This window comes from Klebsiella sp. GB_Kp047, assembly GCF_040065235.1.
Taxonomy (GTDB): Bacteria; Pseudomonadota; Gammaproteobacteria; order Enterobacterales; family Enterobacteriaceae; genus Klebsiella; species Klebsiella quasipneumoniae.
In genome coordinates this window covers 1-114531 of sequence record NZ_JBEAJG010000030.1, presented here as the reverse complement: position 1 = coordinate 114531, position 114531 = coordinate 1, and the positions used below count along the sequence as shown (strand labels likewise).

At 56.0% G+C, this 114531-nt stretch carries 110 protein-coding genes, 1 tRNA gene and 1 pseudogene (1 of these 112 only partly in view); 34 read left to right on the top strand and 78 right to left on the bottom strand.

Features of this window, described 5'->3' with window-relative positions; all coding sequences use genetic code 11:
- From ABLV76_RS12350 to ABLV76_RS12200, 31 genes are all read right to left on the bottom strand, one after another.
- On the bottom strand, window positions 1-46 hold the beginning of the coding sequence (locus ABLV76_RS12350; protein ID WP_110243664.1) for a hypothetical protein. The gene continues 452 nt to the left of window position 1, outside the view; 46 of the gene's 498 nt are visible here — the first part of the coding sequence; the start codon lies at window positions 44-46; the stop codon falls past the left edge of the window.
- Window positions 47-49: 3 nt separating this feature from the next.
- The gene (locus tag ABLV76_RS12345) at window positions 50-481 is read right to left on the bottom strand and encodes a hypothetical protein (RefSeq protein WP_227835555.1); all 432 of its coding nucleotides are present in this window, start codon (window positions 479-481) and stop codon (window positions 50-52) included.
- The gene (locus ABLV76_RS12340) at window positions 481-762 is read right to left on the bottom strand and encodes a hypothetical protein (RefSeq protein ID WP_016197572.1); all 282 of its coding nucleotides are present in this window, start codon (window positions 760-762) and stop codon (window positions 481-483) included. The genes ABLV76_RS12345 and ABLV76_RS12340 overlap by 1 nt, the downstream gene beginning before the upstream one ends.
- A 2-nt stretch (window positions 763-764) precedes the next feature.
- Window positions 765-1166 carry a hypothetical protein gene (locus ABLV76_RS12335; RefSeq protein ID WP_110243665.1) on the bottom strand — a complete coding sequence of 134 codons (402 nt, stop codon included), beginning with the start codon at window positions 1164-1166 and terminating at the stop codon, window positions 765-767.
- On the bottom strand, window positions 1159-3435 hold the full coding sequence (locus ABLV76_RS12330; protein WP_110243666.1) for a hypothetical protein: 2277 nt from the start codon (window positions 3433-3435) through the stop codon (window positions 1159-1161). The genes ABLV76_RS12335 and ABLV76_RS12330 overlap by 8 nt, the downstream gene beginning before the upstream one ends.
- Window positions 3435-4040, bottom strand: coding sequence for a hypothetical protein (locus tag ABLV76_RS12325; protein WP_110243718.1), 606 nt, complete (start codon window positions 4038-4040; stop codon window positions 3435-3437). The genes ABLV76_RS12330 and ABLV76_RS12325 overlap by 1 nt, the downstream gene beginning before the upstream one ends.
- 61 nt (window positions 4041-4101) lie before the next feature.
- Window positions 4102-4575 carry a Bbp16 family capsid cement protein gene (locus ABLV76_RS12320; RefSeq protein ID WP_004191050.1) on the bottom strand — a complete coding sequence of 158 codons (474 nt, stop codon included), beginning with the start codon at window positions 4573-4575 and terminating at the stop codon, window positions 4102-4104.
- Between the two features lie 38 nt (window positions 4576-4613).
- The gene (locus ABLV76_RS12315) at window positions 4614-5609 is read right to left on the bottom strand and encodes a major capsid protein (RefSeq protein WP_004191051.1); all 996 of its coding nucleotides are present in this window, start codon (window positions 5607-5609) and stop codon (window positions 4614-4616) included.
- Between the two features lie 10 nt (window positions 5610-5619).
- The gene (locus ABLV76_RS12310; RefSeq protein WP_064782668.1) at window positions 5620-6372 is read right to left on the bottom strand and encodes a hypothetical protein; all 753 of its coding nucleotides are present in this window, start codon (window positions 6370-6372) and stop codon (window positions 5620-5622) included.
- Window positions 6359-6682 (bottom strand): hypothetical protein, encoded by a 324-nt coding sequence (locus ABLV76_RS12305; RefSeq protein WP_064782667.1) that lies wholly within the window; start codon window positions 6680-6682, stop codon window positions 6359-6361. Before ABLV76_RS12305 ends, ABLV76_RS12310 begins: the two co-directional genes overlap by 14 nt.
- A 2-nt stretch (window positions 6683-6684) precedes the next feature.
- On the bottom strand, window positions 6685-8349 hold the full coding sequence (locus ABLV76_RS12300; protein WP_064782666.1) for a portal protein: 1665 nt from the start codon (window positions 8347-8349) through the stop codon (window positions 6685-6687).
- Entirely contained in the window at window positions 8349-9743 is a 1395-nt protein-coding gene (locus ABLV76_RS12295; RefSeq protein ID WP_029499149.1) for a hypothetical protein, read from the bottom strand. Before ABLV76_RS12295 ends, ABLV76_RS12300 begins: the two co-directional genes overlap by 1 nt.
- Before the next feature lie 84 nt (window positions 9744-9827).
- Entirely contained in the window at window positions 9828-10280 is a 453-nt protein-coding gene (locus tag ABLV76_RS12290; RefSeq protein WP_110243667.1) for a DNA-packaging protein, read from the bottom strand.
- Window positions 10281-10286: 6 nt separating this feature from the next.
- A complete protein-coding gene (locus ABLV76_RS12285; RefSeq protein ID WP_004199477.1) occupies window positions 10287-10547 on the bottom strand; it encodes a hypothetical protein in 261 nt (86 codons plus the stop codon).
- A complete protein-coding gene (locus ABLV76_RS12280) occupies window positions 10531-10764 on the bottom strand; it encodes a hypothetical protein (protein WP_004199520.1) in 234 nt (77 codons plus the stop codon). Before ABLV76_RS12280 ends, ABLV76_RS12285 begins: the two co-directional genes overlap by 17 nt.
- Window positions 10765-10832: 68 nt before the next feature.
- Window positions 10833-11117 carry a hypothetical protein gene (locus ABLV76_RS12275; RefSeq protein ID WP_110210666.1) on the bottom strand — a complete coding sequence of 95 codons (285 nt, stop codon included), beginning with the start codon at window positions 11115-11117 and terminating at the stop codon, window positions 10833-10835.
- Entirely contained in the window at window positions 11114-11470 is a 357-nt protein-coding gene (locus tag ABLV76_RS12270; RefSeq protein WP_023316634.1) for a helix-turn-helix domain-containing protein, read from the bottom strand. Before ABLV76_RS12270 ends, ABLV76_RS12275 begins: the two co-directional genes overlap by 4 nt.
- Complete coding sequence (locus ABLV76_RS12265) at window positions 11458-11760, bottom strand: Ref family recombination enhancement nuclease (protein WP_110243719.1); 303 nt, start codon at window positions 11758-11760, stop codon at window positions 11458-11460. The genes ABLV76_RS12270 and ABLV76_RS12265 overlap by 13 nt, the downstream gene beginning before the upstream one ends.
- Window positions 11761-11770: 10 nt before the next feature.
- Window positions 11771-12364: a DUF1367 family protein gene (locus tag ABLV76_RS12260; protein WP_348878334.1), complete on the bottom strand. Its 594-nt coding sequence runs from the start codon at window positions 12362-12364 to the stop codon at window positions 11771-11773.
- Between the two features lie 69 nt (window positions 12365-12433).
- On the bottom strand, window positions 12434-12625 hold the full coding sequence (locus ABLV76_RS12255; protein ID WP_029499143.1) for a hypothetical protein: 192 nt from the start codon (window positions 12623-12625) through the stop codon (window positions 12434-12436).
- A 564-nt stretch (window positions 12626-13189) separates the two neighbouring features.
- The gene (locus ABLV76_RS12250) at window positions 13190-13588 is read right to left on the bottom strand and encodes a hypothetical protein (RefSeq protein WP_110243668.1); all 399 of its coding nucleotides are present in this window, start codon (window positions 13586-13588) and stop codon (window positions 13190-13192) included.
- Window positions 13575-14057 carry a hypothetical protein gene (locus ABLV76_RS12245; protein ID WP_142669385.1) on the bottom strand — a complete coding sequence of 161 codons (483 nt, stop codon included), beginning with the start codon at window positions 14055-14057 and terminating at the stop codon, window positions 13575-13577. Before ABLV76_RS12245 ends, ABLV76_RS12250 begins: the two co-directional genes overlap by 14 nt.
- A gap of 164 nt (window positions 14058-14221) precedes the next feature.
- Window positions 14222-14812 carry an MT-A70 family methyltransferase gene (locus ABLV76_RS12240; RefSeq protein WP_110243670.1) on the bottom strand — a complete coding sequence of 197 codons (591 nt, stop codon included), beginning with the start codon at window positions 14810-14812 and terminating at the stop codon, window positions 14222-14224.
- Between the two features lie 127 nt (window positions 14813-14939).
- A complete protein-coding gene (locus ABLV76_RS12235; RefSeq protein ID WP_110243720.1) occupies window positions 14940-15725 on the bottom strand; it encodes a hypothetical protein in 786 nt (261 codons plus the stop codon).
- 39 nt (window positions 15726-15764) lie between these two features.
- On the bottom strand, window positions 15765-15998 hold the full coding sequence (locus ABLV76_RS12230; protein ID WP_004191074.1) for a hypothetical protein: 234 nt from the start codon (window positions 15996-15998) through the stop codon (window positions 15765-15767).
- A 3-nt stretch (window positions 15999-16001) separates the two neighbouring features.
- Entirely contained in the window at window positions 16002-16652 is a 651-nt protein-coding gene (locus ABLV76_RS12225; RefSeq protein ID WP_110243671.1) for a hypothetical protein, read from the bottom strand.
- Window positions 16653-16690: 38 nt separating this feature from the next.
- A complete protein-coding gene (locus ABLV76_RS12220; protein ID WP_110243672.1) occupies window positions 16691-18079 on the bottom strand; it encodes a replicative DNA helicase in 1389 nt (462 codons plus the stop codon).
- Window positions 18076-19068, bottom strand: a complete 993-nt coding sequence (locus ABLV76_RS12215) for a replication protein RepO (RefSeq protein WP_110243673.1) — start codon at window positions 19066-19068, stop codon at window positions 18076-18078. Before ABLV76_RS12215 ends, ABLV76_RS12220 begins: the two co-directional genes overlap by 4 nt.
- Before the next feature lie 2 nt (window positions 19069-19070).
- On the bottom strand, window positions 19071-19292 hold the full coding sequence (locus ABLV76_RS12210; RefSeq protein ID WP_023316625.1) for a hypothetical protein: 222 nt from the start codon (window positions 19290-19292) through the stop codon (window positions 19071-19073).
- Window positions 19293-19312: 20 nt separating this feature from the next.
- A complete protein-coding gene (locus ABLV76_RS12205; RefSeq protein WP_100729774.1) occupies window positions 19313-19759 on the bottom strand; it encodes a toxin YdaT family protein in 447 nt (148 codons plus the stop codon).
- A gap of 60 nt (window positions 19760-19819) precedes the next feature.
- Window positions 19820-20020 (bottom strand): Cro/CI family transcriptional regulator, encoded by a 201-nt coding sequence (locus tag ABLV76_RS12200; protein ID WP_100729775.1) that lies wholly within the window; start codon window positions 20018-20020, stop codon window positions 19820-19822.
- 82 nt (window positions 20021-20102) lie between these two features.
- Here ABLV76_RS12200 and ABLV76_RS12195 point away from each other — a divergent pair, with 82 nt between their 5' ends.
- The 8 genes from ABLV76_RS12195 to ABLV76_RS12160 all read left to right on the top strand — a co-directional run bounded on the left by ABLV76_RS12195 (window position 20103) and on the right by ABLV76_RS12160 (window position 26396).
- Complete coding sequence (locus tag ABLV76_RS12195; RefSeq protein WP_100729776.1) at window positions 20103-20510, top strand: helix-turn-helix domain-containing protein; 408 nt, start codon at window positions 20103-20105, stop codon at window positions 20508-20510.
- An 853-nt stretch (window positions 20511-21363) separates the two neighbouring features.
- Complete coding sequence (locus tag ABLV76_RS12190) at window positions 21364-21687, top strand: hypothetical protein (protein ID WP_069135036.1); 324 nt, start codon at window positions 21364-21366, stop codon at window positions 21685-21687.
- A gap of 43 nt (window positions 21688-21730) precedes the next feature.
- Complete coding sequence (locus tag ABLV76_RS12185) at window positions 21731-22015, top strand: hypothetical protein (protein ID WP_048328127.1); 285 nt, start codon at window positions 21731-21733, stop codon at window positions 22013-22015.
- Window positions 22016-22047: 32 nt separating this feature from the next.
- Complete coding sequence (locus ABLV76_RS12180; RefSeq protein ID WP_110243674.1) at window positions 22048-24177, top strand: hypothetical protein; 2130 nt, start codon at window positions 22048-22050, stop codon at window positions 24175-24177.
- On the top strand, window positions 24177-24743 hold the full coding sequence (locus ABLV76_RS12175) for a siphovirus Gp157 family protein (RefSeq protein WP_069135042.1): 567 nt from the start codon (window positions 24177-24179) through the stop codon (window positions 24741-24743). The genes ABLV76_RS12180 and ABLV76_RS12175 overlap by 1 nt, the downstream gene beginning before the upstream one ends.
- 1 nt (window position 24744) lies before the next feature.
- Window positions 24745-24930, top strand: a complete 186-nt coding sequence (locus ABLV76_RS12170) for a hypothetical protein (protein WP_004141609.1) — start codon at window positions 24745-24747, stop codon at window positions 24928-24930.
- 209 nt (window positions 24931-25139) lie between these two features.
- Entirely contained in the window at window positions 25140-25364 is a 225-nt protein-coding gene (locus ABLV76_RS12165; protein WP_348878333.1) for a DUF4224 domain-containing protein, read from the top strand.
- A 3-nt stretch (window positions 25365-25367) separates the two neighbouring features.
- Window positions 25368-26396 (top strand): tyrosine-type recombinase/integrase, encoded by a 1029-nt coding sequence (locus ABLV76_RS12160; RefSeq protein WP_110243676.1) that lies wholly within the window; start codon window positions 25368-25370, stop codon window positions 26394-26396.
- A gap of 68 nt (window positions 26397-26464) precedes the next feature.
- Here ABLV76_RS12160 and ABLV76_RS12155 read toward each other — a convergent pair.
- Together ABLV76_RS12155 and ABLV76_RS12150 are read right to left on the bottom strand one after the other, a co-directional pair.
- A tRNA-Ser gene (locus tag ABLV76_RS12155) sits at window positions 26465-26552 on the bottom strand.
- A gap of 119 nt (window positions 26553-26671) precedes the next feature.
- The gene (locus ABLV76_RS12150) at window positions 26672-28324 is read right to left on the bottom strand and encodes an ABC transporter substrate-binding protein (protein ID WP_348878332.1); all 1653 of its coding nucleotides are present in this window, start codon (window positions 28322-28324) and stop codon (window positions 26672-26674) included.
- Between the two features lie 268 nt (window positions 28325-28592).
- On the opposite strand from ABLV76_RS12150, the gene yccA reads away from it, so the two are divergent.
- The gene (yccA, locus tag ABLV76_RS12145) at window positions 28593-29252 is read left to right on the top strand and encodes an FtsH protease modulator YccA (protein WP_002898458.1); all 660 of its coding nucleotides are present in this window, start codon (window positions 28593-28595) and stop codon (window positions 29250-29252) included.
- 87 nt (window positions 29253-29339) lie between these two features.
- Window positions 29340-29669 carry a sulfurtransferase TusE gene (tusE, locus tag ABLV76_RS12140; RefSeq protein ID WP_004201447.1) on the top strand — a complete coding sequence of 110 codons (330 nt, stop codon included), beginning with the start codon at window positions 29340-29342 and terminating at the stop codon, window positions 29667-29669.
- On the opposite strand, the gene yccX is transcribed toward tusE, so the two are convergent.
- Genes yccX through ABLV76_RS12125 form a run of 3 tightly spaced genes read right to left on the bottom strand, consistent with a single transcriptional unit; the run spans window position 29666 to window position 31356 of the window.
- Window positions 29666-29947, bottom strand: a complete 282-nt coding sequence (gene yccX / locus ABLV76_RS12135) for an acylphosphatase (RefSeq protein WP_004201446.1) — start codon at window positions 29945-29947, stop codon at window positions 29666-29668. The two genes, tusE and yccX, sit on opposite strands and share 4 nt — an antisense overlap.
- Window positions 29948-29995: 48 nt before the next feature.
- Window positions 29996-30784 carry an AraC family transcriptional regulator gene (locus ABLV76_RS12130; protein WP_004201445.1) on the bottom strand — a complete coding sequence of 263 codons (789 nt, stop codon included), beginning with the start codon at window positions 30782-30784 and terminating at the stop codon, window positions 29996-29998.
- Window positions 30785-30801: 17 nt separating this feature from the next.
- The gene (locus ABLV76_RS12125) at window positions 30802-31356 is read right to left on the bottom strand and encodes a YbhB/YbcL family Raf kinase inhibitor-like protein (RefSeq protein ID WP_060656400.1); all 555 of its coding nucleotides are present in this window, start codon (window positions 31354-31356) and stop codon (window positions 30802-30804) included.
- Between the two features lie 190 nt (window positions 31357-31546).
- Here ABLV76_RS12125 and rlmI point away from each other — a divergent pair, with 190 nt between their 5' ends.
- A complete protein-coding gene (gene rlmI, locus ABLV76_RS12120; RefSeq protein WP_017899465.1) occupies window positions 31547-32749 on the top strand; it encodes a 23S rRNA (cytosine(1962)-C(5))-methyltransferase RlmI in 1203 nt (400 codons plus the stop codon).
- 59 nt (window positions 32750-32808) lie between these two features.
- The gene (gene hspQ / locus ABLV76_RS12115; RefSeq protein WP_017899464.1) at window positions 32809-33126 is read left to right on the top strand and encodes a heat shock protein HspQ; all 318 of its coding nucleotides are present in this window, start codon (window positions 32809-32811) and stop codon (window positions 33124-33126) included.
- Window positions 33127-33154: 28 nt separating this feature from the next.
- Here the strand turns inward: hspQ and ABLV76_RS12110 are convergent, their stop codons facing one another.
- A complete protein-coding gene (locus tag ABLV76_RS12110; RefSeq protein ID WP_004201441.1) occupies window positions 33155-33568 on the bottom strand; it encodes a CoA-binding protein in 414 nt (137 codons plus the stop codon).
- A 154-nt stretch (window positions 33569-33722) separates the two neighbouring features.
- On the opposite strand from ABLV76_RS12110, the gene mgsA reads away from it, so the two are divergent.
- Window positions 33723-34181 (top strand): methylglyoxal synthase, encoded by a 459-nt coding sequence (mgsA, locus tag ABLV76_RS12105; RefSeq protein ID WP_004201439.1) that lies wholly within the window; start codon window positions 33723-33725, stop codon window positions 34179-34181.
- A gap of 11 nt (window positions 34182-34192) precedes the next feature.
- On the opposite strand, the gene helD is transcribed toward mgsA, so the two are convergent.
- Entirely contained in the window at window positions 34193-36247 is a 2055-nt protein-coding gene (gene helD / locus ABLV76_RS12100) for a DNA helicase IV (RefSeq protein ID WP_348878331.1), read from the bottom strand.
- A gap of 124 nt (window positions 36248-36371) precedes the next feature.
- Between helD and ABLV76_RS12095 the strand changes: the two genes are divergently transcribed.
- Together ABLV76_RS12095 and yccS are read left to right on the top strand one after the other, a co-directional pair.
- Window positions 36372-36818: a YccF domain-containing protein gene (locus ABLV76_RS12095; RefSeq protein ID WP_004201437.1), complete on the top strand. Its 447-nt coding sequence runs from the start codon at window positions 36372-36374 to the stop codon at window positions 36816-36818.
- A gap of 17 nt (window positions 36819-36835) precedes the next feature.
- Window positions 36836-38971 carry a YccS family putative transporter gene (gene yccS / locus ABLV76_RS12090; protein WP_069135048.1) on the top strand — a complete coding sequence of 712 codons (2136 nt, stop codon included), beginning with the start codon at window positions 36836-36838 and terminating at the stop codon, window positions 38969-38971.
- A gap of 10 nt (window positions 38972-38981) precedes the next feature.
- Here the strand turns inward: yccS and ABLV76_RS12085 are convergent, their stop codons facing one another.
- Together ABLV76_RS12085 and ABLV76_RS12080 are read right to left on the bottom strand one after the other, a co-directional pair.
- Window positions 38982-39578 (bottom strand): TfoX/Sxy family DNA transformation protein, encoded by a 597-nt coding sequence (locus ABLV76_RS12085; RefSeq protein ID WP_062914558.1) that lies wholly within the window; start codon window positions 39576-39578, stop codon window positions 38982-38984.
- A 17-nt stretch (window positions 39579-39595) separates the two neighbouring features.
- Window positions 39596-39901, bottom strand: coding sequence for a hypothetical protein (locus ABLV76_RS12080; protein WP_162994648.1), 306 nt, complete (start codon window positions 39899-39901; stop codon window positions 39596-39598).
- Window positions 39902-39926: 25 nt separating this feature from the next.
- Here ABLV76_RS12080 and sulA point away from each other — a divergent pair, with 25 nt between their 5' ends.
- Both sulA and ompA read left to right on the top strand, forming a co-directional pair.
- Entirely contained in the window at window positions 39927-40436 is a 510-nt protein-coding gene (gene sulA / locus ABLV76_RS12075; protein ID WP_017899460.1) for an SOS-induced cell division inhibitor SulA, read from the top strand.
- A gap of 352 nt (window positions 40437-40788) precedes the next feature.
- On the top strand, window positions 40789-41859 hold the full coding sequence (gene ompA, locus ABLV76_RS12070; RefSeq protein ID WP_004201430.1) for a porin OmpA: 1071 nt from the start codon (window positions 40789-40791) through the stop codon (window positions 41857-41859).
- Between the two features lie 197 nt (window positions 41860-42056).
- Here the strand turns inward: ompA and matP are convergent, their stop codons facing one another.
- The gene (matP, locus tag ABLV76_RS12065) at window positions 42057-42509 is read right to left on the bottom strand and encodes a macrodomain Ter protein MatP (protein WP_002898404.1); all 453 of its coding nucleotides are present in this window, start codon (window positions 42507-42509) and stop codon (window positions 42057-42059) included.
- 185 nt (window positions 42510-42694) lie between these two features.
- Between matP and ABLV76_RS12060 the strand changes: the two genes are divergently transcribed.
- Both ABLV76_RS12060 and fabA read left to right on the top strand, forming a co-directional pair.
- Entirely contained in the window at window positions 42695-44452 is a 1758-nt protein-coding gene (locus tag ABLV76_RS12060; protein ID WP_348878330.1) for a Lon protease family protein, read from the top strand.
- A gap of 69 nt (window positions 44453-44521) precedes the next feature.
- On the top strand, window positions 44522-45040 hold the full coding sequence (gene fabA, locus ABLV76_RS12055; RefSeq protein ID WP_004201428.1) for a bifunctional 3-hydroxydecanoyl-ACP dehydratase/trans-2-decenoyl-ACP isomerase: 519 nt from the start codon (window positions 44522-44524) through the stop codon (window positions 45038-45040).
- Window positions 45041-45108: 68 nt separating this feature from the next.
- Here fabA and rmf read toward each other — a convergent pair whose 3' ends face one another.
- The 6 genes from rmf to rlmKL form a co-directional block, all read right to left on the bottom strand.
- Window positions 45109-45276, bottom strand: coding sequence for a ribosome modulation factor (gene rmf, locus ABLV76_RS12050; RefSeq protein ID WP_002898396.1), 168 nt, complete (start codon window positions 45274-45276; stop codon window positions 45109-45111).
- Between the two features lie 252 nt (window positions 45277-45528).
- Window positions 45529-46092: a membrane integrity-associated transporter subunit PqiC gene (pqiC, locus tag ABLV76_RS12045; RefSeq protein WP_348878329.1), complete on the bottom strand. Its 564-nt coding sequence runs from the start codon at window positions 46090-46092 to the stop codon at window positions 45529-45531.
- Window positions 46092-47729: an intermembrane transport protein PqiB gene (gene pqiB / locus ABLV76_RS12040; protein ID WP_004201423.1), complete on the bottom strand. Its 1638-nt coding sequence runs from the start codon at window positions 47727-47729 to the stop codon at window positions 46092-46094. The genes pqiC and pqiB overlap by 1 nt, the downstream gene beginning before the upstream one ends.
- A complete protein-coding gene (gene pqiA / locus ABLV76_RS12035) occupies window positions 47719-48987 on the bottom strand; it encodes a membrane integrity-associated transporter subunit PqiA (RefSeq protein WP_004201422.1) in 1269 nt (422 codons plus the stop codon). The genes pqiB and pqiA overlap by 11 nt, the downstream gene beginning before the upstream one ends.
- 14 nt (window positions 48988-49001) lie before the next feature.
- Window positions 49002-50909, bottom strand: coding sequence for an ABC transporter ATP-binding protein (locus ABLV76_RS12030; protein ID WP_032455795.1), 1908 nt, complete (start codon window positions 50907-50909; stop codon window positions 49002-49004).
- Window positions 50910-50921: 12 nt separating this feature from the next.
- The gene (gene rlmKL / locus ABLV76_RS12025; RefSeq protein WP_208527248.1) at window positions 50922-53027 is read right to left on the bottom strand and encodes a bifunctional 23S rRNA (guanine(2069)-N(7))-methyltransferase RlmK/23S rRNA (guanine(2445)-N(2))-methyltransferase RlmL; all 2106 of its coding nucleotides are present in this window, start codon (window positions 53025-53027) and stop codon (window positions 50922-50924) included.
- A gap of 99 nt (window positions 53028-53126) precedes the next feature.
- On the opposite strand from rlmKL, the gene ABLV76_RS12020 reads away from it, so the two are divergent.
- On the top strand, window positions 53127-54236 hold the full coding sequence (locus ABLV76_RS12020) for a YcbX family protein (RefSeq protein ID WP_348878328.1): 1110 nt from the start codon (window positions 53127-53129) through the stop codon (window positions 54234-54236).
- On the opposite strand, the gene zapC is transcribed toward ABLV76_RS12020, so the two are convergent.
- Both zapC and pyrD read right to left on the bottom strand, forming a co-directional pair.
- On the bottom strand, window positions 54233-54775 hold the full coding sequence (gene zapC, locus ABLV76_RS12015) for a cell division protein ZapC (protein WP_002898308.1): 543 nt from the start codon (window positions 54773-54775) through the stop codon (window positions 54233-54235). The genes ABLV76_RS12020 and zapC overlap by 4 nt on opposite strands.
- A 168-nt stretch (window positions 54776-54943) precedes the next feature.
- A complete protein-coding gene (gene pyrD / locus ABLV76_RS12010; protein ID WP_004201417.1) occupies window positions 54944-55954 on the bottom strand; it encodes a quinone-dependent dihydroorotate dehydrogenase in 1011 nt (336 codons plus the stop codon).
- A 248-nt stretch (window positions 55955-56202) separates the two neighbouring features.
- Here pyrD and ssuE point away from each other — a divergent pair, with 248 nt between their 5' ends.
- From ssuE to ssuB, 5 genes and pseudogenes are all read left to right on the top strand, one after another.
- Window positions 56203-56778: an NADPH-dependent FMN reductase gene (gene ssuE, locus ABLV76_RS12005; RefSeq protein ID WP_004201416.1), complete on the top strand. Its 576-nt coding sequence runs from the start codon at window positions 56203-56205 to the stop codon at window positions 56776-56778.
- Window positions 56771-57770 (top strand): annotated as a pseudogene (locus ABLV76_RS12000) (sulfonate ABC transporter substrate-binding protein). Before ssuE ends, ABLV76_RS12000 begins: the two are co-directional and overlap by 8 nt.
- The gene (gene ssuD, locus ABLV76_RS11995; protein WP_048323568.1) at window positions 57730-58875 is read left to right on the top strand and encodes an FMNH2-dependent alkanesulfonate monooxygenase; all 1146 of its coding nucleotides are present in this window, start codon (window positions 57730-57732) and stop codon (window positions 58873-58875) included. Before ABLV76_RS12000 ends, ssuD begins: the two are co-directional and overlap by 41 nt.
- Before the next feature lie 10 nt (window positions 58876-58885).
- Complete coding sequence (gene ssuC, locus ABLV76_RS11990) at window positions 58886-59677, top strand: aliphatic sulfonate ABC transporter permease SsuC (RefSeq protein ID WP_004201413.1); 792 nt, start codon at window positions 58886-58888, stop codon at window positions 59675-59677.
- The gene (gene ssuB / locus ABLV76_RS11985; RefSeq protein ID WP_004201411.1) at window positions 59674-60447 is read left to right on the top strand and encodes an aliphatic sulfonates ABC transporter ATP-binding protein; all 774 of its coding nucleotides are present in this window, start codon (window positions 59674-59676) and stop codon (window positions 60445-60447) included. Before ssuC ends, ssuB begins: the two co-directional genes overlap by 4 nt.
- A 370-nt stretch (window positions 60448-60817) precedes the next feature.
- On the opposite strand, the gene pepN is transcribed toward ssuB, so the two are convergent.
- Window positions 60818-63433, bottom strand: coding sequence for an aminopeptidase N (gene pepN, locus ABLV76_RS11980; protein WP_348878327.1), 2616 nt, complete (start codon window positions 63431-63433; stop codon window positions 60818-60820).
- Window positions 63434-63759: 326 nt separating this feature from the next.
- On the opposite strand from pepN, the gene pncB reads away from it, so the two are divergent.
- The 4 genes from pncB to ABLV76_RS11960 all read left to right on the top strand — a co-directional run bounded on the left by pncB (window position 63760) and on the right by ABLV76_RS11960 (window position 69580).
- Entirely contained in the window at window positions 63760-64962 is a 1203-nt protein-coding gene (gene pncB, locus ABLV76_RS11975) for a nicotinate phosphoribosyltransferase (RefSeq protein WP_043521086.1), read from the top strand.
- A gap of 165 nt (window positions 64963-65127) precedes the next feature.
- Window positions 65128-66528 (top strand): asparagine--tRNA ligase, encoded by a 1401-nt coding sequence (gene asnS / locus ABLV76_RS11970; protein ID WP_017899452.1) that lies wholly within the window; start codon window positions 65128-65130, stop codon window positions 66526-66528.
- A 591-nt stretch (window positions 66529-67119) separates the two neighbouring features.
- Window positions 67120-68202, top strand: a complete 1083-nt coding sequence (gene ompK35 / locus ABLV76_RS11965) for a porin OmpK35 (protein ID WP_004201406.1) — start codon at window positions 67120-67122, stop codon at window positions 68200-68202.
- 187 nt (window positions 68203-68389) lie between these two features.
- A complete protein-coding gene (locus ABLV76_RS11960; RefSeq protein WP_017899450.1) occupies window positions 68390-69580 on the top strand; it encodes an amino acid aminotransferase in 1191 nt (396 codons plus the stop codon).
- A 65-nt stretch (window positions 69581-69645) separates the two neighbouring features.
- On the opposite strand, the gene ABLV76_RS11955 is transcribed toward ABLV76_RS11960, so the two are convergent.
- From ABLV76_RS11955 to cmoM, 7 genes are all read right to left on the bottom strand, one after another.
- Window positions 69646-70293, bottom strand: coding sequence for an MBL fold metallo-hydrolase (locus tag ABLV76_RS11955; protein ID WP_004201404.1), 648 nt, complete (start codon window positions 70291-70293; stop codon window positions 69646-69648).
- A 13-nt stretch (window positions 70294-70306) separates the two neighbouring features.
- A complete protein-coding gene (locus ABLV76_RS11950) occupies window positions 70307-70858 on the bottom strand; it encodes a YcbK family protein (RefSeq protein WP_004201403.1) in 552 nt (183 codons plus the stop codon).
- A gap of 303 nt (window positions 70859-71161) precedes the next feature.
- On the bottom strand, window positions 71162-72952 hold the full coding sequence (ldtD, locus tag ABLV76_RS11945) for a L,D-transpeptidase (protein WP_004201402.1): 1791 nt from the start codon (window positions 72950-72952) through the stop codon (window positions 71162-71164).
- Between the two features lie 200 nt (window positions 72953-73152).
- A complete protein-coding gene (gene mukB, locus ABLV76_RS11940; RefSeq protein WP_348878326.1) occupies window positions 73153-77601 on the bottom strand; it encodes a chromosome partition protein MukB in 4449 nt (1482 codons plus the stop codon).
- On the bottom strand, window positions 77601-78305 hold the full coding sequence (gene mukE, locus ABLV76_RS11935) for a chromosome partition protein MukE (protein WP_004150840.1): 705 nt from the start codon (window positions 78303-78305) through the stop codon (window positions 77601-77603). Before mukE ends, mukB begins: the two co-directional genes overlap by 1 nt.
- The gene (mukF, locus tag ABLV76_RS11930) at window positions 78286-79608 is read right to left on the bottom strand and encodes a chromosome partition protein MukF (RefSeq protein WP_002898189.1); all 1323 of its coding nucleotides are present in this window, start codon (window positions 79606-79608) and stop codon (window positions 78286-78288) included. Before mukF ends, mukE begins: the two co-directional genes overlap by 20 nt.
- Complete coding sequence (gene cmoM / locus ABLV76_RS11925) at window positions 79605-80405, bottom strand: tRNA uridine 5-oxyacetic acid(34) methyltransferase CmoM (RefSeq protein ID WP_348878325.1); 801 nt, start codon at window positions 80403-80405, stop codon at window positions 79605-79607. The genes mukF and cmoM overlap by 4 nt, the downstream gene beginning before the upstream one ends.
- A gap of 121 nt (window positions 80406-80526) precedes the next feature.
- Here cmoM and elyC point away from each other — a divergent pair, with 121 nt between their 5' ends.
- A complete protein-coding gene (elyC, locus tag ABLV76_RS11920) occupies window positions 80527-81306 on the top strand; it encodes an envelope biogenesis factor ElyC (protein WP_064150387.1) in 780 nt (259 codons plus the stop codon).
- Here the strand turns inward: elyC and ABLV76_RS11915 are convergent.
- The 13 genes from ABLV76_RS11915 to ABLV76_RS11855 all read right to left on the bottom strand — a co-directional run bounded on the left by ABLV76_RS11915 (window position 81283) and on the right by ABLV76_RS11855 (window position 96246).
- The gene (locus ABLV76_RS11915) at window positions 81283-82176 is read right to left on the bottom strand and encodes a YcbJ family phosphotransferase (RefSeq protein WP_004201393.1); all 894 of its coding nucleotides are present in this window, start codon (window positions 82174-82176) and stop codon (window positions 81283-81285) included. The two genes, elyC and ABLV76_RS11915, sit on opposite strands and share 24 nt — an antisense overlap.
- A gap of 137 nt (window positions 82177-82313) precedes the next feature.
- The gene (gene kdsB / locus ABLV76_RS11910) at window positions 82314-83060 is read right to left on the bottom strand and encodes a 3-deoxy-manno-octulosonate cytidylyltransferase (RefSeq protein WP_004201392.1); all 747 of its coding nucleotides are present in this window, start codon (window positions 83058-83060) and stop codon (window positions 82314-82316) included.
- Window positions 83057-83239 carry a protein YcaR gene (gene ycaR / locus ABLV76_RS11905; RefSeq protein ID WP_004201390.1) on the bottom strand — a complete coding sequence of 61 codons (183 nt, stop codon included), beginning with the start codon at window positions 83237-83239 and terminating at the stop codon, window positions 83057-83059. The genes kdsB and ycaR overlap by 4 nt, the downstream gene beginning before the upstream one ends.
- A 63-nt stretch (window positions 83240-83302) precedes the next feature.
- Window positions 83303-84532: a winged helix-turn-helix domain-containing protein gene (locus ABLV76_RS11900; protein WP_064150389.1), complete on the bottom strand. Its 1230-nt coding sequence runs from the start codon at window positions 84530-84532 to the stop codon at window positions 83303-83305.
- Window positions 84533-84586: 54 nt separating this feature from the next.
- A complete protein-coding gene (lpxK, locus tag ABLV76_RS11895; RefSeq protein ID WP_064150391.1) occupies window positions 84587-85567 on the bottom strand; it encodes a tetraacyldisaccharide 4'-kinase in 981 nt (326 codons plus the stop codon).
- A complete protein-coding gene (msbA, locus tag ABLV76_RS11890) occupies window positions 85564-87312 on the bottom strand; it encodes a lipid A ABC transporter ATP-binding protein/permease MsbA (protein ID WP_004201387.1) in 1749 nt (582 codons plus the stop codon). Before msbA ends, lpxK begins: the two co-directional genes overlap by 4 nt.
- A gap of 36 nt (window positions 87313-87348) precedes the next feature.
- Window positions 87349-89613 carry a ComEC family protein gene (locus tag ABLV76_RS11885; protein WP_064150393.1) on the bottom strand — a complete coding sequence of 755 codons (2265 nt, stop codon included), beginning with the start codon at window positions 89611-89613 and terminating at the stop codon, window positions 87349-87351.
- A gap of 202 nt (window positions 89614-89815) precedes the next feature.
- Entirely contained in the window at window positions 89816-90103 is a 288-nt protein-coding gene (gene ihfB / locus ABLV76_RS11880; RefSeq protein WP_002898165.1) for an integration host factor subunit beta, read from the bottom strand.
- Between the two features lie 151 nt (window positions 90104-90254).
- Entirely contained in the window at window positions 90255-91928 is a 1674-nt protein-coding gene (gene rpsA / locus ABLV76_RS11875; protein WP_002898162.1) for a 30S ribosomal protein S1, read from the bottom strand.
- 133 nt (window positions 91929-92061) lie between these two features.
- Window positions 92062-92745, bottom strand: coding sequence for a (d)CMP kinase (cmk, locus tag ABLV76_RS11870; protein WP_004201385.1), 684 nt, complete (start codon window positions 92743-92745; stop codon window positions 92062-92064).
- Window positions 92746-92919: 174 nt separating this feature from the next.
- Window positions 92920-94203, bottom strand: coding sequence for a 3-phosphoshikimate 1-carboxyvinyltransferase (gene aroA, locus ABLV76_RS11865; RefSeq protein WP_004201384.1), 1284 nt, complete (start codon window positions 94201-94203; stop codon window positions 92920-92922).
- A gap of 73 nt (window positions 94204-94276) precedes the next feature.
- On the bottom strand, window positions 94277-95365 hold the full coding sequence (serC, locus tag ABLV76_RS11860; protein ID WP_004201383.1) for a 3-phosphoserine/phosphohydroxythreonine transaminase: 1089 nt from the start codon (window positions 95363-95365) through the stop codon (window positions 94277-94279).
- Between the two features lie 188 nt (window positions 95366-95553).
- Complete coding sequence (locus ABLV76_RS11855; protein WP_004201382.1) at window positions 95554-96246, bottom strand: DUF421 domain-containing protein; 693 nt, start codon at window positions 96244-96246, stop codon at window positions 95554-95556.
- 115 nt (window positions 96247-96361) lie between these two features.
- Here ABLV76_RS11855 and ycaO point away from each other — a divergent pair, with 115 nt between their 5' ends.
- The 4 genes from ycaO (at window position 96362) to pflA (ending at window position 102631) form a co-directional block, all read left to right on the top strand.
- Complete coding sequence (gene ycaO, locus ABLV76_RS11850; RefSeq protein WP_023320066.1) at window positions 96362-98122, top strand: 30S ribosomal protein S12 methylthiotransferase accessory factor YcaO; 1761 nt, start codon at window positions 96362-96364, stop codon at window positions 98120-98122.
- A gap of 385 nt (window positions 98123-98507) precedes the next feature.
- On the top strand, window positions 98508-99365 hold the full coding sequence (focA, locus tag ABLV76_RS11845) for a formate transporter FocA (RefSeq protein ID WP_004201380.1): 858 nt from the start codon (window positions 98508-98510) through the stop codon (window positions 99363-99365).
- A gap of 51 nt (window positions 99366-99416) precedes the next feature.
- On the top strand, window positions 99417-101699 hold the full coding sequence (pflB, locus tag ABLV76_RS11840) for a formate C-acetyltransferase (RefSeq protein ID WP_004201379.1): 2283 nt from the start codon (window positions 99417-99419) through the stop codon (window positions 101697-101699).
- 191 nt (window positions 101700-101890) lie between these two features.
- The gene (gene pflA / locus ABLV76_RS11835; RefSeq protein ID WP_002898145.1) at window positions 101891-102631 is read left to right on the top strand and encodes a pyruvate formate lyase 1-activating protein; all 741 of its coding nucleotides are present in this window, start codon (window positions 101891-101893) and stop codon (window positions 102629-102631) included.
- A gap of 158 nt (window positions 102632-102789) precedes the next feature.
- Here pflA and ABLV76_RS11830 read toward each other — a convergent pair whose 3' ends face one another.
- The 8 genes from ABLV76_RS11830 to ftsK form a co-directional block, all read right to left on the bottom strand.
- Window positions 102790-103938, bottom strand: a complete 1149-nt coding sequence (locus ABLV76_RS11830; RefSeq protein WP_257323094.1) for an MFS transporter — start codon at window positions 103936-103938, stop codon at window positions 102790-102792.
- A 274-nt stretch (window positions 103939-104212) separates the two neighbouring features.
- Window positions 104213-105076, bottom strand: a complete 864-nt coding sequence (locus ABLV76_RS11825; protein ID WP_064183032.1) for a dimethyl sulfoxide reductase anchor subunit family protein — start codon at window positions 105074-105076, stop codon at window positions 104213-104215.
- A gap of 1 nt (window position 105077) precedes the next feature.
- Window positions 105078-105695 (bottom strand): DMSO/selenate family reductase complex B subunit, encoded by a 618-nt coding sequence (locus ABLV76_RS11820; protein ID WP_004201375.1) that lies wholly within the window; start codon window positions 105693-105695, stop codon window positions 105078-105080.
- A gap of 10 nt (window positions 105696-105705) precedes the next feature.
- Complete coding sequence (gene dmsA, locus ABLV76_RS11815) at window positions 105706-108144, bottom strand: dimethylsulfoxide reductase subunit A (protein WP_257323095.1); 2439 nt, start codon at window positions 108142-108144, stop codon at window positions 105706-105708.
- 198 nt (window positions 108145-108342) lie between these two features.
- Window positions 108343-109635 (bottom strand): serine--tRNA ligase, encoded by a 1293-nt coding sequence (gene serS, locus ABLV76_RS11810; protein ID WP_004201371.1) that lies wholly within the window; start codon window positions 109633-109635, stop codon window positions 108343-108345.
- A 91-nt stretch (window positions 109636-109726) separates the two neighbouring features.
- The gene (gene rarA / locus ABLV76_RS11805) at window positions 109727-111070 is read right to left on the bottom strand and encodes a replication-associated recombination protein RarA (protein ID WP_004201370.1); all 1344 of its coding nucleotides are present in this window, start codon (window positions 111068-111070) and stop codon (window positions 109727-109729) included.
- A gap of 8 nt (window positions 111071-111078) precedes the next feature.
- Window positions 111079-111690 carry an outer membrane lipoprotein chaperone LolA gene (lolA, locus tag ABLV76_RS11800; protein ID WP_004201368.1) on the bottom strand — a complete coding sequence of 204 codons (612 nt, stop codon included), beginning with the start codon at window positions 111688-111690 and terminating at the stop codon, window positions 111079-111081.
- 122 nt (window positions 111691-111812) lie between these two features.
- Window positions 111813-114531: DNA translocase FtsK (gene ftsK, locus ABLV76_RS11795; protein ID WP_348878324.1), on the bottom strand; the 2719-nt coding region annotated here is incomplete at its 5' end.

Here is a 114531-nt window from a genome sequence, read left to right as displayed (position 1 = left end):
TATTTTTGAAACTGTCGCCGACCGTCTGCCAGTTTACAGAATCCATAGATCACCTCGTTATCGCCCACAGGGAAGAATCCTCTCCCCTGTGGTTAAATTTCTTCAGATGCCCCTCACATCGCATACCCAGCATCGCCAGCATTCTTTCGCCTTGCGGGAATGTGGTGCTGGCCTCGATGCGGTGATAGTTCGCCAGCGCCCGGTGTAATTCCCGGCGCGTTGCCTTGAATATCTCCGGCCAGAGGTGAGTAATCCCGGCCGAAATCATCATCCAGGCGTACCCTATGCCGGAGTCAAATACCAGTCCGTACTTTTCCGCGGGTACGATGCCGCCTATAGCCACAGGCTGGCCATTGTGCAGACAGGTAAACGCGCCGACACTGGCAATGTTCCCGGCGTGCTGTTCAGTCCTGATACTGCCGATCTGATGTGGTTGCGGCGTAATGGCTACCAGGTGCCAGGGCTCAAACGGAACGATCATCAGCCACCCAGCAGCGTCTTCTGGCCTGAAGTATTAGCAGCGGTTCCCGAAGCTCCCGTTACGTTGCTTTGGTTCCCCTGCCGCTGCCGGCGGCGCAGCAGGTCATCGGATTCAGCAACTGAAGCATCCTGCGTAACCTGCGCCGATGGCTTTATGACGCTTCCTTTTTTATTTGCGCTGGAGATGGCTGAATAAGTTCCTGCACCAGCCGACAGAACAGCGGCACCAGCAGCCCATGACGCCGGGTCAGTTTCCAGTGTGAATTTGCGTTTAAACAGCATGATCACCTCACGATTGAAAATAATCTGGCGTCACAGCCAGGCTGATAATTGCGGATAATAGCGTCCTGCTGGTAACTGAGCATTTTTGCAACGCGGGCAGACAGGTTATCGGCGCAGATGCATTCCACTCGATAATTTTCGGATAACGCTATTTCGGTAAACCGCAGTGCAGCACGGAAAATATGAACAGGGAACTGTTCTGCATCTGGTACGGTATGTAACCAGAGTCTGACCCGGCCCGGGGCTAACTGAATGGCGCCACCAGCGGCAAGTGTTTTTTCCCCGTATTCCATCGCAAACGATGGGAAAGATACCAGCGACGCAATAGCCTCCGGCGGTAATGAGTCCGGGAATATTTCATTAAGGTGGAACTCCTCAAGATGGACGATTACAGGCTCAGTCATCTTCCATTTCTCCTACTGGATCGATGCTGACGATGGTCATGGGCTGCGGCAGGTCCTGCACGATACGGATGCTTCCATTCTCATTAAACTCGCCAGGCCACGGAACGGTAACTACGCCATTAAACAGAGGCGGCGCCTCATCCATATTGTCTGAGTAGTCTCGCCCGCGAAGCTTATCCAGATATCTTCCGCCCTCATCGCCGAACTTACCGCCTAGCGTATCGATAAAACGCAGTCGTGCTTTGGCAAAGCGTTTAATCCCCCCTTCCAGAGGCAAGGTGATAATTTCAGCCGCATTATTGATACCGACATGAACAACAGAAGATGGCCAGTCCAGCGTGATGCTTCCTCCGCTGACCGTTCGCGATGCGTGCGTGGCACCGTCGGTCACGACTGCTACAGTCTGCCCTTCCAGAAACCCCAGCCCGGAAATAACGGTTGTCGCAGCACCGTTGTACGTCGCCATACAATCCAGCACCCTCGCCCACGCTTGCGCAATAAAGGCGCTGTCATACTCCGGCAGCAGATACTCCAGATAACGTACCGTCGCACCGTTAATGGTACGCCTGACCACCATCCACAGCTCATCACGGCCGCCACTGATATCCGGAATGACCTTGATACTTTCCACCGCTCCGCCGGTATCATGCTCATGCCAGCCGGTGATGTTTTGCTCTGCGTCATAGGTCAGTCCCAGCAGTTTGCCTTCTTCCAGCAACACCCAAAGGATCCGGTTGGGCTCCTGCTGATACGCCAGAGCAATTATTTCAGACGTAAAAAGATGGGGGGCCAGAATGCAGGAATTGGTTGCTGAAAACGAGTCACTGCCCGAATCATAGGCGGCAATCATCACCTTGCGCCCAGCACGCTGCACAAACGCAACTCGATCAAAAAGGCGCTCTGCCTGCACTTCGTTGCTGCCGATCGTACTGTTCAGCTCAACCTTTGTATTACCCGCGCCAAAAACGGAAGTCAGGCTTTGCTCGCCATAGGAGAATTCATACCCGGCAGTCCCGATAAATATTTTCCCTGCGGAGGCGACCAGCCATTGCATGGTGTCCTGAGTATCATCAATGCGATCATTAATCGAATCGTCGCTTTCTGCCTCATAGCCATTTGTCATTGGGCTGAAGTTCTGCAGATCACCAGCGACGCTGGACCATATTTTTTGCCGGCCAGCGAAGACCAGGCGTCCCCGGAAAAATGCCGCAAACTGGGGGTAGCGGAGAACATCAGACCAGTCACCGAAAGCGTATTTATACGTTTTCCCAACTGTGTTTCTGACGCTGGGTGGTAGTTCAGTGACGATCTTACCGGTTGCGGATGTGGAACTATTGACCGCTGTTATCTCAATGATCCCCCAGCCACCGCCTGAATATCGCCAGAGCGACGCATCACCACCGCTTCCATCCCTGTGGGCGCCAGCTGTCCATGTAGGCTGCGTATTACCGGTCTTGGTACCGTCCATGTCTTCGTAATATTTCCCATCTGAACGGCAGAAAACACCGGCGGAGAAAGTTTCTGATGTGCCAGCAGCCCAGGCGGGTATGTAACCGCTATGACCGGTATCATCATCCACTGCATCAGTGCTGGCTTCGATGTAAAAAAGACACCCTACATGCGCAGTCTGAAAAATATCTGTGTTGGCAGTGATGTTGCAGAGGCTTGTAGTGGTTGGGGTGCCGTCAGGCAAATCGTTTCCATCCTCAGACCAGATCCTGAACTGGTCGGTGTAAACGACGCTGGATTTGTCAGAATTAATATCAGCGAATGGCCCCCCCGAAAAACCGGCCTCTGCCAGGCTCCAGTTGGTATTAGTGTTTCGGGTCAGCTTATGAACCGGGTAATTTCCATTTGTGCAGGTTATGTAAATCACATCTGCTGACTGCTGCAGAGACAGGCCAAATTTCCCGTTACGGGTCAGATCATCAGCTCCCCACGGCGTTTCAATTTCAAGAATGTTGTTATCGCCATCCAGCAGTTGCGCATGGTTGTACCAGAACCGGATGTATCCAGGGCCAAACTCCAGGATAAAAGCCTCCGTCGTACTAAACTGAAATGATGCTAACCAGACTCGGTCGCTGCTGTTTTTTACTGAGCCGGCGTATTGCGTCCCGCCGCGGCGACGCGCGGGCCCCTGCGGTAGCGGTATGAAGTTTTTCATGTACTTGACGGCGCTGGCCCACTTATCAAAATCTACTTGCCCATACATCACAGGCGAAAGTATTCCAGCATTAAAGCTACGCTTTATAGGACGGATTTTTGCCATTACAAACGAGCCTCCATCCAGGTTGAAGGTGGGAATTTCTCGCTGGGCTTTTCTATAGCGTTTACGCGAATGGCTCCTGCGATGATCATCTGGAACTGCTGCAACAGCGATTCAACCAGCGTATCCTTGCCGGTCACTGCTTTACAGGAGCGAACCGCCAGCATACAAGCCAGCGCATCAACAAAGGTGGAGTCGAATTGTGATGCATCGGTTACTCTGGCCCGATAGCGCACGCTAAGCGGTGGCTGTAGATCCGTCAGCAATTCCCGCCCCTCGATGCGATATTCAGCCGTGACCAGGCGGGGATCGTATTCAGAGAAATCACGCCCGTAATATCTGTCCCCCACCGATACCAGTACCATTAAATCAACGGGCAGCTGGTAAGCGTATTGATAGTCGATGACAGGCGTTTTGTTTAACGGGGTAAGCTGGGTGCTGCGGGCGCAAAAATTCCAGGCATATTCGCGCTGTAGTTTTTCGAGGAGGGGGTTGTAAATCAGGTTCATAACGCGCGTGTTTTTATCCTGCTCATCACGATCCATGAGATGGTCGGATCCCAGGAAGGAAACAAGCGCCAGATTCATGATATCTGTCTGACCGGTCATCATAATACCTCATAAAAAAGCAGGGGCCGCAGCCCCTGAAAACGCACTCACTCCACCCAAATTAAGCAATGCTGAGATTAAGCGCGGCGAACTCAACGTTATTAGCGTAAGAGCGCCACGTCTGCGCATCTTTCGTTATGAAGGCATCTAATGCGCCGGCGGTGAACGGGCCTGTAGCGACCGTATATTGCAGACTTAAAAAGCGTTTATAATTGGCCGAAGGCAGCGCCACCACGACAACCGGTTTGCCTGCGACGAGACTGCCCAGCGCTTTCGCTGGAGTAGAAAAAATAACGGTTGGTGTATCGCTTTTGTCCTCGTTGGCATAAGCGCGTAACTCAATCGCAAGCGTGGCCGCCCCTGCGGCAGCGAATGTCACCGACGGAGTCACAACCAGAAAAGTCGGCTCGCCAGCGCCAGCATCGATCACAGTGTTGTAATCGAATGCTGGGTTAAAATCGATGATGTTCGTGCTGGCCGCTGAGGCGGTGATCGCCTGAGAGTCAGAAAATTCAAGCTGGGCATCAACAAACATGGTTATCTCCTGAAAAAGTAAACCGGAAAATCGCCCCGTTAAGAGGCGACGACCTGAGCTTCCCCGATTTTTAACTGGTCAACCCGGCGCACCGGAACTTCGCCAAAGAACATCACACGACGTCCGCCAGCCATTTCCATTGTCAGGGTTGAGTTTTTCACGGCATCAACCAGCTGCAGACGCAGCATCGCGCGCAGTGTGCGGTTCATGTAATAAGCCGGGCTTACACCAACCAGTGACTGGATACGCTCTTCCGCGATAGCCATCAGTTTGATGAGGTTTGCACCCGCATTAGCGTTAGTACGCAGAGCGGTAACATCAATGTTGGCGATGCGGACGACGTAGCGCCAGTCGTGCAGCGCAATACCGAGATCCCAGGTATAGAGGTCCATCAGCGCCCGGAAGCGGTTGCCATCATCATCAAAGGCGTCGCCCTCGCCCAAATCACGATGAGTCAGACCGGCTTTTGAACCTTTCGGGAAAATTCCGTAGACCTTGTCAGGCGCCCATCCGATGAGATAAATCGAGGTGAGATTCGCACCAGTGCCGCCAGCGTCGATGATGTTGTCGGCATTAGGCGCAGACAAATCGCTGAAACGTGGAGCAATACCCAGGAATGCCTCCGGTTGCCCAACAAGCGTACCGTTAAGCATCTGGAATTGAGCCTTCTGGTTCATCGCTTCCATGAACGGTTTGGACTGGTTGAAGCGAAAACCTGCGGTATTGCCATTCAGCGCAGCAACCCGAACATCAACCTGAGAGCGGGCTTCAAGAAGACCGGTAGTCTCATCTACCTGCGCGGTAGTTGCCTTGCTTTCCGGAATACCTTTGTTCAGCTTGCGCCAGTACACAGCAGGTAAACCAGTACGGGTTGTGATGCGCGTTCCGGTCGGCAGGTTGCCTTCATAAAACGGGCAATCCCAGAGCATTTCGTTGTCCTGATCCAGAACCTCCGCGACATTCGCAGAAGTGCCATCAGGATCAAGCAATTTCGCTGCGTCCCAGAGAGTCGGTAAGCCGGTAAGTGTTGGCATTTAAAACTCCTTATTGCATGTTCGGCCACATGCGGTGAGCAATGTCTTTTTCTGCTGCATTACCCGTCGCTGCGGCTGTAACTGTTTTGTCTTCACCTAGCGCTTTACCGATCGCCAGGACTGCATTCACAAGGTCTGGGTCATTGAGTAATCCCGCAGTGTTGAATTTTTCAATCACAGCATCGGGGAAAAATCGCTGCACGGCGTTCTGGAGGATCGCTGTATTTGCCTCAACTTCACTTCCCCAGGACTTGATAACCTTTTCCCGGTTAGCAGCATTTTGATTAGCAATATTTTCCTGGGCACTTTTTTGTTGTTCGGCTGCATATTCGTTGAATTTATTAATTACGGTTTCAGCCTGCTTTTTATTGAGCCCGCTTTCATGCATCCAGCTCAAGGCCGTATTTAAAAATGTCCCATCGCTGCCTTCCGGTGGCTTAATACCGTAGTCTTCAACTTTTTCCGGGCGCCCCAACTTCTCGTAAAGTTCCTGCCAGCCTTTTTCGTCGCTATCTTCTGGAAGTTTTTCGAGGAACGGCGCGGTGATCTGCGACTGCTGTTGGGCGGCCTGCTGCTGTTGCTGCTGTCCCTCTCCCCCCTGCTGTTGCTGAGCGCCTGGATTTAAAAGGTTTTGTTGCTGGGCCGCATCGCTATTCTGCTGCTGGGCGGCAGAATCAACACCTGCGGCAGCGCCACCACCTTCCCCGCCTTCAACGGTTGCATTCATCAGACGGCGCAGGATTAAGCGTTCAAACAGATTCATTGTTGTCGTCCTCGTTAAGTTCGTTCATCTCTTCGGCGATAATGGCGGAGATATCCGCCTGCGAAAGGCCGAGATAGTGGTTTATGTGCAGGAAAACTTCCCTGCGGCCCTCCGAAACAAATACGGCATATGGGTCGGTTTGCTGGGTCGTTGGGGAAATAGCGACACTGGAAGAATTGACGTGACAGAGTTTTGCCAATAGTCGGATGACAACTTTCTGTTCCGGCGTCATGTTCCCCGGGGTGCCGAAGACTGACTGGAAAGCCCGCGCACGGTTCAGCGTGAGCCACAGACTTTTTATACGGTTCATCATTATCCCTGTAACGCTGGCGACGGCGCAGGTGTCTGCGCAATCTGATTGGCCTGGGCGAAATCTTTAGCTGCGGTTGCAGCCACCGGTGCTGCAGCAAGAAGCTGCTGAAGCTGCAGTTGTTGCTGATCTGCAGCATCCTGCGCAGCCATTTCGTCTTCGGTTTTAACCACCTGAAGCGGTGCGCCACTGGCTTTAGCAATAAAGCGCAATGCGGCATCGCCATTCAGGGTGCGGGCAATATTCTGATCAAACTGTCCGATAGTGCCGGCAGCATTAATGACGTTCATAATCCCGCTCGCTTCTTCACTCATCTGCAGGCGCACCAGCGGGCTGGTGTATTCGATATCGTATTCGCCACCAATTTCCTTCAGTTGTTCGGGCGGTTCGGGCAGCAGTCCGTTCTGATAAGCAATGTCAATTTCCCGCAGGATCAGAGTCCCCAGGAACTCGGCCTGAATACGCCCTGCGGTCGGCGCCAGCAGCTGACCTTTTTCCTGCGCACGCAGCATCGCTTCTGTTGCAGTCATTTGCGGGTTATCAACGAGGATCTGGAAGAGCGTGATAAAAAAACCGTCGTTGATTGTCTGTCGTTTCTGCTCTGCCAGCGTCATAGCCACGCTAAAATCAGTCGCAGTATTCAGAGGTAAGGCAAGTGGTTTACCGTCCCGGTTCATTCCGCCGAAGTTCAGCGCGCCAGGCATCATTTTGAACGGTTGCAGAATGCCGTCTTCCGGTAACAGCATCGGCGGGCGCACGGCCATTTGCGCACCCTCGATAATGGCGCGGTTGATTTCGTTCAGCAGCTTAATATCCGGTAGAACAACCATTGCAGGTGAGCGTCCATATACCTCACCAGGTGCGGTGTAATATCGACTGATTGCGTAGGGTTGCGACCAGTAACCGCCCTCCTGCACAATCTTGCTACCCTCCATGCAAATATGCACAGACCGGAAGGGCATGCCCTCTTTGTCCTGCCGTGACATGTCACGTTTATCATTAGGTTCGACGCGGTGCAGGAAGTTAAATTGCTTTGACGGATCGTTCTTCGCGGTCGTTCTTACCTGTTGAGGGAGATTATCTTCACCAAATTGCTGAATAGCCTGACGGGCAGTCATGCAATATTTACGGTGAACAACATCGATCATCCCCTGGAAATTCTCAGTGAAATAAATTTCTCGCAGGTGATAAGTGCAATAACGCGGGCCCTTTCCGATCACGTTATCAACGAACGTGCAGCCGGTCCCAAATGCACCCGAGGAAATATAATGCTCATGAGATTGCGAGGCGAAATTAGCCCACGGCGCATAACGGAGGCGAAAGAGAATATCGCGAACCTCCTGGAAATAACGCTGCACCTCTTCATCATTAGCGAATCGCTCATTGCTGAGAGTGTGCCATTTCTGTGTTCTCGGGGTGATAACTGATTCGATGGCCGCTCCGAATTTTTGCAGCGCCAGCGCGCCAGTAGCATCTATCGCTTTCTCGGTACGTTTACCGCCCTTCTGCCTGGTCCCCTTGAACTCAGCACTGCGCGGTAGAATGCGCTCTGCTATTTCCTGCCAGTGCTGTTCGAATACGGAGCGATCCGTTTCCATGCTCTTTTGCTCGCGCAGTATCCGGCCGATACGCTCTGATTCATTTTCTTGTGTGTTTTGGTCTGACATCAGTTATCCCCGTACAGATCCCAGTCGGAATCAGCGTAAAACTGCTGGCTTTGTCCAGGAGGGTTATAAGGATCGTAATTGGACTGGGCAAATTGCTGGGTTGTGTGGCGGTTGCCGCTACGCAAAGACTTACTGCCTACTGCACCATAGCGGAATGAGTCTGCACCGTGAGACGTCCAGTTATGCAGAGGGGTTGGCTTATACATTTTTCGAGTGTCGTCCCACTCTTTTTGATACTGTCCCAGAGCCTCCAGGCCTTTTTCGCATTTGGCCTTATCGAACCAGCAGGAACGCAGCATCATGCGCACCTCGCTGATACCATCATCAACCGATGTGGCCGGCAGTACCTTACAGCGTATCCCCAGCTTGCCCAGCGTCTCTTCGCGTGATGCTCCGGTGCTCAGTTCTCTGGCGCGTACATCGTGCGGGAAGAAATGACGCTCAGCATAGGTATACGGTTTCTCGCGCAATATTTTTACGTAGTGCTCCAGGCCAACGCCGGACGATTCGTAATAATCAATGACGCGTACCTCTTTTCCGATAAACTGATAAAACCAGATAGCCGTTGCGTCGCCAATGCCCAGGTCCCATGACGTGTAAACCTCATACTGGGGATCCCACGGCACATTCCCTATTTGCCCTGCCTTCTCCAGACCAACCAAAATCGATGAGTAATAGGCACCGGGTATTGCAGCGTTCCAGTCGCACATGTATTCCTGATTGAACAGAGCTTGCCCCTCATCCTCCCCGCGCTCTGCCTGCATCTCGCGCAACTCCTGAGCGAGTGTTTCCGGTGGGATGTGCAGCGTAATATCGGCGCTTAAATGATCACAAAACCAGTTGTCAGGATCCTTTAACCCACCCTGGAACATTTTGTAGAAGTGGTTTTTCCCGCGTGGTGTGGAGACAAAAAAAGCCCAGCCGCCGTTATCAGCCAGTATCGGACGCAAAAATGCCCACGCAGAGGGGTTACTTAGTGCCCATTCAGAGAAAACAATCCCGACATGACCGGAACCAATGAGCGCGCCATAGTTGTCGCTGCCGACTGCCTGCCACGTGGAACCGTTGATGAACTCGATCATCATCTCGTTATCGAGCGTTTTTCTTCTCAACTCATGAGGAAAAGCCTCATCGATACGCAGACGCCCCGTCCTCGGATTAACCGCCTTCCAGATAGCCTTTCTTACCTGGTTCGCCTGCGGCAGGCAGTGGGCATAGTTCCCGACACGCTCGAATGCCTTACATGCTGTCATGTGCAGGCTGAAATCATCTTTCCCGTAACGGCGAGGCCAGCAAAGCGCCGCTCTTTTTTTTCCACCCTGAATTTCAGCCCATGCCCTTCGCTGATGTGGGCGTGGAGTCCAGTTGTTCGCCGGGAGAATAATTTCTGCCATTTATTCACTTCCTATTCACTCTACTGGATAAAATGCCGGGATTTTTCTCATTCAATCGATTAGCCAGGCAATTTAAACGCCTGGCTATTCTTTTTCGTTGAAGTGCTTTACCTTGACGGTCATTTCCAGATCACCCTCAACAGATTTTTTCTCCACCAGCCCAAGCTCGCGAGCAATGATGTTGGCGTTAAGCAGATCAGCGGCAGCGCCAGAAAATTTCTGCTCATAGATGAGGCTTTCCACTCGCGTAGTGATCGGGAGTAAATCTTTATTCTTCGCGTATGCTTCCCACGTCTTCCGGTCTATATCGAGGAACAGAAACAAGCCGCTAAGCGTCATAGCACGCATTTTTGGGAGTCTGGCTTTAGTGATTGTCCCCTGAAAACTAAATGCTTTGGTTTCCCACAGAGGGTGTTTTTCCACCCAGTCGAAATATTCACAGCAGGCATCCCACAGCTTTTCAGGATCAGAGAACTTTGGGTTTCTCCCGTGCTTGCTGCGTGCCAGCCAGAATTTATTGCCCTTTGGCGCTGCCATATCTCATTACTCCGTGTTACGACGGGTGTATTTCCGTTTCTGCTGAATTTCTTCGGTATCGCTTTTTGGCTCTTCAATTTTTTCATCGTGTGGTTTTTCTTCCGGGTAAAGCGACAGGAATGCATCCACGACAGATGTGACGATGTCTTTAGCTGCCTGCGTTCCGTCCGAACCGCCGGGCCAGCCAAAATTTTTAGCCAGAACGGCGCCAGCACTTTTGACGATCTCCACCTGAATACTGGTGTCTAACTCATGCAGTTTTTTCACTGTTGTCTTCCTCTTCAGGGATGAGGCCCATAGCGGTCATCAGGATTTTCAGTTCTGGGGCGTCACCGTTTTTTACTGCGCGTAAAATCACACGGTCAGAATTGCCGTTCGCGTAAGCAGCTGCGCCATACATGGCTGTATTCAGGTGCGCTTTAAGAAAGCGGGCTTTCATCAGCTCCAAGAGTTTTTCGGCTTCTTCGTCATTAAGGGTGATCATTGGTTTCTCCGTTCATGCTGCTTGCAGTGAGGCCACCAACTGAAATGGCCTCTTGATCTCCGGATTTGTTAGCAGTCTGCATCAGGGCGGGCGACTGCACGGCATGCCCACATACAGGCTTCCTGCATTTTGGTGCGGGCGATAGCCATGCAGCGCAAAGCCTCTGCTCTCTCGGTTTCGGCCTGACTACCACGCTCGACAACTTCAGCCGTTGCAACCTCTTGCTCAGTATCGAGCAGACTGCAAAAATGCCGGCTGACACCTTTGAGGCGGTTCATCCGCTCAATGTCGCCAGCGGTTAATGTGCGGTAGCCCTTTACTGTGCTGCCGTCCTGCGGTTTAGCTTCACTCATTGGTTTTCCTCTTTCGGTGGTTGTCGTGCACTCCGCAGCAGCAGAGTGATCATGTAGTTTTTGCTGTGGCGCCGGCAGGAGTCGAAAAAGCTTTCACGTTTGCTCATAGGGATTTTGTTTCCGGAAAACTTCTCCGCCAGCTCTGCCGTTGGGAAATAAATGCGACGTGAATTTCGTCCTGTTTCGTTGTGGGCGCGGAATATAAGATTGTCTTTAAGCAGACTGTCCAAAATAAAAAATACAGTGCTGCGTGACATACCGAGCGAATACATCACTTCGGCAGAAGTTACCCCTTCCGAACAGGTGCGAATAAGCTCAAGCACCGCAATTTTTTTTCTGGTTAAACCCGACATAGGCGCAATACCTTCACTTCAGTCGTCACCTGATCGAGCAACTCCAGTTCGGTACCGTATTTGCCCTCCCATGTCTTTTGTCCGGCATGAATTGCCACGCCGAAACCGCCAGTGCGGTGGTGCGCAGGGCAAAGAGGCAAGGTTCTTTTGTGATTTGCGCGCTGGCCGGCGCCCTGACCTGTTCGGATATGATGAATTTCGGCAGGCGTTGGCCCAAAGCCTAGATTTCGACAGACTATACACCCAAGATTCGCAGCGTCTGACAGCCAGTCTTTATCGTCTTTAGTCATGGTGGTGACCTCAAGCCGCATAACTGAAAAGCTGAGAGGCTGCATTTTCTGCGGCCTGCTGCGTCGGGAAGGTGCGGAACAGAATGAAGTTCCAGAGAACGTCGAGGACTGACTTATAAAGCTGGGAGAATTCAAGGTCGTCCATTTTGGCGAACGATATGGACTTTGGCTCTTTGCGGATGGTGCCATCAGGCATCTGATATTCGTTATAAAAACCAGCTTCGATGGTTACCCAGGCGCGAAACGCCTCGAATGATTTAACAGCGCTGATATTCCCGGCGCGCTTTTCGGCCTCTTCACGGAGATATTGATCCGCCAGTTCCTGCAATGTGTCGCCATGCCCGGCATAGTGGGCCACCAGCTGCACGTAACCACGAACCAGTTTTTTATCGGCTGGCGATATTGCACCGCCGGAAGGTTGCCAGTAATCAAATCCCAGATTCAGGAGGGCAAAAAATTTGCGGTGAAATGTCGGGTTTCTTGCCTGCTTAAAATCAGAGTAAAGAACTGCCCCCAGGCGAATTTTCTTCACAAACTCGCGGGCGTCTGGAGATGCAGGGATTAATACATCGCCTGCTGATTTGATAAATGAATACTGCGCCATTGGATTCCCCTTTAGCGCAGCAATTGTTCAGAATTACATTTGTGTTGGGTGTTCAGGCCAACAGGGTAATTATAGCATAGTACCGTCTGGTTTGATAATGGTGTAACCAGTCAATTTAGCTAACTCAAACAACGCGTTAAGTGTCGCCACATGCTCATCAGAGTGGACTATTCTGGTCTTCTTGATCTTCCCATTTTCACACGTTATCAGTACATCGCCATCGTCGGGGAGAAGGTCTCCTGCGTCTTTCTTATCAACCACTACCTCTCCCTCAACAAAATACTGTATAAATTTACAGTATTTATACTACCAACTGACGGCTAGCGCAAATCCTTAAGAGCACAAATCGTTAAACACTAACAATAAAACACAAAATTATCTGATTGAATTCAAAACAAAACCGTCAGCACTTAAGGTTCTGTTTTATTTGGTATGGTTGAATGCTAGGCTGACAGTTTGATTTCGTGCCAACCTCGCATTACCTACATTGCGAATCACCAGCACATTGGCAGGAGGTTTTCAGCAGCGGCTCGCCGCATTTCCCGCAGAGACGCTTGCTGAACGATTTGATATGGCCATTAAACCGCACATCATCTTGACGGATTAGCATTACTTTGTATTCGACCAACTAGCTCAATTCTTGTCCAGCACGCCACATCTCATCCCTATTATTTTCTGAACCTATGTATAGAGAATCATCCCAACGTAAAATATTACTTTCCACCTACAATACTGATAATTTAATAAGTGACAAATGAAGGGAGTGATATCACCCTTCATTTACTTAATAACCCAGAACAGTCACACTCAAATAATAAATACCCCTCAACCTTTTATTCTTTTTATTTCTTCACTTAAAGATTTAATTTTAACCTCCAATTCAAAATCAGAACCAGTCATTTCAGAAACCATTGCTTTCGCTTCTTCTGAAATATTAGCATTTTCTGCCTGTCTTAACAGATCCGATGCATTGTCCTTGAGATACTTTACTTTGTATTGCTTATTGCACACCATCATAAAATGATGACACAAGAAAATACGAAACTCATCAATCCAGCGTGAAAAATACCCAGTCAATATAACTGTTATTATCAACAATTGATAATATACCTGTTCAGAAAGAAAACCTATTAATTGGGCTTTATATTTAAAAGAGAAAGCAAAAAATACAAACGCACTTAAAATCAACTGGATAATTATACGTGGGGCATCATTTGCTTTCATCACTCAGCCCCTCAATTAATTTAGAAGCCTCTTCTTTGATATCATAAAAACAATTATAATTTTCAAGCATCATCCCCAATATTACAACTCTTAAGTTAGCTAAAAACCGTTCCTTCGAAACTTCATCGTCATACTTTAAGGTGTTTAATTTATCTGAAAAAATATTCCTGCAAACGAAAGCCCCACCTTCCTCACCCAAATGAATATACGTAGTCTTCGATGGGGTCATAGATGTCATATTCACTACCTCAGCAATTTTCTCTCCCGCAACCTTACTTTCAAACAATTCAGGAGACTTAAAGGAGTTCATAACATCTATTTTATTAAATGCAACATTATCACCCTCATATGTATTTGCAATCGTATTAATACCTTGATATTTAAAACGTACTCCTTTATCTGTAACATTCATATCGGAAATATTGTCAAACGAAGATATAGCCTCTTTTAGCTCATCTATTTTTATCATAACAAAACCTAGCATTAATAATATTAACAAACATAAACGGTTAAACTGCAACCACATATAAAGATAGAGTATATTTTTAACATACAGACGGTCCAAAATCTAGAGTGACGGCCTCCAGACTGGCAACTGATGATTCATTCAATCCTGAATGGTATTTTCCATAGCTAAGTAACTTCCCTGATAGATTTCACAATACCCGGCAGCAGCGCTACTGCCGGCGACTCACACTGATTTCCCCACACATCGAAACCATGCGACGACTGGCGGGCGAATAACTCAATACGCGGCACATCGCCCAGCAGCTGCACCAGCTTTTCGCGTATGATATCCGGTTTGCGCGAATGCTCCAGACGCGGGGCCGTGAATGACTGAACGATTCCGGCATCCAGCCGGGCGGGTAATTTCCCCTGCACAGCGAAAAGGCAATCCTCACTATTCGCCCGGGTCATATGGCCCATTCCGAGGGCCAGTTTGTTGGTCTGCCGGCTGTAGCATTTGTTCCACGTAAAGCCTTTCATGGTCATCAGGCGGAATCCCCACGCCTCGACTACTTGCAACGCCTCCAGCGGCTGAGTCGGAACCCACCACATAGCCAGCAGGCAGTTTTCAGCGGCCAGCTCCCAGACCGGGAGACGGCAGATATCGAGCACAGTCATTGTCTGGTATTTATGCCCGGCGCCACGTTCTCCATCTTTGGCTTTGTCGCGGTAGGTCCAGGGCGGATCTGCATAAATCAAAGTGTATTTTTCGTTCATGCCGTCCACCACTCAATCAGTTTGCAGATCCCCCAGGTCACGACGATCACAGCGACCCAACATGCAATGTCGACCACAGCTGCGAACCCGAGCAGGGCATGCTGGCTGTAACTTTCAGGTTCAACGTTCATTGCGCCTCCCCAAGCACCCAAAGGAGTGCGCTCGCATACTCGCCCTCGGCAGATTCCAGGGCTTTTGTGATTTCTTTGCGGGTTTTCAGGCGCGGCTTTGCCTCACCGAGGATCTGACGCTGACGCCGGGCTTTTTCATGGCCGGTTGTGCCAGCGGTCGCCGCTTTGATTTCGGCTACCTTTTCCCGCTGTTCTTCGGGTTTTAGTGATGCAAGTTGACGCGCCTGGGTAACGGTCACTGTGCCGGACTCTACCGCGTCTTTGACTGCCTGAGTGGCATCCAGCAGTGATAGGGTTGCACGTACAGTGGGGACGCTGACGCCGAACATCAGCGCGAGGTCTTCTTCGTCATGCCCGCGCTCCAGCGCATCAGCCATCTTTTTGGCTCGACCCAGCGGCGTATCAGCCTGGCGGATTTCGTTTGCGCTGACCATTGCCTGAGCCATTCGAGCGGCAGAACCGCGTTTAGTTACCGCAGGAACCAGCAATGGAAAATCACCCTGTTTAACCAGGCGCTTATTAGCCTCCAGGGTATGACGCACACGCTGACGACCATCCACCACACAGGCCAGCCCGCTTTCGGGGTCCTTCCAGACGATAATCGGCTCAAGAACGCCCTGGTCCATGATGTTCAGCACCATTGCCTCGCTGATAGGCAGGTGGATACGCTCATCGTAAAGCGGGTGCGTTTTGTCGGTAACCAGATGCAGCTTTTCTGGTTCGAACATCAGAACGTTGGTTTTTCCGCTGGCGCCATACGCGTCGATCGAGTTTTTAGCCATTTTTTTGAACTCCAATCAAACCGCTGTTTAGAAACTGTTTCATGCTCTCTTCTCCCGCCAAAAATTTAATCTCTCTTTGAAAAACTCCCGGTAGCTTTCCGGCGTCGCTGCAATCGACTCAACAATGAACTGACGAGTAACTTTCTTCTCGAACAGCTGACGTATGAGTGCCGCTGCCCGCATGTCGTAGTGCTCTTTGAGCTGGCACTCCTGCGGCCATTTGGCGCGATTGAGCGGTAAGCCGGGCGGCAGATAATCTGATTGCCCGGCCATGCCTCATGCCCTCGTTTTTTCTGAGTTGGCGTAATAGCGGGGATCCACGCTGGTCAGTGTGAAATGCGGCACTGGCATGTCGTCATGCCGAATAATTCCGACGTGATTCGATGCGAGCATCGTCGAGATACGTTTTTGCAGATCACGTAAGGTGATCTCAGCATCAGGATGATGTTTTTTGATGGCTGAAAGAATGTTCTGATACGACAGTGTCTTACCCTTCATCAGCGCAACCAACTGCTGGGCGGAAACTTCATCAATGGTGCTATTCAGGGGTTTAATACTCTCCAGCAGCAGGCGATGCCGGCCAATGCTGCCGACACGCTGGCCAGTTTTTTTATCGAAATGCTCATTAGGTCCAGCAGACCAGACGGTAGCACCCTCGCTGAGCCGTACAGTTTTTTCACCCTTGTAATAAATCACGGTGCCGACATGTGTTTTACGACGGCGGCCGGATACCGCGGCCGTAGTAGTTTCACGTTTTACCGGCTTTTTCGGGGTGATCCCCGGAACTGGTTCTGGTCGCGGAGCTGCGACGAACACAGAACGGCTACGCGCACGGGCGCCGGCGTTCATGCGCCACAGAATAACGGGGATCCAGTTACAGCCATCGTCTAGATTAACTGGTTTTGGGTAATTTAAATTCGTGGTCATAGGTCTTTCCTCGGTTATATTGCGCTGGTCAGGCGCAGTTAAAATGTATCGGTGTTGTACTTATCTGAATATCTACGCGGTTGTTTTCGTGGTTTTGCTGCCTCCAACTGAATGCGTGTTTTCTCTTTGCCGACATGCTGATCAACGTGCAGGAAGTGACCGTTTTTAAACTCCTGATAGATAACGGCACCAGCAGCACTAAATCGACTTTTCCCCAGGATGATTTCGGCGATCCCCGCCGCCGGACTTTCAGGGTTGTAGACTTCATCGCGGTACAGGAACATGATGCTGTCGGCGTCCTGCTCGATAGAACCGGAGTCGCGGAGGTCTGACATAACCGGGCGACGCTGGCCAGCCGGACGGGAATCCACGGCGCGTGAAAGCTGGCTAAGCGCGAACGTCGGCGTATGCAGGCGCATAGCCATAGTTTTAAGGTTTCGGGAAATGTGGGCGATCGCCAGGTCGTTACGTTCTGCCTTCGGTTTTTTAATCAGGCCAAGGTAATCAACAACGATCATCGCCAGATGCGGATAGCGGCGCTTATGCGTCTCTGCAACAGCCCGGATTTGCTCAATCGTCATATCGGTAGCATCGACGATCCAGATATCGCGCCCGTTCATGGTCTCCATGGCCGCTGTAAAGCGCGCCCAGTCCTCATCCTGCATATCGAGGGGATTACGCAGGCGTGAAACCGACATGTTGCCAGAGCCCGCCAGAGAGCGTTCTACGATTTGCGCAGCAGCCATTTCCATGCTGAATATCAACGCGCCACCGCCGGCAGCAGTAACGCCATCGACAATCTTCAGCGCAAATTCCGTTTTACCCATGCCAGGACGGCCAGCGACAACAATCAAATCCTGCAGGTTAATACCGCCAGTGGCATCGTCCAGTTCGTCGATCCCGGTCTTTAAATTTCGGGTGCCCTCTTCGCCGTCCATGCGTTTCTGCATGGTTTCCATGTACACAGGCAATAATTCGCTCATGTGTACCGGCCGCACGTCGCCAGTGTCGCCGGTCATGTCCAGCAGCTGCGCCACGGCAGTTTCAACAACCTGATCGCGCTGTTCCTGGTTGTTTGCCTGCCGGATACCATCAGCGCCCTGCTGCAGTAATTCGGCCATACGGCGGCTGCGCCACGCCTTAACCATTTTTCCGGCGTAACCCTTCAGGTTCGGTACCGTGGCAGGCATGCGCGTAATCTCTGATAAATCAGCCAGGCTACTACCGCCCAGCGCTTCGCTGACAAAAAGCATGTCGATCAGGCCGTTCGCCAGCGCCTGTTTTTTAATTTCGGAGAACGCGCGACGATGAAACCCTATGCTGAAAGATTCTTCAGGCGTAGAGGCGATCACGTCGAATGCATCCGGGCTGGCACCGCCGTTTAACAGGCCAGCTAGCACACAAGCTTCCAGTTCCTGCGGAGTCATAACGAACCTTCCCGGGTCTTACGTAACGTTTCTGGTTTCATCAGGTAGTCAAAGCTGGCTCGCCATCCGCCATCTGTACCGAAATAAAAATCAGGAGCATCAGCGCGGAATTTTTCGAAGTACCCCAGGAATGCACCGGTAGTTTTATTTTTCATGTGGGCAGCCAGGCGGGTGATCATCCGGCGGCGGTCGGCATCCAGTTCAGCAGCAGGCAGAACGTCAGCGAAAATTTCGTTGTAGCCGTTCATGACGGCTTCCGGGTCAATCTTCGCCTCTAAAACAGCCCACGCCTCAGCGTCGGCAAGATAGCCATCAAAGCGGTTTATCCGGCAGATGTTCGCAGGCTTCGGCAGGCTATCGCCGCGACGGCGCCATGTGGCCAGCACCCAGCGGATAACCAACTGCAATTCGTCCAGGGTGTACCCTGCCCGGGTGGTGGTCGGCGTCAGCATCATCACAAACGGTTTCAGGTCTCGGCAGCGGGTACCGGTTTGCTCGTTGTAAAAATCCAGCGCTTTTTGTGCATCGGAAAGAATTAACTCAACGCCTTCCCCCTTCAGGGGGTTAGGGGGATCTATATTCTCTGTAGTATTCTCTGTAAGAAAGTTTGCTGGTTTTCCCCTGACTTGTTTGGTGGTTTTCCGCATTCCAGTATGTGGTTTTTCCGCATCCTTGTTTGCGGCTACAAGAGCTTGAAATAAAACATCATTATCAACCTTGTAGAAAAGCCGAGCAGGTACACCTTTCTTTTTTTCCTGTAGTACACCAATTGAGCGAAGTTTCTTGCGTGCGCCCTCCTGCTCATAGCGGGAAAGGCCTGTTTCTTCTTCCCATTCTTCCTGAGTTTTATATACCCATCCGTCATCGTCGGAACGGTTAGTCCAATAGATCATTTGTGACAGAAACAGCGCAGCCGTCACGCCAATATCCAGGCGAATAAAACTGCGCTGGAAGGCGATCGGTCTGTCGAGTAATGGCAAAATATTCATCGTCAGATCCCCAGCGAGTCAGCCAGCTGACGACAGGCGATTTCGTATTCTTTTTGGGTGAGGCCCGCTTCCTGCAGCTCTGCCTTGCGTAGCTCGTAGCGTTCCCAGATTGTCAGCGCAGCAGCGCGACGTTCCTCGAAAATCGATTCGATATCTTCCATCGGGACTTGCACCCCGTTCCGGCGAAACCCGTTCCGCCAGGTGATGCGGTCTTGTGTTCTCATTGGTCTTTCCTCGGTACAGGTTAAACGCTGGTCAGGCGCTGTGTTTCTCTCATCGCTTGCAATGCCTTCGCAACTTGCTGCGGGCCGTCTCTGGCCTCGAGCAATAACGCGATAATGGCCGCCGCAAATTCGCGTATGGCGACGCAGATCAAATACTGGGTAGACATGTCCAGGCGTGCGTAACGTTCCGCCGGCAGCGCCGCTTCCATCGCCTTGGCCAGGGCCATAGTTTTGGCTCTCGCAGCTTTGGTCTCGCCTCGCAGCCAACGAAAAATCTGTTGCCGGTTGTTGTTGATCGCCCGCCAGTTGGCGTTTCCCGCAGCATCTTCAATCTGGTGCAGCTTCAGCGCGCCGGTATTACCGCCGAGACGAAACCACATACGGCTGATCTCGATGGCGACTAACTCCTGCCCGCTTTCTGCTGCCCAGTTAAAGATCTCTCGTTTCAGTTCATCGAGGTTTTCCACTTCGCGTCTCCTGTCGCTGAAAATTGATTAAGCGTAATCAGATATCAAATTCGCTTGCTGCTAAGCTGCGTTACCTGGCTGCTGCCCTTGATAAAACACAGGATCATATTTGAGAGCGCCCTTTGTCGCTCTGTCCAGGCGAGCAGCGCGGCGTTCGGGGATTACTTCCCCCCAACGAGAAACTGCTGGTAGAGACACACCGGCTGCGTGAGCCAGTTTTGTGGCATTCCCAAAGAATGCCAGGGCATCTTCTTTCAACATTGATGAACTCCCACTTTGTTAACTTTAAGAAACAAAGTTAAGAGTTAAAGAAAATTAAGTCAAGTAAATTTATATTAACCTGATGAACAACGTGACCCCTGGCGATCGGATTAAAAATCGGCGCAAAGAATTGAACCTCACCCAGCGCGAAGTTGCGAAGCTCGCGCAGGTTTCCCACGTGTCCATTTCTAAATGGGAAAGCAGTGATAACGAACCCCGCGGCCAAAACCTCTTCCAGCTCAGTAAAGCGTTGAGGTGCTCACCTACATGGATTCTTTTTGGTGATGAAAACCATCAGCCAACAATTCCTGAATCAAACGAAGAGCCACTTAAGCTTGATGATCTTGAAAGTGAGCTGATCACACTATTCAGGTCACTGCCGGAATCAGAGAAAGAGCGACATATCGCTGACTTACGTGGCAAGGTTGACGATTTCAATCGGCTTTTTTACGAACTTCTTCAGGCAAGAAAATCAAATAAGAAAAAATAAACACTTAATAATCAATGTGTTTGTTTTCTTTTGTCATCACATTTAACTTTTATAAACAAAACTATCTTGACGTTAAATTTAACCTTGATTAAATTAACCTCCATCAACGACGCACTAACCACGCGGCAGTTGTTCAGAAACAGTTCTGACAGTCCGGAAAGACGGGCGCGAATTCTTCGGGTCGCCGACAGTACGATGACATGCGGGAAAGACTGCAACCGGCGTATGGCACATGCGTCGAAGCGGTCCGGGGGCTCCTTGGTACATAGCCCAGCGGGTAGCCGGAATGTGCAAGCTAGGTGTCCAGGCACGACAGGCGATTCACCATCGTGGCGGTACGGTGTGACTCCCGGGAAGAGTCCGGGATACAACATGAGAGCGCACTTCATTTTTATCAGTTATGGCGATGTTGTTAAATCAAAAGGCGGAGTGCGCTCCCAGTTGTAAAGAATCACGTAGCCAGCGTGGTACCAGAGGAAAACTGCTGTGTGTAGTCTTTGCCCGCTTTGCGGCGGGCAATTTTTTTTAACAGCATGATTTTGTGACCCTTCAGTGAAAACTGAAGCCCTCCAAGAGAGGGAAGTGGCGAGGAAAGACCAGTGAGCATGACCAGCTCTGACGCCGGGAAAGACCGGGGGAAAGACCAATGACCAACGGGCCTGACCAGCCTTGACTGCCAGGAAAGACCGGCAACCAGCAGGCGTAAAAAAGCCCACCGAAGTGGGCTAATTTACCCGGGACAGTGACCAAACCGCCCGGAATGCTACAGGGGACCAACCCCGTAGCGAGGAAAGACCAATGCCGACAGAATCAACACTGATCGGCTCTGAGTATACATTAACAAGGAGTCGCTATGGAAGCGCTTACCATCCCAGTAACAATCTACGTTCTGGCAACAACTAATCCTTTTTTACCAACCTCTTACCATGCATCGACTTGTGACATGTCACAGAAGTTTCCCGGTATATACGTTCTCGTTTCGACCAAAACGCTGGAGATTCCCATTCCACCATTAGAACCTATCGACATAATCGGGATGCAGGTTAATGCCCTGCGCGCAAGGAAAGAACAAATCTCAGTTGAAGCCGATATGCAGCTAAATGTTATTGAAGACCAGATCCAACAGCTGCTGTGCATCGACCACTCTCCGATTGAAGAAAACGACGTACCGTTTTAATTAACTGGCGCGTGACCTGCGCCTGCAACCAAGAGGAAAGACCATGGATATTAAAAAATTGCTGGAAAGAATTCGCGAAATTAAAGACCGCTTAGATCGCGCAAACAGAATTATCAATATTTGCAGTAACGAATGCCATTCCTCCGGAATTTTAGCGGATGGAAGAAACGGCGAGTGCTATCTCAAGGTTGATTCATCAGAAATTAAGGAACTGGCAGAAAGCCAAAAGGTTCATCTTGAAAGCGAACTAAAACTTCTGGAAGAAGCTAAAGAAACTGCAGAACGCGTGATCGCTGGACTGCTCCCTGAAATTAAACAAGACGCCTAACCAGCGGATTAGTAATGAAAGAGGAAAGACCAATGACCATATACAACGGCTTATTTGAGCCCAAAAAATCCGCAATCAAAGACTGCGGTGCCGTGCAGCTGGTGATCGCCGTCGAAGCACCTAACAAGAAAGTCGCTGAAAGTATTATGACCGGAAAACTCTGGGAGTCTTACCCGGCGAACGGAGACAACTATTTCAAACCTAAGCTGTGGGAACACATTGAAGGCCAGCCACTGCCGGCAGTCGGCCAGTTCGATGAACATTTCGCCCAGGAAAATACCTTTGACGGTGAAAAATGGGTGGCTAACAGCCAGGATGACGGCGCCACCGAGTTGCCGGCAGGCGATGAAGTTATCGATCTGATGACGGTATCCCCCAGGGAGCGTTTTGCTGCTGTATTACTCTTCAGCAAATTAGAGATAAACGGCCAGCTCTATTCGCAGGTTGTAGATTATCTTGATGATCTGGATAACCACGACGAATCCATAGAAGAGGATGACCGTTTTAATTTCAATGTGCTTTGCGCCCTGCACAATAACGAACCAGTGAAACATATGCACGTGGAAGGTCTGAACAATCTGATCCATGGCATCTTCTCCCATTTTGAAAACCAGATGCCGGGTAAAGCGGCTATTTCTCAATTTGTAAAACGCTGGCTTGAAAATCCAGGTAAACGCGAAGAAATGGTACCAGGCCAAAATTATACCCCCAGCACTGATAACAACGTTAAAATCGCGCCAAAGCGTGGTTATAAACATACCTATGCAACACTGGATCAGGAGATCGCTGTTGCGCTGCTCCCTATCTCTGCCGACGCGCCAGTATTATCAGGCAACCTTCGCGACGCGGAGAAAATCATTGCAGACGATCGTGAGGATTTTAAACGTTGGTCTGCATCACTGCATGTCACACCGAACATACTCAAATATGACCGTGCCAGCATTTTCGGCGTAGTGCAGAACGTTCCGGCGAAAGATACTTACCATTTTCCGGAAAGTCTGCGCCGCCATATTACTTCATGGCTTGAAGCTAACGGCCGCTTTGAAGAAGACGAAGGCTCATCACAAAAACAACCGACAGCGGAGCAAAATACCGCCTCAAACGTGGTCAAAAAAGAGGAAGTGCCGCCTCCGGTTGTAACCGATACCCAGGCCAAACAGGCGCGTGAGACGCTCAACGATATGGGCTATGGCGTATATGCCTCTGGTGAAGGAGCAGAGCCAGAAGAGAAGTTGAGTGAAAAAGTAAAAACTATCGTTCAGGACGTTGATCAGCTTGTTGAACGAATTAACCGAGAAGAGAACCTGCCGAAAGCTTCCGAAGTCGTCCAGAGCATTAACGAAATGCAGGAAACAGAACGTGACAATCTGGAACTATGGAAACGAGTTTTCAAAACTGATGAACGGTTTACTAAAGCCTTTACGCAGAACGGCGGCGGCACCTCGATCAATGGCACGTACCTAACGATGGTAGCAACACGTGAGTTTGGCTTGAAAGGGAGCGGCTGGGGCGTCGATATTCTGGAAGAACGCTTTGATGATGGCGCACCAATTACACGTACAGTAAAAGGAGCTGACGGTAATAATACATGGGAACTGATCCCTGATGGTAATGGTGGCTTCCTAACTGAAAAACACCATGTGATAAAAATTAGGCTGTGGTACTTGGTAAACGGTGTTCGTGGTGAAGAATACGCCTACGGATGTACCCCTTACATTTACGGCAGTAAATACGGCCCTATCTGCGACGGCGAAGCTACTAAAAAATCACTAACTGACGCCACCAAAAAGGCATTATCCGGCCTCGGATTCAGCGGCGATATATTTATGGGGCTTTACGACAATCTGGAGTACCGCCAAAAGAACAAGGCCGAATTTGATCTTAAGAACGCCAGCGAAACCGCCGAAGATGCAGCGCGGTTGCGTCAGGAGTTCGATGACAAACTAACCCGCGTCGCCAATACACTAGCACATGGCGTAACAGTGAACGAAATTAACGGTGTGTTCTCCCCTATCGCACGTGAAATCGATGTTCACATTAAGGCCGCACAGGCCAACGGCGACAAGCAACATGAACGCTATCTTTCTGGCCGCCTGCGCCGCCTGATTGCCATTAAAGATGGTCGTCTCAAAGAACTGAATAAAGCCGAGGAGAAAGCATAATGACTTCCACAACTGCAATCGCTATTGCTGCTGATATGTCTAAACTCCAGGCGCTTCTGGAAAATGAAGACGGTTCTGGTCTGTCAGCTGAAATGATCGCCGATACAATGGAGGGGCTCGAGCTGCAGCTCGGCGACAAACTCGACGCGGTATTCGTCCATGTTCGCAACCTTGAAGGTCTGGCGAAAACCTGCGACGAAGAAGCCAAACGCCTGGCCGCCCGTAAAAAGTCATTCGAAGGTAAGATCATCAACCTGAAGAATTATGTGCTTCAGTGCCTGCTGGCCGCGGGGCAGGATACCGTTAAAACTGCAAAGAACACCTTCACCGCCCGCAAAGGTGCAATCAACGTGGTGATCGATAATGTCGATTTACTTCCGGATGATTTGGTAACCGTTGAGACAGTGGTTACGCCGGACAAAAAGGCAATCAAAGAGGCTATCGAATCCTCGCAGGCGGCGGCTGCACAGATTACTGCTGATGGCGGAGAGATACCGGGAGAACTGTTAAATCCAGTGCCGGGCGCTCACCTTGAGATTGGCGAACGTTCACTGCAGGTGCGCTGATATGCTGAGACTATCTCTGAAAAAAGGTGATGCGGTTCATATCGTGTTACCAGATGGGACTAACGCAATTATCGAAGCGCTGGCCCGGTGTGAACTCGGTATGCACTTCCCCCGCAATATCAAGATAACGCGTGAGGATGGTGCATTCCAACCGAAACAAAACCTGATTAAGCATAATCAGAAATAGCCCATCACTACCGCTAGCATTGTGGTCTACCAATAAACCGGAGATCACAATGCTACGTTGGCAACCAGGTGTAGTTTTACTTTCTGAATTCGATATCAAAATTGGCAGGCTATCAGCCAGCGTTAGAAAAAGGGCTCTGACCCAGTCCGATATCCATATCGCTTGTGATACAGCTGACAACGCAATAGCCCGGCTTATGAGGAAAGACCATGACCAGAGAAAACGATCTCCTGACCGACGATGAACTGATAGAATTGACCGGATACCGATTTCCTTCTAAGCAGTGCTCGGCTTTATCTAAATCCGGTATTTCGTTTGTTAAACGTCGGGACGGCCGGCCTCGCGTGACATGGACACATGTGAATGCAGCACTATTCGGAGACAGAAAAATAGTTGCTGACGAAGAAGAAAAACCAAACTTTGATGCTATTTAAATTATGGGAAGAAAAAGAAAAAACCAGGAGGATAACAAACTTCCTCCCCGCGTTTATTCAAATAAGTACAGTTACTATTACAAACCGACCTCAAAAGAATGCATCACAATTGGCCCCGTATCAATGCCCTTGTCTCAGTTATGGGCAAGATATGAGGCATTAATTGACGAACAGGCCAACGTAATGACATTCAGTAAATTATGGGGGTTATTTCTTAAGAGTGCCTATTATCTTGAATTGAAACCAAGGACGCAGAAAGATTATCTGCAACACCAGAAAAAGCTACTTGCTGTATTTGGGAAGATTACGGCAGATAAAATTAAAACTGAAGATATCAGGATGTTTATGGATAGGCGAGGCTTGCAAAGTAAAACACAGGCAAATCATGAAATGAGTAGCATGTCTCGTGTTTTCAGATGGGGTTTTGAGCGGGGTATGGTTAAAGGGAATCCTTGCCAGGGCGTCAGTAAATTTAAAGCTGTCGCCCGCGGGAGGTACATTACCGACGCGGAATATGAGGCCATCTATAAGGAGGCGGATGATGTCGTTCGTACAGCAATGGAAATTGCCTATCTTTGCGCTGCCCGCCTGGCTGATGTACTCGGCATGCAGTGGCGGCAGGTAACGCCGGAAGGAATCTTCATTCAGCAGGGTAAAAACAATGTTAGCCAGATCAAGCAGTGGACAGACCGGCTTAAACAGGCTTTCGAACTCGCAAAAACATTCTCTAATTCCGGCAATCCAGGAGCATTCGTCCTGATGAGCTCACATGGTAGCGGGTTCAGTAAAAGAGGATTCAGCCACCGATGGGAGGAGGCAAGGCATAAAGCTTCTGTAAAACTGGGGTACGTTCTCGACTGTACGTTCCACGATCTGAAGGCGAAAGGTATCTCTGATTACGAAGGAAGCAGCCGGGATAAACAACTGTTCAGCGGACATAAAACAGAAAGCCAGGTTCTGATTTATGATCGTAAAACGAAGGTGTCACCCACTCTCGACAAGCCGCCAATTGAGACTAAAAATTCTAAGTGAATATTCTAAGTCTATTCTAAGACACCAAAGCAAAAAGGGGTTACCTTTCGGTAACCCCTTCTTTTATATGGCGGAAGCGCAGAGATTCGAACTCTGGAACCCTTTCGGGTCGCCGGTTTTCAAGACCGGTGCCTTCAACCGCTCGGCCACACTTCCGGTGTGAGGCGCACTATAAACACCTCGGCGGATGCTGTAAAGCACCATTTTGTTCAACTGCCTTAAAAACAAACAATTTTGTGTTATTCGTCTGAAATTCAGGCAGTTCGCGCAGAAAATCAGCGCCCGTCGCCGCTAGCGGATGGGTGTTTTTTAATGTACATGTCTTTGGTGTAGTAATACCCCAGCTTATCCGGCGTGAAGCCTCCCACCCAGGGTTTCACTAAATGGGTACGCACATAGTGATAGACCGGAATGGCGGGAACATCCTGCGCCAGCAGATCTTCCGCCTGTTGATAGTATTTGCCCCGGCTCGCCACGTCGGAGGCTTTCGCCGCATTGCGCAGCGCCTCATCGTAAGTCGGGTTGCTGTACTGACTGGTGTTCTCGCTATCCCCGGTACGGAAAGTGTTGAGGAAGGTGGCGGCATCGTCGTAGTCGGCGGTCCAGGCATAGCGGACAGCGTCAAAGTTATGCGTATGCATGGTATCCAGCATCGTCTTCCACTCCTGGTTCTGCAGCTTCACCTCGACGCCGAGGTTTTTCTTCCACATAGAGCTGGCGGCGATGGCGATACGCTGGTGCGACTCATAGGTGTTATACAGCAGGGTAAAGACCAATGGGTGACTGCCATCATACCCCGCCTGCGCCAGCAGTTTTTTCGCCTCGGCAATCCGCTTCTCGCGCGGCCAGCTGGCGTAATCCGGGTTGTGCAGCGTCACACCGCCGATATCCGGCTGGCTGATCACCCAGGCCGGGCGCTGCCCCTGGCCAAGTACTTTTCCGGCAATGATATCTTTATCAAGCGCCATATTCAGCGCGCGACGCACTCGGGCGTCGTTAAACGGCGGCCGGGTAGTATTGAATTCGTAGTAATAGGTCGCCAGCTGCGGCGAAACGTCCAGCTGGTCGCCCATGGTTTTCTGCAACTGCGCAAACTGATTGATCGGCACCGTATAAACAATATCGATCTCCCCCGCTTTGTAGCGGTTGACATCGGCAGCCTCGGAAGAGATGGGCAGGTAAGTCACTTTATTAATAACGGTGTGCGCATTATCCCAGTACTTCGCATTACGTTCAGCCACCAACCGCTCATTCACCACCCATTGGGTCAGCTTATACGGGCCGCTGGTAACGATATGCTCTGGGCGGGTCCATTTATCGGCAAAACGCTCCACCAGCACTTTGTCGATCGGTACCAGCGAAGGGTGCGCCAGCATCGCCAGGAAGGCGGCATTCGGCTGGTTCAGAGTGACCTGCAGCGTGGTGTCGTCCAGCGCTTTCACCCCCAGCGTCTCCGGTCCCTTTTGCCCCAGGGCAATTTCACGGGCGTTGGCGATATGCATATTGCCGGGATAGCTCGCATAGGGGGAGGCGGTGGTTGGCGAGACCAGCCGTTGCCAGCTCCAGACGATATCCTGCGCCGTGATGGCCGTGCCGTCGGACCAGGTCAGACCAGGGCGTAAATGGAAGGTCCATAACAGGTTGTCCTTGTTTTCCCAGCGTTCCGCCAGTCGGGGCTGGATCGCCCCCGCAGGCGTCACGCTGACCAGCCCTTCAAAGAGATCGCTAATGATGTTGAATTCAATGTCGCTCTCGACTTTATGCGGATCGAGTGAGGCAGGTTCACTGCCGTTATTTCTGACCAGTTCCTGCTTTTCTGCCAGCTGAGTCCCCGGCGGCACCTGCGCCGCCTGCGCCCCGCCGAACATTGCTATCATACTTACGGCCAGGAGCGTTCGCGTGATGTGATTGTTTTTATGTAATGTCATTTCCCTTTGCCTTTAACGTACGGAGTTATTCCCCCTTCCACACTTAGTCGCAGAATTTCAATAAAGCAATATTTTTCAGCAACCTATAAGATTTCGATCGGCTCACCGAAGCGAAACGCGAAAACATATCGCTTTTTCCAATCCACGTAGAATTTTATGCTAGTCAAACGCGGCAAAAACTAAGTAAAGATGGGTAAAAGCATTAGGGCTTCACGCTTGTTTTTCTTATTCTTTATCCCTAATTACATCTGTCATAAGAGAGTGACTCATGGATCGCATAATTACATCATCGCGTGACCGTTCCTCGCTGCTCAGCACGCACAAGGTTCTGCGTAACACTTACTTCCTGCTCAGCCTGACGCTGGCGTTTTCCGCCATCACCGCTACCGCCAGCACGGTGCTGATGTTGCCTTCCCCGGGGCTGATTTTGACCCTCGTGGGGATGTACGGTCTGATGTTCCTGACCTATAAAACGGCGAATAAGCCCACCGGGATTATTTCCGCCTTCGCCTTCACCGGCTTTCTCGGCTATATCCTTGGGCCGATGCTGAACGCGTACCTTTCTGCCGGCATGGGCGATTTAATCGGCCTGGCGCTGGGCGGTACGGCGCTGGTCTTCTTCTGCTGCTCGGCCTACGTGCTGACGACGCGCAAAGACATGTCTTTCCTCGGCGGGATGCTGATGGCCGGCGTCGTGGTGGTGCTGATTGGTATGGTCGCTAACCTGTTCCTGCAGCTGCCGGCGCTGCACCTGGCGATTAGCGCGGTGTTCATCCTGATCTCTTCGGGCGCCATCCTGTTCGAGACCAGCAACATCATCCGCGGTGGTGAAACCAACTACATTCGCGCCACGGTCAGCCTGTATGTCTCGCTGTACAACATCTTTGTCAGCCTGCTGAGCATCCTGGGCTTCGCCAGCCGGGACTAACCGCTCCCCTGCTACCAGAGGCCTCGCTTATGCGGGGCCTTTTTTTTTGCTACACTGCGGCCAGTTTCAGGCGGTATGTGAAAAATTATGTTTATTTTTGAAGGCAACGAAATTGAGACGGATAGCGAAGGCTATCTGAAGGATACTACCCAGTGGAGCGAGGCGATGGCCGACGTTATCGCCGCACAGGAAGGGATAACGCTCGCCGTTGAGCACTGGGAAGTGGTGCGCTTTGTGCGCGAGTTTTACCTTGAATTCAACACCTCACCGGCGATCCGCATGCTGGTCAAGGCGATGGCCAACAAGTTTGGTGAAGAGAAAGGCAACAGCCGCTATCTCTATCGCCTGTTCCCGAAAGGCCCCGCCAAACAGGCGACCAAAATCGCCGGGCTGCCGAAGCCGGTGAAGTGCATCTAATAGAGGATCGCGAATTTGTCCCAGCTGCGGGTGGGTTGATGGGGTTCAGTCAACACCCGGTCAACCCGCGCGCTGCGCGGCCCGCCGGCTTTCAGCCAGGCGATGAGTTTCTCCACCTGCTCCGCCTCGCCGCAGGCAAGGACTTCTACGCCGCCGTCGTCCAGATTACGGGCATAGCCGGTCAACCCCAGCTGCAGCGCTTCCCGCTGCGTGGAATAGCGAAACCCTACGCCCTGAACGGAACCGTATACCCATGCCATGGTGCAGATACTGGCCATTAACCTCTCCTTTTGACTTACCCTTTACGCTGAGGATAGCAAATTCGCTCAGCGTACGTGCTTTGGTAGTAAACCATAGTGCTGGCGAAAGCGCGCGGTAAAGCGCGATCCCGACTGATATCCGCTGTTCTGCGCGATTTCGCCTATTGGCCGCGAGGTGGTCTGCAGCTGTCCCAGGGCGTGGGCCATCCGCACCTCCTCGACGATCTGGCGAAAGCTCTGCGATTCCTGCTGCAGCCGACGGCGCAGCGTGGACTCCCCGAGAAAGAGCATTTTCGCCACCCGCGACACGCTCCATGCCTGCGCCGGCGATAGCATGACCAGCTGCCGAACCTGCGCCGACAGATCCTGCTGCCGCTCGACGAGCAGCGGGCCGGCATACCCCGCCTCGTGGAGCGCCAGCAGCAGGCCCATGGTCTGGTGCTGCTGCAAAGCGGTGGATAATCCTTCCCGCACCGCCTGCAGAACGCTTTGCCACATAAACGCCAGCTCACTGGTCACCGGGGCGCAGAGCGAAGTCAGACGCCCCGGTGGTTTTTCGCTGAGATAGCGGGTCTTAAACGCCGTCAGCAGCTCAGGCGTCAGCGACAGCAGATCGGAGCAAAAGAGGCCGTTGTCCGGCTGGTTAATCACTTCCAGCTCAACGTCAGCCGGCAACACAATCAGCTGTTGCGGTGTCGCCAGCACCCGGCTCTCCCCTTGCACAATCACTTTGCTGCCGCGTTTCACCCGACAGAGCGCCGGGGAAAACAGACGCACGCGGTGCAGCCTGCACAGCCGTCGGGTGGTAATCTCCGCGGCGGTCAGGGCGTTATGCTGAAAATGGATACTCTCCATCAGACCGACCTTTTGTTTTAGCGCCCGGCCGTCGCCGTCAATTGCGCTCTGGCGAGAGCATGGCTGTGTAACAGATACCCGACCAGCGCCCCGCTGGCCTCGGCATTCACCGGCAGCGTGGGGACATCCAGCGCCCACACCGTAAAACGGTAGCGGTGCGGTTTATCTCCCGCCGGCGGGCAGGCGCCGCCGAAGCCGGCATAGCCAAAATCATTGCGCCCCTGCACCGCTCCGTCCGGCAGTGTAGCGCTGTTTTTATCTCCCGCACCAGCGGGTAACGAAAAGACGCTGCTGGCGATATTGACCACCGTCCAGTGCCACCAGCCGCTGCCGGTAGGCGCATCAGGATCCCGGACGGTGACCGCGAAGCTGCGCGTCCCCGCTGGGGCATTTTTCCATGCCAGCTGCGGAGAGACATTGCCTCCGGTACAGCCGAAACCGGCAAACCAGTGCTGCTGGGCCAGCGCTTGCCCGTCATGCATATCATCGCTGCTTACGCTAAACGGCGCTGCCATCGCGCCACTGCTCACTGCCGCGACCATCGCCACGGTCATCCGCATTCCTGTTTTCATCGTCTTCTCCTCCTGGGGGTGAGAAGACAGGGTATGACAGCCCATGCACGGTGAATGTGCCGATGCGCCTGCGTTTTGTGCCGAAACGCTCACCTGCGCCTGCCGGAGGAAAGATGCTTGCGTGCGCCAGGTGTGCTAATCTACGCGCCATTTTTCGGTGCCGACATTCCCGTTGCTTAAAGGTAGCTCCATGACAGATTCCCTATTCCCCCGCTTAGTGTTAGCCAAAGGACGCGAGAAATCCCTGCTGCGTCGCCATCCGTGGATTTTCTCCGGCGGCGTCGCCCGTATGGAAGGTAAAGCCCGCAGCGGTGAAACCATCGATATCGTTGACCATCAGGGAAAATGGCTGGCCCGCGGCGCTTACTCGCCCTCGTCACAGATCCGTGCCCGCGTGTGGACATTCGACCGCAACGAAGCCATCGATAACGCCTTCTTTGAACGCCGCCTGCAGCAAGCGCAAACCTGGCGTGCCTGGCTGGCCGAGCGCGATGGCCTCGACAGCTACCGTCTGATCGCCGGCGAGTCTGATGGGCTGCCGGGCGTGACGATCGACCGCTTTGGCAACTTTTTCGTGCTGCAGCTCCTCAGCGCAGGCGCCGAATACCAGCGCGCCGCCATTATCAGCGCCCTGCAGACCCTGTTCCCGGACTGCGCCATTTACGACCGCAGCGATGTCGCGGTGCGTAAAAAAGAGGGTCTGGAGCTGGCCCAGGGGCCGGTGGTGGGAGAACTGCCGCCAGCGCTGCTGCCGATTACCGAGCACGGTATGAAGCTGTTGGTTGATATTCAGGGCGGGCACAAAACCGGCTACTACCTCGACCAGCGCGACAGTCGCCTGGCGACCCGTCGCTACGTGGCGGACAAACGGGTGTTGAACTGCTTCTCCTACACCGGCGGCTTTGCGGTGTCGGCGCTGATGGGCGGCTGCCGCAAGGTCACCAGCGTGGATACCTCGCAGGAGGCGCTCGACGTTGCGCGCCAGAACGTGGAGCTCAACGGACTGGATCTGTCCAAAGCGGAGTTTGTGCGCGACGACGTGTTCAAACTGCTGCGTAAGTACCGGGATCAGGGAGAGAAATTCGACGTCATCGTGATGGATCCGCCGAAGTTCGTGGAAAACAAAAGCCAGCTGATGGGCGCATGCCGCGGCTATAAAGACATCAATATGCTGGCGATCCAGCTGCTGAACCCCGGCGGCGTGCTGCTGACCTTCTCCTGTTCCGGCCTGATGACCACCGATTTATTTCAGAAAATCATCGCAGATGCCGCAATTGATGCCGGGCGTGATGTACAATTTATAGAACAGTTCCGTCAGGCTGCAGACCACCCGGTGATCGCAACCTACCCGGAAGGGCTGTATCTGAAGGGGTTTGCCTGTCGCGTCATGTAACTTGAAAAACGAAACATGAGCCTCATATAGGGAGTATTCATGTTTCCCAGGAGGTGCCTATGATAGCCAGCAAATTCGGTATCGGCCAACAGGTCCGCCATACGCTCTTGGGCTACCTGGGCGTCATCGTCGATGTCGATCCCGAGTACTCGCTCGCGGAGCCGGAAGAGGATGAAATTGCCGCTAATGACGAACTGCGTGCGGCGCCCTGGTACCATGTAGTGATGGAAGATGATGACGGTCAGCCGATCCACACCTATCTGGCTGAAGCGCAGCTGAGCAGCGAACTCCGCGACGAACACCCGGAGCAGCCGTCCCTCGACGAGCTGGCCAAAACGATTCGCCAGCAACTGCAGGCTCCGCGCCTTCGCAACTAAACAAAACCCCGCCTGGCGGGGTTTTTTGTTATTTTGCTAATCCCAGTCTCGGCAGCTCTATGGCCGGGCAGCGATCCATCACCACGTTTAACCCGGCTTCTCTGGCCAGCACTGCGGCCTGCTCATTGATCACTCCCAGCTGCAGCCACAGCGTTTTCGCGCCGATAGCAATCGCCTCCTGCGCCACGCCCCATGCCGCTTCTGAATTACGGAAGACATCAACCATGTCGACCTTTTCCGGAACATCGGCAAGCGTTCCATATCCCTGCTGCCCCAGCAGCGTCTTGCCCGCCACCTTCGGCGAAACCGGGATAACGTGATACCCCTGATCCAGCAGATACTTCATGACCCGGTAGCTCGGACGGTCAGGTTTGTCGCTGGCTCCGACCAGCGCAATCGTCCGTGTCGAGGTCAGGATGTCAGCAATATCATTCTCTTTCATGGTTTCCTCCTGCTATTTCACCTAAGTGTATGCTAATCCGCAGCAGGGGGCCATCCAGGCTAACCCACAGATCCAGCAAAATTTTCATCCGCGATGCTTGCAGCGACAGCCACATTCAGTAATCTGTCAACAGGTCAAAATGTGGAATGAAAATATGGAACTGACAACACGTACCCTGCCCGCGCAAAAACATATCGCGCTGGTGGCTCACGATCACTGCAAAGATATGCTGATGAAATGGGTTGCTCGCCATCAGGCGCTGCTGGCGCAACATGTTTTGTACGCCACCGGCACTACCGGCAACCTGGTCTCCCGGGCTACCGGGCTGGAGGTCAATGCCATGCTGAGCGGCCCGATGGGCGGCGACCAGCAGGTGGGCGCCCTCATTTCAGAAGGCAAAATCGACGTACTGATCTTCTTCTGGGATCCGCTGAACGCGGTTCCTCACGACCCGGATGTCAAAGCCTTGCTGCGCCTGGCTACGGTCTGGAACATTCCGGTCGCCACTAACGTCTCCACCGCTGACTTTATTATCCAGTCGCCGCACTTCGCTCAACCGCTCGATATTCTGATCCCGGATTATCCACGCTATCTTGCCGAGCGCCTGAAATAATCGAGCCGCGATTACGGCTTCCTGGCCACAGGCACATCCAGCGCCTGCAGGATCTCAACAAACGGCGACGGTTGCGCCTTGTTAAATAACAGCCACACCCGGTGACGGGCGCGGGTTATGGCCACGTACAGCAGTCGACGCTCCTCCGCATCCGGAAAATCTTCCGGCTGCGGCAGGAGCGCCTCCTCGATGATCGACTCGCGCGCCGGGGCCGGAAACGCATCCACGCCCTCCTGCAGTCCCAGCACAATGACATAGTCGGCCTGCTGACCTTTGCTGGCATGAATGGTCATAAAATCAAGCTGCAGGTGCGGCCAACGCGTCGCCGCCTTATCGAGCGCCTCGGGCTTAAGATAGTGATAGCGGGCAAGCAGCAGGATCCGCTGCTCGGGCTTAACGTAACCGCTCAGCTTATCCAGAAGATCGTCCAGCTTATCGTCGGCTAACAGCGTGACGGCCTTTTTATCTCCCGCCGTCAGGCTGTTCAGCGGTTTGCTTAACTGATGCGGATTCTGCTGGATAAAACCATTGGCTATTTCGCCGATACGCCCGTTAAAACGATAGGTGGTATCCAGCGCACAGCAGTCCCCTTCGCCAAAGTAATGGTTGAACGCGGTGGTCAGGGAGAGCTGCGCCCCGCTGAACCGATAAATCGCCTGCCAGTCATCGCCAACGGCAAAGAGCGTAGTTTGGCTATTTTGCCGGCGTAGCGCGGCCAGCAGCAAGGCTCGCTGCGGCGAAATATCCTGAAATTCATCCACCAGAATGTGTTTCCACGGGCTGACAAAGCGGCCTTTATCGAGAATATTGACCGCCTGATGGATCAGGCCGGAAAAATCGACCGCATTCTCCGCCTTCAGCGCCGCTTTCCACTCTTTCAGTAGCGGCGACATCAGCTTCACCCGTTTACTGAACAGATCGCGTACCGTTTCCGGCGCGCCGGCGATCATCTCCGCCTGGGAGCCGCCGTGCATGCGCATCAGGCTGATCCAGCGGTCAAGCCGGCTGGCCATACGCCGCTGCACTTTTTTATCCTGCCAGAAGTCCCCCTCCGGCAGTTGCCAGCCCATCTCCTCTTCCAGCCACAGACGCCAGCCTTTCGCCTGCGCTTTTTTCTCATGGCACTGCTTTTGCCAGCTTTTCAGCAGCAATGCGTGACGGGCCGCAGTATCACTTTCCAGCTTACTGATGGTGGGCACTTTTTTGCTGCCCTGCTGGATAATATGCAGCGCCAGCGAGTGGAAGGTGCGGGCGGTAATATCGTCTGAAGCCAGACGCTCGCGGATCCGCTCATCCATCTCCTGCGCCGCCTGGCGGCCGAACGCCAGCAGCAGAATTTGCTCTGCCGCCGCTTCTCCCCGCGCCAACAGCCAGCCCGCTCGCGCCACCAGCACCGAAGTTTTACCACTGCCCGCTCCCGCCAGCACCAGCAGGGAGCGCTCGCCGTTCACCACCGCCCGCGCCTGCGACGGGTTGAGCGGGGAGGATTCCACGCCGTCAAAAAAGCCGCGATACTGCTCCAGCATCGCCTCGGTAAAGGCCTGGTTATGGGCCTGACGCGCCGCTTCAATATCCCCTAACCAGCGCTGACACTCCCGCCACAGTTCCCGGCAGTTATCAAAGGCGTCAAGCCGGCTGGTGGGCATCGGCAGCCCGGTTAACGCATGGCGAATATTATCCTGAACGTCCGCTACCTGCTGACGCGTCAGCCACTTACCTTCTGCGCGGGTGCGTTCGATGGCTGCCAGCTGCTGCTTCAGCACCCCGGCGGCGATATCGCTCATTTCCGTGCTCCACTGCTGCCAGAGCGTATGTAAATGGTGATAAAAGCGCTGCGTTTCGCTCCATTCGGTACCGTGCAAACGCACGACTTTATCGTCCGGCAGCACAAACTCCAGTTCGCCCCAGACCAGACCGCGCTTACAATGCACTGACAATAACTGATTGAAAGGGATAAGATACTCATGACGATCGCCGGAAACCTTTACCCCGGCGTTCAGTAACTGCACCCTGTCATAAGGATGCTGAGCCATGCGTTTGCCCAATGTTGTCGCTTTAAGTTCCATATAATGTCGATTTTCAATCAGGGTGGATTGTTTTTCAGTTTAACCGCCCCGGACCAGGTGCTCCAGCGCAAAAAAACGTTACAATTGTCAGGTCTTCTTATTCACAGGGCAAAACCGAGGGTTTATGCGTACCATTCTGAATATTCTGAACTTTATCCTTGGCGGTTTCGCCACCACTTTAGGCTGGCTGCTCGCCACCCTGGTCAGTATTATGCTGATCGTCACGCTGCCGCTGACTCGTTCCTGCTGGGAAATCACTCGCCTTTCGTTATTCCCCTACGGTAACGAGGCGATTCATGTTGATGAGCTCGAGCCTGGTCGACAAAACAGTCTGCTGAACGCCGGCGGCACCATCCTGAACATTTTGTGGTTTATTTTTTTCGGCTGGTGGTTGTGCCTGATGCATATTTTCAGCGGCATCGCCCAGTGCCTGACTATCATAGGCATCCCGGTGGGGATCGCTAATTTTAAAATCGCCGCCATCGCCCTCTGGCCAGTGGGGCGCCGGGTCGTCTCTGTTGAAACCGCGCGCGCCGCGCGTGAAGCCAATGCGCGTCGTCGCTTTCAGTAACCGAACGGAACACGGACATGATTAGCCCCCTGCTACGCCGCTACACCTGGAACAGCGCCTGGCTTTATAACGTACGCATTTTTATCGCGCTCTGCGGCACGACGCTGTTTCCCTGGTGGATCGGCGAAGTCAAACTCACCATCCCCCTCACCCTCGGCGTCGTGGCCGCGGCGCTGACCGACCTTGACGACCGTCTGGCGGGCCGTCTGCGCAACCTCGCCATTACTCTGGTTTGCTTTTTCATCGCCTCCGCCTCTGTGGAGCTGCTGTTTCCGTGGCCGCCGCTGTTTGCCCTTGGTCTGACCGTGTCTACCATCGGCTTTATTTTGCTCGGCGGCCTCGGCCAGCGCTATGCGACCATTGCCTTCGGCGCCCTGCTTATCGCCATCTACACCATGCTTGGCGTTACGCTGTACGATCACTGGTATCTGCAGCCGTTGTTCCTGCTGGCGGGTGCCGTGTGGTACAACCTGCTGACGCTGTCCGGCCACCTGATCTTTCCGATTCGTCCACTTCAGGACAACCTGGCGCGTAGCTATGAGCAACTGGCCCGCTATCTGGAGCTCAAATCACGGCTGTTTGATCCAGACCTTGAGGATGAGAGCCAGGCGCCGCTGTACGATCTGGCCCTCGCCAACGGCCAGCTGGTGGCGACCCTTAACCAAACTAAGGTTTCACTGTTGACCCGTCTACGAGGCGACCGTGGGCAGCGCGGTACTCGTCGCACGCTGCAGTATTACTTTGTGGCCCAGGATATTCATGAACGCGCCAGCTCATCGCATATCCAATATCAGACCCTGCGCGATCAATTCCGCTACAGCGATGTGATGTTCCGTTTCCAGCGCATGCTGTCGATGCAGGCGCAGGCCTGTCAGAAACTCTCGCGGGCGATTCTGCTGCGCGAACCCTATCAGCATGATGCCCATTTCGAACGGGCGTTTATGCATCTCGATGCAGCACTCGAGCGCGTGCGCGCCGGCGGCGCATCTGACGAGCAGCTTAACGCCCTCGGCTATTTACTCAATAACCTGCGCGCCATTGATGCGCAGCTGGCCACGATTGAATCGGTGCAAACCACCGCGCCCGCCGGGAGTAATACCGAGACGCTGCTGGCCGACGACAGGCTCGGCGGGCTGAACGATATCTGGCTGCGCCTGCAGCGCAATATGTCGCCAGAGTCAGCCCTCTTTCGCCACGCGATGCGTATGTCGCTGGTGCTTTGCGCCGGCTACGCTTTTATCCAGTTTACCGGGCTTCAGCATGGCTACTGGATCCTGCTGACCAGCTTGTTCGTCTGTCAGCCGAACTATAACGCCACCCGCCATCGCCTGGCGTTGCGGATCATCGGCACCCTGGTCGGGGTGGCGATCGGCCTGCCGGTCCTCCTGCTGGTACCGTCGGTTGAAGGACAGCTGCTGCTGATCGTTCTCACCGGCGTGCTGTTCTTTGCCTTCCGTAACGTGCAGTACGCCCATGCCACGATGTTTATTACGCTGCTGGTGCTGCTGTGCTTTAACCTGCTTGGCGAAGGTTTTGAAGTCGCCCTGCCGCGCATCATTGATACGCTGATCGGCTGCGCCATCGCCTGGGCGGCAGTGAGCTTCATCTGGCCGGACTGGAAATTCCGCAACCTGCCACGAGTGTTGGATCGCGCGATGAACGCGAACTGCCGTTATCTGGATGCCATCCTGGAGCAGTACCACCAGGGCCGCGACAACCGGCTGGCCTACCGTGTCGCACGCCGTGACGCCTACAACCGCGATGCTGAGCTGGCTTCCGTCGTCTCGAACTTGTCGACGGAACCACGGGCGGATGCCGCACAGCGCGAGACCGCCTTTCGCCTGCTGTGTCTCAATCATACCTTCACCAGCTACATCTCCGCCCTCGGCGCGCATCGGGAAAAACTGTCCACGCCGGACATCCTCGCCCTGCTGGATGATGCGGTCTGCTATGTGGATGACGCCTTACATCATACCCCAGCGGATGAACAGCGAGTGCAGAAGGCGTTGGCCAGCCTGCAAGACCGGATCCACCATCTGGAGCCGCGCGCGGACAGTAAAGAGCCCCTTGTGTTACAACAGATTGGCCTGCTGCTGGCGCTGTTGCCTGAAATCTGCCGCCTGCAGCAGCGGGTACACGCTCAAACGGAATAACCGTTGTCCACTAGCGGGCAGCCGCCCATTCCAGAAGCTCCTGACGCCGTGGCGTCGGGAGCGCGGCGGCATGGACGCCAACGATAGCCCCCTCCAGCGCCAGCAAGACGTTGTGTGATAGGGAAGCATTGTTCTCACGCAGCTTTAGCCAGGCCCGGCGGGCGCCCACCTCCCGTAGTGCTAACACATCTGGTATGCCCGAGTGAATCAGCTGCAATTCCATATGAAAGCTGATATTAGGTAAATCTTTCAGGCGTCCCGACGACCGGCGGCGACATTTTTCACGCTGGGCGCTCTGCCACGACATCAGCGATAAGCGGAAAAGCTGTTTCTCATCGCGCCACAAGGCATCGTCAATTTGATAATACTTTAGCGGCACGATGCGCCCATGTCGGCGCAGCATCAATAAAGGATTATGGTGTTCTACCCGATAGGCAGCGCTCTGCTCGCAGGCTTTCAGATAAATATTTCCCTCTGCCACCATCGCAAACACGGTATCTTCGATAGCCAGGCTGTAGCCGCCAAACAGGGGGCGAGAGTGAAGTTGACCCAGCGGTGAGACGCAGGCCTGAAATTGCGGGAGCCGCGGACATACAAGTTTTTTCATGATCATTCCTTTGTGAATCATGTAATTAAACTTAAGTTGTTAACGGATCCGCTAAGAGAAAACATAAGGGACTTCCCTGACAGCAGCAAGATGATTTTTGCCTGCTTTTCCACCAGAGTGCGGTTTTGCGAGACGCTTTCAGAAAATTGCAGCTGTTGCTGCAACTGGAAGACAGGAGAGAAAGGATTAGCTGGCGTTAAGGATGGTGTTGAGGTCAGCCGCAAAGCCGGACAGTCAGGGTGGCTGAAAGCGATTAAATTTCCATCAGCAAAATGACAAATTGCGGTTGATCTTTTCCCCTGGTGGATATACTGTATATGCATACAGTAACTACAGGCGGGATAGACTATGTTTACTTCAGCTCACGCAAACCGTTCAGCACAGGCTTCTGCTCCGGCAGGCCACTACGCTCATCGTTCTGGCGAACAGGCCGCCAATGGGCTGATCAGTGAAATTGTCTATCGTGAAGATCAACCCATGATGACACAGTTGTTGTTGCTACCTTTATTACAGCAGCTGGGTCAACAGTCTCGCTGGCAGCTGTGGCTTACGCCGCAACAAAAGCTTAGCCGCGAGTGGGTTCAGTCTGCCGGTCTGCCGCTGTCTAAAGTCATGCAAATTAGCCAGCTCTCTCCTTGCCATACCGTAGACTCTATGATCCGCGCCCTGCGCACCGGTAATTATAGTGTGGTTATCTGCTGGCTGGCGGAGGAGTTAACCGCTGACGAACATGAGCGTCTGGTCAATGCCGCCCAGGAAGGCTGCGCGATGGGGTTCATCATGCGCCCGGTCCGAAATCAGGGCACGCTCGGCAGACAACTCAGCGGGCTAAAAATTCACTCAAATTTGTATCATTGAGTGAAATTAGGATTATTCCTGGAATTTTTTTTACCGGTGGTAAAGGCGTTGTGTTTTTTAGGGTCTTTTTCGCGGAATGCCTGCCACACGGGGATTTGTGCCTTTTTTTCGTGTACGAAAATCAACCATATTTGTTAAATATTGTGTACACAACCCTTTTTTTTCATATGCCTGACAGAGTTCACACTTGTAAGTTTTGAACTAAGTTGTAGACTTTACATCGCCAGGGGTGATCGGCTTACGCTGCATGTATCAGCATAGTTAACAACAAGTCACGCCCCCGGTGAAGGATTTAACCGTGAGGTCTTTTGTAACTTCATGGCGAATTTTGGATGATAATGAGGCGCAAAAAATGAAAAAGACAGCTATCGCGATTGCAGTGGCACTGGCTGGCTTCGCTACCGTAGCGCAGGCCGCTCCGAAAGATAACACCTGGTATGCAGGTGGTAAACTGGGTTGGTCCCAGTATCACGATACCGGTTTCTACGGTAACGGTTTCCAGAACAACAATGGTCCGACCCGTAACGATCAGCTTGGTGCTGGTGCGTTCGGTGGTTACCAGGTTAACCCGTACCTCGGTTTCGAAATGGGTTATGACTGGCTGGGCCGTATGGCATATAAAGGCAGCGTTGATAACGGTGCTTTCAAAGCTCAGGGCGTTCAGCTGACCGCTAAACTGGGTTACCCGATCACTGACGATCTGGATATCTACACCCGTCTGGGCGGCATGGTTTGGCGCGCTGACTCCAAAGGCAACTACGCTTCCACCGGCGTTTCCCGTAGCGAACACGACACTGGCGTTTCCCCAGTATTTGCTGGCGGCGTAGAGTGGGCTGTTACTCGTGACATCGCTACCCGTCTGGAATACCAGTGGGTTAACAACATCGGCGACGCTGGCACTGTTGGTACCCGTCCTGATAACGGCATGCTGAGCCTGGGTGTTTCCTACCGTTTCGGTCAGGAAGATGCTGCACCGGTTGTAGCTCCGGCTCCGGCTCCGGCTCCGGAAGTGGCTACCAAGCACTTCACCCTGAAGTCTGACGTACTGTTCAACTTCAACAAAGCGACCCTGAAACCGGAAGGTCAGCAGGCTCTGGATCAGCTGTACACCCAGCTGAGCAACATGGATCCGAAAGACGGTTCCGCAGTTGTTATGGGCTTCACCGACCGTATCGGTTCCGAAGCTTACAACCAGCAGCTGTCTGAGAAACGTGCTCAGTCCGTTGTTGACTACCTGGTTGCTAAAGGCATCCCGGCTGGCAAAATCTCCGCTCGCGGCATGGGTAAATCCAATCCGGTTACTGGCAACACCTGTGACAACGTGAAAGCTCGCGCTGCCCTGATCGACTGCCTGGCTCCGGATCGTCGTGTAGAGATCGAAGTTAAAGGCTACAAAGAAGTTGTAACTCAGCCTGCGGCTTAAGTTATCACTGATGAAAAAACCCGCTTCGGCGGGTTTTTTTATGCCTTCTCGCTCGCTTTAGCGGCTGAGGGCTGAAGGCTGAAGGCTGATAGCTGATAGCTGATAGCTGATAGCTGAAAGACTGTGAGCGATGGATTGTGCATTGTCGACCGTGCGCTGCGACCTGCGCCTTAGCAACCGCTAATCGGGCATGCCGGTTACTCTTTACCCAGCAGTACCTGCAGATCGTGCTTCAGGCTCGACATTTTACTGGCATATTTCTCTTTATGCTCAGCATCCTCAATCAGCTGAACAATGGTTTCGGACAAGGTTTTCCCCCGCCGCTGCGCCAGACCGGCAAGGCGCTGCCAGACGACAAACTCAAGGTCGATTGACTTCTTACGCGTATGCTGATGCTCGGCGTTAAAATGGCGTTTCCGTCGCGCGCGGATAGTCTGCTTCATGCGGTTCATCAGCGCCGGATTCATATGCTGCTCAATCCAGGCATGCACCAGCACAGGTTCATTCTCGAGCGTCAGCAAGTCATCTACCGCAGCTTGCGCAGCGCTGGCCTCAATGTAGCGGGTAATCAGCTCACCTTCCCGGTGCTTCTTTACCAGATATTTCCATTTCCAGCCGCTTTCAAGATTTTCCAGTTGTTGATATTTCATTGCGATCTCAATGTGACCGTGTAACTCATTTCAGGATATCAGTTTTTTCCTGATGTGCTGAATATAAATCATTATTCGTGATGTGGATGGCCGGGTAATCATCGGGGTACTCATAATCCTCCGTGTGCTCTGACGCGGCATCAGGTATAATTGCGCGCTTTACATCTAACTAAAAAACAGCGACTTTGACCATTACGAAACTGACCCGAACCGACCTTGCGCCTGATCTGGAACCTTACCAGGCGCTGTTTGCTCAAGCGGAACTCTCTCATCCGGCCCCCTCCCTCTCGGGCGATCTGCAGCCGCGTTTGTTCTATGCGCTTGAGCAGCTGCTGTGCACCCCGGCAGTCTCCTCCTTCATGCTGGTGAAAGCCCCTGAGGAGCCGGAATATCTGCAATGGCTGGCGGCTGAAACTCGTACGCTGCACGAACCTGCCGCACCGCTTCACGGAGTCCGCTATGAGGTTAACGGCCCTCACGTGACGCTCGCGCCGGCGCAACGCGCTGAAGATAATTTTGCCAGTACCGCTCCGGTCGTGGCGGCCGATTGGCTGGAGGCGGAACAGCTGTTTGGCTGCGTACGCCAGTTTAACGGTGAAATCACACTTCAGCCCGGCCTGGTCCATCAGGCCAACGGCGGCGTGCTGGTGCTTTCACTACGCACACTACTGGCACAACCGCTACTGTGGGTGCGCCTGAAAAATATGGTGACCCGTCAACGCTTTGACTGGCTCTCCATCGATGAATCACGGCCGCTGCCGGTCAGCATCCCTTCCATGCCGCTGAGCCTGAAAGTCATGCTGGTGGGCGAACGCGAATCTCTGGCCGATTTCCAGGAAATGGAGCCAGAGCTCTCTGCCCAGGCCATCTATAGTGAGTATGAAGACACCCTGCAGTTTGCAGACGCCGATACGCTGAAGGCCTGGTGCCAGTGGGTATGGCAGAATGCACAGCAGCTGGAATTACCGGGCCCGGCGAGCGATGCCTGGCCACTGCTGATCGATGAAGGAACGCGCTACACCGGCGACCAGGAGACCCTGCCGCTCAGCCCGCTATGGATAGCCCGCCAGCTGCGTGAGTCTGCCGCCTTCTGCGAAGGCGAAGAGATTACCGGCGAAGCGATGCAGACGATGCTGGCGCGTCGTGAGTGGCGTGAGGGCTACCTGGCGGAGCGTATGCAGGAGGAAATCCTGCAGGAACAGATCCTGATTGAAACCGAAGGCGAATGCGTCGGGCAGATTAACGCCCTCTCGGTCATTGAATTCCCCGGTCATCCACGCGCCTTCGGCGAACCTTCGCGCATCAGCTGCGTCGTGCACATTGGCGACGGCGAGTTTATCGACGTCGAGCGTAAAGCCGAGCTGGGCGGCAACATTCATGCGAAAGGCATGATGATCATGCAGGCTTTTCTGATGTCCGAGCTGGAGCTGGAGCAACAACTCCCCTTCTCCGCTTCGCTGACCTTTGAGCAGTCCTACAGTGAAGTGGATGGCGACAGCGCCTCCATGGCTGAACTCTGCGCCTTAATCAGCGCTCTGGCCAACGTGCCGATTAATCAAAGCATAGCGATCACCGGCTCTGTCGACCAGTTTGGTCGTGTGCAGCCGGTCGGCGGTCTGAACGAGAAAATTGAAGGCTTCTTCACTATCTGCCAGCAGCGCGGTTTAACCGGCAAACAGGGAGTGATTATCCCTGCCGCCAACGTTCGCCATCTTAGCCTCAGCCACGAGCTACGTCAGGCCGTTGCCGACAACCAGTTTGCTATCTGGGCAATAGACGATATTACCGAAGCGCTGCCGATGTTGACCCAGCTGATGTGGGACGGTGAAGGACAGACGCTGCGACAAACCATTCAGGAGCGGATAGCGCAGGCAACCCAGCAGGAGACTCGCCATCGTTTTCCGTGGCCGCTACGCTGGTTTGGTGGGACAAGTTCTAACTGATCGGACTTGTTCAGCTTACACGTGTTAGCTATCCTGCGTCCCGAACTTAAAATAAGGCTTACTGAAAACATGGTAGATAAACGCGAATCCTATACAAAAGAAGATCTTCTTGCCTCTGGTCGTGGTGAACTGTTCGGCGCGAAAGGCCCGCAGTTGCCGGCGCCAAACATGCTGATGATGGACCGCGTCATCAAAATGACCGAAACCGGTGGTAACTACGACAAAGGTTATGTTGAGGCCGAACTCGACATCAACCCGGACCTGTGGTTCTTCGGTTGCCACTTTATCGGCGATCCGGTGATGCCGGGCTGCCTGGGCCTGGATGCCATGTGGCAGCTGGTGGGTTTCTATCTCGGCTGGCTCGGTGGCGAAGGCAAAGGCCGCGCGCTGGGCGTTGGCGAAGTGAAATTCACGGGTCAGGTTCTGCCGACCGCGAAAAAAGTGACCTACCGCATCCACTTCAAGCGCATCGTTAACCGTCGTCTGATTATGGGCCTTGCGGATGGTGAAGTGCTGGTTGACGATCGCCTGATCTACACCGCAAGCGATCTGAAAGTGGGTCTGTTCCAGGATACTTCCGCTTTCTGATAACGTTCAGCAGCGATTAAAAGGCGAAGCCCCCGCTATGCGGAGGCTTCTTTTTTAAAGAGACAGTGTCAGGCCGTTAGTACCCTGTCCTCCATGGCTTCTCGCCAGCCTCCCAGCCACCATGAGCGTTGATTCAGGCTCTGGTATGGACACATTTCTTTCGATCTTCCTGCGATACCCGCCTGATATCCGCGTTGATGTGCCCGTTCCAGGCGATCTCGTTTTTGTCTCTTCATGCCTCGTTTCCCTCATTCTTTGATCTGGTGGAAAAGAAAACAGTGGTCGCAAATTATGCAGCCACGGGTTACGAATACCGCGAAATGAAGGCAACGTCAATGCGCAAAATTCACGCCATTGTCATATTTGTGACCTATATAAGAGTTCATTTTTTGTTCACCTGACACACCGGCCGGTAACGAACTGACCTGACAAAAAAAAGCCGTGCGGCTCAGATGAACCGCACGGCAGATCAGCGTGATGAATTTTACTTATGGCAGACGGTTAAGCTCGCTGGCAATGGCCGCCGCCTCCTGGCTCCACGCCTGCGCCAGGGTCTTGACCATCGCGTCATAACCATCCTGATCCTGCTTAAGCACGATGTTGAACGGGCGCTTGATCAGCTGTCCCTGATGCTTCAGCAGCCACTCACCGCTGACGATAACCCGCCCGTCGTAGCGTCCGTGAAAGCTATTGACCGCGACGTTGAGCGTATCCTGCTCGCTACCCAGCGGCTGGGATGACACCACCCAGCCCGGCAGCTGTTGGCTCAGGTTCGCCACCAGCGTGGTGCGCAGCTGCTGGTCCAGTGGGCTGGCCCACAGATTATTATTGGCGATCACATACTGCACGTCGGTGGTCTGATAGACCACCCCGTTACCCGCCAGGTAATCCGGGATGCTGACCTGCTCAACCCACAGCAGACGCGCCCCCTGGCTGGCGGCGCTCTGTGCGCCGCCCTGCGCCACCGGCAGCTGGTAATACGTTTTGCTTTCGCCGCCGCTACTGCACGCCGTCAGCACGCATATGGCTGCCGCCAGTAACCATTTTTTCATTATTTCGCTCCCTTCGGCTGTGGGTCTTTTTTATCCTTCGCCTCAAATACCAGCGCATTGCTCTTATCATTGAGCGTTTTCAGGACCGGCTGCAATTCACGCAGCACCTGATCCAGACGCTGCATATCGGCCACCATCTTATTGTAGGCCGCGGAGCCCGGCTGGAAGCCCTGCATGCTGCGGTTCAGCTCGCGCAGCGTCGTCTGCATATCCGCAGGTAACTGCTGCATCGACTGGCTGGAGGTGATCTTATTCAGACTATCCAGCGTGGTCTGCACGTGCTGCATGGTCTTCTCGCTCTGCGCCAGGGTGCTGGTCGCCTGCTCCAGTAACGGATTGAGCGGCAGGTTATTAATCTTATCCAGCGCATCCATCAGACGCTGCTGGATCTGCGCCAGACCACCGCTGATGGTCGGGATAATCGGATAGCCGTTAAACTCCTGAATTTTCCCGCGCGGCGGCGCCTTCGGATAGAAGTCGAGATCGATATACAGCGCGCCGGTCACCAGGTTACCGGTTTTCAGCGAGCCGCGCAGTCCGCGGTTGATCAGATCGTCAATATGGGCACGAATATTCGGATCGCCGCCCAGCTGGTTAATCAGACGTTGCGGTTCCACCCGCACTTCCACCGGAATGCGATAATCGTCGTTCAAACGCTGCTTCAGACCGGGAATGAAGAACGGCACTTTGCCGACGGTTCCCAGACGGATGCCGCGGAACTCTACCGGCGCGCCCGGCTGCAGGCCGCGAACCGAGTCTTTGAAGAACATGACATAATCGATATGCTCGGTAAAGACCGAATCCTGGATGCTCTTCTGATCGTCAAATAAATGGTATTCCGTTTTATTTGCCACCGGCTCGCCGAGATCCAATCCTTCAGGAATATCGAAGCTCACGCCGCCGCCAAACAGCGTCGACAGCGACCCCATCTCGACGCGCATCCCCGCCGAAGTCAAATCTACAGCGATGCCGCTGTCCTTCCAGAAGCGGACATTGGTGGTCACCAGGCGGTCATTGGGCGCATTGATAAACAACTGATAAGTGATACGACGTTTCTGGGTGTCGAAGGTGCTGGTTTCCACCGACCCCACGCGATAGCCGCGGAACAGCACCGGATCGCCCGGCGACAGCTGCCCCGCCTTGCTGCTTTCCAGCAGAATACGGATCCCCTTGGCATCCGGCGAGGCCAGCGGCGGAGAATCCAGTAGCGGATACTGCGCTGGCACCGAACCTTTCGTCCCAGGCTGCAGTTCAATATAGGCCCCGGACAACAATGTCCCAAGACCGCTGATCCCCTCGCGCCCTACCTGCGGTTTCACCACCCAGAAGACGGAATCGTTGTGCAGTAATTTCTGCATCCCTGAGTTGAGGCGGGCTTTGATTTCCACGTGGGTTAAATCGTCGGTCAGCGTCGCGCTCTCCACTACCCCAACGTCCACGCTGCGGCTCTTGATGCGGGTTTTTCCCCCTTCAATCCCTTCCGCGTTGGTGGTGATCAGCGTGACCTCAGGGCCCTGATGGCTGTAATGATAGAACAGGATCCACGCCCCGATCAGCGCAGTGACGATAGGAAAGATCCACACCGGTGACCAGTTCTTCACCTTCTGCACTTTCGCTTCTCCGCTCTTATTTTCCATGTTGTTGTATTTCCTCATGGCTTGAATCTGGCTCACGATCCCACAGTAAACGGGGATCAAACGTCATGGCTGAAAACATGGTCATCACCACCACCAGCGCAAACATCACCGCGCCGATAGCGGGATAGATATTCATCAACCCTCCCATGCGCACCAGCGCAGAGAGTACGGCGATGACAAAAACATCAATCATTGACCAGCGGCCAACAAATTCCACCACTTCATAGATCAGATGCATACGTTCCGAATCGCGCTCACCGTTGCCATTGGCGTTCCAGCACAGCCAGGCAATAGCGATCATTTTCAGCGTCGGCACCATAATACTGGCGATAAAGATCACCAGCGCCACCGGATAAGAACCTTCGCTCCACAGTAAAACTACCCCAGCCATAATGGTCGACGGCATTTTATCGCCCAACAGATCGGTGATCATGATCGGCATAATATTGGCAGGAAGATAAAGGATAAATGAGGTCACCAGCAGCGCCAGCGTCCACTGCAGGCTGTTTTTACGCCGCGCCGTTCCTTTACTGTGACAGCGCGGGCAGATCGTCAGATCGGCCGGCAACACCGCCGTGCAGCACGCGCAGGAGCGCAGCCCCTGGCGGATACCGGCCACACCGACCTTCAGCGGTTGGGTAATGGCCGGCATGGGGGCGATATCATCCCACAGCCAGCGGCGGTCGACGCACTGAAAAGTACGTAACTGCAGCAGGCAAAACATACACCACGGCACAAAACTCAGACCGATGCCGATATCGCCGTAGGCCATCAGCTTGACGAAGCTCACCAGCACGCCGGCAAGAAAGATCTCCGCCATGCCCCAGGTTTTCAGGTGGAACAGAATACGCGCAAGGAACGCCTTGAGACCGGCGGGCATTCTGACCCGATTGACCAGCAGCAGAATGGTGACCAGGCAAAACGCCGGTACCAGCTGCACAAAGAGTAAAAAGAAAGTGCCGAGGCTGGCGTAATCCTCGGTAAATAACACATTGGGAATTTCCAGTAGCTCTATTTCGCTGCTGATCCCGCCCACTTTCATATAGATGAACGGAAACAGGTTGGCCAACAGCAGCATAAACAGCGCAACCAGCGCATACGCCGTGGGACGCTGGCGAGGCGCGTCCCACGTGGTGGTTAATGTTGTACCGCAGCGCGGACAAGCGGCTTTCTGGCGATGCTCAAGCTGCGGCAAAGCCACCAGCAAATCACATTGGGGACATAAAATATGTCGCGCAGCATGATGATGATCGCACATGACAACTCCTCGGCTCAGGCGCCGTTCTTTAATCCTTCGAGATATTCCCAGCGTTCAAAGGCCGCTTCCAGCGCCTGTTCCGCTTCGGCCAGCTTTGCCAGCACCTGCTGCGTGCGATCGTGCGGTTGTCCAAAGAATTCGGGATCGGCCACCTGCTCCTGCAGCGTCTGCAGTTCGGCCTCGAGGGCTTCCAGCTTCTGCGGCAGCTGTTCCAGCTCGCGCTGCAGGTTATAGCTTAGTTTGTTCCCGCCGCGTTTGACAGTTTCTGCTTTTGGCTGAGCGACTTCCAACGTTTTTTTCGCTGCCGGCTGCTTCTGCGCCAACGACTGGGCCTGCTGTCCGCGGGCGTCGTGATAGCCGCCGATATACTGGCCGATGCGACCGCCGCCTTCGAAGATCCAGCATTCGGTTACGGTGTTATCCACGAACTGACGATCGTGGCTCACCAGCATCACGGTGCCCTGATAGCCATCGATCAGCTCTTCCAGCAGCTCCAGCGTTTCGACATCCAGGTCGTTTGTCGGTTCATCGAGAATCAACAAGTTGCTGGGTTTCAAAAACAGCCGCGCCAGCAGCAGGCGGTTACGTTCCCCGCCAGAGAGCGCCCGCACCGGAGTCATCGCCCGTTTCGGATGGAACAGGAAGTCCTGCAGATAGCCCAGCACATGGCGCGGCTTACCGTTAACCATCACCTCCTGCTTACCTTCCGCAAGGTTATCCATCACCGTCCGGTCCGGATCCAGCTCTGCGCGGTGCTGGTCGAAGTAGGCAACTTCCAGTTTGGTACCAACGTGGATCCGCCCGCTGTCGGCCTGCAGCTGGCCAAGCATCAGCTTCAGCAGCGTGGTTTTCCCACAGCCGTTGGGGCCAATCAGGGCAATCTTGTCGCCGCGCTGGATCTGCGCGGAGAAATCTTTCACCAGCACTTTGCCATCAACCTGATAGTTGACGTTCTCCATTTCGAAAACGATTTTGCCGGAGCGCGAAGCCTCTTCAACCTGCATCCTGGCGCTGCCCATCACTTCCCGGCGCTCGCCGCGCTCACGACGCATCGCCTTCAGGGCGCGAACGCGGCCTTCGTTACGCGTGCGGCGCGCTTTGATCCCCTGACGGATCCACACCTCTTCCTGAGCGAGCTTGCGGTCGAATTCCGCATTTTGCAGTTCTTCAACCCGCAGGGCTTCTTCTTTATCCAGCAGATACTGATCGTAATCGCCCGGGTAGGTCACCAGCTTGCCGCGATCGAGGTCGACGATGCGCGTCGCCATATTGCGGATAAAGGAGCGGTCGTGCGAAATAAAGATAATGGTGCCTTTAAAAGTTTTCAGGAACCCTTCCAGCCAGTCGATGGTTTCGATATCCAGGTGGTTGGTAGGTTCATCGAGCAGCAGCACGCGCGGCCCGCTGACCAGCGCGCGGCCCAGCGCCGCTTTACGCAGCCAGCCGCCGGACAGGGAGGCCAGCTGCGCATTGGCGTCAAGGCCAAGCTGCTCAATCACTTCGTTAATACGGCTGTCCAGCTGCCACAGCCCCAGGTTATCGAGCTGCTCCTGCAGGCGCGCCAGTTCATTTAAATTTTTGTCGCTCGGATCGGTCATGACCTGATGTGATACGTCATGGTAGGCCTTCAGGTAGGCCGCCTGCTCGGCGATGCCTTCCGCGACAAAATCGTACACCGTACCGGCGACATTACGCGGCGGATCCTGCTGCAGACGCGCCACAATCAGATCCTGTTCATAAATAATGCGCCCGTCATCCAGCCCCTGCTCGCGATTGAGGATCTTCATCAGGGTCGATTTACCGGCGCCGTTGCGTCCGACGAGGCAGACGCGCTCGTTATCTTCGATATGCAGCTCGGCATTATCCAGCAGCGGCGCATCGCTGAAGGAAAGCCAGGCGCCATGCATACTAATCAGTGACATTCTTTATTCCTTTCAGGCTGCGGTAATCAGCCAGCAGTTGTGGATCTGACGGTTGCGGGCAAAATCCTGCGACAGCGTTTTTTGCGAAATCTCTTGTGCCTTCAGGCCAAGCGCCGCCAGCCCGTCATGATCCATACGGAAACCGCGTTTGTTATTCGAGAACATAATGGTGCCGCCTTTACGCAGCAGACGTTTCAGATCGGTCATCAGGCGAATGTGATCGCGCTGGACGTCGAAAGCATCTTCCATTCGTTTGGAGTTGGAGAAGGTCGGCGGATCGATAAAGATCAAATCGAACTGCTCGGTGCTCTCCCGCAGCCAGCTCAGGACGTCCGCCTGCATCAGGCGATGCGCGCGGCCGGTCAGGCCATTGAGACGCAGGTTGCGTTCCGCCCACTCCAGATAGGTGCGCGACATATCCACCGTGGTGGTGGAGCGAGCGCCGCCGAGGCCGGCGTGGACGCTGGCGCTGCCGGTATAGGAGAACAGGTTGAGGAAATCCTTGCCTTTGCTCATCTGGCCAAGCATACGGCGGGCGATCCGGTGGTCGAGGAACAGACCGGTATCCAGGTAGTCGGTGAGGTTGACCCACAGACGCGCGTTGTACTCCTGCACCTCGATAAAGTCGCCTTTCTCCGCCATCTTCTGATACTGATTTTTCCCCTTTTGCCGCTCGCGGGTCTTCAGCACCAGCTTGTTCGGCGCGATTCCTAACACCGCGATAGTCGCGGCGATAATATCGAACAGGCGCTGGCGCGCTTTATGCGCGTCGACAGTTTTCGGCGGGGCATACTCCTGGACCACCACCCAGTCGGCGTAGCGATCGATGGCCACGTTGTATTCCGGCAGGTCAGCATCGTACAGGCGATAGCATTCAATGCCTTCCTGACGGGCCCATTTTTCAAACTTCTTCAGGTTCTTACGCAGACGGTTAGCAAAATCTTCTGCCAGCATCGCCGGCTTGCCGCCTTCGCTCTCCGCCAGGTGATAATTCTTCTGCACGCAGTCCAGCGGGCCGTTCTTGGCTTTAAACTGTTTGTCGGCGCGCAGCTGCAGGCAGCTTAACAGCTCCGGCGAGGCGCTGAACACCGACAGGTTCCAGCCGCCAAACTGACTTTTCATGATCCGACCCAGCAAGCTGTGCAGGGCGATCAGCGCCGGCTCGCTTTCCAGACGCTCGCCGTACGGCGGGTTGCTGATCACGGTACCGTACGGGCCTTTCGGCAGCGGATTATTCAGTTGGGCGACGTCTTTGACTTCAAAATCGATCAGCTCGCCGATGCCGGCCCGACGGGCGTTGCGGCGGGCGCGGTCAATGACGCGTGCGTCGACATCGGATCCATAGAAGCGTGACCCATATGCCGCCAGCCCCTGACGGGCGCGGGTTTGCGCTTCCGCTTTGACCTCTTTCCAGATGGCGTCGTCGTGCTGCGCCCAGCCGCCAAAGCCCCAGTGGCCGCGGTGCAGGCCCGGCGCGCGGTCGGTCGCCAGCATCGCCGCCTCAATCAGCAGGGTACCGGAGCCGCACATCGGATCGAGCAGCGGGGTGCCCGGCACCCAGCCGGAGCGCATCACGATCGCCGCCGCGAGGTTTTCTTTGATCGGCGCCATACCGGTGCCATCGCGGTAGCCGCGCAGGTGCAGGCCTTCGCCGCTCAGATCCAGCGAGATGTGCGCCGTCTCTTTGTTCAGCCAGACGTTGATCCGCAGATCGGGCGACTCACGATCGACGTTCGGGCGCGGCAGATTCTTACGGGTGAAGCTGTCGACAATAGCGTCTTTGACCTTCAGCGCGCCGTACTGGCTGTTGCGGATCTCCTCATTGAGACCGCTAAAATGCACCGCGAAGGTGGCGCCAGGGTTGAACATCTCCGTCCACGGAATGGCCTGTACGCCGAGGTACAGATCCAGATCGCTGTATACGCGACACTCGCCCAGCGGCAGCATGATGCGCGAAGCCAGCCGGCTCCACATCAGGCTTTGATACAGCAGGCGCGTATCCCCCTGAAAATGGACCCCGCCCTGGACTACCTGGCAGTCCGTCGCGCCAAGCCCTTCCAGTTCAGTTTTTAACAGCTCTTCCAGCCCACGAGCCGTACTGGCAAACAGAGAATTCATATCGTCACTTTTACTTAAAGAAAATTGGTGCGCATTATAGCCAATATGTGCCCTATGTCATAAAGTTATAGGCTTATTTTTGGAACCCGGAGGCAGCGTATGGTAACGCTCTCGCGTCTTTTTATTCATCCCGTTAAATCCATGCGCGGCATGGGCCTGACCCACGCCTTTGCCGATATCAGCGGCCTGGCCTTCGATCGCCTGTTTATGGTCACCGAAACCGACGGCACCTTTATTACCGCCCGTCAGTTTCCGCAAATGGTGAAATTTATTCCGGCGCCGCTGCATGATGGCCTTCACCTGACCGCACCGGACGGCAGCAGCGCCGTGGTGCGTTTTAACGATTTCGCCCCTCAGGCCGAACCGACAGAAGTCTGGGGCAACCATTTTACCGCCCTTATCGCGCCCGCAGCGGTTAATCAGTGGCTCAGCGGCTTTTTCAATCGCGATGTCCAGCTGCGCTGGCTGGGGCCACAGTTAACCCGCCGGGTGAAGCGCCACGATGTGGTACCGCTCTCCTTCGCCGACGGCTACCCTTACCTGCTGGCGAACGAAGCCTCCCTGCGCGATCTGCAGCAGCGCTGCCCGGCCAGCGTATGCATAGAACAGTTTCGCCCTAATCTCGTGGTCACCGGCGCGGCGGCCTGGGATGAAGACAGCTGGAAAGTGATCCGCGTCGGCGAGGTGGTATTTGACGTCGCCAAACCGTGCAGCCGCTGCATTTTTACCACCGTCAGTCCGGAGCGCGGGCAGAAGCATCCCAGCGGAGAGCCGCTGGAAACCTTAAAGCGCTTCCGCACCGCGCAGGATAATGGCGATGTCGACTTTGGTCAGAACCTGATTGCCCGTAACAGCGGCGTGATCCGGGTGGGGGATGAAGTGGAAATCCTCGCCCGCGGCCCGGCGAAAGCCTACGGCGCCGGCGAAAGCGACGATACCCCGGCTCCCGAGGCGCAGCAGCAGGCCACGGTTGCCATTGAATGGCAGGGTCAACAATTTACCGGCAATAACCAGCAGGTGCTGCTGGAACAACTGGAGCAACAGGGCATTCGCGTACCCTACTCGTGTCGGGCGGGGATCTGCGGCAGCTGCCGCATCCGTCTTGAAGAGGGGGAAGTGAGTCCGTTAAAGAAAAACGCGGTCGCCGGAGATGGCACCATTCTCGCCTGCAGCTGCGTGCCGAAAACGGCGCTGCGCCTGGCGCCTTAAACCGCCTGCCCCAGGCTGTAGCTGACCGCGCTCTGCGCCGGCTGCAGCCTGTCGTTCATGATTTTAATGACATCGCCCAGCTGCATAACCCGGCCGGCAAGCGTAAGACCCGGCTGAGCCAACAGACAGAGCGCGGCATTATCGCCCGGCTCCACCACCAGTAAATTCACCTGCTCGCCGGTATCGCTCAGCCAGACGCAGGCCGCGTCGCCGCCGCTCGGCTGCCAGTGATGGGTATGGGCGATAAAGTGCCAGCTTTTCGGCATCTGCGGTTTGAGAAAACGGATGGCGGTGAGCGCGTTAAGGACTAATTCCGCACGCTGCTCTTTCGATAGCTCGAGATCGCGACATTTTTCTTCAAAAGAGAAATAGAGCGCGGCGTCATCAACGCAGAATCCCGATGGGGCAAAGGCGTCCGGCGTCAGCATGCGCCGGGCGAAGCGCGAGCGAAATAACATGCCATTGGCCAGATCGAGCATCATGCGGTCGTGCTCTTCATCGTAATACCAACGCCAGTTATCGTCAGGTTTAATCCGCATTTTTCCCCCTGTCCCCTTTCATACGCCTCTGCAAAGCTGTTGCGACTTACCGCAGAATATTTTCTAAAATTAAGAAAAGTCTAAAATGTTTAAATAAGCAACAGTGAGGGAATATAAAACAACCAGGGCCGGAAATAAAGCCCTGGGGGGATTCAAAGGGGTAAAAGATTAGATGTGGGTAACAATTTCTTTAATCAGCGGCGGACCTTTAAAAATAAATCCGGAATAAATCTGCACCAGCGATGCCCCAGCGGCCATCTTTTCCCGCGCGGCAATCACGGAATCAATACCGCCCACGCCAATGATAGGCAAACGGCCATTCAACTCTGCGGAGAGCATGCGAATAATTTCGGTACTCTTTAATTGTAATGGACGACCGCTAAGCCCGCCGGTCTCATCGCAATGTTTCATTCCCTGGACCAGAGAACGATCGAGAGTAGTATTGGTGGCAATCACCCCATCAATATTATGACGCACGAGGCTATCGGCAACCTGGATCAATTCCTCAGGCAAAAGATCCGGCGCGATCTTCACGGCGACCGGCACATATTTTTGATGCTTCTGCTGCAGCTCAAGCTGTTTATTTTTAATACCGGAGAGTAAATCGTCGAGCGCTTCGCCGTATTGCAGCGTGCGCAGCCCCGGGGTGTTCGGCGAGGAGATATTAATGGCGATATAGCCGGCGTAGGGATAGACTTTTTCCATACAAATCAGGTAATCATCTTTCCCGTGCTCAACCGGCGTATCTTTATTTTTACCGATATTGATGCCCAGCACGCCGTCAAAATGCGCCTTTTTCACGTTCTCGACCAGGTTATCGACGCCATGGTTATTAAAGCCCATGCGGTTGATCAACCCCTCAGCATCCACCAGACGGAAGATCCTTGGCTTATCGTTGCCCGGCTGCGGACGCGGCGTCACGGTGCCGATCTCAATGGAGCCAAAACCCATCGCGCCCAGCGCGTCAATGCATTCCCCGTTTTTATCCAGCCCGGCCGCCAGACCCAGCGGGTTTTTAAAGGTCAGCCCCATGCAGGTGACAGGCCTGGCCGGCACCTTCTGGCGAACCAGGATTTCCAGCGGCGTCCCGGTGACACGGCGTAATTGTTGAAAAGTAACTTCATGAGCGCGCTCAGGATCGAGCTGAAAAAGGGCTTTACGAACGAAGGGGTAGTACATGAACTCTCCTGGATTCCCGGTGTGCAAACCGGGGGCGTATTATGTGCGATCTGTTGCGGAAAGGGAATTGACCTGCGACAAAAAATCCCCCATCAGCGCAAACGATTACCTCCCCGCGCGCCGTTATGCGCTTTTCGGCTATCTAACGGTGGATAAATCATTTAGGGAAATAATGGCCCTCTGTCACACTCACTATAAATGTTATCAATTATAGATAAATGCAAACATTTAGTTATAAGGAGAGAGAGATGCGCGTCATTACGCTTGCGGGCAGCCCGCGTTACCCTTCCCGTTCCAGCGCCCTGCTGGAATATGCCAGAGAGACGCTCACCGCCGCCGATATCGAAGTCTGCCACTGGCATCTGCAGAACTTTGCCCCGGAAGACCTTCTCTACGCTCGCTTTGACAACCCGGCGCTGCAGACGCTCAATGAGCAGCTTGCCGGGGCTGACGGCTTGATCATCGCCACGCCGGTGTATAAAGCCTCGTTTTCCGGCGCCCTGAAAACGCTGCTCGACCTGCTTCCTGAGCGGGCGCTGGAGGGCAAAATCGTACTGCCGCTGGCCACCGGCGGCACCATCGCCCACATGCTGGCGGTGGACTACGCCCTGAAGCCGGTGCTGAATGCCCTCAAGGCTCAGGAGATCCTCCACGGCGTCTTCGCCGACGACAGCCAGGTGACCGATTACCAGCACAAGCCGCAGTTTACCCCGAACCTGCAGCGGCGCCTCGATGAAGCCCTCGAGACCTTCTGGCAGGCGCTGCACCGCCCCAGCAGCCGCGCGCCGTCATTAACGTCTCTGCGTGGGGTGGAACATGCTTAATCCTCTCCGCGCTCTGACCCTCGGCGGACTGCTGCTCTTTGCCACCCTGGGCCACGCCGCCCCGGCGGCGCCTGACGCCCTGCGCATCGGTTATCAGAAAGGCAGCGTCAGCATGGTGCTGGCGAAAAGCCATCAGCTGCTGGAGCAGCGCTACCCAAAGACCCATATCTCGTGGATAGAATTCCCGGCCGGTCCGCAGATGCTGGAGGCGCTGAACGTTGGCAGCATCGATATCGGCAGCACTGGCGACATTCCGCCTATCTTTGCGCAGGCGGCGGGCGCCGATCTGGTGTATATCGGTTCGGAACCGCCCAAGCCCAAAGCGGAAGTGATTCTGGTGGCGCAGGGCAGCCCGATTCATAACGTTGCTGAGCTGAAAGGAAAAAAGGTCGCTTTTCAGAAAGGCTCCAGCTCCCACAATCTGCTACTGCGCGCCCTGCAGCTGGCAGGTTTGAAGTTTAGCGACATTCAGCCGGTCTATCTCGCCCCCGCCGATGCGCGCGCCGCCTTCCAGCAGGGCAATGTCGACGCCTGGGCGATCTGGGATCCGTATTACTCCGCCGCGCTGCTGCAGGGCGGCGCCCGGGTGCTAACCGACGGAACCGACCTGAAACAGACAGGATCCTTCTATCTCGCTTCCCGCCCTTACGCTGAACGCAATGGCGCCTTTATTGAGGGTGTACTCGATACCTTTACGCAGGCCGATGCCCTGACCCATAGCCAGCGCGCGCAAAGCATTACGCTGCTGGCGAAAACGATGGGGTTACCGGAGGCGGTGATCGCCAGCTACCTGGACCATCGTCCCCCCACCTCGGTTACCCCGGTGAGCGCCGAAACCGCCGCTCGCCAGCAGCAGACGGCCGACCTGTTCTATGAGAACAAGCTGGTGCCGAAAAAAGTTGATATCCGGGCCCGCATCTGGCAGCCCGCCGCCGCACAAGGAGCGAAATCATGAGTCTGAATATGTTCTGGTTTTTACCGACCCATGGTGATGGTCGTTATCTGGGTACCGAAGAGGGAGCCCGTCCGGTCGATTATGGCTATCTGCAGCAAATCGCGCAGACGGCGGATCGGCTGGGGTTCACCGGCGTGCTGATCCCGACCGGGCGCTCATGTGAAGATGCCTGGCTGGTTGCGGCCTCGATGATCCCGGTAACGCAGCGGCTGAAATTTCTTGTCGCCCTCAGGCCAAGCGTGGTGTCGCCGACGGTGGCCGCGCGCCAGGCGGCGACCCTGGACCGACTGTCAAACGGCCGGGCGCTGTTCAATCTGGTCACCGGCAGCGATCCCGCCGAGCTGGCTGGCGACGGTGTCTTCCTCGACCACACCGAGCGCTATGAGGCCTCGGCTGAATTTACCCACATCTGGCGCAAGCTGATGGAAGGGGAAACTGTCACCTTTAACGGTAAGCATCAGCGCGTTCGCGACGCTAAACTGCTGTTTCCGCCGCTCCAGCAGCCGCGTCCGCCGCTCTATTTCGGCGGCTCGTCTGAGGTGGCGCAGGATCTGGCCGCTGAGCAGGTCGATCTCTATCTTACCTGGGGGGAACCACCGGCCCAGGTGGCAGAGAAAATTGCTCAGGTGCGGGAGAAAGCCGCCCAGCACGGTCGCCGGGTGCGTTTCGGCATCCGCCTGCATGTGATCGTGCGGGAAACCAATGAGGAAGCCTGGCAGGCAGCGGACAGCCTTATCTCTCATCTTGATGATGAGACTATCGCCCGCGCCCAGGCAGCCTTCGCCAGAACCGACTCCGTCGGCCAGCAGCGGATGGCGGCCCTGCACAATGGCCGACGCGATAAGCTGGAAATCAGCCCCAACCTGTGGGCTGGCGTCGGTTTAGCGCGCGGCGGCGCCGGGACCGCGCTGGTGGGCGATGCCGCCACCGTGGCCGAACGGATCAATGAGTACGCCGCGCTGGGTATCGATAGCTTTATCTTCTCCGGTTATCCGCATCTGGAAGAGGCGTATCGGGTCGGCGAACTGCTGTTCCCGCTGCTCGACGTCGCGGTGCCGTCTGTCCCGCAGCCGCAAAGCCTGCGCCTGCAGGGAGAAGCCGTCGCTAACGAGTTTATCCCGCGTAAAGTGGCGCAGAGCTGAGGAGGTCGTGATGGCAAAATCAACCCATCCCCTGTTATTACGCCTCGCCCCCTGGCTGCTGCCGGTGGGAACGGTCATTGTCTGGCAGCTGGCCTCGTCCGTCGGCTGGCTGTCGACGCGGGTGCTGCCCTCGCCGGAGGGCGTATTGAAAGCGTTCTGGACCCTCTCGGCCAGCGGTGAGCTGTGGCAGCATCTGGCCATTAGCTCGTGGCGGGCGCTGGTCGGCTTCGCCATCGGCGGCTCCATTGGGCTGGTGCTCGGCTTGATCAGCGGTCTGTCACGCTGGGGCGAGCGCCTGCTGGACACGTCGATCCAGATGCTGCGCAATGTGCCGCATCTGGCGCTGATCCCGCTGGTGATCTTGTGGTTCGGCATCGATGAGACCGCCAAGATCTTCCTCGTATCGCTGGGCACCCTGTTCCCGATCTATATCAACACCTGGCACGGGATCCGCAATATCGACCGCGGACTGGTGGAGATGGCGCGCAGCTATGGTTTATCCGGCTTTGCTCTTTTCCGTCACGTGATTTTACCCGGCGCCCTACCCTCGATTATGGTCGGCGTGCGTTTCGCCCTCGGTCTGATGTGGCTGACGCTTATTGTCGCCGAAACCATCTCGGCGAACGCCGGTATCGGCTACCTGGCGATGAATGCGCGTGAATTTCTGCAAACCGACGTGGTGGTGGTTGCCATCATTCTTTACGCCATTCTTGGCAAACTGGCCGACGTCAGCGCCCAGCTGCTGGAGCGGCTCTGGCTGCGCTGGAACCCGGCGTATCATCTTCAGGAGGCGAACGCATGAACACTGCCCGTCTAAACCCAGGTATCCCGCTGCTGCTGAACGGGGTGACTAAACGCTATGGCGACAACACCATTCTTAACGAGCTGGATCTGCATATCCCCAGCGGCCAGTTTGTGGCGGTGGTGGGCCGCAGCGGCGGCGGCAAAAGTACCCTGCTGCGCCTGCTGGCGGGCCTGGAAACCCCGAACGCTGGCGAGCTGCTGGCGGGCGCAACGCCGCTGGCGGCGATCCAGGACGACACCCGGATGATGTTTCAGGATGCGCGCCTGCTGCCGTGGAAAACGGTGATTGATAACGTGGGGCTGGGGTTAAAAGGCGCCTGGCGCGAAGCCGCCCTGCAGGCACTGGCCAGCGTCGGACTCGAGAGCCGCGCCCAGGAGTGGCCGGCGGCGCTGTCGGGCGGGCAAAAGCAGCGCGTTGCGCTGGCCCGCGCCCTGATCCATCGCCCGCGCCTGCTATTGCTGGACGAGCCGCTGGGGGCGCTGGACGCCCTCACCCGTCTGGAGATGCAGGAGCTGATCGTCTCCCTGTGGCAGGAGCATGGCTTTACGGTCCTGCTGGTGACCCACGACGTCAGCGAAGCGGTGGCGATGGCCGACCGGGTGCTGTTAATTGAAGAGAAGAAGATCGGTCTCGATTTGAACGTGGATATTCCGCGACCGCGGCGCACCGGTTCGGCGAAGCTGGCCGAGCTGGAGGCGGAGGTGCTGGATCGGGTGATGAAGCGCGGCAAGAGCGAGAGCGTGCCGCGTTTATTTAGTCATGGCTGACCGGAGTAACGGTCTGCTGTCAGAACGGGGGCATATCGTCATCCGACATGTCCCCGGCTCGCGCTTTGCTTAGTTGGGCGACCAACGACAAGTCAGCCGCGTATTTCAGACCGGGTAAGCATCGCCCCACCTGACAAAATAGAGGTATAGAAAGTAGGCCGGATAAGGCGAAGCCGCCACCCGGCACAAAGGCGGATACGCCCCCAAACCTCTCCTGCCCGGCGGCGCTCCGCTTGCGCGGGCCGACAATCGGCGCTGTTTTGCAGGTTTTATAAGGCGGGTAAGCATCGCGCCACCCGACAACATCACCGCGGCACCAGGTAACCCGGACAGGGCGCAATGTGCGCCGCAATCCGGGTTTACGCCACGGTTACGCCAGCGCCTTACTGATTTTCTCGTACAGATCGCCTGAGAGATCCTTCAGACCCTTCAGCTGCTCCAGCGCGGCGCGCATCAGCGCCTGGCGTTTCTCATCGTAACGCTTCAGGCGAATCAATGGCTCAATCAGTCGCGATGCGACCTGCGGGTTGCGCTGGTTAAGCTCGGTCAGCATCTCCACCAGGAACTGGTAGCCGCTGCCGTCTTCCGCATGGAACGCCGCCGGGTTGCTGCTGGCGAAAGCGCCGATGAGCGACCGCACGCGGTTCGGGTTGCTCATGCTGAACGAACGATGGTTCAGCAGACCGCGTACCGTTTCGACCACATTGGCCGCCGGGCTGGTGGACTGCAGGATAAACCACTTGTCCATCACCAGGCCGTCCTGATGCCATTTGTCGTCATACTCCTGCATCAGCGCATCGCGGCACGGCAGCTCAGCGGCAACCGCCGCCGACAGCGCGGCCAGCGCGTCGGTCATGTTATCCGCCTGGTGATACTGCGCCGCCACCAGCTTATCGCCCAGCGTCGGTTCTGCGAATGCCAGATAGCGCAGGCAGGTATTGCGCAGGGCGCGCTTACCGATATCGGCATGCTCCACCCGGTAGCTGTCGAGCTTATTGGCGTTATATACCGCGAGGAATTCGTCCGCCAGCTCGTTCGCCAGGGTGCGGGTGAGCGCCTCGCGCACAGTGGCGATGGCGATAGGATCGATAATGGCGAACATCTCGGCGATTTCGTTGGCCGACGGCAGGGTTAAGATCTCGGCGGCCAGCGCCGGGTCAATCTTCTCGTCGAGCAGAATCGCGCGGAAGGCGTCCGCCACGTGCACCGGCAGCGACAGCGGCTGTCCCTGCTGATGACGGTTAACGTTCAGCTTGATGTAGGTCGCCAGCAGACTCTGCGCCGCATCCCAGCGCGAGAAATCATTCCGCGCATGGCGCATCAGGAAGGTGAGCTGCTGATCGCTCCACTTGTATTCCAGTTTCACCGGTGCTGAAAACTCGCACAGCAGGGCCGGTACCGGCTGGAAATAGACATTATCAAAGACGAAGGTCTGCTCAGCCTGAGTCAGATTAAGCACCGGGTGCAGCGGATGGCCGCCCTTCTGCAGGGGGATCACCTTACCTTCGTTATCGTACAGCTCGATGGCAAACGGGATATGCAGCGGCTGCTTCTCGGCCTGCTCGGCGGTCGGCGGCGTACGCTGGCTGATGGTCAACGTATACTGCTCGATCTCCGGATTATAGTCGTCATGGACGGTGACAATCGGCGTACCGGACTGGCTGTACCAGCGGCGGAAGTGCGACAGATCGACGTTCGAGGCATCTTCCATCGCCTGGACGAAATCGTCGCAGGTGGCGGCGCTGCCGTCATGACGTTCAAAATAGAGCTGCATCCCTTTCTGGAAGTTTTCTTCACCCAGCAGGGTGTGCAGCATGCGGATCACTTCGGCCCCCTTTTCATAGACCGTCAGGGTATAGAAGTTGTTCATCTCGATAACCATATCCGGACGGATCGGGTGCGCCATCGGGCTGGCGTCTTCGGCAAACTGCAGCCCGCGCATAGTGCGCACGTTGTTGATGCGGTTCACCGCCCGCGAGCCGAGGTCGGAGCTGAACTCCTGATCGCGGAACACGGTCAGCCCCTCTTTCAGGCTGAGCTGGAACCAGTCGCGGCAGGTGACGCGGTTGCCGGTCCAGTTATGGAAATATTCATGACCAATCACGCGCTCAATATCGAGGTAGTCTTTATCGGTGGCGGTATCGGTCCGCGCCAGGACATATTTGGAGTTAAAGACGTTCAGCCCTTTGTTCTCCATGGCACCCATATTAAAGAAGTCGACGGCGACAATCATATAGATGTCGAGGTCATACTCGAGGCCAAAGCGCTCCTCATCCCATTTCATGGAGTTTTTCAGCGAGGTCATCGCCCACGGCGCACGGTCGAGATTGCCGCGATCGACGTACAGCTCCAGCGCCACTTCACGCCCGGAGCGGGTGGTAAAAGTGTCGCGCAGGACGTCGAAATCACCGGCCACCAGCGCAAACAGGTAGCACGGTTTCGGGAAGGGATCCTGCCACTGTACCCAGTGACGACCGTTCTCCAGTTCCCCTTCCGCCATACGGTTGCCGTTGGAGAGCAGGAACGGATATTTGGCTTTATCGGCGATAATTTTGGTGGTAAAGCGCGCCAGCACGTCCGGACGGTCCAGATACCAGGTGATGTGGCGGAAACCTTCCGCTTCACACTGGGTGCACAGCGCTTCGCCTGACTGATACAGGCCTTCCAGCGCGGTGTTCGCCGCCGGGCTGATCTCATTGACGATGGTCAGGGTGAAATGCTCCGGCAGGCCGCCGATCACCAGCTGATTGTTTTCTTCTTTATAGTCGCTCCACGGCTGTCCGTTCACCTGCAGCGAAATCAGAGTCAGATCTTCGCCGTCCAGGCGCAATGGCACATCAGACGCTGCCGCGTGGCGGGAGACCTTGCTCTCGGCCGTAACAACGGTTTTTGCGGCATCCAGGTCAAAGGTCAAATCGATATCGCTAATCAGATACTCCGGCGCACGATAGTCGTGGCGGTATTTGGCTTGGGGCTGTTGTGTCATAAAAAACCTTTCGCATCTTCGGTAAAGTGTCGTCCCAGTCTATTCCCGTTGTGTCAATCGCGCTATGCAGAATCTTCATCTTTTCAACGTGAAACACGGAAATCGCTACATTTTGTTAACACTCGCGGCACGAAATGCCCTCGACCCGACGCAAAGCTTGTGGTGTGATCCATGTTCAATATATTAAACTAGGCCTCGCAAATGACCGTCAGCGTCGCCATTGCTCGCCATCGCGGGACAGAGCCGGGTAATAAAGGTATACTCCGCCTCCTTTTTCCGCGTTGGTTTCGATGGAACGCTCCAGTGAGAGGATGCTACTGCGCACCATGACACAATTCACTTCTCCTGTACTGCACTCGCTGCTTGATACGGATGCCTACAAGCTGCACATGCAGCAGGCTGTCTTCCACCGCTACGGCGATGTACATGTGGCGGCGGAGTTTCGCTGCCGCGGAGACGACCTGCTCGGCATCTATGCCGACGCGATCCGCGAGCAGGTGGAGTCCATGCGCGACCTGAGGCTGCGGGATGATGAATATCGCTGGCTGTCCACCCTTCCTTTTTTTCGCCAGGATTACCTCGACTGGCTGCGCGATTTTCGCTATGACCCACGCCAGGTCACGGTCACCAATGACAACGGCAAGCTGAACATTCGCCTCACCGGCCCATGGCGGGAAGCCATCATGTGGGAAGTCCCGCTGCTGGCGGTGATAAGCGAGCTGGTACATCGCTACCGTTCACCCGAGACGGGCGTGGAACAAGCGCTAAACGCGCTGGAACATAAGCTAGGCGACTTCGCCACCATGACCGCTGGCCTCGACATGAGCGCCTTCCGTCTGATGGATTTCGGCACCCGCCGTCGTTTTTCACGCGAGGTGCAGGAAGCTATTGTGCAACGCCTGCAGCAGGAGCCATGGTTTGTTGGCACCAGCAACTACGATCTGGCGCGCCGTCTCAACTTAACCCCGATGGGCACCCAAGCCCATGAGTGGTTCCAGGCTCATCAGCAGATCAGCCCGAACCTGGCCAGCAGCCAGCGGGCGGCCCTCGCCGCCTGGCTGGAAGAGTATCCTGACCAACTGGGCATCGCACTGACCGACTGCATCACCATGGATGCGTTCCTGCGCGATTTCGGTCCGGAGTTCGCCACCCGCTATCAGGGTTTGCGCCACGACTCCGGCGACCCGGTGGAATGGGGTGAAAAAGCCATCGCCCATTATCAGAAGCTGGGCATCGATCCGCTGAGCAAAGTGCTGGTCTTCTCCGATAATCTCGATCTGGCGAAAGCCGTCGACCTGTATCGCCACTTCGCCTCGCGGGTGAAGCTGAGCTTTGGGATCGGCACCCGTTTAACCTGCGATCTGCCGCAGGTTAAACCGCTCAATATCGTGATTAAGCTGGTGGAATGTAACGGCAAGCCGGTGGCGAAACTCTCCGACAGCCCGGGGAAAACCATCTGCCACGATAAGGCCTTCGTCCGCGCCCTGCGCGAGGCGTTCGACCTGCCGCCGATTAAAAAAGCGAGCTAATTTTCTTAAGGAGCCTTTCAGGCTCCTTTTTCTTTATTATTTATTGCCGAATTATCCGCTTATGATGCGAAATCTACTTGTCTGATGGAAGATGACAGGTAACATAGATATCCCCCCGCTGTAGGGGGAAGAGACTTTTTTATTGGACTATATAGAGAGATTATTATGAGCGTTGTGCCTGTAGCCGACGTACTCCAGGGCCGCGTTGCCGTTGACAGCGAAGTCACGGTCCGCGGATGGGTGCGTACCCGCCGAGATTCAAAAGCTGGCTTTTCATTCCTCGCCGTCTATGACGGTTCCTGCTTTGATCCTGTACAGGCCGTTATTAATAATTCTCTGCCCAATTACAATCAGGAAGTGCTGCGTCTGACCACCGGTTGCTCGGTGATTGTCACCGGTAAAGTCGTGGCTTCCCAGGGCCAGGGTCAGAGCTTTGAGATCCAGGCGACCAACGTGGAAGTGACCGGCTGGGTGGAAGACCCGGACACTTACCCGATGGCGGCCAAGCGCCACAGCATCGAGTATCTGCGTGAAGTGGCCCACCTGCGTCCGCGCACCAACCTGATCGGCGCGGTTGCCCGCGTGCGTCACACCCTGGCGCAGGCGCTGCATCGCTTCTTTGATGAGCAGGGCTTCTTCTGGGTCTCCACCCCGCTGATCACCGCCTCCGATACCGAAGGCGCTGGCGAAATGTTCCGCGTGTCGACGCTGGATCTGGAAAACCTGCCGCGTAACGATCAGGGCAAAGTCGATTTCGACAAAGACTTCTTCGGTAAAGAGTCGTTCCTGACCGTTTCCGGCCAGCTGAATGGCGAGACCTATGCCTGCGCGCTGTCGAAGATTTACACCTTCGGCCCGACCTTCCGCGCGGAAAACTCCAACACCAGCCGCCACCTGGCGGAGTTCTGGATGCTGGAGCCGGAAGTGGCCTTCGCCAATCTGAACGATGTTGCCGGCCTGGCGGAAGCGATGCTCAAGTACGTCTTTAAAGCGGTACTGGAAGAGCGCGCGGACGACATGCAGTTCTTCGCCGAGCGCGTTGATAAAGACGCTATCGACCGTCTGCAGCGCTTTATCACCGCTGATTTTGCGCAGGTGGATTATACCGACGCCGTCACCATTCTGGAAAACTGCGGCAAGCAATTCGAGAACCCGGTGTACTGGGGCGTGGATCTCTCCTCCGAGCACGAACGTTACCTGGCTGAAGAACACTTCAAAGCGCCGGTGGTGGTGAAAAACTACCCGAAAGATATTAAGGCGTTCTACATGCGCCTTAACGAAGACGGTAAAACCGTCGCGGCAATGGACGTCCTGGCGCCGGGTATTGGCGAGATCATCGGTGGTTCCCAACGTGAAGAGCGCCTCGACGTGCTTGACGCGCGTATGGCCGAGATGGGCCTGAATAAAGAAGACTACTGGTGGTATCGCGATCTGCGCCGCTATGGCACCGTTCCACACTCCGGCTTTGGCCTGGGCTTCGAGCGTCTGATCGCCTACGTGACCGGCGTGCAGAACGTCCGCGATGTCATTCCGTTCCCGCGGACCCCGCGCAACGCGACATTCTAAATTTTTCTGACATAAACCTGAAAGGCCAGCGCAAGCTGGCCTTTTTTTATGTCAATTACTGTTATCAAAATTCAACAAACTTAAACATCAAGGCCTCGAATTCACATTTATGTTACGCACTGTTTCGGTGCATCCTGGTGATACAGATCGCACTTTTTGTTCATAACAGAGCAAAACCCCTGATTAATTTGCTCATTTTTTAACCATACGCCGCACATCTTGCCAAGACAAAGGCTGAATAAAAAGAAGGCGAATTCAACACATAAAATGAGCAAATTTACCTTTATCCAAATTAATCATAAATATTTCATATAGATAGATATGGAAGGGCGATTTACCTCACCATGTGGAAAGGAATTTTGATTAAGTTCACAAAGTTCCCAAAAATACATATTTAGTTACATGTTTTTTCGTTTTGTTACTCATATGAGATATTAGTAGCATTTTCCGGCTAGCGAAACGTTGTCGCGGATGGAAAGATGCCTTCAGACACCAAACTCTCATCAATGGTTCTGTAAGTTTTTATTGACAGAACTTATTGACGGCAGTGGCACGTGTTCATATAAAAAATATTAATGAGGGTAATAAATAATGATGAAGCGCAATATTCTGGCAGTGGTGATCCCTGCCCTGCTGGTAGCCGGTGCAGCTAACGCTGCAGAAATCTATAACAAAAACGGCAACAAACTGGACTTCTATGGAAAAATGGTCGGCGAGCACGTCTGGACCACCAATGGCGACACCAGCAGCGACGATACCACCTACGCCCGTATCGGCCTGAAAGGCGAAACTCAGATCAACGATCAGCTGACCGGCTACGGTCAGTGGGAATACAACATGGACGCCTCCAACGTTGAAGGTTCCCAGCCGACCAAAACCCGTCTGGCGTTCGCAGGTCTGAAAGCGGGCGAGTATGGTTCATTCGACTACGGCCGTAACTACGGCGCAATCTACGACGTCGAAGCAGCAACCGATATGCTGGTTGAATGGGGCGGCGACGGCTGGAACTACACCGACAACTACATGACCGGCCGTACCAACGGCGTGGCAACCTACCGTAACTCTGACTTCTTCGGTCTGGTTGACGGCCTGAGCTTCGCGCTGCAGTACCAGGGTAAAAACGACCACGACCGTTCGATTCACAAGCAGAATGGCGACGGCTTCAGCACCGCGGCGACCTACGCGTTCGACAACGGTATTGCGCTGTCTGCTGGCTACTCCGGTTCCAACCGTAGCGTAGATCAGAAAGCTGACGGCAATGGCGACAAAGCCGAAGCCTGGGCAACCTCTGCAAAATATGACGCCAACAACGTTTACGCGGCCGTCATGTACTCCCAGACTTACAACATGACCCCGGAAAACCAGGGTAACTACTTCGCGGGCAAAACCCAGAACTTCGAAGCCGTTGTACAGTATCAGTTCGACTTCGGCCTGCGTCCGTCCATCGGCTACGTACAGACCAAAGGCAAAGACCTGCAGGCGCGCGGCGGCTTCTCCGGCGGCGATGCGGATCTGGTTAAATACGTCGAAGTGGGTACCTGGTACTACTTCAACAAGAACATGAACGTCTATGCGGCGTACAAGTTCAACCAACTGGACGACAACGCTTATACGCGTGAAGCTGGCGTAGCGACCGACGACCAGGCGGCCGTGGGTATCGTTTACCAGTTCTAATTTGCAGTACACCCCTTCGTGATATGCCTTCAGAGCAGGACTTCGGTCCTGCTTTTCTCTATTCGTGAGGCAAAGATCGTATCTTTCGAAAACCTTCGCGCTTTTTGTCGCAAACGGTTGGCAATTCGTTGTTCTCCCGTTAACCTGATAGCGGATTTCCCTTCAGTAATCACAATGGAACCTCGTCATGTTTGAGAACATTACCGCCGCCCCAGCCGACCCGATTTTAGGTCTGGCCGATCTGTTTCGTGCCGATGACCGCCCTGAAAAAATTAACCTCGGAATTGGTGTTTACAAGGATGAAACTGGTAAAACACCCGTTCTGACCAGCGTCAAAAAAGCAGAGCAGTACCTGCTGGAAAATGAAACGACTAAAAACTATCTGGGCATCGATGGTATTCCTGAATTTGGTCGCTGCACCCAGGAGCTGCTGTTCGGTAAAGGCAATGCGATTATCGCCGATAAACGCGCCCGCACCGCGCAGACCCCGGGCGGTACCGGTGCACTGCGCGTCGCCGCAGACTTCCTCGCCAAAAACACCGACGTGAAACGCGTGTGGGTAAGCAACCCGAGCTGGCCAAACCATAAGAGTGTGTTTACCTCCGCCGGGCTGGAAGTGCGTGAATATGCCTACTACGACGCGGCTAACCACGCGCTGGACTTTGATGGTCTGCTTGCCAGCCTGAACGAAGCCCAGGCGGGCGACGTGGTACTGTTCCACGGCTGCTGCCACAACCCGACCGGTATCGATCCCACGCTCGATCAGTGGCAGACGCTGGCGCAGCTGTCGGTCGAGAAAGGCTGGCTGCCGCTGTTCGATTTCGCCTATCAGGGCTTCGCCCGCGGCCTGGAAGAAGATGCTGAAGGGTTGCGCGCCTTTGCTGCTCTGCATAAAGAGCTGCTGGTCGCCAGCTCCTACTCGAAAAACTTTGGCCTGTACAACGAGCGCGTCGGCGCCTGCACTCTGGTCGCCGCCGATCAGGAGACTGTAGACCGCGCATTCAGCCAGATGAAGTCGGTGATCCGCGCTAACTACTCCAACCCGCCTGCGCACGGCGCGTCCGTGGTGGCGACCATTCTGAGCAACGATGCGCTGAGGGCGATCTGGGAGCAGGAGCTGACCGATATGCGCCAGCGCATTCAGCGCATGCGACTGCTGTTCGTCAACACCCTGCAGGAGAAAGGCGCGAGCCGCGACTTCAGCTTTATCAGCAAACAGAACGGTATGTTCTCGTTCAGCGGCCTGACGAAAGAGCAGGTGCTGCGTCTGCGTGAAGAGTTCGCCATTTATGCGGTCGCGTCCGGCCGTATCAACGTGGCCGGCATGACGCCTGACAACATGGCGCCGCTGTGCGAAGCCATCGTCGCCGTGCTGTAAGCAATATTATTCGATATCAAGAAAAAGGCCGCGAATGCGGCCTTTTTATGTTCGCGTCAGGTGGGTTACCAGACCGGCATCTCATCCTGCAGGAACGGGTTGTTGCGGCGTTCCTCACCCAGCGTCGACAGCGGACCATGGCCGGGAATAAAGGTCACGTCATCGCCCAACGGCAACAGCTTATCCTTAATGGCCGCGATCAGCTGCCCATGGTCGCCGCGTGGAAAATCACTGCGCCCCACCCCGCCTTTGAAAATCACATCCCCGGAAATGAGCAGTCGGGAAGCGTCATCAAAGAAGACCACATGACCCGGCGTATGGCCTGGGCAGTGCAGCACCCGCAGCGCCACATTCCCCACATTAACCACGTCGCCTTCATTAAGCCAGCGATCCGGACGCAGCGGCTGGCAATCCTCCAGGCCGAACATCCGGCTTTGCGCCGGTAAGCCTTCCAGCCAGAACTCATCTTCTTTTTCCGGACCAATAACCGGCACGCCATAATGCTCCGCCAGTTCCGCAGCGGCGCCGACGTGATCGAGGTGGCCATGCGTCAGCAGAATCTGCATCAGCGTGACGCCAGCCTCCGTCACCACCGCTTTGATACGTTCAGCATCGCCGCCAGGATCGACCAGCGCGGCCAGCCGGGTTTGTTCGCACCAGATAAGAGAACAGTTCTGCGCGAACGCGGTAACCGGAATAATACGATAGTTCATGACGCTCCTTTCGTTACCAGTGCCTTACGGGACCGGTATCAATATGCACAAAGTTACTACGTGGGTAATATCCTACACCACCTGCGCGCATAGATAACGCCGCTTTGCGAATATTGCTTAACGAAATACCTTCAATATGGAAATCCATTGCCTGCCCCTTGGTGTGATAGCTGTGTTTTGCTACACCACGGCTTCGTGCGCGAAGCTCATCATTGGTATCGAGGGAACGATAGCCAGAGATAAGCTGGACAGGTTTGTTGGTGCCAAGTAGTCCCTGCAACCGATAAAGATGATCGAACAGATTTGGATCGATGGACTTAATTTTATTCGCGCGGTAATCACGGAAAAAATGGTTAAGTCTTGCTAATTCATCCTGAATATAGCCTCTGCCATCGAAAAACTCCGCCTTGAGTGATTCACCAGTATGCAGGTTATTCAGCGTCAAAATACGCGGACGGGGGGTCGAGAGGGTGGCAAATGCCGGCGCAGGGAGAATGGCGGCAGCACCCAGCGCAGCACCACCCAACGCCAGCAATCTGCGGCGATTAGCGTCAAATTTGTCCATGATAATCAGGTCTACAGTCAATGAATCGTTATATACTTTTTCCGCCTTGCGCGATGCAGAACCTCAGCACGCCATCGCTCGCCACAGCCGTGATGCAGCCCGGCAAAAGAGAGCGTTCGCGCTGACCGCGCCACGCATTGAGCGGAATGATATGTATATGCACTTCTGGCGCACGAAAGGCACCTTACCGGGCATTATTGCCAACGTCAAGGCAGCCTCACCCCAGGAAAATCGGGCGCTGCAGAGGAGCAGCGCCCTTTTTTACCCAGTGCTAGGACAACAAAATCCATTGAACTACTTCATTTACCTGATTAATTGTTCAGCTTTCGTCAGAATTTGTGCGCTGGATCGCGCGGTGATATCGTAATTGTAAATATCTGTTCGATATTGTGTACGTCCATCAGCGTCCACAAACGCCGTTAAGTAATATAAATTCACCGGTATATTTTGCCGAATATTGACATAGCGCGTGTCCCCTTGCTTCAGGGCATCAGAAATACGCGAGTCATTCCAGCCCGCATCCTGCAGCAGCATATTGGCCAGCTCCGAAGCCTTATTCACCCTCACACAGCCGGAACTGAGCGCACGAACATCCTTCTGGAACAGATTATGGTTCGGCGTATCGTGCAGGTAGATGGCATCGGAGCTCGGCATATTGAACTTGTAGCGTCCGAGCGAGTTACGCGCCCCGGGCGCCTGCTGGAAGCGGAATGGTAAGTTGTTCTCGGTGATGGTCGACCAGTCAACCCGATAAGGATCGATGGTCTCTTTACTGTTCCAGCCGCGCATCACGGTGTAGCCATGCTGCTCCAGATAGCCTGGATTGTTACGCACCTTCGGCAGGATATCTTTGCGCGCCAGGGTTGGCGGCACGTTCCACGGCGGATTGACCACCACGTTATTCAGCGCGCTGCTCATCATTGGCGTTTTGCGGTCCGGACGCCCCACAATCACCCGCGAGGCCAGCACCTGGCTGCCGTCCTGGTAATAGACCAGCGAGAACGCCGGAATATTGACCATAATGCCGGTGGATAGTTTGCCGGGCAGTAAGCGTAAACGCTGAATATTCAGGGCCAGCACCCCTGCGCGCTGCGCGGAAGAGACGTTGAGCCAGTCGCGAGTCGACTGGCCGATGACGCCATCCGCCCCCAGCCCCTGCATCGCCTGGAAGCGCTTAACCCCCTCCACCAGCTGGCGATCGTACACGCCGCGCGCCGCGGGTTTGCTCTTTTTCTTCGCCGACGGGCTCACCACATCGCCAGGCAGAACGATATTGGCGGTATTGTCCAGCATCCCGGTACGCTGGAGGATCTCGCGCAGGGCACCGATATCATTGCTCCATTCGCCGGGGCGCAGCGAGCCGCTGCCGGTCATCTGCGGCCACGGGCGAGAATCAGCCACCAGCGCAAGCAGCGACTGATGCATGGCTTCATACTGCGGATGATGCGGCGCCAGGCCGGCGATAAACGCCGGCAGGGAGCCATTGTCCAGCGCCAGCTGCCACTGGTTAATCACCGACAGCGGCGGGGTCGCCATCTTGTACGGCGTTGAACTGTACAACCAGCGGGTCCCCTGGGTGGGGATGCCGCTGATAAAGTGCAGATAGCCCATCATGGCGTCCGACAGCACCACATCGCGCGCCATGCCGCTGACGGCGGGATCGGTCAGCAGACTGACCCAGGTGGTAAACTGCGGCTGAAAACCGGCGATGGCGATCTCCGCCAGCTGCTGCTGGAACGCCTGCACCGCCTCGCGGTTTTCCCACATCGGTTTCATATCCCTGGCGGCGTACAGCGACACCAGCGGATTCATAAAGACGGGTTTATACCCTGCCGGCAACAGCGCCTCGATCTGGGCGCGACTGTTTGCCGCCGTCGCCATCGACAGCGGCTGCTCACCGGCCAGCTTCGCGACCGCCGGCGATTGCCCATCGCTTTGCGCCAGCGCGACAGAGACCTCAGCGGGCGTCGCGGAACTGTCGCCGGGTACGACTTCAGGCTCTTCGGCCTGGACATTGAACAGCGGAGCAAATGCCAGTGCCAGGCTCAGGCTGAGCGCTGACAATGGACGACCATACCGTTTCTTTAGCAACATCCCTTGCCCCCTGTTGTCACACATTGCAGCCCACAAAATTGGGGCTCTTTTTCAGTATATAAAGACGAAAAGGCTTTTGCCTTACCTAATGTAAAGAAGTTTAAAGATTATACCACCCTGACATGCCGGGCTGGATAGAAAAAAAGGGCAACTTAACGTTGCCCTCTTCACCGCTTAACCGCCAGAATGTAGCCGCAGCCTCAGGAGGCGTCGGCCGTTCCCGGCAGCGCTTCCGGCAGCGGCGCGGCAAACCCGCGCAGCCCCACCACGTGGACGTGTTCGTGATTATTGAACACTTTACGCACCAGTTTATAGGTGGTGCCTTTCTCCGGACTGATGTTCTCCGGCGCCGCGATAATCAGCTGCATCTCCAGACGTTCGCACAGCTCGAACAGCGTGGCGATGGAGCGGGCATCGAGACGCGCCGCTTCATCGAGGAACAGCAGACGGCAAGGCGAGATATCCTTGCCGCGCAGCCGGCGGGATTCATCTTCCCAGCTCTGGACGACCATCACCAGAATCGACATCCCGGTACCGATCGCTTCCCCGGTGGACAGCGCGCCGGACTCCGCGCGCAGCCAGCCGTCGGAGCCGCGGTTAACTTCCACTTCCATCTCCAGATAGTTGCGGTAGTCGAGCAGCTCTTCACCGATGGTTTGCGGCGTGCGCTGCCCCATGTCGATCTGCGGATTCAGGCGCTGATAGAGCTTAGCCAGCGCTTCCGAGAAGGTCAGGCGGTTGCTGTTGAAGAGATCCTGATGCTGTTCATGCTGCTCGGAGAGCACATCGAGCAGCATCGAATGGGTCTCACGCACATTGACGTTCAGACGCACGCTGTTGACCTGGCCGAAGGAGACGCTCTGCAATCCCTGATTGAGCATCCGGATACGATTCTGCTCACGCTGAATGGTTTTGCGAATAATGTTGGCCACGCTGCGGGAGCTGATGGCCAGCTTCTGTTCGCGGTTTGTTAGCTCTTCGGTCAGGCGGCTGAGCTCAATCTCCATCTGCTCGATCGCTTCCACCGGATCATCGGTGCGGATAATATCCTGGCGGATACGCTCGCGCAGATGCTGGTAGACGGCAACGAAGAACTGAATTTTGCGCTCCGGACGCTTCGGATCTTCCGAGATACGCAGCACGTCGCGCAGATGTTCGTTATCAGCGACCGCCAGACGCAGCGCACCGAGCGCCTTATCCGACATGGAGCGCAGCTCGTCGGCGGAAAGATAGGCCAGCTCGCGACGGTGCAGACGACGCTCGACGCCGTTGTCTTTCACCAGGCGCATCACCGCGCACCAGCCCGCCTTGGCGGTCACCACCTGCTCGCGCATTTCGCAATAATCGCGCTCTAACTTGCGCAGTTTGCGGGTCAGGTTGTCCATTTCCGCTTCGCAGAAGGTCAACGCTTTCTCCAGCTGATTGCGACGGGAGCGGTTATTGCTCAGTTGCATGTGCAGCTCATCGCGACGCGCACGGGCCCGCTCTTCCGCGCCGGCATCGGCGCGTACGCCAATGTCCTGCAGCTCTTTATACAGATCGTTAAGCAGCTCTTTCTTGGTGTCATACGAGCTCTTCAGCGAGGCCAGCACCTGATTGTACTGGCTAAGCTGCGCCGCATGGGCACGCATCGCGTCGCGCGCGCGGCTGCGTTCGGTTTCCGCCTGCTCCAGACGCTGGCGCAGCTTCTCGTTGAGATCGCTGTTGCCGCTGAGCATTTCCGCCGAATCGGAGTAGCTGAAGTGGGCCCGGCGCTGGACGACTTCCGCCAGGGCAAAAGCCTGCTGGCGCGCATCGCGCTGGGTCTGCTGCGCATAGGCGTAATCTTCTTTCAGCTGCTCAAACTGCTCCGGATCGCTCTGCAGCACCGAAACAATAGGCTCCAGCTTCGCCAACTGATTGCCGTGCTGCTGAATAAAGCGCGCGGCCTCCTGCGCTTCATCCAGACGTTCCTGGATCTCGTCCACGCGGTCGGCCAGCGTATCATCCGCCAGCAGATTCAGGCGCGGCAGCAGGCGGTTAAGCGCCGACACGCCCTCTTTCGCCTGCTCATACTGCACGCGGTTCTGTTGGTTATCGCTTTCATGGGCGCTCAGCGCGCGCTCCAGCTCGCCGCGGCGGCTGTTGAGTTTGCGGATCTCTTCTTCCGGATCGTCCTCGAAGGCCACCGCCAGATGGCTGCCGATGAAGCGGCTAAAAGCCTGATGCAAACGCTGTGTTTTCTGCACGTCAAACGACAGGGTCGCAAAACGCTCGGACAGCGATTCACGCTCGGCATGCAGGGTTTCAATGCGGTTTTCACGCGCGGCGCGGCCAAACAGCGGCAGCGACGGAAAGCGCGAATAACGCCACTGGCGGTCGGCAATCTTCACCACCACCGCTTTTTCCAGCTCGTCCACGCTGAATACGCTATCGTCAAAGGACTGCGGATCGCCTTCGATCAGATAGAGATCTTCCGGACAATCCTCCAGCCCTTCAAGCTGCTCGGCAACCTGCGACAGATCCGGCACCACGATGGCATGGCGCGACGGACCGTACAGCGCGGAGAAGTACGGCGCATCGTCAAGGCTGACATCATCGTAGATCTCGGACAGCAGAACGCCGCCGAACCGTTCCGCCAGCGCGTTGAGGCGCGGATCTTCCGAACCGCCCGGCTGGCTGAGACGCTCGATTTCTTCGTCGATGGCGCGCTTGCGGGCGCCGACCTCGTCACGTTCAACGATAGCTTCGCGCTCGCGCTCCAGCAGCTGCTGCAGGTATTCGGTAACCTCCTGGCCGGACGCAAACTGCTCGCCGCTCTGCTCGCACAGCTGGTTAAGGCTATTCTGCGCCGCCAGCCAGACCGGCGCCCGGCGCATCAGCGTCTGAGTGCGCGACTGCAGCTGCTCCAGCTCCTGGCGCAGGGTCATGCGCTGTTCCTGAGCGTTAGAAACGCTGTCGGCCAGCGAAGCGATGCGCGCTTCCAGCTCCTGATGCAGCGTTTCCAGATCGTCGATATCGTAGCGTTTGCCCTGGCGTTTGCAGAACTCAGCCAGCTGGCGCTCGGCGTCCTGCTGCTCGCGCAGGCGCTGCTCCAGCTCGTTGAGGCGGCTGCGCAGCCCCTGCGCCTGCTCGGCCTGGTGGCGCTGGTTCACGCCGTCGCGCAGCAATTCGCGCGCCACGTCCCAGGCTTCATTGCGCGCCAGCGGGCCGTTAATCGCCGCCACCAGCTGGTAGGCCTGTTCAAACTGGCTGTGCGCGGTTTGCGCCACGCTCATTTTCTGTTCCAGCGACAGCATTTTCTCCGTCGCTTCCTGCTCTTTCGCCTGGAAGGTTTCCAGCCACTCGTCGGCGCTCTCCGGCGTCAGGTCCGGCAGATGGCACAGCGCCTTCGCGCGCTCCAGCGCCTGCAGCGCCTGGTGATACTGAATGGCTCGGGTCTGCTGCACGTCAAGCGCCTGCTGATAGTCGGCGAGCTGGTTTTTCAGCTCATCCACTTCCAGCTCGGCGGCCTCGGCGCGGGCTTCGTTCTCTTCCTGGCGATCGATGGCTTCCGCCACCACTTCGTTCTGCTCTTCCAGACGGATCTGCAGCTCGTCAAGATCCGCTTCGTAGCGCTCGATTTTTTCCTGCTGACGCAGCGCGGTCTGCACCAGGTTCAGGTGATCGCTGGCGGCCTGGTAATCCGCTTCCAGATCGCCTTCTGCGCCGTTATGCTCCTGCAGCTCGCGCGCCATGTCGACGTGCTTATACTGCTCCGCCGCCAGTTGCGAACGCGAGGTAAAGAGATCGCGACGATACTCCAGCGCCTTATCAAGATGAATACGCCGCTCGTTGGCGTGACGCATATAGTCCGCCGCCACGTAGTTGGTGGCTTCGCTAATCAGATGTTTGAACAGATCGCGATCGGACTGGGTGACGCGGATCGCCTCGAGAGTCATGCGGTTTTCCCGCAGCGCCGCTTCCATATCCTGGAATGCCTTACGCACGCCGCTGTTTTCCGGCAACAGGTAGTCGCGCAGCGAGCGGGTAATGGTGCTGGAGATCCCGCCGTATAGCGAGGCCTCGATCAGGCGATAATATTTACTTCGATCGGAGGCGGAACGCAGACGGCGCGCCACCACGCCCAGATCGAACATCAGCGAATGATACTCGGTGATCGAGTTGAACTGCTTAAACTGGACCCCTTCCATCGCCTCGAGCTTTTCTTTCAGCTCATTGAGACTGACTACGCGCGCCTGGCGATCGTTCAGCGTTTCGGTTAACAGCTGGGTCGGCAGGATAGAGGTGGGCAGCCCCTGAATGGCGAAAGGCTTGATATCGACTTTGCGATCGCGCCCGGCAACCTGCTGCAGGCGCACGCCGACCACCACGCGCTGATGGCGGGAGTTGATAACGTCGAGCACTGAGTAACAGACGCCGGCGCGCAGCTTACCGTGCAGGCCTTTATCGCGTGAGCCGCTGGTGGCCCCCGCTTCGGTGGTGTTACGGAAGTGCAGCAGGGTTAAATCGGGGATCAGCGCCGTGACGAAGGCCGCCATGGTCGTCGACTTACCGGCGCCGTTCCCCCCGGAGAGGGTGGTGACCAGTTCATCAAGATCAAAGGTCCGGGCAAAGAAGCCGTTCCAGTTAACCAGCGTCAGCGAGCGAAACTTACCGCGTTCAATCATTACTCTTCCTCCCCGCTATCCGGCTGGTTCTCTTCATTCTCATCATTGAGCTGCAGGTGATTTTCCAGGGCCATCGCTTCCCCGTCGCGGATCAGGCGGCGCTGCGCCTCGCGCGGGTCGTCGCCGGCGCGTACATCGGCGCCAAAGCGGAATACCGATTCGGTAATGCGGAACTTACTGCTGTCGTGGCCCATAAACCACACCATCCCCAGACGGCGCAGGCGGTTTAGCGACGCGCGCATTTTTTCCTGCAGCTTCTGACGGTCCAGATCCGAACCGGTGGAACGGTTGTTGACCAGCTTCAGCAGCCTGGATTCATCCGCCAGGGTCAGCAGCTCGTCATACAGCTCCTGCTGGGTGAAAATTCCTTCGTTTGCCAGGCGCTCCGGGCTGAGATAGAGATAGCAAAGAATTTTGCCCACCATCATATCCAGTTCGGACAGCACCGAGCGTGAAATCAGGGTTGTGGAACGCGGGCGCAGGTAGAAAAACCCCTCCGGCGCGCGGATCAGCTCGACGTTATAGCGAGCGTAAAACTCTTCCAGATAATCCTGGAAGTCCATCAAAAATGCGTGATTATCCAGCTCGTCGAGGCCGATATGTCGGCCCGCGCGCAAGGCGCTGTCCAGCGCCGGAAATAACGGATTGGCTAACGCCTGCGCCAACTTAACCGGCATCACTTGTTCAATATTTGTCAATGACATGCGCCTGTACCTTGGCTCCGTAATCATTAATCGGCTGCCATTTGGCTGGCAGTCCGGTGAAATCTGCCTGGGCGACGCCCAGCTGTACCGCCTGATCCACGACGATCCGCGCCACGTCGAAGTGACGCCCGCGCGGATACTGCGCCAGGAACTCCCGCGCCACCAGGCCGAGATCCAGCGGTATTCCTTTCTCTTTATAGACCGCCAGCTGCGCTTCGATCAGCGCCGCCAGCTGCTCGCGAATTTCGTTAAACTCTTCAAATTCGAGGTCCGCCGGTAGCTCGCCGGTGACCTCTTCATCGCGCAGGGCCATCTCCTCGTCGCGCATATCCAGCAGACGGTCGGCGTTGGCGTAAGTCAGCGCCCACGGCTCATCAAAATAGGTCTGTACCGACTGGCGCAGACGCTGGGCGAAGACGCGGTTCTTATCCATATCGATAGCGGTACGGATAAACTTGTGCACGTGGCGGTCATAGCCGATCCACAGGTCAATCGCCTGTTGGCCCCAGCTGACGATGCGGTCGAGCTTGCTTTGCAGGTCGAACACCAGCCGGTCGACAAAATGGAGATCGTCGCGCGCCATGGTCGAATCCTGAATGCGCAACAGATTCGCCTGCAGCTTATCCCCCGCCGCATCCAGCGTATCCTGCAGTTCACGCAGGGTGCCGGAGGTTTCCGACAGCAACAGTTCACAGCTGGAAATCGCCGCGCGCCAGTCTTTGTTCAACAGCTGCGCGATATCGTCTTTCACCAGCTGCTGCTGCTCATCCATGATGCGCTGCGTCAGGTCGATGCTGTCGAAAATTTCCGCTACCGAATACTTCAGCGGGGCAAAAACGTTGCGATGCCAGTGAAACTCATCGCCGCCCTCTTCCGCGGCATCCGCTGCGCGCTTCAGCTCGCCGGCGACGATCGACAACTGCATCGAGAGACGCAGCGTCGAAAATTCGCGCTGCCGGATATAATAATCGGTGATCCCGATCCCCAACGGCGTCAGACGATAGATTGCATTGCCTTCGGTAATTTCGCTGGTAAAGCGGTTCAGCAGACGCTGGCGCACCAAATCGTTGATGGCGTTATTGGCGCGCTGGCTGATGGTTTCGCTGGTCTGCTCAAACGCATCACTCACGTGGCGGAACGCATCCACCAGTTCTCCCTCGCTCATTTCCCCTTCCAGCCGTTCGCCATTCAGGGTGGCGATCGCCAGCAGGAAAGAGAGTCTGTCGACCGGCAGCGAGATAGAAAAATCATTTTTCCTGGCCCAGGCAACCAGTTCGGGGACTGTCTGGGAAAATTCACTCATACTTTATCCTTGCATCTGCGGCTATGAGCCTGGCTCTTAAGCGCGGTGACATGAATATAACGGCCCAGGCTGAGGTACGGCTCCTGACGACAGTAGCGCGTCTCCAGCTCCAGCAGCGCCGCATAGCTGTCATGCTGTTGGCGTTTTTCACGCAGATAATCATGAAACACTCGCACGCCGGTTTTGCTGACAATCTGCCAGCCAATCTCTTCCAGCCAGTGATAAACCTGCTGCGGCTCACGCGGATAGTCCGGCGACAGCGTGCGTTTTTTCTTTTTTGGCATGCCCAGTTGTACGTAATCGTAATTACCGGCAACCATATTGTGCATCAGCAGGCCGTTAGCATTGTAGAACATCAACGACAAGCCGCCGCCAGGACGCAGCGTCGACCACAGGGTACGCAGCACCGCCTGGGGCTCCGCCACCCACTCCAGCACCGCATGAAACAGTACCAGATCGACCGGGCTTTCCAAGTGCTGCGCAATATCCTGAGCCGCGCATTGTACAAAATGCATGTTGTCGATCACACCTTTATCGACAGCAGCCTGGCGGGCGCGGGCCACCATTTCAGCGGAGAGATCGCACAGCGTCACGTGATGACCCAGTTGCGCCACTTTAATGGCCGTTTGCCCTTCGCCGCCGCCGGCATCCAGTACTCTCAGCGGCCCCGGCCCCAGCTGCGCCAGCAGCGGCTCCAGATCCTGCCAGAGGATCGCCTGGCGCAGCTGGCCTTTTGTGGTGCCGTAAATATTGCGCGAAAACTTTTCAGCAATGTCATCGAAATTGCGATCCTGCACGGGCGACTCCACAAGCCAACACAAAACCGCTATTTTGTCATACCCACGCCGAGAATGAAGCGATCTGTTATAAGATCCGAACATAACTTTGGTTATATGGTTAAAAAAGGAACCATCTGGCATGCTTTTCACGCTAAAAAAGATCGTCGGCGGTCTGCTGCTACCGCTTCCTGCCCTGCTGTTGCTGATCGGTATCGGGATCGCCCTGTTATGGTTCAGCCGCTTTCAACGTACCGGGAAGTTTTGCGTGAGCCTCGGCTGGCTGTTGCTGACGCTGCTGAGCCTGCAGCCCGTGGCAGACAGCCTGCTTAAACCGATAGAAGATCGCTATCCCACCTGGCGCGGCGAGCAGCCGGTGAGCTACGTGGTGGTGCTGGGCGGCGGCTATACCTGGAACCCGGAGTGGGCGCCTAGCTCTAACCTTATCAGCAACAGCCTGCCGCGCCTGACGGAGGGCATTCGCCTGTGGCAGGAGAATCCGGGATCGAAAATGATCTTTACCGGCGCGGCGGCAAAAACCAACCCCATCAGCACGGCGGAGGCCGGGGCGAGAGTGGCGGAAAGCCTCGGCGTACCGCGCAGCGATATCATCGTGCTCGATAAGCCGAAAGATACGGAAGAGGAAGCGCTGGCGGTGAAGGGCGCCATCGGCGACGCCCCCTTCCTGCTGGTCACCTCGGCGTCGCATCTTCCGCGGGCGATGATCTTCTTTCGCCATGCCGGTCTGGATCCGCTGCCCGCGCCGGCTAATCAGATGGCGGTCACGTCACCGCTCAATCCTTGGGAGCGGGTCATTCCTTCACCGGTGTGGCTGATGCACAGCGACCGGGTCGGCTATGAAACGCTTGGTCGCGTCTGGCAATGGCTGAAAGGCAGCTCAGGCGAGCCAGGGCAGGAGTGATTTTGCGGCGAGGTCGAAACGGGCGCGGTCAAAGCGCCCGGTATTGACCAGACTATCCACCTCATCCCACAGCAGATAAAGCCAGCGCCGCCAGACAAAGGCCTCGGAGACCGGCGCCTGCTGCAGGTAACGCCATAGCAGCTGCTCGGCCTGGCCCCCCTCCGCGAGACGGAACAGTTCGTACTCCCGCGGCGCCCACAGCATCATCCCCGGACCAACCATCGCCAGCAGCTGATCGCTGCGCGGATCTTTCAGCATGCTGCGCAGGGTGAAATTGCCGTGCACCAGTACGGCATTATCATTGAAATCGCGGAACAGCTCCGGCAGACACTCGCGCGAGCGGAACAAAACCCGCTTATCCTGCATGGTCAGACCGGTGTCCTGATACAGGTTCAGGGTGCTCCACAACATCGCCACCCGCTGCCGGTACCAGTTCGGCCACAGATTGTCCTGGGTATTATCGACCATCCCCACGCAGCCGCCGCTGTCCTGACGATGCCAGGCCAGCAGCGCCTCGACGATCTGCTCCTGCAGCTGTTCCCAGCGCGCCGGGGTGCGGGTGGGCGCCTCCACCGGGACGCCGCGCAGACGCTCAAGCAGCAGCACGTCCGGCCCGGGATGCTCTTCATGCGTCATCACGCCATAGACCACCGGCATGCGCACCGTACCGCTGCGCGCCAGAGTGGAGATCTTCCAGGCCAACTGCCGCGCCACGCCGGGGGTGGTGAAACTTCGCGCCAGCAGCGGCATCGGATTTCCCTGCGCGTCATACAGGGACCACAGCGCCGTAGCGGCTTTTTCACTGACACACTCCACCCGGCTCAGCTTTTCGCCAAGCAGGTGACTCAGTTCGGTTCGCAACTGTTCCATTGTCGATTACCCCTATGAACACTACTGATTTCATAATGAGCGCCCGCACCTGGGTTGTCATCGGATAAGATCAAAAATGGGCAAAAAAAGCGTAAAACCGGTGGGGATATCCCCTCCTGCAAGGAGGGGACAGAGGACTAACGCAGTTCAGCGCGGACGCGCGCCAGATCTTCAGGGGTATCGACGCCGGTGCCGGGCACTTCGGCCGCCACGGCGACATGGATCTTCTCGCCATACCACAGCACCCGCAGCTGCTCGAGCATTTCTATCTGCTCCAGCGGGCTTGGCGCCCAGCTGACATAGCGGCGAATAAAGCCGGCGCGATAGCCATAGATGCCGATGTGGCGCAGCAGAGAATCACCAATGGCGTCGCGGGAGTGGGCAAAGCGATCGCGATCCCAGGGAATGGTGGCGCGGGAGAAATAGAGCGCATAGCCCTGCGCATCCATCACCACTTTGACCGCATTTGGATTAAACGCCTCTTCCGCATCGTGGATCGGTACCGCCAGCGTCGCCATTCCGCTGGTGCTGGCAGCCAGATTCTCCGCCACCTGGCGGACGATAGCCGGGGGGATCATCGGCTCATCGCCCTGGATATTGACGATGATGGTGTCATCGCTGAACGCGCACTTCTCCACCACCTCCGCCAGCCGTTCGGTGCCGGATTGATGGTCGGCGCGGGTCATGCAGACCTCGCCGCCGGCGGCTTCAACCGCCCGGGCGACCTCTTCGTGATCGGTGGCGACAATAATGCGATCCGCGCCGGATTCGCGGGCGCGCTCCAGCACATGGACAATCATCGGCTTGCCGTTAATGTCCTGCAGTGGTTTTCCCGGCAGGCGCGTGGAGGCGAAACGCGCAGGAATAATGACCACGAAACTCATGAGTGACTCTCTTCTACCGCCAGCGGACGCGCTTCTGTCTCCAGCAGCACAGGGATACCGTCGCGCAGCGGAAACGCCAGACTATCAAGTTTGCAAATAAGTTCTTGCTTATCCTGACTGTAATACAGCTTACCGTTACAGACCGGGCAGGCGATGATTTCAAGTAAACGGTGATCCATGTTTCCTCCTGATGGACCGGATAGATTTCTCAGCAGCATAACACAGGAAGGTCGGCGCCGGGATCAATCGGCATCGATTTCCCACCCTTGCTCCTGGCCGACAAACAGCCCTTCCGGCAGGCGTCGACACAGGATCCGGTCTGCCGATTGCCAGCGTGCGAAGTCGTTGATCGCCCGGCGCAGCCCCTGCTCCAGACCACGGGTGATCTTCACCTCATCCTCCAGCCACAGGGCGAAGATCTCCAGCTCCCGGCTTTTGCGATGTATTTTACTGTCCATCCGCCCGACCAGTTTCCCCTGGTGCAGCAGAGGCAGTACGAAGTAGCCATACTGACGCTTCGGCGCCGGGGTATAGCACTCCAGGCGATAGCTGAAGTTGAACAGTTGCTCAGCGCGCTTCCGATCCCAGACCACCGGGTCGAAAGGCGAGAGCACGGCGCTATGGCTGGCGGTAAGTTTACCGCCGGGCGCGGACTCCAGCTGCGCCAGCGCGTCGCGATGCAGCCACATCTCGCCAAGCGCCTCCACGTCGACTGGCACAACCAGGCCCTCTTCCTGCCAGGCCGCCAGCAAACCCGGTAGCGCCGGCTGACGTAAACGATAGTAATCCGCCAGCCACTGGGGGCGAAAGATGCCGAGGCTGCGGGCGCTGTTGCGCAGCATGATGGCCTCCGCAGCGTCGCGGGGCAGCGCATCGCGCTCGTCGTCCCAGTGCGGCATCACCCGCCGGGTTAAATCATACACGCGGTGAAAGTTGCGCCGCTCCACCACCATCACTTCACCGGCGGTAAACAGCCCTTCCAGGTGGCGCTTATGCGGTTTCCACTCCCACCAGCCGCTGGCGCCTTTGCGTGGGTGGGCAAAATCCGCCGAGCGAACCGGTCCGTTTTGTCCGATATGCGCCACCAGCTCTGCAATACTTCCGGCATGCTCCTCCATCCACGCGCGATGATATTTCCAGCCCATCTTGTCGGGGTTCAACATTCGGTGGCGCACAAGGGCGAAATCGCTGCGCGGCAGAAAACAGGCTTCATGCGCCCAGTATTCCATCAGCTCGCCGCTGCGCAATGACTCATCCAGCCAGTGCTGCGGATAGCTGCCGAGGCGGCTGAACAACACCAGGTAGGGGCTGCGGGCCACCACGTTGATGGTATCGATTTGCAGCAGCGACATTTGCTGGATGGTGGAAAGGATGTCATTCGGGCGAGCGCGACGCCGGGGCTTTTTTAATAACCCCTGCGCCGCGAGATGGAGGTGGCGCGCCTCATTAAGCGATAGTTGCAATACCGACATGCAGCTTCTCCGTCAGGAATTCCAGCACAGCGGCGAGCAAAGCCGGCGCGTCGGTTAACGTTGCGCCAACGTCGCTAAGTCCGCAAGCAACCGCTGTGCGCGTTCATCGGCCATTATGGCGTCGACCGGTAAATACCACCAGTTCGCAGCGGCGAAATCGCGACATTTCACGGCGTCTTTCTCGGTCATCAGCAGCGTCTGCCCGGCGGTTACCAGAGCGGCGACATCGGCCTGGCTCAGCGCCTGATGGTCCGCCAGCGCCACGGTTTTGACCGGCTGGACGCCACAGCTTTCGAGGGTGGCGAAAAAGCGCGGCGGATGGCCGATGCCGGCCATTGCCACTACGTTAGTGAAGGTAGAGACATCGCGACGTTCGCCGGTGAGCAGGTTGACCGCCATTCCGGGACGCAGCTGCATCGGGATCTCTCCCGGACGCGACACGCCGCCGTTGACGATAATCGCATCAACGCTTTGCAAGCGCGATGCCCGCTCACGCATCGGCCCGGCAGGCAGCCACCAGCCGTTGCCAAAGCGGCGCACGCCGTCGATGACGACAATTTCCCGGTCCCGCGCCAGCTTATAGTGCTGCAACCCATCGTCGGTGACGATAATCTGCAGCTCGTGCGCGCTGAGCAGCGCTTTCACCGCGTCGCTGCGGAGCGGAGAGACCGCCACCGGCGCGCCGGTGCGCTGATGGATGAGCACCGGTTCATCGCCTGCCTGCGCCGTACTGGTCCGATCAGTTAATACCAGCGGGTAGCGTTCGGCTTTACCGCCGTAGCCGCGAGAGACCACCCCAACGCGAATGCCGCGCTGCTGCAGTTGCTCCACCAGCCAGATCACCACCGGCGTTTTACCGTTGCCGCCGGCGGTCAGGTTACCGACCACCACCACCGGCACCGGCGCGCGCCAGGCTTTTTTCCACCCCAGCTGATAGCTGAGGCGAATCAACGCGCTCACCAGGCCATACAGCCAGGAGAGCGGCAGCAGCAGGCGCCACAGCGGCGACTCACCGGACCAGATGCGCGCGATCATTCGCCGAATTGCATCTTATGCAGCTGGGCGTATACGCCTTTATGCTCCAGCAGGTCGTGGTGCGTTCCGCGCTCCACGATCCGCCCGTCTTCAACCACCACAATCTCATCAGCCTGCTCAATGGTTGACAGACGGTGGGCAATAACCAGCGAGGTGCGGTTTTTCTGCAGCTCATCCAGCGCCGCCTGAATCGCACGCTCGGACTCGGTATCCAGCGCCGAGGTGGCTTCATCGAGGATCAGGATCGGGCTGTTACGCAGTAGCGCACGGGCGATAGCAATACGCTGGCGCTGGCCGCCGGACAGCATCACGCCATTTTCGCCGATGATGGTATCCAGGCCATTGTCCATCTTGTTGATGAAGTCCATGGCGTAGGCCATTCGCGCAGCCTCTTCAATCTGCTCGCGGCTGTACTCTTCAGTACGGGCATAGGCGATGTTATTGGCGACGGTATCATTGAACAGGTGCACGTTCTGTGAAACCAGCGCTACCTGGTCGCGCAGCGAGCTCAGCTTGTACTCGCGCAAGTCATGGCCATCCAGCAGGATCTGCCCATCGTCGACATCGTAGAAGCGCGTGATCAGGCTGGCGATGGTCGATTTACCCGAACCGGAGCGTCCCACCAGCGCCACAGTTTTCCCTTCCGGGATATCGAGATTGATATTGCGCAGCGCGGCCACTTCGCGACCCGGATAGGTAAAGGTGACGTTCTCGAACTTGAGATTGCCTTTCGCCCGCTCAATGACGCGGGTACCTTCGTCTTTCTCCTGCTCGGAATCGAGGATCGCAAACAGCGTCTGGCATGCCGCCATCCCGCGCTGGAACTGGGCATTGACGTTGGTCAGAGACTTCAGCGGACGCATCAGCGCAATCATGGAGGAGAAGACCACGGTAATGGTCCCAGCGGTCAGGGTGTCCATCACGCTCGGGAAGCTGGCGGCATACAGGACAAAGGCCAGCGCCAGGGAGGCGATAAGCTGAATGATCGGGTCGGAGATAGACGAGGCGGAAACCATTTTCATCCCCTGCAGGCGCATTTTATTGCTGACCTTATCAAAACGTTTGGTTTCCACTTCCTGGCCGCCAAACATCAGCACCTCTTTGTGCCCTTTCAGCATCTGCTCAGCGCTGGTGGTGACCTGCCCCATCGTGTTCTGCATATTCTTACTGATATTGCGAAAACGCTTGGAGACCACGCGGATTGCTACCGACACGATCGGCGCCAGTACAATTAGGATCAACGACAGCTGCCAGCTGTAATAGAACATCATCACGAACAGGCCGATAATCGATGCCCCTTCGCGGACCACGGTGATCAGCGCGCTGGAAGAGGAGGAAGCGACCTGTTCAGAATCATAGGTGATACGTGACAGCAGCGTCCCGGTAGACTGCTTGTCAAAGAAAGCCACCGGCATGCCCATCATGTGGCCGAACAGGCGACGACGCATGGTCATCACCACTTTGCCGGAAACCCAGGAGATACAATAGCTCGAGATGTAGCTGGTGATCCCACGCAGCACCATCAGCCCGATAACCACCAGCGGCATCCATAGCAGCACTGAGCGATCCGTTTTACCAAAACCATCATCCAATAACGGTTTAAGAAGCGATAACATGAAGGTGTCACTGCCCGCGTTAAGCACTAACGCCACCGCCGCTACGATTAGCCCGGCTTTAAACGGTGCAATAATCGGCCAAAGTCGGCGGAAGGTCTGCCACGTGGAGAGATCTTTATCGTTCTGCATTCAATAAACCAGCTTGTGTTGAAATAGCCGCATATTCTACCCGTTATCGGCGGGCGCGCCAAACCACTGATGATACCAACGAGGTAAAACTTGATCCCGTAAGCTATGGATTTGCCACCCTTCTGCAGAAAAAACCACCGTTATCTGCCCCTGCTGCGGCGTGGCGAACCAGCGATACCCCCGCTGGCGATAGCGCTGAACGACCTTGTGCGAGGGCATCCGCCACGCATTGTAGCGCGAAGCGGAAACCAGCGCGGCCGCGCCATCCACCCACCGGACCAGCAGTTCGCTGGAAGAGGTGTTGCTGCCGTGATGGGGAACCTGAATAAGTGTAGACGCCAGATGCTGCCAGTAGCGGCTGATCATCGCCTGCTCCGCCTGACGTTCTATATCGCCGGTCAGCAGGATGCTGGAGCGACCGTCATCGATTCGCACCACGCAGGAGTGATTGTTTCCCTTTGCCGCGCTGCCCGGCAGCGGCCACAGCGCCTGGAAAGTGAGTCCCTGCCACTGCCAGCGTTCGCCGCGATGGCACGGCAGATGACGCGCCCAGCCTAAAGGGCTGCGCACCCACGCCTGCGGCCATGCCTGCAGCACGGATTCGAGGCCGCCGCGATGGTCAAGATGCTCGTGGCTCAGCATAATCCCCTGCAGCTGCAGATGGTGCCAGCGCAGCCAAGGGATAATCACCTGTCGACCGCTGTCGCCCTGCGGCCATGCCGGCCCGGTATCGTACAATAACGCCTTGCCGTGACGTTCGATCACCATCGCCAGCCCCTGCCCGACATCCAGCATCGTCACCCGCCATTGGTCCGCGGGCGGTTGCCGGCTGAATGGCCGCGCCAGCAAAAACAGCACACTCAGACACAGCGCTGGAGTATACCGCCAGCTCTGAAAACGCCAGCCCATCACCAGCAGCCACGGCAGGCTACTGATCCAGAGCCAACGGGCATCCAGCGTCAGCCAGCCGTCCGGTAAACGTCGTAACCCCCAGAACAACACCGCCAGCACGCGATCGGCTGCCAGCCAGATCAGCGACGCCACCACCTCCGGTCCAGTGAGATGCAGGAGCATTCCGGCGAGAATGAGCGGCACCGCCAGCAGGGTCACTAACGGTACCGCCAGCAAATTAGCGGCCATCGACGTCAGGCTTATGCCATGGAAGAGCAGCAGCTGCAGCGGCATCAGCAGCAGCGTCACGCCAGCCTGCAAATGCACGAGGGCGAACAGCGCTTTCCACGGCCAGCGCCAGCGACTGTCAGGCAGCGGTAACCACTGGAACCAGAAGATCAGCCCCGCCACCGCAAAGGCGGATAGCCACAGGCTTTGCGACAACACCGCCAGCGGATCGGCAACCAGAATCGCCCCCAGACAGCAGAGCCACATCTGCCACGCCGTCCAGCGTTGACCCGACAAACGTAAAGCACAACAGACTGCAAGCCCTACGCAAGTGCGCAGGGCCGGTGGCTGCATACCGGTCAGCCAGGCATAGCCGACTGCGCCCGCCAGCCCAGCCAGCAGCGGTAGCCGCCAGCCGATCCAGCGCCCCGGGAAAAGGGACTGTAAACCGCGCAGCAGGAGCACGATCAGGGAAGCCGCAAGAGCAATATGCAAACCGGAGATAGCCATCAGGTGGGAGGTGCCTGTGTTCTGCATCAGGACTTTGATCTCCGCCGGCAGCGCCAGCCGCTCCCCCATCCCCAGGCCCAGCATCACCGGATGCCAGGGATAAGTCTGCAATCGCCGGGTCAGCGACGCCAGGTAGCGGGCGCGCAGACTGCAGCGGGTATCCAACGCGGAAGCGGCGACGATCCCCCCGCTCAGCGGCCGATGCTGGGCCAGCGCATAGCGCTGGCTGTCGAAGCCTCCGTCATTGAGCTGCCCATGCACCGGCCGCAGGCGCAGCGTCATCATCCAGCGCTGCCCCGCACAGACGGGGGCTGGTGCAAGTTCCCCGTATAACGTCACGCCAACCGGGGGGAACAGGAAGCGGTCCGCCAGGCGCACAATCTGTCCGCGGTGCAGAGTCTGGCCATCCGTCTCGTGGAGGAACACTTCCGCCTGCCGGGCGGCGCCGGTGAGGTGCTGCGTTGGCCACAGCGCCTGATATGCGCTCAATACTCCCCAGACCATCAGCAGAAGCGTCATCGCCACAACGGCGATGACCGTCCCGCGCAGACGGGTCAGCAACAGCGCCAGTACGCCGGCGAACGCCAGAATGCCCGGGCCCGGCAACGCGGGTAGCCAGAGTAGCGGCAGTATCGCGATGATGGCGCATCCGGCAAGCCATGGTAGACGCATAAACACCTCCCTGTGAGCGGGCAGTGTTACGCAAAGCGAAGCTGACGTCCTCGGGCAGAATTCAGGCGCGCTTGCAGCGTTCCAGACAATCGTCACGCTTGCAGTCAGGCGCTTTTTTTTTGCGAAGCGGGACGTAAATGGCGGGCACAAAAAAAGCACCCGAAGGTGCTTTTATCGTCAGGCCGGTTGCACGTCGTGCAACTCACCCTTCATAAATATTGGCGCGGTCACGTAATTCTTTCCCGGGCTTAAAGTGCGGAACGTACTTACCTTCCAGTTCGACTTTATCACCAGTTTTCGGGTTACGTCCGGTGCGAGGTGCACGATAGTGCAGAGAGAAGCTGCCGAAACCGCGGATTTCAATGCGCTCACCTTGAGCAAGCGTTGAGGCCATATGTTCCAGCATTTCTTTAACAGCATCTTCCACCGCTTTCGCCGGAATGTGAGATTGCTGGCTGGCAAGTCTTTCAATCAATTCTGACTTGGTCATTATTCCTCCGGTTTCCTTCAAGGCAAAAATTAGCTAACAGCTTAAACAAGGGCGGCCGTAGCCGCCCTTTGTGCTTGATTACAGGACGAATCCTGCAATCTGTCAAGTAAACTCGTCACTATTCAGGTTGTTATTACCTGAATGACAAAGATTACTCGCCTTTCGCTGCTTTGAACGCTTCAGCCATGGCGTTGTTGGAGAAGTTCGCGTCTTCCTGCTTGTTCACGGTAGCGATAGCGTCTTTTTCTTCCGCTTCGTCTTTCGCACGTACAGACAGGCTCACTACGCGGTTCTTACGATCCACGCCAGTGAATTTCGCTTCAACTTCGTCGCCAACGCTCAGAACCAGAGTTGCGTCTTCAACGCGGTCACGGGATGCTTCAGAAGCACGCAGGTAACCTTCTACGCCGTCAGCCAGTTCTACGGTTGCGCCTTTAGCGTCAACTGCAGTGACTTTACCAACAACGATAGCGCCTTTCTTGTTCAGAGCAACGTAGTTGTTGAACGGATCTTCCGCCAGCTGTTTAACGCCCAGGGAGATACGCTCACGCTCTGCGTCAACCTGCAGAACAACTGCTGCGATTTCGTCGCCTTTTTTGTATTCACGAACTGCTTCTTCGCCTGCAACGTTCCAGGAGATGTCAGACAGGTGAACCAGGCCGTCGATGCCGCCGTCCAGGCCGATGAAGATACCGAAGTCAGTGATAGACTTGATTTTACCTTCAACACGGTCGCCCTTGTTGTGGGTTTCCGCGAACTGCTGCCATGGGTTAGATTTGCACTGCTTCAGACCCAGGGAGATACGACGACGTTCTTCGTCGATATCCAGAACCATCACTTCCACTACGTCGCCAACGTTAACAACTTTGGACGGGTGGATGTTTTTGTTGGTCCAATCCATTTCGGAAACGTGAACCAGGCCTTCAACGCCTTCTTCGATTTCAACGAAGCAGCCGTAGTCGGTCAGGTTGGTCACGCGACCGGTCAGTTTGGTACCTTCCGGATAACGTTTAGCGATAGCTACCCACGGATCTTCGCCCAGCTGTTTCAGGCCCAGGGATACACGGGTACGCTCGCGGTCGAACTTCAGCACTTTAACAGTGATTTCGTCGCCAACGTTTACGATTTCGCTCGGATGCTTAACGCGTTTCCAGGCCATATCGGTGATGTGCAGCAGGCCGTCAACGCCGCCCAGATCAACGAATGCACCGTAGTCAGTGAGGTTCTTAACGATACCTTTGACTTCCATGCCTTCCTGCAGGTTTTCCAGCAGCTGATCGCGCTCTGCGCTGTTTTCGGATTCGATAACGGCACGACGAGAAACAACAACGTTGTTACGCTTCTGGTCCAGCTTGATGACTTTGAACTCAAGCTCTTTGCCTTCCAGGTGCAGCGTGTCGCGCACCGGACGAACGTCTACCAGGGAACCCGGCAGGAACGCACGAATACCGTTCAGCTCAACAGTGAAGCCACCTTTAACTTTGCCGTTGATAACACCGGTAACAGTTTCAGCGTCTTCGTAAGCTTTTTCCAGCGTGATCCAAGCTTCGTGACGTTTAGCTTTCTCACGGGACAGCAGAGTTTCACCGAAGCCGTCTTCTACTGCATCCAGAGCAACGTCAACTTCGTCACCAACCTGGATTTCCAGCTCGCCCTGGGCGTTTTTGAACTGCTCAGCCGGGATGGCGGACTCAGATTTCAGACCGGCGTCAACCAGTACTACGTCTTTGTCGATAGCAACAACAACACCACGAACGATGGAACCCGGGCGGGTTTCGATTTCTTTTAAGGATTCTTCAAACAGTTGAGCAAAAGATTCAGTCATGTTTAATCTTCAGGTTAATATTAACGTCCACCTGGCTCCGTGCCGGATGGGGTTGTTTCACATACCCGCTGACCATCCATTGCCGCGGGGTACTGCTATAATTCGGAGGCTTCGGCGCGTTACCGGTTAAGGCTTACGCAACGGCCAATTTTTCGCGCGCATATTGTAGCGCTTTTTCAATCACTTGCTCAATGTTTAGTTCGGTTGAATCGAGAACTAATGCATCGGCAGCCGGGACAAGCGGCGCCACGGCGCGATTTCTATCGCGATCATCACGCTCTTTTATCTCGGACAAAAGACGTTCAAAGTTAACATCAAAGCCCTTTTCCTGCAACTGCCGCATGCGGCGATGCGCTCGCTCATCGGCCGAGGCATCGAGGAAAATTTTCACCGGCGCGTCCGGGAAAACCACCGTGCCCATATCGCGCCCGTCGGCGATAAGCCCCGGCAGTTCACGGAAGGCGCGCTGGCGGCGCAGCAGCGCTTCGCGAACGCGAGGGAAAGCCGCCACCTTGGAGGCGGCGTTCGCGACCTCCTGGGTGCGAATTTCGCCGCTGACATCTTCCCCTTCCAGCACCACTTCCAGGTTGCCGTCAGTAGAAATAAAGCGCACGTCAAGATGGGCAGCCAGGGGCACCAGCGCCTCTTCGGACTCCACGTCAACATGATGATGCAGCGCCGCCAGCGCCAGAACGCGGTAGATCGCGCCTGAATCTAACAGATGCCAGCCCAGCGCTTCCGCCATTGCCTTGCACAACGTACCTTTACCCGCACCGCCAGGCCCATCAATGGTGATTACCGGAATATTCGCCGTCATCTTTTTCTCCTTCAGCAAGGCGCATGGAATATAAACGCCGCGCATTATACGCATCAATACGCCGGAAAGTGAGCATTGCTTGTAAATTACGGACTACAGGAAATGAAAAGCAGAAGTTTTGCGCAATTATAGCGGGCTGACAGGACATCAGCCCGCGGGATGACAAAGTTTTACTCAGGCGAGGGTACTGATCCGCGCCAGTTGCTCAAAATAGTCGGGGAACGTTTTCGCCGTACATTTGGGATCAAGGATAGTCACCGGCGTATCAGACAGCGCCACCAGCGAGAAGCACATCGCCATCCGGTGGTCGTTATAGGTGCCGATTTCAGCAAACTTCAGCGTCGCCGGCGGGGTGATGCGAATATAATCTTCACCCTCTTCCACCTCGGCGCCTACTTTACGCAGTTCTGTCGCCATGGCGAACAGACGGTCCGTCTCCTTGACCCGCCAGTTGTAGATATTGCGCAGCGTGGTAGTGCCTTGCGCGAACAGCGCGGCGGTGGCGATGGTCATCGCGGCGTCCGGAATATGGTTCATATCCATATCGATAGCCTTGAGCTCGCCACGGGTGCAGGCGATGAAATCGTCGCCCCAGGTGACGGTGGCGCCCATTTTTTCCAGTACGTCGGCGAAACGAATGTCGCCCTGTACGCTGCCGCGGCCGATACCGGTAACCTTCACCGTGCCGCCCTTAATGGCGCCAGCGGCGAGGAAATACGAGGCCGATGAAGCATCTCCTTCCACCAGGTAATCCCCCGGTGACTGATACTGTTGCTTGCCGCGCACCACAAAGCGCTGATAAGACTGGTTGTCCACCTCAACCCCGAAGGTTTTCATCAGGTGCAGGGTGATGTCGATATAGGGTTTCGACACCAGATCGCCCTTAATGGCGATAACGGTATCCTGCGGCGCCAGCGGCGCGGCCATCAGCAGCGCGGTCAGGAACTGGCTGGAGACACTGCCGTCAACGTCGACGTTGCCCCCCTGGAACCCCCCGCGCAGGCGCAGCGGCGGATAATTGTCCTGCTCCAGATAGTCGATCTGAGCGCCGCCCTGACGCAGGGCATCCACCAGATGGCCAATCGGGCGCTCTTTCATTCGCGGCTCGCCGGTCAGCACGATATCGTTGCTGCCAAGGCACAGAGCTGCCGCCAGCGGGCGCATCGCGGTACCGGCGTTGCCGAGGAACAGCTCCAGCGCCGCTGCGGCATGCAGCGGGCCGCCGTTGCCGGTCACTTCACAGCGGGTACGGTCAGCAGACAGGGTATATTGAACCCCCAGCGCACTCAGGGCATTCAGCATATGGCGCACATCGTCGCTGTCCAGCAGGTTGGTCAGCACCGTCGTGCCGCGGGCCAGGGCGGCCAGCAGCAGCGCGCGGTTGGAGACGCTTTTCGAACCTGGCAGGTTCACGGTGCCCTCTACGCGTGCGATGGGTTGTAACGTCAGGGATTCCATCAAACTTCACTCTCAAACAAACAGAATAAAAACCCCGCAGACAGGCCGCGGGGAGGAAGAAAGAAACGGGCGATTAACCGTGGCGGCGTTCGAAGTCCAGCATAAAATCGGTTAACGCCTTCACGCCGTCCAGCGGCATCGCGTTGTAGATGGAGGCACGCATGCCGCCCACCACCCGGTGGCCCTTCAGCGCGTGCAGCCCGGCGGCAAACGACTCTTCAAGGAACAGTTTATCCAGCGCGCTGTCCGCCAGCTGGAACGGCACGTTCATGCGGGAGCGGTTGGCTTGCGCCACATCGTTACGATAGAAGCCGCTGTTATCGATCACGCCATACAGCAGTTCGGCTTTCTGCTGGTTGATCTTGTCCATCGCGGCGACGCCGCCCTGCTGTTTCAGCCACTTAAACACCAGACCGGCCAGATACCAGGCGAACGTCGGCGGCGTGTTAAACATCGAGTCATTCTCGCTTAACACGGTGTAGTCGAGGATTGACGGGCAGGCCACGCTGGCTTTACCCAGCAGATCTTCACGCACGATAACCAGCGTCAACCCTGCCGGGCCGATATTCTTCTGCGCGCCAGCGTAGATCACGCCGTAGCGGTTGACATCAATTTCGCGAGACAAAATAGTGGAGGAGAAATCGGCGGTCACGATGACGTCGTCGCCGAAGTTCGGCGTATCGTCAATCGCGATACCGTCAATGGTTTCGTTCGGGCAGTAGTGCAGATACGCCGCGCCCGGCGTCAGCTGCCACTCGCTCATTGGCTTGACCGCGCGCTTGCCGTCGACGGTGATTTTCGCGTCGATGACGTTAGGCGTGCAGTATTTCTTCGCCTCTTTGACCGCGCTGGCCGCCCAGTAGCCGGCGTCCACATAGTCAGCGACGTTTTTATCGCCGAGGATGTTCAGCGGGATCCCGGCGAACTGGCCGCGGCCGCCGCCATGGCAGAACAACACTTTATAGTTGGAAGGGATGTTCAGCAGAGAACGGAAGTCCTGTTCTGCCTCTTCTGCCACCTGGATGAATTCCTTACCACGGTGACTGATTTCCATGACCGACGTACCCAGACCGTGCCAGTCGCACAGTTCCTGCTGAGCCAGTTTGAGTACTTCCGCCGGCAGCATTGCCGGGCCCGAACTGAAGTTATAGACCTGAGCCATTTCCCCTCACCACGTTGCTATGTTGTTTTGCCCGCGAACCGCCGCGGGCATAAGTTATTCCTGTGGCTATCGGTTTTATCATTCAGTGACACGGTCCGCAATGGCTAAAACTCGCCGACGGCAAAACGCGGCGGCCGTCACACAACAGAATCTATCGGCTTGACGTAATAAAACCGACATATTTGCTGTCAGGTGAGCCGTTTCGCCCGGCTGGCCTTCGACCATTCTGCATTTGCGCAGCGGGGACATATTCGCTTTTCTCCCGCCTGCATCGCCATCACGATGCTGCAGCGTACGCAGGCGTAGATCCCTTCCTGAGGAATAGTGGTATAGCGCGTGGTGCAGTGCGTCGGGAGGATCGACAACCCGGCCCTCACCTCGTCATCGGGATAATAAAACACGCTGATCTGGCCGTTGGTTTCAAGGATCGCCAGCCGCACCTGGCCGAGCTGCTCGACGCTGTTGACCCGCAGCTCCATAAAAAATTCGAATTCGGTCATATTTTCCGCATGCAGTTTCTCCCAGGCCAACTGCCCCTCCTCCACCACCACGATAGGCTTGCCCTCCAGCAGATCCTCCAGCTTTTCGCTATGCCCCATCAGCCACATAATGCCGCGATAAAGCAGCGCCAGCGTGACGAAGACCACCAGCACCGGCAACAGCGGGACATCGTCATAAAACGCCACGTCCCCCGCCGCCGAACCGAGGGTCAAAATAATCAGCACCTCAAACAGCGACATCTGCCGCACGCCGCGCCGTCCGGTAATTTTGAGGAAAATAAAGACCAGAACGAAGGTGTAGAGGCTGCGCAACGCCACCTCGCCGAGAAATTCCACTGGCACTTTATCGAGCGCCATCCGCTGCCAGTCAAAGGCTTTCATTATCATCTCCCTGAGTATTAAAAGATGTCTCTAAGCATAGCCAGATGATGGAGATAGCACCTGTCAGATAAAAGCCGTATCATTGCGCGCTTTCCGTACGACAAAAGTGATCGCCATGACCCAAACGTTTATTCCCGGCAAAGATGCCGCCCTGGAAGATTCCATCGCTCGCTTCCAGCAAAAATTGCTCGACCTCGGATTTGATATCGAAGAGGCCTCGTGGCTGAACCCGGTGCCGCACGTGTGGTCCGTTCACATTCGCGATAAGGAATGCGCGCTGTGCTTTACTAATGGTAAAGGCGCCACCAAAAAGGCAGCCCTCGCCTCCGCGCTGGGCGAATATTTCGAGCGCCTGTCCACCAACTATTTTTTCGCTGACTTCTGGTTAGGCGACACTATCGCTAATGGCCCGTTCGTTCACTACCCGAACGAAAAGTGGTTCCCGCTGACCGAAGACGACGAGGTCCCGGAAGGCCTGCTGGATGCTCGTCTGCGCGCGTTCTACGATCCGGACGATCAGCTGACGGCCAGCATGCTGGTGGATCTGCAATCCGGTAATGATGAGCGCGGCGTGTGCGGCCTGCCCTTTACCCGCCAGTCCGACGGCGAAACGGTCTATATTCCTATGAATATCGTCGGCAACCTGTATGTCTCCAACGGCATGTCCGCCGGCAACACCCGTAATGAAGCTCGTGTGCAGGGCCTGTCCGAAGTCTTTGAGCGCCACATCAAAAATCGCATCATCGCCGAAAGCATCAGCCTGCCGGAGATCCCGGCGGAGGTCATGGCGCGCTATCCGGGCGTCGTGGAGTCGATCGCCAAACTGGAAGCCGAAGGTTTCCCGATCTTTGCCTATGATGGCTCGCTGGGCGGCAAGTATCCGGTTATCTGCGTCGTGCTGTTTAACCCGGCAAACGGCACCTGCTTCGCCTCTTTCGGCGCCCACCCGGACTTCGGCGTGGCGCTGGAGCGTACGGTCACCGAACTGCTGCAGGGCCGTAGCCTGAAAGATCTCGACGTCTTCACGCCGCCGACCTTCGACGATGAAGAAGTCGCCGAGCACGCTAACCTCGAAACCCACTTTATCGACTCCAGCGGCCTGATTTCCTGGGATATGTTCAAGCAGGATGCCGACTATCCGTTCGTGGACTGGAGCTTCTCCGGCACCACAGAAGAAGAGTTCGCCACCCTGATGGCCATCTTCAAGGCCGAAGATAAAGAAGTATATATCGCCGACTACGAGCACCTGGGCGTTTACGCCTGCCGTATCATCGTCCCGGGGATGTCGGATATTTACCCAGCGGAAGATCTGTGGCTGGCGAACAACAGCATGGGCGCTCATCTGCGCGACACCATTCTGTCCCTGCCGGGCAGCGAGTGGGAAAAAGAAGATTACCTGGCGCTGATCGAGCAGATGGACGATGAGGGTCTGGATGATTTCACCCGCGTTCGCGAACTGCTGGGCCTCGCCACCGGCAAAGACAACGGCTGGTATACCCTGCGCGTCGGGGAGCTGAAAGCCATGCTGGCCCTGGCCGGCGGCGATCTGGAGCAGGCGCTGATCTGGACCGAGTGGACCATGGAATTCAACGCTTCGGTCTTCAGCGCCGAACGTGCTAACTACTATCGCTGCCTGCAGACCCTGCTGCTGCTGAGCCAGGAAGAGGAGCGTCAGCCGCTGCAATACCTGAACGCCTTCATCCGTATGTACGGCGCCGAGGCGGTCGAAGCCGCCAGCGCGGCGCTGAGCGGGGAAGCGCCGTTCTATGGCCTCCAGGCTGTCGACAGCGATCTGCAGGCCTTCCCGGCCCATCAGTCGCTACTGAAGGCTTATGAAAAACTGCAGCGGGCGAAGGCGGCGTTCTGGGCAAAATAAGCCCTAAGCGCGCCATCGTGGTTGCCAACAACGGAGCCCAATGTGGCTCCGTTGATTTCACCTGACGAGGTGGCCACTATAGTTTGTAGTTGTAAAGTTAATTAATAGTAAATAACGCGCTTATAACATTTACCATTCGTTAATTTTAAATAAAATACTCCATATTAATTAACTCAAGAAATGGCGTGAAAACGAAAAAATTCAACATAATTTATAAATTTTAAAATTTATTTTCCTCATAATATTCAATCAGTTAATTCAATAAATCACAAAAACCACACACTAAAAAGGCATATAGTTCCGGTGAGATATGATCTATATCAATTTCCCTTCTATAATGCTTTGTTAGTATCTCACCGCCAACTTATATAAAGAGAGAGTTAGTGTGAAAGCTGACAACCCTTTTGATCTTTTGCTCCCTGCCGCGATGGCGAAAGTCGCCGAAGAAGCAGGTGTCTATAAAGCAACGAAGCATCCGATGAAGACCTTTTATCTGGCGATCACCGCTGGCGTTTTCATCTCCATCGCTTTCGTATTCTATATCACCGCGACCACCGGCACTGCCGCGATGCCTTATGGGATTGCCAAGCTTATCGGTGGGGTCTGTTTTTCCCTGGGTCTGATTCTGTGCGTTATCTGCGGCGCTGACCTCTTTACCTCTACGGTATTGATCGTGGTGGCGAAAGCCAGCGGTCGAATTACCTGGGGGCAACTGGCAAAAAACTGGCTCAACGTCTATTTTGGTAACCTGGTGGGCGCACTGCTGTTTGTGCTGCTGATGTGGTTATCAGGCGAATATATGACTGCCAACGGCGGTTGGGGGCTCAATGTCCTGCAGACCGCTGACCACAAAATGCACCATACTTTTGTGGAGGCCGTGAGCCTGGGTATCCTCGCTAACCTGATGGTTTGTCTCGCCGTATGGATGAGCTATTCCGGTCGTAGCCTGATGGATAAAGCGATGATCATGGTCCTGCCGGTAGCGATGTTCGTTGCCAGCGGCTTTGAGCACAGCATCGCCAACATGTTTATGATCCCGATGGGTATCGTAATCCGCAACTTTGCAAGCCCGGAATTCTGGACCGCAATCGGTTCGACTCCGGAAAGTTTCTCTCACTTGACCGTTATGAACTTCATCACTGATAACCTGATTCCGGTAACTATCGGGAACATTATCGGCGGGGGTCTGCTGGTCGGGTTGACATACTGGGTCATTTACCTGCGTGGCAACGACCATCACTAAGGGTTGTTTCAGGCAGTAAATAAAAAATCCACTTAAGAAGGTAGGTGTTACATGTCCGAGCTTAATGAAAAGTTAGCCACAGCCTGGGAAGGTTTTGCGAAAGGTGACTGGCAGAATGAAGTCAACGTCCGTGACTTTATTCAGAAAAACTACACCCCATATGAAGGCGACGAATCCTTCCTGGCTGGCGCGACTGAAGCGACCACCAAGCTGTGGGACACCGTAATGGAAGGTGTAAAACAGGAAAACCGCACTCACGCGCCTGTTGATTTTGACACTGCCCTGGCTTCCACCATCACCTCTCACGACGCAGGCTATATCGAGAAAGGTCTGGAAAAAATCGTTGGTCTGCAGACCGAAGCGCCGCTGAAACGTGCGATCATCCCGTTTGGTGGTATTAAAATGGTTGAAGGTTCCTGCAAAGCGTACAATCGCGAACTGGACCCGATGCTGAAAAAAATCTTCACCGAGTACCGTAAAACTCACAACCAGGGCGTTTTCGACGTCTATACTCCGGACATCCTGCGCTGCCGTAAATCCGGCGTACTGACCGGTCTGCCGGATGCTTACGGCCGTGGTCGTATCATCGGTGACTACCGTCGCGTTGCGCTGTACGGTATCGACTTCCTGATGAAAGACAAATTCGCCCAGTTCAACTCTCTGCAAGCGAAACTGGAAAGCGGCGAAGATCTGGAAGCGACCATCCGTCTGCGTGAAGAAATTGCTGAACAGCACCGTGCGCTGGGCCAGATCAAAGAGATGGCGGCTAAATATGGCTACGACATCTCCGGTCCGGCAACCACCGCTCAGGAAGCTATCCAGTGGACCTACTTCGGTTACCTGGCTGCCGTGAAATCTCAGAACGGCGCGGCAATGTCCTTCGGTCGTACCTCCAGCTTCCTGGATATCTACATCGAACGTGACCTGCAGGCGGGTAAAATCACCGAGCAAGACGCGCAGGAAATGGTTGACCACCTGGTCATGAAACTGCGTATGGTTCGCTTCCTGCGTACCCCGGAATACGATGAACTGTTCTCCGGCGACCCGATTTGGGCAACGGAATCCATCGGCGGTATGGGCGTTGACGGCCGTACTCTGGTGACCAAAAACAGCTTCCGCTTCCTGAACACCCTGTACACCATGGGGCCGTCTCCGGAGCCGAACATCACTATCCTGTGGTCTGAAAAACTGCCGCTGAGCTTCAAGAAATTCGCGGCTAAAGTGTCCATCGATACCTCTTCTCTGCAGTATGAGAACGATGACCTGATGCGTCCGGACTTCAATAACGACGACTACGCTATCGCATGCTGCGTAAGCCCGATGGTTGTTGGTAAGCAAATGCAGTTCTTCGGTGCTCGCGCCAACCTCGCGAAAACCATGCTGTACGCTATCAACGGCGGCGTGGATGAAAAACTGAAAATGCAGGTGGGTCCGAAATCTGAACCGATCAAAGGCGACGTCCTGAACTTCGACGAAGTCATGGAGCGCATGGATCACTTCATGGACTGGCTGGCTAAACAGTACGTCACTGCGCTGAACATCATCCACTACATGCACGACAAGTACAGCTACGAAGCCTCTCTGATGGCGCTGCACGACCGTGACGTTATCCGCACCATGGCGTGTGGTATCGCGGGTCTGTCCGTTGCTGCTGACTCCCTGTCTGCTATCAAATATGCGAAAGTTAAACCGATTCGTGACGAAGACGGTCTGGCTGTTGACTTCGAAATCGAAGGCGAATATCCGCAGTTTGGTAACAACGATGCTCGCGTCGATGACATGGCCGTTGACCTGGTTGAACGTTTCATGAAGAAAATTCAGAAACTGCACACCTACCGCAACGCGATCCCGACTCAGTCTGTTCTGACCATCACCTCTAACGTGGTATATGGTAAGAAAACCGGTAACACCCCAGACGGTCGTCGCGCTGGCGCGCCGTTCGGACCAGGTGCTAACCCGATGCACGGTCGTGACCAGAAAGGCGCTGTTGCCTCTCTGACCTCCGTAGCGAAACTGCCGTTTGCTTACGCGAAAGATGGTATCTCTTACACCTTCTCTATCGTACCGAACGCACTGGGTAAAGATGACGAAGTTCGTAAGACCAACCTGGCGGGTCTGATGGATGGTTACTTCCACCACGAAGCGTCCATCGAAGGTGGTCAGCACCTGAACGTGAACGTGATGAACCGCGAAATGCTGCTCGACGCGATGGAAAACCCGGAAAAATATCCGCAGCTGACCATCCGCGTATCTGGCTACGCTGTACGTTTTAACTCCCTGACTAAAGAACAGCAGCAGGACGTTATTACCCGTACCTTCACTCAGACCATGTAATTCCCTGTCTGACTGAAAAAGCGTACAATAAAGGCCCCACATCAGTGGGGCCTTTTTAACAAGCAATCCCCGCCCTAGCCTGCTTTGCCAGTTATCTATACTTTGGGTATCTGTCAAAACAGACTCGACACAGCCGCTGAGCTGTGCACCAACACGGCCCCGGATGGGCCACATCTGGAGAAAACACCGCAATGTCAGTTATTGGTCGCATTCACTCCTTTGAATCCTGTGGCACCGTTGATGGCCCGGGCATCCGCTTTATTACCTTTTTCCAGGGCTGCCTGATGCGTTGCCTGTACTGCCATAACCGTGATACATGGGATACCCACGGCGGCAAAGAAATCACCGTTGAAGAGCTCATGAAAGAGGTGGTGACCTATCGCCACTTTATGAATGCTTCCGGCGGCGGCGTCACCGCATCGGGCGGTGAGGCGATCCTGCAGGCGGAGTTTGTTCGCGACTGGTTCCGCGCCTGTAAGAAAGAAGGTATTCATACCTGTCTCGATACCAACGGCTTTGTCCGTCGCTACGATCCGGTTATCGACGAACTGCTGGAGGTAACAGACCTGGTGATGCTGGATCTCAAGCAGATGAATGATGAGATTCATCAGAACCTGGTCGGCGTCTCTAACCATCGTACGCTGGAATTCGCCCAGTATCTGGCGAAGAAGAATATCAATGTCTGGATCCGCTACGTGGTGGTTCCGGGCTGGTCAGACGATGATGACTCCGCGCACCGCCTGGGTGAATTTACCCGCGATATGGGCAATGTCGAAAAAATCGAGCTGCTGCCATACCATGAGCTGGGCAAACACAAATGGGTAGCGATGGGCGAAGAATACAAGCTGGACGGCGTCCATCCGCCGAAGAAAGAGACCATGGAGCGGGTAAAAGGCATCCTTGAGCAGTATGGTCATAAAGTGATGTACTAATCCCACCCGGGCCGGTGAAGCACCTATGCCGGCCTGCAACGGCGTGGGAAGCCGTGTCCGTCCAGCCGTTTCTCATGCAAAGCGGCAGGTTGGCTGTGCAGCAGCAAGCTTAGGTAATTGAAGCGGATGACGCGCAGCATGCGCTGCGCGTTACAGGATCAGGCGTGCGCCACCGGCGTTGGATGATGCCCGGCTTTGCGCAGCAGGGTCAGCAGATAGATAAACGACACGCTGGCGATCATGATAAACAGCAGGTTATCCGAGAAGTTCTGCATCAGCATCGCCGTCAGCGTCGGGCCCAGCAGGCTGCCGATGGTATAGCTCATCAGCAGCGCCTGGTTCATCGCCACCAGCTGATGGTGCTCCACTTTCTCACAGGCCCAGGCCATCGCCACCGGATACAGCGTGAAACCGGATGCCCCAAGCACAAACAGCGCCGGCGCCATTGCCGCCTGGCTGAGCATCGCCAGACATCCCAGAATCACCACAAAAACCTGCACCCGCAGCACCAGCAGGCGACCGTAGCGGTCTGCCAGCCGCCCTACCGGCCACTGGCCGAGGATCCCCGCGCTCACCATCACCGCCATCCAGAAGCCAATGCCGGCGTCGCTGACGCCCTGATGGTTCAGCCACAGCGGCATCAGGCCATACAGCGAACCGAGGACAATCCCCGAGATAATACAGCCATTGACCCCGTGGCGCGCCTGGCGCAGCTTAAGCATCGGCCAGATCCGTACCGTTTCATGCGGCTCTTCGGCCTGCCCCATAATGCGGGTAAACAGCAGCGGCAGGATCGCCGCCAGCGCCAGGCCCGTCACCCACGGCAGGACGCTCATTAAATCAGTGGGTAGTTTACTGACCATCAGTTGGCCGAGTACGGTACCAACGTAATAAACCATCATGTACGCCGCCAGCAGACGACCGCGGCTGCGAGAAGTGCCGCTGCAGACCAGCGCGCTTTCCACTACCACCCAAATCATCGCGCAGCCTACGCCGGCGATAAACCGCCAGCTCAGCCACGTCCAGAAGCCCACGGTGATCCCCAGCCCTACGCAGCCGACGGCAAAGATTAACGACGCGAGATAATAGCTGCGGTTAAACTCCAGGCGCTTGATCACCCAGCCGGCAAGCAACGTACCGGCCAGGTTGCCGGTAAAATAAGATGACCCCACCATGCCGACCTGCCAGGTTGGCATATTTTCATGGGCGAGCCACAGCGGGACGAGCGTATTCAGCACCGCTATCGCCAGGGTCAGTAAAAGCAGGCCACAGAGCAGCATTTGCACTGGCCGGGTGTAGATGGTCATGGGTAAAAACCGTGAGGAATGTTCAGATCGCGAGCGCATCATGCCACCGCTAAAAACATTGTCAATCCACCTGAAATCAGGCCTGACGCGGTTTTGCAGGGCACGATAGAAGTTTTTTATCCACAGAAGGGGGAAAGGTGAGGCAACAAATAATACGCTATTGTTTTTCTTAATTTATTAATAAATCCCGGCGTTAATTTCAGTCGAAAAATTTCATCTATCAACAGCACGTTTTCATCATGCCGGCACGCCTGCGCCGGCATGATGAGGCTGATTAACTGGCGATAGCCATCCCGACGGTCATATGCAGACCATAGAATACGCCGCGGCCAATCATCTCTCCCGCCAGCACCAGAACAAACGCCAGGCCGAGCAGCGAGAGCGCCGGCTTGCGGCCGCGAATCTGCGGCACGCACCAGCAGGCCAGGGCCAGCGCCAGCAGCACCACGCGCCAGGCCATAAGCAGCCCATAATCCGGCACCAGGGCGGAGGCCTGCTGAACTGAGCTGCGGATGGTGGCAAGTTCACTTCCCTGCATCACGACCACCACAATACTCGCCAGCAGCGCCAGCAAAGTGACCACCGGCAGCAGGCGCATCGCCCAACCGTCGACGCCTGCGACGCGCAGCAGCAGATAGCCCAGCAGCGGGCCGCCGATAAACAGCGTCAGGAAGAAGCTCAGCGGCGTCCAGACGGTATACCAGGTCGGCACCGTGTCGATGGTGTTATAGACCCGCACCATCATCCAGACGAAGATCACCCCCAGCGCCATGGTCACTACCAGCCACAGGCTACGCAGTCCGGCAGGCAGCTTTTTGCACACGGCCAGCAGCCAGCCAATCCCGCCAATGGCGAAGAAGATCGCCCCGCTGGCTATCTCATTACTCAGCGACGAGGCCCCCACGCGATTGAGCGAGTTAAAGGCCCGCAGCGGCGAACCGAGGTGCATTGTCGAGGCGATAAACCCGATCCCCATCAATACCCACAGGCCGAACATGCTGCCCACCACGCGCTGCTCCTGCTCACGGGGAAGCTTACCCGTCATCAGCGTCAGCGCCAGGACGATGAAGCCGCCCGCGACGCACTGGCCGAAGACCGTAAAGATCATCAGCGGCCATTCATGCCATCCGTTTCCCATCTCACACCTCCTTCGGGTTCGCCAGATAACCAGTGGTATCGCCACACGGCCGGGCATTGGCGTTAGGTTTGATCACGATGCTCGGCCGGGTAAAGTGCGCCGAAGGCAGCGGCGCCACCGCCGCCAGCTGGCCGTGCTTAGCGCGCAGTTCGGCAATCGGCCCGAAATCGAGCGCCCGCAACGGGCAGGACTCGACGCAGATCGGCTTTTTCCCTTCGGCGACGCGCTCGTGGCAGCCGTCGCACTTAGTCATATGTCCTTTATCGGCGTTATACTGCGGCGCGCCGTACGGACAGGCCATATGGCAGTAACGGCAGCCAATGCAGACCTCTTCGTTGACCACCACAAAACCGTCTTCGCGCTTGTGCATCGCACCGCTCGGGCAGACCTTGGTGCAGGCCGGATCTTCGCAGTGGTTACAGGCGATGGAGAGGTAATAGGCGAACACGTTCTGATTCCAGACGCCGTTATCCTCCTGCCAGTCGCCGCCGGCATATTCATAGATGCGGCGGAAGCTGACCTCCGGGGTCAGATTTTTGTAGTCCTTACAGGCCAGTTCGCAGGTCTTGCAACCGGTGCAACGGGCGGAATCAATAAAAAATCCATACTGAGTTGTCATCGGTTACTCCTTACAGCTTCTCAACCTGGACGAGGTTGGTATGCGACGGGTTGCCCTTCGCCAGCGGCGAGGGGCGCTGGGTGGTCAGCACGTTAATGCTGCCCGCCTGATCCACGCGCGAGGCGTCCGGGTTATACCAGGCCCCTTCCCCCAGCGCGACCACGCCCGGCATCATGCGTGGGGTCACCTTCGCTTCGATATGCACTTCCCCACGGTCGTTGAAGATGCGAATGCGATCGCCGTTGGCAATGCCGCGCTGGCGGGCATCGATCGGGTTAATCCACATCTCCTGCCGGCAGGCGGCCTTCAGTACATCGACGTTGCCGTAGGTCGAGTGGACGCGAGATTTATAGTGGAAGCCGGTGAGCTGTAGCGGGTATTTCGCTGTCAGCGGATCGTTGTAGTTTTCGAAACCCGGGGTGTAGATCGGCAGCGGATCGATAACATCCCCTTCCGGCAGCTCCCAGGTGGCGGCGATTTTCGCCAGATCCTGCGAGTAAATTTCGATCTTGCCCGAAGGCGTGGTCAGCGGATTAGCCTGCGGATCCTCACGGAAGGCTTTGTAGGCCACATGATGACCTAGCGGATCGCGCTGCTTATAGATGCCCTGCTGACGGAAGGTGTCGAAATCCGGCAGGTCGGGAATCGCTTTGCGCGACTGCTCATACAGATAGCGCATCCAGCCTTCCTGGGTACGGCCTTCGGTAAATTTCTCCTCGACGCCAAGGCGCTTCGCCAGCTCGCTGGTCATCTCATAGATGGTTTTACATTCGAAACGCGGCTTAATGGCCTGGTCGGCAAAGATGACGTAGGACATGTTGCCGCAGGAGGCATCTAGCGCGAAATCCATCTGCTCAGAGGCGGTGCAGTCCGGCAGCAGAATATCGGCGTATTTCGCTGACGAGGTCATATGACAGTCGATGACCACAATCATCTCGCACTTCTTATCGTCCTGCAGGATTTCGTGGGTGCGGTTGATCTCAGAGTGCTGGTTGATCAGGCAGTTGCCCGCATAATTCCAGATCATTTTGATCGGCACATCGAGCTTATCTTTGCCACGCACCCCATCGCGCAGGGCGGTCATTTCAGGGCCGCGCTCAATCGCATCGGTCCACATAAACATCGAGATGCTGGTCTGAACCGGATTCTCCAGCGTCGGCATACGTTCAAACGGCAGGCTGTAGGAGCCCTCGCGCGCACCGCTATTGCCGCCGTTGATCCCGACGTTACCGGTCAGAATGGCGAGCATCGCGATAGCCCGGGTGGCGATTTCGCCGTTGGCATGACGCTGCGGCCCCCAGCCCTGGCTGATATAGGCCGGTTTAGCGGTGGCAATTTCCCGCGCCAGTTTAACAATGCGTTCGCGCGGAATACCGGTAATGGTCGAGGCCCACTCCGGCGTTTTGGCGATACCGTCAGTGCCCTCGCCAAGAATGTAAGCTTTGTAATGACCATTGGCTGGCGCACCGGCGGGCAGCGTTTTCTCGTCGTATCCCACGCAGTATTTATCGAGGAACGGCTGATCGACCAGATTCTCGGTGATCATCACCCACGCCAGACCCGATACCAGCGCCGCATCGGTGCCTGGGCGAATAGGGATCCATTCATCTTCGCGTCCGGCGCCGGTGTCGGTATAGCGCGGATCGATAATGATCATCCTGGCATTGGATTTCTGGCGCGCCTGCTCAAGATAGTAGGTCACCCCGCCGCCGCTCATCCGCGTTTCCCCGGGGTTGTTGCCGAACAGCACTACCAGCTGGCTGTTTTCAATATCCGACGGGCTGTTGCCATCTGCCCAACCGCCGTAGGTGTAATTCAACCCGGCAGCAATCTGCGCGGATGAATAGTCGCCGTAATGATTGAGATACCCGCCGCAGCAGTTCATCAGACGGGCAATCAGGGTTTTCCCCGGCGGCCAGGAGCGGGTCAGCGTGCCACCCAGCGTGCCGGTGCCGTAGTTCAGATAGATGGACTCATTGCCGTAATCTTTAATCAGCCGCTGCGTCGTGCTGGCGATGATATCGAATGCCTCTTCCCAGCTGATTTGCTCGAATTTACCCTCACCGCGTTTACCTACGCGCTTCATGGGGTATTTCAGCCGATCGGGGTTATAAACCCGGCGGCGCATAGAACGTCCGCGCAGGCAGGCGCGCACCTGATGCAGGCCGTCATAGTTATCGTCACCGGTATTATCGGTTTCAACGTATTTAATCGCGCCATCCACCACGTGCATGCGCAGCGGGCAGCGGCTACCGCAGTTGACGGTGCATGCGCTCCAGACCACCTTCTCACTGGCCGGGGCTGGCGTGTCGGCGGCATGGGCCATACGGGAAAAGGGTAACGTTAGTGCGTTGCTGGCCAGCGCCAGGCCGCCTATTGCCGTGGTTTTCATCAGACCACGGCGGCTTACCTCAGCAGCCAGTAAAGCATCGGGGGCTTTAATTTTCATGGATACTCGCTTTGGTTGCTCACAATAAACTGATAAGCGCTATATAGTCATATATATAATGCTTTGAAATATTATTGGTTTTTTATGCTGATTTAATCCAAAGGGAGTATCACTGCATTCGCGGAAGGGATTATTGCCCGGTATCAATAAGGGTGTAAAAAAAGCGCCCGCAGGCGCTTTTAAGGGAGATGGTAAAAATTAACCGATATATTCGAGGCCGCGCATATACGGGCGCAGGATTTCCGGGATCTCGATACGGCCATCGGCCTGCTGATAGTTTTCCATCAGCGCCACCAGCGTACGACCAACCGCCAGGCCAGAACCATTCAGGGTATGAACGAGACGGGTCTTCTTGTCGGACTTGCTACGGCAGCGAGCCTGCATACGACGCGCCTGGAAATCCCAGACGTTAGAGCAGGAAGAGATCTCACGGTAGGTGTTCTGCGCCGGGACCCACACTTCGAGGTCATAGGTTTTGCAGGCGCTGAAGCCCATATCGCCGGTGCACAGCGCGACCTTACGGTACGGAAGGCCCAGCAGCTGCAGCACTTTCTCGGCGTGTCCGGTCATCTCTTCCAGCGCCGCCATGGAGTCTTCCGGACGGACAATCTGCACCATCTCAACTTTATCGAACTGGTGCATACGGATCAGACCGCGGGTGTCGCGACCATAAGAACCCGCTTCGGAACGGAAGCACGGCGTATGGGCGGTCATTTTGATCGGCAGATCGTCTTCATCGATAATTTCATCACGCACCAGGTTGGTCAGCGGCACTTCCGCCGTCGGGATCAGCGCGTAGTTGCTGCTGTCAGCCTCTTCTTCCAGCGGGCGAGTATGGAACAGGTCGCCGGCGAATTTCGGCAGCTGGCCGGTGCCATACAGGGTGTCCTGGTTTACCAGGTACGGGACATAGTTTTCGCTATAGCCATGCTGTTCAGTGTGCAGATCCAGCATGAACTGCGCCAGGGCGCGGTGCAGACGGGCCAGCTGGCCTTTCATCACCACGAAGCGCGAACCGGTGAGCTTAACGGCGGCGGCAAAATCCAGCCCGCCGTGCATTTCACCCAGCGTCACGTGATCGCGCACGTCAAAATCGAACTGGCGCGGCGTGCCCCAGCGGCTGACTTCAACGTTGTCGTTTTCGTCACGGCCAACCGGCACGTCATCGTGAGGAATATTCGGGATCGCCAGCGCGATATCGCGGATTTCCGCCAGCAGCGCTTCCAGCTCGGATTTTGCGGCATCCAGCTGTTCGCCGAGTTTGTTCACTTCCAGGCGTAATGGCTCGATGTCTTCCCCGCGCGCTTTCGCCTGGCCAATGGATTTCGATCGGGAGTTGCGCTCCGCCTGCAGGTTTTCCGTTTGCACCTGCAGAACTTTACGACGCTCTTCAAGCGCGCGAAGTTTATCTACATCCAGCTTAAAGCCCCGGCGTGCCAGTTTTTCTGCGACTGCGTCTGGCTCGGTACGCAGCAGATTGGGATCGAGCATGCTTATCCTGTGCTTATCGAATTAAAAAAAGAAAAGTGGCCGCAGGCTACGGCCACGGAAATAGTGTAATAACCTTACCGCAACGCCTCAATTAGCGGTAGCGTTTTATCGGGCTATTTTGATCCTGTTCAGCGAGCCAGGCGAGCTTTTCGCCAATTTTGCCCTCAAGCCCCCGGTTTGTCGGGTGATAATAGCGCGTTTGCGCCATTTCCTGCGGGAAGTACTGCTCGCCGGCGGCGTAGGCGTTAGGTTCGTCATGAGCGTAGCGATACTCCTGCCCGTAGCCCATCTCTTTCATCAGCTTCGTCGGCGCATTGCGCAGATGCACCGGAACGTCATAGTCCGGACGGTCTCGCGCATCGGCCAGCGCCGCTTTAAAGGCGGTGTAGACCGCATTGCTCTTCGGCGCGCAGGCCAGATAGACAATAGCCTGGGCAATCGCCCGTTCGCCTTCCGCCGGCCCGACGCGGGTGAAGCAGTCCCACGCCGATATGGCCACCTGCATCGCCCGCGGATCGGCGTTGCCGACGTCTTCCGAGGCAATCGCCAGACAACGGCGGGCAACATACAGCGGATCGCCCCCGGCGGTGATGATCCGCGCGTACCAGTAAAGCGCCGCGTCCGGCGCGCTACCGCGCACCGACTTATGCAGGGCGGAAATCAAATCGTAGAAACGGTCGCCTTTATTATCAAAGCGCGCGCTGCGCTCGCCGGCGATCTCGGTCAGCAGTTCCGCCTTCAGCACCCGCTTGCCCGCATCATCGCTCTCGGCCATATCGGCCATCATTTCCAGGGTATTCAGCGCCCGCCGCGCGTCGCCGTTCACCAGTTCGGCGATGGCCCTGCGGGTCTCATCCGGCAAAACGATATCCTGGCCGCCGTAGCCGCGGGTTTTATCGTTCATCGCCTGGTCAAGCACCCGCTCGATATCGTCGGTAGTGAGCGATTTCAGTAAATAGACGCGGGCGCGGGAGAGCAGCGCTGAGTTAAGCTCAAAGGAAGGGTTTTCGGTGGTCGCGCCAATAAAAGTGATAGTGCCATCTTCAATATGCGGCAGAAAGGCATCCTGCTGGCTTTTATTGAAGCGATGCACTTCGTCAACAAACAGAATCGTTCGTCGGCCGGCGTTGCGATTCTGCCGCGCGCGCTCAATGGCCTCGCGGATCTCTTTCACCCCGGAGGTCACCGCCGAGATCCTTTCGACATCGGCGCTGGCATAACGGGCGATAACTTCCGCCAGGGTAGTCTTGCCGGTACCCGGCGGCCCCCAGAGGATCATCGAATGCAGGTGCCCGGCTTCGATCGCCCGCGGCAGGGGTTTGCCCGGCGCCAGCAGGTGCTGCTGGCCAATATACTGCGCTAAATTTTCTGGCCGCATGCGAGCGGCCAGAGGTTGAAACGCGTTGTCGGAAAAATCGAGCGACAGATTGCTCACTTTCGCCTCTACTTACGTTGATCGTCCACCGTCACCCCTTTCGGCGGCGTAAAGGTGAACTTAGATGCGTCGACGGCGCCGTTCTGCTGCGATTTCAGCTGATAGCTGCTGCGCTGATCGTCCTGCTCGACGGCGCTGAACTGATGGATGGTGCCGTCCCGACCGACGTTGATCGTGAACTGCTTCAGGTTGCCGCTGCCGCTTTTCGGCGTCAGCACAAAATCATCGCCGTTTTGTTTGATATTGTACTGCTGCCAGTCGCTGGACTGGTTGCGGGCAATCAGCATAAACGGCGTGTTGCTGGTGGCGTCTTTCAGCCAGGTCGCCGTGGCCTGCTCGACGAACGGGTTATAGAACCACAGGGTTTTACCATCCGAAACGAGGACGCTCTCATCCGGCTGGGTCATATGCCAGTTAAACAGATTCGGGCGTTTTACCCACAGGTCGCCCTGTCCGTCCTGCACGGCGTTGCCGCTGCCGTCGGTGACTTTTTGCGTGAAGCTGGCATGGAAGCTGCTCACTTTATCAAGACGGCTTTTTAAGTCACTGGCCGCATCTGCCCAGACCTGGCTGACGACCATACCAGACAGTAATGCACAGGTGATTGCGAGTTTTTTCATTGTTCTTCCTTAATGTGCGTCACTCCCGACGCGGGAGCCTCTTCTGCCCCTAATGTAGGACCGCCGACGGCGGCGGGACAGAAGAATTGGCTGATTTTGCGCTTATTTACCCAACTTTGCACTCATTCAAAGGGCGGCGGCGCCAGCACTTCGCGGTTACCGTTATGGCCCTGCTCGCTGACAATGCCCTGCGCTTCCATCTGTTCGATGATACGCGCGGCACGGTTATAGCCAATGCGGAACTGGCGCTGCACCCCGGAAATCGACGCTTTACGCTTCTCGGTCACAAAGCTGACCGCCTGATCGAACAGCGGATCCAGCTCTTCACCGCCGTCGAAACCACCGCCGCCGCCTTCGCTTTCGCTGTCGGAGGTAATGCCGTCAACATACTGCGGACGACCGCGGGCTTTCCAGTCCTGAACCACAGCGTGGACTTCCTGGTCGCGAACAAACGCCCCATGGACGCGCACCGGCGTGGTGGAGTTCGGCCCGGAGTAGAGCATATCCCCCATCCCGAGCAGCGATTCCGCACCGCCCTGATCGAGAATGGTACGCGAGTCAATTTTACTCGACACGGTAAAGGCGATACGCGTCGGAATGTTGGCCTTAATCAGACCGGTAATGACATCCACCGACGGACGCTGCGTCGCCAGCACCAGGTGGATCCCCGCCGCACGCGCTTTCTGTGCCAGGCGAGCGATCAGCTCTTCCACCTTCTTACCGACGGTCATCATCAGGTCGGCGAATTCGTCCACCAGCACCACTATGTACGGCAGCTTTTCCAGTACCGGGTGCACGGCATCCATACTGTCGCCTGGCTTCCAGTATGGATCCGGGATCGGACGGCCCATGCGTGCCGCTTCAGCAATCTTCTCGTTATAGCCCGCCAGATTACGCACGCCCAGCGCCGACATTAGCTTGTAGCGACGCTCCATCTCGTTGACGCTCCAGCGCAGCGCATTGGCGGCGTCTTTCATGTCGGTGACTACTTCCGTCAGCAGATGCGGAATACCTTCGTAGACCGACAGCTCGAGCATTTTCGGGTCGATCATAATGAAACGCACATCTTCCGGCTGCGCTTTGTAGAGCATGCTGAGGATCATGGCGTTGACGCCGACTGACTTACCGGAACCGGTGGTACCGGCCACCAGCAGGTGCGGCATTTTCGCCAGATCGGCCACCACCGGATCGCCGGCGATGTCTTTACCCAGCACCACGGTCAGCGGCGACGGGTTATCACGGAACTTGCTGTTGTCGAGCACTTCACGCAGGTAGACGGTCTGGCGCTTTTTATTCGGCAGCTCAAGCCCGACATACGGTTTACCCGGGATCACTTCCACCACGCGCACGGCGACCGTGGAAAGCGAACGCGCCAGATCCCGTGACAGGTTAGAGATTCGCGCCGCTTTGACGCCAGGCGCCAGATTCAGTTCGAAGCGGGTGATCACCGGCCCCGGCGAGTAGTTCACCACATCCGCTTTAATGCGGAAATCGGCGAGTCGCGCTTCCACCAGTCGTGCCATCTGCTCAAGAGCAAAGGTATCGACCGGCTCGACTTCACTGGGCGGCGGCGTGAGCAGATCCAGCGACGGCAGCGGCGTTGTCGGCTTTTGCAGCGGTCGACTATCGCCATTGCGCATCAGCAGCGGGTGGATCAGGCTCTCCTGCGGCGCAGGCGCGGCAGGCTGGTGCCCCTGTGGGGCAACCGGCTGTTGCTGCTGCACGGGCTGCGGCGCAGTCTGGTAAGGCTGCTGCGGCACTGGCTGAGGGTGTACCGGCTGGTGCTGCGCAGGTTGATAACCCTGCTGCGGAGCGGCGGCCGGTTGTTGATAGTGCTGGGCTGGCTGCTGCGGCTGTACTTCCGGTGTCGGCGTAAACAGCGGCTCGCTCGGACCCTCATTGACCAGCGTTTTCATCGGCGAGAATTCATAATCCGCCGGCGAGAACGGATTAGCGCCCGGCGGCTGCTCGGAGGCGTAGCGCTGCTGCTGGGTGGCGGCAAACTGGCGCGCCAGCTCCGCTTCCGCCGCGGCATCGGCGTCATCGTCATCAGTCGCGTTATCGTCTTCCCAGCGATGGCCATAGCGCTGCTGTTGAGTGGCGGCGAACTGGCGAGCCAGCTCATCCTGCTCCATAGCATCCGCTTCCTCATCCGAGAGCAGCTCATCATCATAATGGGGGTCGCGCTCGGCCTGCCGCGCGCGCTGTTCAGCTTCCCGCTGCGACGGTAGCTTGATGCCATAGGAGGCCAGTTCCCGACGCGTCGGGACACGAACGCGATTTGGCCGCGGTAGTTTTGGACCAATGCCCTCTTTCACCTGGACCCGCGGTCCGCTGGAGGCCGGGCTGAACAATGGCGCTGTCGCTGCGGACGCGGCGGTCGCCGTCTTCGCAGCGGCTGCGCCGCCGCTGGCAGCCGTTGCCTGATGCACTCCGGCCGCCACCGCAGAAACTACGGTTGACTCCACGGGCGGTTTGGACGGCGAGGCGGGCGGCGTCAGCGGTTTGGTGGCGATCGGACTTTCCGGCTCCGGAATAGGCTGATACCAGGAAGCCAGCAGCTCGCGTTCGCGCGCCCGCTTCTCTTCCACTTCCTCGAAATAATAGAGCGGCGGACGTTTCACTTCTTCCTGCACGACCTCAGGCTCTGGCTGCGCGGCAGGTACCGGCGCGGGCTCAGGCTGATACGCCTGCGGCGCAGGCTGACCGGCATGCGGATCGTAAGCCGGCTGCTGATACGGTGCAGGTTCGGGTTGATACCCCTGCGGCGTAGGCTGGACAGCATGCGGATCGTAAACCGGCTGCTGATACGGCGCAGGCTCGGGTTGATACCCCTGCGGC

What these genes read in the sequence shown, in the direction of transcription:
- lpxK (WP_064150391.1), bottom strand. Translation starts at nt 85,567, where the DNA reads ATGATCGCGCGCATCTGGTCCGGTGAGTCGCCGCTGTGGCGCCTGCTG.
- ABLV76_RS11885 (WP_064150393.1), bottom strand. Translation starts at nt 89,613, where the DNA reads ATGCGTCTACCATGGCTTGCCGGATGCGCCATCATCGCGATACTGCCG.
- ABLV76_RS12315 (WP_004191051.1), bottom strand. Translation starts at nt 5,609, where the DNA reads ATGCCAACACTTACCGGCTTACCGACTCTCTGGGACGCAGCGAAATTG.
- ihfB (WP_002898165.1), bottom strand. Translation starts at nt 90,103, where the DNA reads ATGACCAAGTCAGAATTGATTGAAAGACTTGCCAGCCAGCAATCTCAC.
- ABLV76_RS12125 (WP_060656400.1), bottom strand. Translation starts at nt 31,356, where the DNA reads ATGAAAACAGGAATGCGGATGACCGTGGCGATGGTCGCGGCAGTGAGC.
- yccS (WP_069135048.1), top strand. Translation starts at nt 36,836, where the DNA reads ATGATTAGCCCCCTGCTACGCCGCTACACCTGGAACAGCGCCTGGCTT.
- ABLV76_RS11960 (WP_017899450.1), top strand. Translation starts at nt 68,390, where the DNA reads ATGTTTGAGAACATTACCGCCGCCCCAGCCGACCCGATTTTAGGTCTG.
- ABLV76_RS12190 (WP_069135036.1), top strand. Translation starts at nt 21,364, where the DNA reads ATGGAAGCGCTTACCATCCCAGTAACAATCTACGTTCTGGCAACAACT.
- ABLV76_RS12150 (WP_348878332.1), bottom strand. Translation starts at nt 28,324, where the DNA reads ATGACATTACATAAAAACAATCACATCACGCGAACGCTCCTGGCCGTA.
- ABLV76_RS12270 (WP_023316634.1), bottom strand. Translation starts at nt 11,470, where the DNA reads ATGTCGGGTTTAACCAGAAAAAAAATTGCGGTGCTTGAGCTTATTCGC.
- pncB (WP_043521086.1), top strand. Translation starts at nt 63,760, where the DNA reads ATGACACAATTCACTTCTCCTGTACTGCACTCGCTGCTTGATACGGAT.
- ABLV76_RS12175 (WP_069135042.1), top strand. Translation starts at nt 24,177, where the DNA reads ATGACTTCCACAACTGCAATCGCTATTGCTGCTGATATGTCTAAACTC.
- hspQ (WP_017899464.1), top strand. Translation starts at nt 32,809, where the DNA reads ATGATAGCCAGCAAATTCGGTATCGGCCAACAGGTCCGCCATACGCTC.
- rpsA (WP_002898162.1), bottom strand. Translation starts at nt 91,928, where the DNA reads ATGACTGAATCTTTTGCTCAACTGTTTGAAGAATCCTTAAAAGAAATC.
- kdsB (WP_004201392.1), bottom strand. Translation starts at nt 83,060, where the DNA reads ATGAGTTTCGTGGTCATTATTCCTGCGCGTTTCGCCTCCACGCGCCTG.
- ABLV76_RS12240 (WP_110243670.1), bottom strand. Translation starts at nt 14,812, where the DNA reads ATGAACGAAAAATACACTTTGATTTATGCAGATCCGCCCTGGACCTAC.
- ldtD (WP_004201402.1), bottom strand. Translation starts at nt 72,952, where the DNA reads ATGTTGCTAAAGAAACGGTATGGTCGTCCATTGTCAGCGCTCAGCCTG.
- ABLV76_RS12340 (WP_016197572.1), bottom strand. Translation starts at nt 762, where the DNA reads ATGCTGTTTAAACGCAAATTCACACTGGAAACTGACCCGGCGTCATGG.
- pepN (WP_348878327.1), bottom strand. Translation starts at nt 63,433, where the DNA reads ATGACACAACAGCCCCAAGCCAAATACCGCCACGACTATCGTGCGCCG.
- ABLV76_RS12280 (WP_004199520.1), bottom strand. Translation starts at nt 10,764, where the DNA reads ATGATCACCCTTAATGACGAAGAAGCCGAAAAACTCTTGGAGCTGATG.
- ABLV76_RS11820 (WP_004201375.1), bottom strand. Translation starts at nt 105,695, where the DNA reads ATGACAACTCAGTATGGATTTTTTATTGATTCCGCCCGTTGCACCGGT.
- ABLV76_RS12320 (WP_004191050.1), bottom strand. Translation starts at nt 4,575, where the DNA reads ATGTTTGTTGATGCCCAGCTTGAATTTTCTGACTCTCAGGCGATCACC.
- ABLV76_RS12200 (WP_100729775.1), bottom strand. Translation starts at nt 20,020, where the DNA reads ATGTTGAAAGAAGATGCCCTGGCATTCTTTGGGAATGCCACAAAACTG.
- ABLV76_RS11915 (WP_004201393.1), bottom strand. Translation starts at nt 82,176, where the DNA reads ATGGAACAGTTGCGAACCGAACTGAGTCACCTGCTTGGCGAAAAGCTG.
- msbA (WP_004201387.1), bottom strand. Translation starts at nt 87,312, where the DNA reads ATGCAGAACGATAAAGATCTCTCCACGTGGCAGACCTTCCGCCGACTT.
- rmf (WP_002898396.1), bottom strand. Translation starts at nt 45,276, where the DNA reads ATGAAGAGACAAAAACGAGATCGCCTGGAACGGGCACATCAACGCGGA.
- pflB (WP_004201379.1), top strand. Translation starts at nt 99,417, where the DNA reads ATGTCCGAGCTTAATGAAAAGTTAGCCACAGCCTGGGAAGGTTTTGCG.
- ABLV76_RS12235 (WP_110243720.1), bottom strand. Translation starts at nt 15,725, where the DNA reads ATGGCTAAAAACTCGATCGACGCGTATGGCGCCAGCGGAAAAACCAAC.
- ABLV76_RS12020 (WP_348878328.1), top strand. Translation starts at nt 53,127, where the DNA reads ATGGTAACGCTCTCGCGTCTTTTTATTCATCCCGTTAAATCCATGCGC.
- ompK35 (WP_004201406.1), top strand. Translation starts at nt 67,120, where the DNA reads ATGATGAAGCGCAATATTCTGGCAGTGGTGATCCCTGCCCTGCTGGTA.
- ABLV76_RS11900 (WP_064150389.1), bottom strand. Translation starts at nt 84,532, where the DNA reads ATGTCGGTATTGCAACTATCGCTTAATGAGGCGCGCCACCTCCATCTC.
- ABLV76_RS12080 (WP_162994648.1), bottom strand. Translation starts at nt 39,901, where the DNA reads ATGCATATACAGTATATCCACCAGGGGAAAAGATCAACCGCAATTTGT.
- mukF (WP_002898189.1), bottom strand. Translation starts at nt 79,608, where the DNA reads ATGAGTGAATTTTCCCAGACAGTCCCCGAACTGGTTGCCTGGGCCAGG.
- ssuE (WP_004201416.1), top strand. Translation starts at nt 56,203, where the DNA reads ATGCGCGTCATTACGCTTGCGGGCAGCCCGCGTTACCCTTCCCGTTCC.
- ABLV76_RS12295 (WP_029499149.1), bottom strand. Translation starts at nt 9,743, where the DNA reads ATGGCAGAAATTATTCTCCCGGCGAACAACTGGACTCCACGCCCACAT.
- pqiB (WP_004201423.1), bottom strand. Translation starts at nt 47,729, where the DNA reads ATGGAAAATAAGAGCGGAGAAGCGAAAGTGCAGAAGGTGAAGAACTGG.
- ABLV76_RS12210 (WP_023316625.1), bottom strand. Translation starts at nt 19,292, where the DNA reads ATGAGAACACAAGACCGCATCACCTGGCGGAACGGGTTTCGCCGGAAC.
- mukB (WP_348878326.1), bottom strand. Translation starts at nt 77,601, where the DNA reads ATGATTGAACGCGGTAAGTTTCGCTCGCTGACGCTGGTTAACTGGAAC.
- zapC (WP_002898308.1), bottom strand. Translation starts at nt 54,775, where the DNA reads ATGCGGATTAAACCTGACGATAACTGGCGTTGGTATTACGATGAAGAG.
- ABLV76_RS12030 (WP_032455795.1), bottom strand. Translation starts at nt 50,909, where the DNA reads ATGTCACTGATTAGTATGCATGGCGCCTGGCTTTCCTTCAGCGATGCG.
- pyrD (WP_004201417.1), bottom strand. Translation starts at nt 55,954, where the DNA reads ATGTACTACCCCTTCGTTCGTAAAGCCCTTTTTCAGCTCGATCCTGAG.
- rlmKL (WP_208527248.1), bottom strand. Translation starts at nt 53,027, where the DNA reads ATGAATTCTCTGTTTGCCAGTACGGCTCGTGGGCTGGAAGAGCTGTTA.
- ABLV76_RS12225 (WP_110243671.1), bottom strand. Translation starts at nt 16,652, where the DNA reads ATGACCACGAATTTAAATTACCCAAAACCAGTTAATCTAGACGATGGC.
- ABLV76_RS12260 (WP_348878334.1), bottom strand. Translation starts at nt 12,364, where the DNA reads ATGGCGCAGTATTCATTTATCAAATCAGCAGGCGATGTATTAATCCCT.
- ABLV76_RS12130 (WP_004201445.1), bottom strand. Translation starts at nt 30,784, where the DNA reads ATGGAGAGTATCCATTTTCAGCATAACGCCCTGACCGCCGCGGAGATT.
- ompA (WP_004201430.1), top strand. Translation starts at nt 40,789, where the DNA reads ATGAAAAAGACAGCTATCGCGATTGCAGTGGCACTGGCTGGCTTCGCT.
- dmsA (WP_257323095.1), bottom strand. Translation starts at nt 108,144, where the DNA reads ATGAAAATTAAAGCCCCCGATGCTTTACTGGCTGCTGAGGTAAGCCGC.
- mukE (WP_004150840.1), bottom strand. Translation starts at nt 78,305, where the DNA reads ATGTCATTGACAAATATTGAACAAGTGATGCCGGTTAAGTTGGCGCAG.
- matP (WP_002898404.1), bottom strand. Translation starts at nt 42,509, where the DNA reads ATGAAATATCAACAACTGGAAAATCTTGAAAGCGGCTGGAAATGGAAA.
- ABLV76_RS11855 (WP_004201382.1), bottom strand. Translation starts at nt 96,246, where the DNA reads ATGAAAGCCTTTGACTGGCAGCGGATGGCGCTCGATAAAGTGCCAGTG.
- ycaO (WP_023320066.1), top strand. Translation starts at nt 96,362, where the DNA reads ATGACCCAAACGTTTATTCCCGGCAAAGATGCCGCCCTGGAAGATTCC.
- ABLV76_RS12345 (WP_227835555.1), bottom strand. Translation starts at nt 481, where the DNA reads ATGATCGTTCCGTTTGAGCCCTGGCACCTGGTAGCCATTACGCCGCAA.
- ABLV76_RS12215 (WP_110243673.1), bottom strand. Translation starts at nt 19,068, where the DNA reads ATGAATATTTTGCCATTACTCGACAGACCGATCGCCTTCCAGCGCAGT.
- fabA (WP_004201428.1), top strand. Translation starts at nt 44,522, where the DNA reads ATGGTAGATAAACGCGAATCCTATACAAAAGAAGATCTTCTTGCCTCT.
- ABLV76_RS12245 (WP_142669385.1), bottom strand. Translation starts at nt 14,057, where the DNA reads ATGATAAAAATAGATGAGCTAAAAGAGGCTATATCTTCGTTTGACAAT.
- helD (WP_348878331.1), bottom strand. Translation starts at nt 36,247, where the DNA reads ATGGAACTTAAAGCGACAACATTGGGCAAACGCATGGCTCAGCATCCT.
- ABLV76_RS12265 (WP_110243719.1), bottom strand. Translation starts at nt 11,760, where the DNA reads ATGACTAAAGACGATAAAGACTGGCTGTCAGACGCTGCGAATCTTGGG.
- lolA (WP_004201368.1), bottom strand. Translation starts at nt 111,690, where the DNA reads ATGAAAAAACTCGCAATCACCTGTGCATTACTGTCTGGTATGGTCGTC.
- elyC (WP_064150387.1), top strand. Translation starts at nt 80,527, where the DNA reads ATGCTTTTCACGCTAAAAAAGATCGTCGGCGGTCTGCTGCTACCGCTT.
- ABLV76_RS12165 (WP_348878333.1), top strand. Translation starts at nt 25,140, where the DNA reads ATGACCAGAGAAAACGATCTCCTGACCGACGATGAACTGATAGAATTG.
- ABLV76_RS12275 (WP_110210666.1), bottom strand. Translation starts at nt 11,117, where the DNA reads ATGAGTGAAGCTAAACCGCAGGACGGCAGCACAGTAAAGGGCTACCGC.
- rlmI (WP_017899465.1), top strand. Translation starts at nt 31,547, where the DNA reads ATGACAGATTCCCTATTCCCCCGCTTAGTGTTAGCCAAAGGACGCGAG.
- ycaR (WP_004201390.1), bottom strand. Translation starts at nt 83,239, where the DNA reads ATGGATCACCGTTTACTTGAAATCATCGCCTGCCCGGTCTGTAACGGT.
- ABLV76_RS11830 (WP_257323094.1), bottom strand. Translation starts at nt 103,938, where the DNA reads ATGACCATCTACACCCGGCCAGTGCAAATGCTGCTCTGTGGCCTGCTT.
- ABLV76_RS11825 (WP_064183032.1), bottom strand. Translation starts at nt 105,076, where the DNA reads ATGGGAAACGGATGGCATGAATGGCCGCTGATGATCTTTACGGTCTTC.
- serC (WP_004201383.1), bottom strand. Translation starts at nt 95,365, where the DNA reads ATGGCTCAGGTCTATAACTTCAGTTCGGGCCCGGCAATGCTGCCGGCG.
- ABLV76_RS12310 (WP_064782668.1), bottom strand. Translation starts at nt 6,372, where the DNA reads ATGAATCTGTTTGAACGCTTAATCCTGCGCCGTCTGATGAATGCAACC.
- ABLV76_RS12170 (WP_004141609.1), top strand. Translation starts at nt 24,745, where the DNA reads ATGCTGAGACTATCTCTGAAAAAAGGTGATGCGGTTCATATCGTGTTA.
- ABLV76_RS11950 (WP_004201403.1), bottom strand. Translation starts at nt 70,858, where the DNA reads ATGGACAAATTTGACGCTAATCGCCGCAGATTGCTGGCGTTGGGTGGT.
- ABLV76_RS12195 (WP_100729776.1), top strand. Translation starts at nt 20,103, where the DNA reads ATGAACAACGTGACCCCTGGCGATCGGATTAAAAATCGGCGCAAAGAA.
- ABLV76_RS12110 (WP_004201441.1), bottom strand. Translation starts at nt 33,568, where the DNA reads ATGAAAGAGAATGATATTGCTGACATCCTGACCTCGACACGGACGATT.
- ABLV76_RS12305 (WP_064782667.1), bottom strand. Translation starts at nt 6,682, where the DNA reads ATGAACCGTATAAAAAGTCTGTGGCTCACGCTGAACCGTGCGCGGGCT.
- yccA (WP_002898458.1), top strand. Translation starts at nt 28,593, where the DNA reads ATGGATCGCATAATTACATCATCGCGTGACCGTTCCTCGCTGCTCAGC.
- ABLV76_RS12220 (WP_110243672.1), bottom strand. Translation starts at nt 18,079, where the DNA reads ATGACTCCGCAGGAACTGGAAGCTTGTGTGCTAGCTGGCCTGTTAAAC.
- ABLV76_RS11955 (WP_004201404.1), bottom strand. Translation starts at nt 70,293, where the DNA reads ATGAACTATCGTATTATTCCGGTTACCGCGTTCGCGCAGAACTGTTCT.
- ABLV76_RS12325 (WP_110243718.1), bottom strand. Translation starts at nt 4,040, where the DNA reads ATGACCGGTCAGACAGATATCATGAATCTGGCGCTTGTTTCCTTCCTG.
- yccX (WP_004201446.1), bottom strand. Translation starts at nt 29,947, where the DNA reads ATGGCCAGTATCTGCACCATGGCATGGGTATACGGTTCCGTTCAGGGC.
- ABLV76_RS12185 (WP_048328127.1), top strand. Translation starts at nt 21,731, where the DNA reads ATGGATATTAAAAAATTGCTGGAAAGAATTCGCGAAATTAAAGACCGC.
- tusE (WP_004201447.1), top strand. Translation starts at nt 29,340, where the DNA reads ATGTTTATTTTTGAAGGCAACGAAATTGAGACGGATAGCGAAGGCTAT.
- sulA (WP_017899460.1), top strand. Translation starts at nt 39,927, where the DNA reads ATGTTTACTTCAGCTCACGCAAACCGTTCAGCACAGGCTTCTGCTCCG.
- ABLV76_RS12095 (WP_004201437.1), top strand. Translation starts at nt 36,372, where the DNA reads ATGCGTACCATTCTGAATATTCTGAACTTTATCCTTGGCGGTTTCGCC.
- aroA (WP_004201384.1), bottom strand. Translation starts at nt 94,203, where the DNA reads ATGGAATCCCTGACGTTACAACCCATCGCACGCGTAGAGGGCACCGTG.
- pflA (WP_002898145.1), top strand. Translation starts at nt 101,891, where the DNA reads ATGTCAGTTATTGGTCGCATTCACTCCTTTGAATCCTGTGGCACCGTT.
- ABLV76_RS12230 (WP_004191074.1), bottom strand. Translation starts at nt 15,998, where the DNA reads ATGGCCGGGCAATCAGATTATCTGCCGCCCGGCTTACCGCTCAATCGC.
- pqiA (WP_004201422.1), bottom strand. Translation starts at nt 48,987, where the DNA reads ATGTGCGATCATCATCATGCTGCGCGACATATTTTATGTCCCCAATGT.
- ABLV76_RS12180 (WP_110243674.1), top strand. Translation starts at nt 22,048, where the DNA reads ATGACCATATACAACGGCTTATTTGAGCCCAAAAAATCCGCAATCAAA.
- ABLV76_RS12085 (WP_062914558.1), bottom strand. Translation starts at nt 39,578, where the DNA reads ATGAAAAAACTTGTATGTCCGCGGCTCCCGCAATTTCAGGCCTGCGTC.
- cmk (WP_004201385.1), bottom strand. Translation starts at nt 92,745, where the DNA reads ATGACGGCGAATATTCCGGTAATCACCATTGATGGGCCTGGCGGTGCG.
- ssuD (WP_048323568.1), top strand. Translation starts at nt 57,730, where the DNA reads ATGAGTCTGAATATGTTCTGGTTTTTACCGACCCATGGTGATGGTCGT.
- mgsA (WP_004201439.1), top strand. Translation starts at nt 33,723, where the DNA reads ATGGAACTGACAACACGTACCCTGCCCGCGCAAAAACATATCGCGCTG.
- ssuC (WP_004201413.1), top strand. Translation starts at nt 58,886, where the DNA reads ATGGCAAAATCAACCCATCCCCTGTTATTACGCCTCGCCCCCTGGCTG.
- ABLV76_RS12250 (WP_110243668.1), bottom strand. Translation starts at nt 13,588, where the DNA reads ATGAAAGCAAATGATGCCCCACGTATAATTATCCAGTTGATTTTAAGT.
- ssuB (WP_004201411.1), top strand. Translation starts at nt 59,674, where the DNA reads ATGAACACTGCCCGTCTAAACCCAGGTATCCCGCTGCTGCTGAACGGG.
- asnS (WP_017899452.1), top strand. Translation starts at nt 65,128, where the DNA reads ATGAGCGTTGTGCCTGTAGCCGACGTACTCCAGGGCCGCGTTGCCGTT.
- ABLV76_RS12300 (WP_064782666.1), bottom strand. Translation starts at nt 8,349, where the DNA reads ATGTCAGACCAAAACACACAAGAAAATGAATCAGAGCGTATCGGCCGG.
- pqiC (WP_348878329.1), bottom strand. Translation starts at nt 46,092, where the DNA reads ATGAAAAAATGGTTACTGGCGGCAGCCATATGCGTGCTGACGGCGTGC.
- ABLV76_RS12335 (WP_110243665.1), bottom strand. Translation starts at nt 1,166, where the DNA reads ATGACTGAGCCTGTAATCGTCCATCTTGAGGAGTTCCACCTTAATGAA.
- serS (WP_004201371.1), bottom strand. Translation starts at nt 109,635, where the DNA reads ATGCTCGATCCCAATCTGCTGCGTACCGAGCCAGACGCAGTCGCAGAA.
- ABLV76_RS12160 (WP_110243676.1), top strand. Translation starts at nt 25,368, where the DNA reads ATGGGAAGAAAAAGAAAAAACCAGGAGGATAACAAACTTCCTCCCCGC.
- ABLV76_RS12330 (WP_110243666.1), bottom strand. Translation starts at nt 3,435, where the DNA reads ATGGCAAAAATCCGTCCTATAAAGCGTAGCTTTAATGCTGGAATACTT.
- ABLV76_RS12290 (WP_110243667.1), bottom strand. Translation starts at nt 10,280, where the DNA reads ATGGCAGCGCCAAAGGGCAATAAATTCTGGCTGGCACGCAGCAAGCAC.